Origin of the sequence: Fontibacillus panacisegetis, from assembly GCF_900102215.1 — a bacterium.
Taxonomy (GTDB): domain Bacteria; phylum Bacillota; class Bacilli; order Paenibacillales; family Paenibacillaceae; genus Fontibacillus; species Fontibacillus panacisegetis.
Map to the genome: position 1 here is coordinate 246,755 of NZ_FNBG01000002.1, position 85,198 is coordinate 331,952.

The window sequence follows — 85,198 nt, forward strand, 5'->3', positions numbered from 1 at the left end:
GAAGCTTCCTAATACACTATACTGTGGAGCAACCGTTCAAGAGGAACTGGGGCTTCGCGGAGCCCGGACGGCTGCTAATCTGATTCAGCCTGACATCTTCTTTGGTCTCGATGCAAGTGCTGCCAATGATATGATGGGTGACAAGCAAGCCTTTGGACAGTTGGGTCAAGGTGCATTGCTGCGTATTTTTGATCCAACAATGCTTACTCATCGCGGCATGGTGGAGTACATTCAGGATACTGCCGATACCCATAAAATCAAATATCAATATTTCGTATCTCCTGGTGGAACGGACGCTGGACAAGTACATTTAAGTGGAATCGGTGTCCCTTCAACTGTAATCGGTATTTGTTCCCGTTATATTCACACTTCTTCATCCATCATCCATACGGATGATTATGATGCAGCGAAAGAGCTTCTGATCAAGCTCGTCAAAGGGCTCGACCGTACAACCTTAAACACTATACTGGATCGGTGTTAAATCATCCTTCTCTTCATTAAAAAAAGCAGGTCAGAGTTGTATCACTTTGACCTGCTTTTTTTAATATTCAATACATTATGTTCAGCTCATTCTCTGCCAGCACTGGGTCAGATTTTCTGATGCCCACTGGATATGGTTACGATCGGTATACTTGCGGTAGTAACACTCAATGTACATAATCAAAGCGAGATACAAATCATAAAGCTTGACACGCTCAAGTTCGGATTCATTCAGATTGTGGAGACCATACCCTTCCATAAATGCCGGTGGGCGTCCCGCCAAATCTCTGAAATAATATTCCATCAGAGGGTCACCCCAGATCGCCCTCTCACAATCAATTATTCCGGTTATATGTCCATTTTCTACAAACAAATTTCCGTCCCACAAATCCCAATGCACAAGGCGAGGAGTCGTGACTTCTTTCAGGGCAGCTCTATGTTTATCAAGAAGTCCCATTATCTCCTCATCTGCTGCAGGCAACGCCAACTTGGCATCTCTGGCATCTGCGAGCAAATCACTCATCATGTCTCTAAAAACTTCCCACCAGCAAGTACCGTGCTTATCCTGTATCGCATAATAACCAAAGATCTTTCCCGTGATATCGTTAATGAGCCGGTTATATCGGCCTAACTCCACCTCTATCTGCTCTCGTTCAAGATCCGTAAGCTGATCTTTTACCTTATTGTATGGCTGCCCTTCAAGATACCCCATAATAAAATACTCAGGCTCCACAGCAGAATTGTTGTAGTAGTATACTTCTGGAACCGGGATCACACCTGTGTTCTTCAGATGACGGAGTACATCGACCTCTGCCTCCATCATATTGCGTTCGTAACGAAGAGTTCCCCCTGCATTATGAGGTGCGACTTTAAGTACGGTCTTCATCCCGTCTTCCATCGTTAACACGTAAGCAGAATTGAACCATCCATCCTTCAGTTCAAGAGCAGAGTTCAATATTCTGGCTCCACCAAAGGCCCGTTGTACCAATTTTGCCAAATCTGAATCACTTAATTGACGTTTGATCCCGTTTTCCATTGTATCTACTCCTCTAAACCCTAATATAAAGTTTCTATTAAAGAGCACCCTCCAGAATAGATACTCCTTTAGCTGGAACAGTCAGAGAACCCGATACCTTCTTACCAGTAAGAATATCCGTCTTCTCTGAGTTAATTTCAACAGTAGCCGGATCTGCGTTGTGATTAAGCAAGAACAAGTAAGACACGCCATTTTTCACGCGACGTGCAACCTCTACTCCCTCAGGTGCTGCCATTAATGGTTTAACGCCTTGTTCCTCGCACAAATTGGACAAGAAACCTTCCATGAAGGAAGCCTCAGGACTGCTTGCAACATAATAAGCATGTCCTTTACCAAATTTGTTCACCGTAAGCACTGGCATACCTTTATAAAAGTCAGAACCATACTCGGCCAACACTTCGGCTCCTTCAGAGTGAATCAAATCGCACAGCAATCCGCATTCAAATTGTCCTTGAAGCTTGCCCCATGGCGCTTTCATCACCATCTGGTTCTTCTGATCCGGGAACAAAGCGTCAATTTCCTCAGCCCAAATACCAAGAACCGGACGCAGCTCTCCAGGATAACCTCCGACGGTGACAAGATCGTTCTCGTTCACAATGCCGCTGAAGAAGGTTGTCACAAATGTACCGCCTGCAGATACAAACTGCTCAATCTTTTGTGCAAAACCAGGTTTAACCATATACATCACCGGTGCAATTACAATGTCATACTTGCTTAAGTCTTCCTCAACTGATATCATATCAGTTTCGATATGAAGCTTAAAGAGAGCGTCATAATATTTATAAGCTTCATGTTCATAATTCAAGGCAACTGACGGGCCGCTTGTTAGATCGGTAGCCCAACGATTTTCCCAATCATAAACGATAGCCACTTTTGCCTCTGTACGAGCATCAAGCAATTTATCGGATAGCCCAGCAAGCTCACGACCCAACTCAGCACATTCACGGAATACGCGGGTATGCTCGTGACCCACATGCTCAATGACTGCCCCATGATACTTCTCACATGCCCCGATAGAACGACGCAGCTGGAAGAACATCACGGTATCCGCACCACGAGCTACCGCTTGATAACTCCATAGACGCATAACGCCTGGGCGTTTTAGGGAATTATATGCTTGCCAGTTCTGCTGACTAGGTGTTTGCTCCATAAGCATAAAGGGTTGGCCGCTCTTAAGGCCACGCATAAGATCATGTGCCATTGCTGTACGGCTTACAGGGGTATCCAGTGAAGGATAGTTATCCCACGAGACAACGTCCATATATTTTGCCCATTCAAAATAATCAAGCTCAGGGTAAAAGCCCATCAGGTTAGTAGTTACAGGAATGTCAGGAGTGTGCTTTTTAAGCTCTTCATATTCCAATTTGTAGGCTTCCAGCAGACTATAGGATTGAAAGCGACGATAATCTATGGAAATGCCTTGGAAATTGGTGCGATTGCCGTTCCATTCTTCACTCAGCTCATTAGGAACTACAACCTCATCCCAATCGTAGAAAGTATGACCCCAAAAACGTGTATTCCAAGCGCGATTAAGATTATCCAGAGTGCCGTAACGTTCCTTCAGCCACACCCGGAAAGCTTTGGCACAGTTGTCGCAATAGCAATAGCCGCCATATTCATTGGAAACATGCCAAATCAAAAGACCTGGGTGATCCTTATAACGTTCAGCCAGCTTACCTGCCAATTTAGCAGAATATTTCAAATAGGTTGGTGAGTTCGGACAAGAGTTGTGGCGCCCGCCAAATGTGCGTTTTCTGCCTTGAACGTCTACGCGAGTCACATCTGGATATTTTTTCGCCATCCATGCCGGATGAGCTCCTGTACTAGTTGCAAGACACACATAAACGCCACTCTTGTACAACCGATCCATCGTCTCATCCAATGCCGAGAAATCATAAGTAACCTCATCCGGCTGAATCAAAGCCCAAGAAAATACATTAATCGTCGCTACATCGATGCCGGCAAGCTTGAACATGCGTTCGTCCTCGCTCCACACCTCTGAATCCCATTGCTCAGGATTATAATCCCCACCGTACCATATTTTTGGCAGTTTATCATTTATCACTGTTAGCACATCCTTTAACAATATAATTATATTTCCATTGTAAAACGGATTTATCTCCCTATATATATAATATTCATGATAATATATATAATAATATGGAACTAAAAAGGAGAGGGATTATACAAGTGCAGGCATCCCGACGATTTGTCTTTTCACCTTCCGGAAATTCACACCTTCCTCTTATCGTTGAAAGTATCGGCTTTAACCCAAACCAAGAGCCCATAGATCGTCCAGAAGGATATCCATGGTATCATTGGATCGGAACGGCTGAAGGAGAGGGAAGACTCTCATATGGTAATGAGAATTTTATTTTATCAGCGTACAGCGGTGTGTTGCTTCCACCTGGCATGCCTCATTCATATAGAGCCTCAACCAACAAAACCTGGGAAACGTATTATATAACCTTTGGCGGTGATGCCGCCAATCATATTTTGGACGGATTTGCTATTCGCGACGTTACGTATTTCCGCTGGGAGCCTGATTCCCCTATCATTCCTTTGCTTAGCAGCATGCTGAAGCAGCTTGAACAAGGACTAGACCTGTTCGGATTGGAAACCTCTACAGATACTTATCTTTTTCTCGGGTTGCTTAGCAAATACGGACAAATTAGCAACATATCCGTAACACGCACTACGGAGAAATTAGCACCGCTCATTCGCTGGATGGAGGATCACTACGGCAATCCAGACATCGGACTGCATGATCTTGCTCAAGTGCTTGACGTATCGTCAAGGCATTTAAGCAAGCTATTTCAGAGTACGTTTGGACTGTCTCCCTACGCATATCTTGTCCATTTACGCATGAACAAAGCCAAAGAACGACTAGCCAGCAATCCTGAGCTTACCGTGTCATCCATTGCCAGCGAAACGGGATTTCGCGATGCCAGTCATTTCGTGGCTACATTTCGTAGGCATACAGACATGACTCCACAGCAATTTCGCAGGCTGCATTAGATTATTACATCACGGTTTGGTTAGAAGTCGTACGTTACCCTCAGCGGTAATACATGTCACTTTCGGGAAACTGTTTGACTAGTTATCCAATGAAACGACATAAGTTGATCGGGTTAGCAGAGTGTTCACATAGCTGTAAGCTTTTTCTCCATCTCCCAATCGGGCATACATATTGATTAACCAGGCTCAGCCTCTGCAAAATTCTCGTTCCATTCCAGCAGTCGTCCATCTAACTACCTTACAAAGCGAAAATCCCCTTTTGACTAGAAAACTAGAAAAGGGGATCTCCGAACCTGTTGAATAAACAACACTAGGTTAGCATTAAATTATTCGGTTGCTGTGAGCAATGAAGTTATTTCAAAGTGATTTGCAGTTCAACCTGGCCACTGAATGCAGGAACCTCGATAATTCCGTTATTGTTCAAATTTCCTCCCTCAGCAGACTGAGTTTCCCCCATACCATGAAGGGATACTTTGAACGCTTTACCTGCTCCTTCAGCATTAAGGGACACTTTGGAGCCTTCACGAACCGCTGTAACAGTCAGATCTGTTTCACCGTTAACGTTACGAACTGTACGTGTTACTTGAACGCCCTCTTGTAAACTGTATAGACCAAGATCTACACCATCAGCAAAGTCATAGTCAGGACGAAGGTCATTTGCGCCAAGAGCCAGAATAGAGTTTTGACGAACGAACAATGGCAAGCTCATAAAATCATAGGTTTCTTTACGCCATTTACCACCTTCTACTGTTTCACCACTCAAGAGATGAGTCCATGTTCCTTCCGGCAAGTAGTAGGATACTTCGCCATCTTCACTAAATACAGGTGCAACAAGCAAGGAATCACCCAGCATATATTGACGATCAAGCATTTCACTAGCTGGATCGTTAGGGAATTCGAGCAGCATCGAACGCATGCCTGGAACACCCGCTTCAGAGGCTTCAACCGCTGTATCAAACAAATACGGCATCAATTGGCATTTCAGCTTAGTGAAATAGCGCGTAACATCAACAGCCTCATCATCATACAACCAAGGCACACGATAGGACGTACTGCCATGCAGACGGCTGTGACTGGACAGAAGACCAAATTGCAGCCAACGTTTGAATACATGGGCAGGAGCTGTGTTCTCGAAACCGCCGATATCATGACTCCAGAAGCCAAAGCCGGACATACCTAGTGACAAGCCTCCACGAAGGCTCTCCGACATGGACTCATAATCTGCGTAGCAATCTCCGCCCCAGTGTACAGGGAACTTCTGACCACCAACAGTAGCTGAACGTGCGAACAATGCAGCTTCGTTCTTGCCCAGTTTTTCTTCGAGCACCTCAAATACTACTTTGTTGTATAGATAAGTGTAGTAATTGTGCATTTTCACAGGGTCGGAACCGTCATAATAGACAACATCTGTAGGAATACGTTCGCCGAAATCAGTCTTAAAGCTGTCAACACCCATATCTACCAATTCACGAAGATAACCTGCGAACCATTCGCATGCTTCTGGATTAGTAAAGTCGACGAGCGCCATACCCGGCTGCCACAAATTCACTTGATATACATCACCATTTGGTTTTTTCATAAGGTAGCCATTTTGTTTACCTTCTTCAAACAGACGGGAGCGTTGACCAATATAAGGGTTGATCCATACGCAAATTTTCAGTCCTTTTTCTTTGAGACGTGTGAGCATACCTACTGGATCCGGGAATACTTCCTCATCCCATTTAAAGTCAGTCCAGTGGAATCCCTTCATCCAGAAGCAGTCAAAATGGAATACGTGCAGTGGTAAATCTCTTTCAGCCATTCCATCTACAAATGAATTTACAGTTGCTTCATCGTAGTTGGTTGTGAAAGAAGTTGTCAGCCACAGACCAAAAGTCCAAGCTGGTGGTAATGCTGGTTTACCTGTCAAATCAGTATATTTCTTTAATACATCCTTTGGCTCAGGTCCATCGATTACAAAATACTCGAGTGATTCGCCTGGTACGCTGAATTGTACTTTTTTAACTTTTTCAGAAGCTACTTCGTAAGAAACAGCACCCGGATCGTTTACGAATACACCATAGCCTTTATTTGTAATGTAGAAAGGAATGTTTTTGTAAGCTTGCTCGGAGCTTGTGCCTCCGTCTTTATTCCAAATATCAACAACTTGTCCATTCTTCACGAAGGATGTGAAGCGTTCACCCAGACCATATACCCATTCACCTACGCCAAGATCAAGCTCTTCACGCATATAGGTGCTTCCACCGGCTTCAGATACATGAGCCATCGATTTAGCTGTACTTCCGGTAATCCGTTTTGAACCGCGGAAGAAATCTACTGACCATTTTTCGCCTTTGTTAATGCGAACGCTCAGATCACCGCTTTTCAGTTCAGCGTATTCATCGTTTTCTGTAATGACCGCATGATCACCACTTGGTGCCAGTTCAAAAGAAGGACCATGATCTACAACACCATCAAAATGAATGAGCTTAACGCCAATAACTCCAGGCAATGGGGAATGAAATTTTACAGTCAACAAAGTCGTATTTATCATATCGCCACGACCACGAATTGGTGTAGTTGAAGCCGAAGCAATCAAAGCATTGTTGCTAGCTACAAAATCATAAGCTTGAACGGCGCCGGAAATCGTAAATCCTTCACGAACCAGCCAGTTGCCATCAGTAAATTTCATGGATTAATACCGCCTTTCGAAACCATTGTTTTGTGATAGAAAACGTTCTATACTTGCATTATACTGATATCAATAAAAACAAACTAACATAATTAAGCGATTTTATAACATAATTTTGATGAGGTGATGCCATATGGACCAGGCTCTTCGACGCTCTCTGAAAGAAATCAAAAATCATGGTGATGATCGTCTACCTTTTGGAACCTATTGGTACCGCTACGGACCAGGTGAGCATGTCGTGGACGCCCACTGGCATGATGAAGCAGAAATCTTCTATTGTATAGAAGGGGAGACCTTGTTTCAGGTTGATACAGATTATTATCCGCTTGCTGCGGGCGAAGCAGTGTTTATAGATGGCGGCGATTTACATGCTGGTCATGCTTACGGTACTGAAGGCTGTTCATTTTTCTCCTTTGTTTTTGATACTAATTTGCTCGCAAGTGCGCACTATGATGCGGTTCAGGAAAATTTAATTCTACCGCTGCAAGAAAGGAAGGCAACCTTTCCTCGTATTATGAGACAGAATGAAGATTATGAAATCGAACTTCTAAATCATATTACTTCTATTATGAAAAGCTGCAGCGACAAGCTTCCCGGATTTGAAGGAGCCGTAAAGGGTCATCTATTTCTTATGCTGTCTGAAATCACCGCCGCACAAAAAACATGTAATCGAATTTCAAACAACCGAAATGAGAACTCCAAAATAGAACGTCTTAAAACAGTAATTCAATACATTCAGCACAATTATCACAATCCGATCAGGCTATCTGAGCTTGCTGCACTAGTTCCAATGAGTGAAGGGCAGTTTTGCCGCTTCTTTAAATCAATGACTAGGCAGACGCCGATGGATTATATTAATTCCTATCGAATTCGCCAGGCCATCGAATTGCTTAGAGAACCTGATCGCAAAATATCAGGCATTGCTTTAGAAGTTGGCTATGATAACATCAGTTATTTCATAAGGGTATTCCGTAAAATAATGAGCTGCTCTCCTTCAGAATTCCGCAAAAGATTAAATGAGCAGATGAAAGCTTGACTCGTAACGACCAGACAACCCTGTAATCGTAGAAGATACCGTGTTAAAACTCTAATGAGCTTTCTCCACGCTATTATATCGCGCTATAAAAATATCGAATTCGACAAACCCGAGGTTCATGCCCGAGTTCTTCGAAAATTCATGCAAAAGTGCATCTTCTCGCTACGCTATAAGCTGGTCTAGCAAAATTCCAGCAAAAATGCAGGCTTTTATATCCCGATCAGATATTCCGTGGCTAGAACGATTAATTTCCTGCACTTTTGCAGTTTTTCGGCTGCACGGAGCAAATTTCATACAAAAAGCCTGCATATTTGCAGGCTTTCCCTAATACACACACTAACATATTGTGTAAACGTCGACTATTTAGTTCCTCTAAGCGTTACTGACCTTTTTGCAGTGATCAGACATTATTTCCTCATTAATTTGATTTTTAACTTTATGCAAATATTCTATAAGTTCATCCCCGTCAACAGGCTTGAGTAAATAACCGTCTGCCCGCTCAGTAATTGCTTTTTTGGCGTAATCAAAATTATTCTGTTCATTTATTGCACTATTTTAATGTTCAAGAAAAAATCGCCTGGCAACAAGCCAGACGACCCTTTTATAGAATTTATTCCCAGGCAACAACTCCGTCCTTAACCGGTACGTCAAAATTCGGAGTGCCATCTTCGTTCCATCCAAAAACCTGTGCTCTAGTATGACGATTAGGATCATATAGCGGGTCTCCGACGATCTCCTTGTAATTTCGAGCATGATATATAAGCACATCGTCCTGCCCATCTTCAGATACCGTAAAGCTGTTATGACCCGGCCCATATTGACCTGTCTCTTCGTTAGTTCCAAATACGGGTTGTGCAGATTTTATCCACGAATTTGCGTCCAGAAGATCCGCGTTCTCAGCAGCAGCCAGCAAGCCCATGCAATAGTTGAAGTCTGTAGCACTTGCCGAGAAGGTAATAAATATACGTCCATTACGTTTTAATACAGCAGGACCTTCATTTACTTTAAAACCGATAATCTCCCAATCATATTCCGGTGTAGTGATCATCACTTGCTCTCCTGTCAAAGTCCACGGATTGCTCATTTTGGAAATGTACAGGTTGGAATTGCCCGGAATGTCCGGATCTTTCTGTGCCCACACATAGTAAAGATCACCATTATGCTGAAACGTGGTTGCATCCAGTGCAAAAGATTCCCAGCGAGTTCGAACTTGTCCCTTCTCTACCCAAGTGCCCTCCAGTGGATTCTCTGACTCATTCTCAAGTACATACATCCGATGATCAAACAATCCATCCTGTGTCTCTGTCGTTCTAGCAGCAGCAAAGTAAATGTACCACTTACCATCGATATAGTGAATTTCAGGAGCCCAGATGTTGGCGCTAAGTGGGCCTGCCTCATATTTTCTCCACGCCACTGCTGGAACAGCATCCTTCAAGCCTTGAATGGTGGTCGATCTGCGCACTTCGATCCGGTCATATTCCGGTACCGATGCCGTGAAATAATAATAACCGTCATTATGCTTATATACCCATGGATCAGCTCTTTGCTCCACTACAGGATTGATATATCTTCTATTAACATCCATGTCAAAAATCCTCCTTCACTGCCTCCATTTTGAACCCGCCGGAAATGGACAAGTAGACTCTGCAAGCCTCGCTCTGACAGCGACAAAACAACCACAATGACGGCACGTTGTCTCATATTGCAAGGCATTGCAGCTTTGACACTGCTCCATCCGTGCCCTATAATCCTCATCCGAAGCAGTCTCTCTGCCTTGGATCGCAATTTCGATTAGACGTTCCAGCTTCTCTGGTGTCACTCTTACACTCTCCGTACAGCCTTTGCAACCGTCCAAACGTGTTAACATACTGTTATCCGAGCTTCAGTACAACAACAGTTGCTGGCGGCAAAACAAAATTCAGTTTCCCGTCCCTCAGTGTCATATCTGTAAATTTCACCGGAGCAACCTCTTCAGGACGATCAAACGTGTTATGAGCATTTAAAGAAGAGTGCGTAAGAATCTGACCTGACACTTCCTTGCCTTCAAATGCATCGATATGACAGCTCACTGACGCACTTATTGCATGATGCAGGTTACAAGCTGATATATGAATAATGCCGTCTACATTTTTGGATGCGGATACACTTAATTGCGGTATCGTCTGTGAACCATGCTTATACATCGGACTTTCAAAAGAAAGATCAAGAAGCTCTGCATCCTGATGTACTTTATACATATCGAACACATGATACGTTGGCGTCAACAGCATACGATCGCCCTCAGTCAGCACCATTGCCTGTAGTACGTTAACAACTTGAGCGATGTTTGCCATCTTCACCCGTTTACTGTAATTGTGGAAAATGTTCAGGTTTATGCCAGCAATCAATGCATCACGAAGCGTATTTTGCTGATAGAGGAATCCCGGGTTAGTTCCAGGCTCTACATCATACCAGCCGCCCCATTCATCTACAATGAGTCCAACTTTACATTCCGGATCGTATTTATCCATAATTTTAGAGTGCTTTACAATCAATTCTTCCATATACATAGTATTTTTCATCGTGGCGAACCACTCATCTGCTCCAAACTCTGTTGAGGAGCCTTTACTGCCAAACCAATTTCCCGTAGGCAATGTATAGTAATGCAAGCTGAGACCATTCATCAATCCTGCAGCCTCGCGCATAAGAACCTCTGTCCAGTGATAGTCATCTGTATTAGGTCCACACGCTATTTTGTATACCTTGTTGTCGCCGTAATTTCGAACATAAGTAGAGTAGTGACGATACAAATCAGCGTAATATTCAGGTCGCATGTTCCCGCCGCAGCCCCAGTTTTCGTTGCCCACTCCAAAAAATTGCAATTTCCAAGGATTTTCCTGCCCATTTTGCTTACGCAGGTTAGCCATCGGGGATTCCCCGTCAAATGTCATATATTCAACCCATTGCTGCATTTCTCGCACAGTCCCACTGCCCACGTTGCCACTAATATAGGGTTCAGTATCAAGCAACTCACACAATCTTAGAAACTCATGAGTACCGAAATGATTGTTTTCCTCCACTCCGCCCCAGTTGTTGTTGATCATTCTTGCGCGTTCTGATTTCGGACCTATGCCATCCTCCCAGTGATATTCATCTGCAAAACAGCCGCCCGGCCAACGAAGCACGGGTATGTTCAATTGTCTGAGTGCTTCCAGCACATCTTTGCGATAACCTTCCACATTCTCGATCAGGGAATCCTCCCCAACCCAAATCCCTTCGTATATACATCTGCCCAAATGCTCAGCAAATTGTCCGTACAAGTATCGACTGATCGTACCATTTGTTTTTGCTGCATTAAGAGTCATTTTTATCATATTAAATCCTCACTCTCCACTTTTTATATCTATCATTAAAATTACATATCAGCCTTTAACCGCACCAGCCGTCATGCCGTCGATGAAGTACTTCTGGAACGCAACGAACAGGATAAAGATGGGCAAAATCGAGAAAAACGAACCAACAATAAGCAAATCGTAGTTGTTTCCGTAGGGAGTAAGCAAAGTTTTGAGTCCAATTGGCAGTGTGTATTTATTGGCATTGCTCAGAACCATGAACGGCCAGAGGAAGTTGTTCCAGCTGTTCATCCCGTTCAAAATGGCCATGGCTGCAAAGGACGGCTTCATCACAGGCAAAATCAAACGAATGTAAATACCGTATTCAGAAGCGCCATCTACACGACCTGCAGAAATAATTTCCTTTGGAATTCCGCTGAGATACTGTCTAAAGAAGAAAATGGTAGCCGCACTCGCGATCCCTGGCAAAATAATTGCTGAATAGGAGTTCATGAGTCCAATGTTATAAGTCAGCGTGTAAAGCGGAAGCAGCAAAATTTCAAAAGGAACCATCATAATCAAGAGAACACATATAAAAAGGAAATTTTTTCCCTTAAATTCGTATGCAGAAAACCCATAGGCCACTGTAGCGCTTATAATCAAGGTCAGAGCGACCTGAACAACCGTAAGCAATACAGAGTTGAAGAACCATGAAAAGTAAGAGTGCTCGCCAGTAAACAAATAAGCAAAATTATCAAGACTCATTGCTGAAATGTCGAAGCGCAAATTCAGGCCATAACGGATGAGATCCTCACCAGGCTTAAACGAAGCAATTGTAACAGCGTAGAATGGAATGAGTACAAGAACACAGATGATCGCAAAAAATATGAAGAGGACTATTTTTATCGCTGTTTCTTTTTTCATGATTAATCCTCCTTCTTAAACATTCCGGAGAATGCCAGCTGCGTCAAATTGATAATCATCGTTATAGCAAGCAGCACAATACCGACAGCTGCCGCATAACCGAGATTGTTCTTCTCAATACCTTGGCGGTACAAGTAACCCACGATCGTAAGACCGATATTTTTAGGGGAGTTGTTACCATTCCACAGCATCATACTCTCGATAAACATCGCGAGCCCGGCATAGATACTGATAGTTAGAACATAGATCGTTGTTGGCTTAAGCAATGGCATCGTAATTCTCGTAAATTGCTGGAATTTGGATGCACCGTCAATCGAAGCAGCTTCGTAGTAATCCTCTGAAATATTTTTAAGTCCGGATAGGAAATACAGCATGTTAACCCCGGTCCATCTCCATGTTGCCAGTGCTACCAAAGCGATATATCCAGTAATCTGACCTTTCAGAAATTTAACCGGATCAATCCCGAACATTCCAAGAATGCTATTAATCAAAGATCCTTCCATTTCACCGAACATGAGACGGAAAATCGTACCTGCAACTACAACCGACGTAAGCGCCGGGAAAAAGAAGGAGGATTTAAAAAACTCTCTGCCCCACATGAATTTACTGTTAATCAAAACAGCGAACAGCATCGGGAACGGGATCAAAATCGCCAACGTAAGCACCATATATATTGCACTGTTAATAACCGCTTTTAGGAAAACTGTATCCCCCATCAGCTTCGTATAGTTATCAAAGCCAATCCACTGTGCTTCCTGTCCTAACGTCATTTTCTGAAAACTCATCGTGAGAGAGCTGCCTAATGGATACGCCCAGAAAATAAGAAAAACCAATATGAATGGCAGCACAAACACGTAAGGAGCGACCTTTTGTGAGTACAGAAATCTTTTTATCATTGTCTCCTACCCCTTTTTTAGAAAGGAGCTACCTTCTCTCCGAGGTTGTTTAAAAAGTCATCTTTTGATCATGAAACTGACTTTTTCAAACTAACATGTTAAAGAGTAGCCCCTTGGTTTTCGTACATGCGTACTTATTTCAATTCCTGTTCAATTTGTGCCTGAGCAGCATCGAGTGCTTTCTTAATGTCTTTGCCATCCTCAAAAATTTCGTTCAAGGTCACAGTACAGAACACGTTATTGATTGTAGGAGACGCTGAGGTTGATTTGATCATTTGAATCTCACTCTTAACTTCGTTCAACACATCAAACGGGTTATTAACAAAGTACTTAACGAATTGGTTATCCGGATTATGAGTTACTTCTTCCATATTCCAAACGTCCATATTTAACGGGTCAAAACCAAGGGTATTCCAGATTTCGATGTTAGCATCAACAGTTAATTTCGAAAAAGCAAGGAAATCCTTAGCCAATTGAATGTCTTTAGCAGTCTTAGTTACTACAGTACCTGTACCGCCGCCACCAACGGATCTTGGCATTCCCTTTTCGAACACAGGAATTGGTGCAATTGCGATTTTACCAGAGAGGTCACCCATGTAGTTCGTGTATCTGGACATTTGCCAAAGCGGCATGAAAGCAGTTACATAGTTACCTGCGTTAAATTCACCGTAAGCTTCTTCTGTATCCGGTTGTCCGCCAGCGATCGTAGCCATTACGTTGTTATCTTGAAGATCTTTAAGCATAGTAAGAGCTTTAACCATGGCTTCTGAGTTTACAATTGGGTTACCGTTATCATCTGTAAGGTCAGTACCTTGTTGTGCGAGCAATTGGGTAATTTGCCAAGTTGCACTTGTATCAGCTGTACCCATGTATTTGCCTGTTTTTTCATAGACCTTGATACCTGCTTGCTTGAAATCTTCCCAAGTTACAATGTCTTTATAGTCCACGCCAGCTTCTTCCAGGATTTCGGTATTGTAAAAAGCTACTGAAGCACCAACGTGATAATCAATTCCATACGTCGTACCATCTTTACTGTAAAGATTAACTCTTGATTGAACTAGAGTGTCTCTATAAGGGTCAACTACATCGTTAAGCGATTCTAGTTGCGGTTCACCTTTCAAGAAGTCAGGGAATTTACCAAGCTCGATATCTGCAATGTCAGGAGCCCCTACGCCGGTTTGAACAGCGATAGACAATTTGTTGTGCATATCGTCATATGGCATTACTGTAACGTTCAGCTTAATTTGACGATCGGGATTAGCTTCATTCCATTTTTTCAGCATCTTTTCAAAGTGCTGACCATGCAATTCTACAAATGTCCAGTAAGACAATTCTGTTGCACTTTCACCTGCTCCGCCATCGAGAACTGAAGTTTCTCCGCCTGCATTACCTGAGGATGATTTACCTCCACCGCAGCCCCACAAAACTGTTGCCATTGTAAGTACCAGTAACATGCTTAACCATTTTTTCATACTTGACCCTCCCACGTTTTTATTTGTTTTGATAAAACTTTTTCAAACGTATAACATTCCAGGAAGCTTTGGATAACCGGGCATTCACGAATCCATCCCGACATTGCGCCCCTCCTCTAGAATGAGGTTTGACCTTTTCCTCAGCCGCGGTGTTAACCGCTTTCAAGTCTTCATTTTCAAGTACGATATGTTCTACCAGTTGGTACCCTTCGAAGCTGCGAACATCACAATTCAGATCAAGTGCCTCGTTCAAATTGCGATTGACGGCGAAGATCGTTACCTCTTCCTCCGCTTCGTTATATACAACCGCACTGTCCAGATACGGAACATCCGTATAGTCCTGTGCGTCATAAACCGGTGAGTCGACGATCGGTTGAAGCGATATCCCCCGACCAAATACGGATGCATGGAGATAAGGATAAAAGATCGTCTGCTTCCAAGCTCTTCCCCCGTTCTCCGTCATGATCGGTGCAATGACATTGACCAGTTGTGCCAGACAAGCCATTTTTACGCGATCCGCGTGACGAATCAGCGTGATCAGCATGCTTCCGACAAGAAGCGCATCCTCAAAGTTGTAATTGTCTTCAAGCTGTGGTGGAGCAATACTCCAAGGCTCAATAGCTTGATCCGCTGCGTTGGAGTGAAACCATACATTCCATTCATCAAAGCTGAGATACATCGTTTTCTTGCTGCGCTTTTTCGCTTTTATATAGTCACAAGTTGCTGTAACTGTGCGGATAAAGTGCTCCATATCCATCGTTCTGGCCAAATAATTTGCTGAATCTCCATCTCTGTTGCCATAGTATTGATGCAAGGAAACATAGTCAGCAACTTCATAAGTATGATCGAGTGTAACCGCTTCCCATTCCGGGAAGGTAGGCATTGCTGTATTTGAGCTTCCGCAGGATACAAGCTCGATATCCGGATCTACCAGACGCATTGCTTTAGCGGTCTCATATGCTAATCTGCCGTATTCTACAGATGTCTTCTGTCCAACTTGCCAAGGTCCATCCATCTCATTGCCGAGACACCATGTCTTTACACGATGCGGCTGTTCATATCCATGACTCCGTCGTAAATCGCTCCAGTAACTTCCCTCAGGATGATTGCAGTATTCCAAAAGGTTTCTTGCTGCGTCCACTCCTCGGGTTCCTAAATTGACGGCCATCATCACTTCAGAGCCAACACCTTTGGCCCATTTCATAAACTCATTAGTCCCTACATAATTAGGTTCTATTGTTCTCCATGCCAGCTCCAACCGCTTAGGTCTTTCACTTAACGGACCTACCCCATCTTCCCAGTTGTATCCTGATACAAAGTTACCTCCCGGGTAACGTATTATCGGCACTTGGAGTTCTTGAATCAACTGCTTTACATCTTCTCTGAAACCTAAGCTGTCCGCAGTAGGATGGGTTGGCTCATAAATACCTCCATATACCGCTCGCCCTAAATGTTCGATAAACGAACCATATATCCGTCGATCCACTTCTGCGATTTTAAATGCTTTATCTACGACCATTCTTGCTCTAGTTGCCCCTGATGCCAAGATCATCACCATCCATTTCAAATATTTTTGATTTGAAATTATTTTAATGAATCCGTTTACATTTTTAAAATACCATATGTGATGATATTTTGTAAATAAAAATCTAAATCTTTTTATATTTATATAAAACAAATTTTTTTTTTCACAAAAGAACCTGATATTCCTTTAGATTATAACTATTATTAAAAATTTAAAGATGATTTAATTTCACATAATTTCAAAATAATTTGACTATTTTTACTTTCAACCTTTATAAAATGCATCATTTGGTTTATGATAATCTAAAATAAACATACGGAATAAAATGAAGGAGGTAAAATTCATGATATACATAAAAGATCTAATGAGCGGCATACACATCTTCAAAGCACTCAGCTCTGAAGTGAGAATTCGCATTATTGAATTGTTGGCTAAAAATCAGTCCCTGAACTTGAACGATCTTGCCAGTGAACTGAATTTAAGCAACGGTGCAATAACCATGCATATCAAAAAGCTTGAGGAAAGTGGACTTATCGATATCAATACCACAGTAGGAAAACACGGTATTCAAAAAATTTGTTATCTAAATAAAGATAAGCTCATGGTTGATTTAAAAAGCAGTACTGTTGAAAATCTGTATGAAGTAGAAATTCAGGTAGGCCATTACAGCAATTACCAGGCTTCACCAACCTGCGGGCTTGCAACTAAACAAAGTATCATTGGTGATTTTGATGATCCTCGTTATTTTGCTGACCCACAGCGGATCGATTCTGAAATCATCTGGCTTGCTGAAGGTTTTCTGGAATACCGGGTTCCTAACTACCTTAAACCTAATCAGTCCTTCCGCGAAATCCAATTCTCTATGGAATTAGGATCTGAGGCGCCGGGATATTGCGAGGTATATCCATCTGACATTTACTTCTATCTCAATGGAGTTGAAATCGGATATTGGACCAGCCCGGGTGATTTTGGAGATATCCGCGGCACGTTCAACCCGGACTGGTGGCCGCCTCACCTGAATCAATACGGAATGCTGAAACTCATTCGTATTAATCAAGAAGGCAGTTTTATTGATGGATGCCGCATTTCTGACGTAACTCTGGATCAAATCCAGCTTGATTACAAAAGTGAAATGACGCTCCGCATCGCAGTAACTGACAAATCAGCCAACAAACGTGGACTAACGATCTACGGCAAAAATTTTGGCAACTACAGTCAGGACCTATTGGCCCGCGTCCTTTATGACGTACATGAGGTTAAGAGTTAAGCTTCATTTAATAACCTGAGCAAAGTATGACGATTAAGTCTGACATTGTGAGCTTCTTTCAGACTTTGCTTAAATAAATTATCATCTATCCCGAGTTCCTCCAGACTGGAGGGTCCACCCGCTTGCTTCAGAAGCTCACGAATGTTCTCTTCAGAAGGCACGTTCGTGATCCAAGCCGATATCTGCTTATGATACTGATCCCATTGCTCTGGCTTAGCGTCCGGGAATTCTCGCCGATCTATCGCATCGTGATAGAGATGAGATATTTCTGCACACGCTACGCCTACTTTGGCTCCATGCAGCAACGCTCTGTGGCCACGCCGCAAATATTCCATTTCCCAATAATGGGATACATGATGTTCTGCTCCTGAAGCCGGATGTGATTGTCCGAACATCAGCATGGCTATGCCGGATTCAACCAGTGCCGTCATCAATACTCGTATGCCTTCTTCCGTGCGTTTGCCGATCACTTCTGCATGCTTCACACAGGATTGAAGCGCCTGTTCCGTAATAAGCGCGACCCGTTCGTTGTAAGGCTCTCCCGCTGCAAGATGCGAAAAATTCCAATCGAACAGGGAGGTATATTTGCCAAGCATATCTCCAAAACCTGCTGCTACGAGACGTTGTGGAGCCTTCTTCAAAATGTCCAGATCAGCGAAGATTGCTACAGGTGGAACAGCTGGTATCGTCTTCTTGATGCCGCGAATTATCAGAGGCGCTCCTGCTGAGGTAAAGCCATCCACTGAAGGAGCAGTTGGTACTGAGATAAAAGGAATGCCGCATTGATGACTTACGAAACGCACGATATCGTGAATCGTACCCGAGCCGACAGCTACAAGTGCATCGCTTATCCCCGGCTCCAGCTCAAGCATTAATTGCACCAATGTTGCCTCATCGGCTACGACATCACCCGTCTCATTCGGCGTCAGCTCACACAATGTAAACTCAATACCAGCTACCTTTAAAATAAATGCAAGTTCTTTTCCAGCTGCTTCATACGTGTTATCGTCAACAGCTACTACAAGTCTTTTAAATTGACGCTCCTGCACATAGGGCACTACTTGACGTATTGCACCGGGTTCTAATATAAGCCGCTCAAATAAAGATTCTGCCTCTAGACCAACACCCATACCGATCCCTCCTTTAGATTTTGACTGTGTGCTGCACCTAAAGTGAAGTTACTCGGTCGATTTTTTAATACTTTTAAGCCGTTTCATGACATCATTTTCGCCACGGCCGAAGTAATCGTGCAGCTTGCTGTATTCCTTATACAAGCGGTCATATAGCTCTACATTTTCTGGAATCGGCTTGAATGTCTCTTCCTTCACACGAGCCATTTTCTCTGCCGCATCGATGATCGTATCGTAACCACCAGCTGCTTCCCCTGCTGCTACCGCAGCAAACATTGCCGCACCAAGTGCAGGTGTCTGTTTGGAATCGGCAACAAAAATTTCGCGGTTGGTCACATCAGCGTAAATTTGCATCAATAGACGGTTCTTTTGCGGAAGGCCCCCACAAGCATAAAGCGCATCAACTGTCACTCCGTTGGAGTGGAGAGCATCTACGATTTTCCGTGTTCCGAATGCGGTAGCTTCAAGTAAAGTCCGATATACTTCCTGTGGTTTGGTCAACAATGTCATGCCAAGAATCATACCCGTCAAATCAGTATCAACCAGTACCGAGCGGTTGCCGTTCCACCAATCCAGCGCCAGAAGCCCAGTCTGACCCGGCTTAAATGCCGAAGCTTCTTTTTCCAGCCACTGGTGAACACCGATTCCTTCTTTTGCAGCCGCTTCTTTCACATAACCCGGAAGCGACTCCTCTACATACCATTCAAAAATATCACCTACTGCTGACTGACCTGCCTCATAACCATATAATCCTGGAATTATTCCGTCTTCCACGACACCGCACATACCTTCGACCTGCTTTTCCTCCGTGCCAAGCAGCATGTGACAAATCGAGGTTCCCATCGCCATAACCAGCTTGCCCGGAGTGACTACACCAACGGCCGGAACGGCAGCATGAGCGTCTACATTGCCGACAGCCACTGCAATGCCTGGCTTAAGTCCCATCATGTCGGCCATCTTATCGGTTAAACCGCCGGCATTGGAGCCCAGAGAAATAACATCTCCACGTAGCTTAGTCTCTGTCAAATCCTCCAACCTTGGATCTAACGCTTTAAAATATTCTTTGCTTGGATAACCTTCCTGCTTGTGCCAGATTGCTTTGTATCCCGCCGTACAGCTGTTGCGAACGATGGAGCCCGTCATTTGCGAGATCACCCAATCTGTTGCTTCCAGAAACATATCAGCCCGCTCATAGATTTCAGGAGCCTCGTCTAATATTTGCCATATTTTGGCTATCATCCACTCGGATGAAATCTTTCCCCCATATCGCGGTAAAAAGGCTTCCCCACGTTCAGCAGCTATTTTATTAATTTTATCTGCCTCAGGTTGTGCTGCATGGTGCTTCCAAAGTTTCACCCAGCTATGTGGATTGCGGATATACTCGCTGTTGAAGCATAGCGGCTCACCTTGCTCATCAATCGGCAGCATCGTGCAGGCCGTAAAATCGATCCCGATCCCAATCACATCCGCCGCATCGATTCCTGATTCAGCAACAACAGCCGGAACAGATCTTCTCAGCACTTCCAAATAATCATCCGGATGCTGCAAAGCCCAGTCGTGCTCAAGCTTAATACCGGAGTCAGGCAAACGCTCATCAATTACGTGGTGCGGGTAAGGAGTCACATGATCTGCAACCTCACGCCCGTTCGACAAATCTACGAGTACGGCTCGACCCGATTGTGTTCCATAGTCTACACCAATGGTATATTTTGTAGCCAAATGAGTCCCCTCCTTGATAAATTTATGCTTTGTGATCTAAAAGATATAGATGATTCATATATTGTACGTACAAGTTAGTGCAAAAAAGTACCTACTTTTGTCCGTAATATGCGTTAACCCCGTGCTTGCGTAAAAAGTGACGATCCAATAACGTCTGATCCATGGATGGTGTATCTGAATTAATTTGGAGCATTCGTGCGCTGATCTTGGCTACCTCTTCAAGTACTACAGCGTTATGCACGGCTTCATGTGCATCCTTGCCCCATACGAACGGTGCATGGGAATGAACGAGAACGCCTGGAACCTGATCCGGGTCCAAATCTGCAAACCGCTCAACAATCACATTCCCTGTCTCAAGCTCATAAGCGCCTTCAATTTCTTCTCTTGTCATCGCTCTAGTCACTGGTATTTCACCGTAAAAATAATCCGCATGTGTTGTTCCGTATGCAGGAATTCCGCGTCCTGCCTGCGCCCAGCTCGTACCCCAAGGAGAATGGGTATGCACTACTCCACCAATGTTCGGGAACGAACGATACAGGACCAGATGTGTTGGAGTGTCAGAGGATGGGCGCAAATCCCCTTCCATGACATTCCCTTCCAAATCTACAACGACCATGTGCTCCGCTCTCAATTCCTCATAAGGAACGCCGCTAGGCTTAATAACAAAAAGTCCGCTCTCCCGGTCAATTCCACTCACATTGCCCCAAGTAAAAGTAACTAGTCCGTGCTTGGGCAACTCCAGATTCGCTTCCAACACCTGCTGTTTAAGTGCTTCCAGCATTTGCGGTCACTACCTTCCTTAATAAAATATATTGTACGTACAAGTTACAATGTAGGAATCCAACGATTTGTGATGGATTCCTCTGTTTTGTCTGTGCTATTCTCGGTTCATCACTGAACCTCGTTCAACGAGCTCCGGTTGAAACACGGTATCTTTGTACAAGTTACCTTCTTCAATCATCCCGATTAATTGTCCTGCTGCCATCTCACCCATCAGCGTCTTCGGATGGGTCAACGTCGTCAACTTGGTTCCCAGCGCTACTGCAAGATTGGAATCGTCGAAGCCCACGATAGACAGATCCTCAGGTATGGACATTCCGCATTGAATCGCTGCTTCCATCAGAACTATCGCTAACTGATCGTTGTAGCAAATGAATCCGGTAGGCCGATCTTCCTGATTGGAGCTCAACAATTTTACCGCTTCTCTATACGGAAGTTCTCTCTTTTGTTCCGTTGTATAAGTAATGACACGATTCGAGGCAACGGCGATGCCATGATCACGATGTGCTGCTAAAAATCCTTTTAGTCGATTTACGCCCTGCATGTCATCCGTTTTAAAAAAACCGGCTATCGACTGGTGTCCATTTTCAAATAAATGAGCCGCCGCTTTGTATCCACCCAGTTCGTCATCTACCTTAAGACAAGTACATTCAAGCTCACGGTATCTCTCATTGATCATTAAATAAGGGATGCCCTTCTCCTGCAGCTCCAGGTAAAATCCAAGATTCGGATTGCCTTCTGCACTCTTGGTCGGTTCTATAATAAGTCCGCTAAGCGGTTGGCTCATCATGAGCTGAAGACTTTCCCTCTCTTTGTCTTTGTTGTTGTCTGTACTGGAAAGAAGGAGTCGATACCCGCGGCTTCTTAACTCCGCTTCTGCCCCGCGAACAATGTGAGGAAAAATGTAGTCCGATATATACGTTGTAATAATCCCGATCGTCTTGACTTGTTCACCTTCCCAGCGCTGCGGGTTTCTGGCGAATGTTCCTTTTCCTTGAATGCGTTCCAGCCAGCCTTCTTTCTCCAGTTCGCCAAAGGTTTGTCTTACTGTCTGCCGGCTTAAGCTGAATTGTTCTGCGATTTCATTCTCGGAAGGAAATTGTTTGCCGGGCGATAGCTTACCAGATTGGAGCCACGACAGTAGTTCATTTTTCAACTGTAAATATTTAGGTAATCTTTTTGTCTTCATTGTCCACCTCAGCCACCGAACATTTATTATATCCGCTATTGTATCACAGGCCGGGCGAAAGCGGAGGATTCCCTCTTTCTCTGCTAATCTGTTATTTTCCCAAACGATATGCAGCTTCACTCCAGCGTAATTCGTTCTTGAACCGGGCTACTGAGGTATCCTTGTCGATGATTACAGCTTCAATTCCAGCCATTTCAGCCCAATCCGTCAGGTTCTCTGCAGTAATTACATAAGAAAGAACTGTATGATGTGCGCCTCCTGCTAAAATCCATGCTTCTGCTGATTCCCGAAGGGAAGGCTGTGGTTTCCACAGTACACGCGCTACAGGCAGCTTCGGCATTGGCTTTTCAACCTTCACGCCGTCTACTACATTAACAAGAAGACGGAAGCGGTTGCCCATATCTATAAGTGATGCGTTGACCGCCGGGCCATCCTGTCCGTCAAACACGATCCGTGCAGGGTCCTCTTTGCCGCCGATACCTAGCGGATGAACCTCGATGGAAGGACGTGTAGCTGCAATAGTAGGACATACCTCCAGCATATGCGCTCCAAGAATCATATGATTACCTGGCTCAAAGTGATATGTGTAATCTTCCATAAAGGACGTACTCTTGTTGTTAGCGAGAATTTTCAGTACACGGGTGAGCGCTGCAGTTTTCCAGTCACCTTCTCCAGCAAAGCCATAACCTGCTTCCATCAATCGTTGTACTGCAAGCCCTGGAAGCTGCTTCAAGCCATGCAAATCTTCAAAGGTTGTAGTAAAGGCTCCAAAGCCGCCTTCCTCCAAGAAACGCTTCAGGGCTATTTCGATTCGTGCTTGATAAGCAATGGAATCCCGGACTTTTCCTTCGCTCAGTCCAGCTTGAGTAATCGTATATTTGTCTGCATATTCGTTAAGTAAAGCTTTTACTTCAGCATCGCTTACTTGATTGAGCAGGTGAACCAGATCGCCGATGCCGTATCCGTTCACCGACCACCCAAATTTAATTTGCGCTTCAACCTTATCGCCTTCAGTAACAGCAACTTCGCGCATATTGTCTCCGAAACGTGCTACCTTGAGGCAACGACTTTCCGCAAATGCAACTGCGGTTCTCGTCCAGCCTGCAATATCGCTTCTTACCTCGCCATCTTCCCAGTGTCCAACCACGATTTTACGGGCGATACCAAGCCGGGCGCCAATATGACCATACTCACGATCACCATGAGCCGATTGGTTTGTATTCATGAAATCCATGTCAATTGATTCCCAAGGAATGTCACGATTGAATTGCGTGTGGAAATGCAAAAGCGGCTTCTGTAATTGCGACAGTCCTCTAATCCACATTTTCGCCGGTGAAAAGGTATGCATCCAGGTAATAACACCGGCGCAGGACTCATCTCCGTTAGCTTCAAGCAACAGCTTATATATTTCATCCGTGGTCGTTACAATCGGTTTGAATACAATCGGATACGAGAAGACAGGATCTTTCGATAGCTGCTCTGCAATAATGCGTGAATGCCCTGCTACCTCATCCAATGTCTCCGGTCCATACAAATGTTGGCTACCGGTTACAAACCAAAATGAATACGGTTTCAATTTCATCACTCAAACGCCTCCCATTAATAATTGCTGTAGATAAATTGCGATGAATATTAGTTATTTGATTTTACTTGTATGTACATTCAATGATATATTACGTTATTTTTAAAAATGTACGTACAAGTTGAGATGACTTTATTGTATATCCAACATATTCAAATGACAATAGGAAAATGACCAAATATGCAAAAAAACTCCGACTGCTTTCGAAATCCGAAAGCAGTCGGAGGGAATTTTAGCTTCTAAAGGGCGGTATATTCTGGACTCAAGCTCCTACCTGTCACCCGTTAAGTTAACGGTCTCCAGAGACCTTATGATCAGAAAAATGGGTAATTTGCCCAGTTCAACGGACACAGCAAGCCTTAATTGGCTATTTTGACACTGATTTGGTGTGATATTAGCTCAATAGTGGCGCTTCTGTCCGTAAGATTGTTTTTCTATTCTATAGAAATGATACTTGTACGTGTCTCGCCATGTAACCTTACTAGAAATCAGTCGATAAAATACGATCCAGCGGAATCCATCTATAGTCTCCGTCCGGGAGATGCACCTTAATCTCTCTGCGATAAGTTTGCACCGCTGTAACGATACCGCAAACCTCTTCCTGCTCAAATTCGTCAAACAACTGCATTTTTACACTACGATGATCATGATAAGACTCCGCCAGCGTACGCTCAATCAGTTCAAGCTCCTGACCATCCAACGCTGGCATCGAACGCATTAATGGCTCGCGATTTTTTCGAAGAATCGCTTCCTTATGCTCAGGGAGCATCATCCGGGATGCCCACAATCCGTCACCATTTAATTTATCCCCCACGAAGAACACCTCTATTATTGTGCTGTATCTTGCTGCAATTCCAAGCTAAAATGCGATCCAAACGAAAAGCTCTCGGCTCCCCAGTCACCATACAGGTTGCCCTGACCAAATCTCCCCGTATCCCATGAATTTTAATATGACGCTGCGTAATTTTCCCGGCACGATCCATATAAATAATCTCCACAATCTGACCTGTATATTTACTCACAAGCGTCACCAGAATCACCTCTTCACAATTCAAAATAGGAACGGATGTTTCTATTATATGCGAACATTTGTTCTTTATTCAATGCAATCAATTTGGGCCATTTGAAAAATATAGGGAATTATTAGTGCGGCGAGGCTCCTGACACTGTTGCAGTTTTCGTATGATGGTCCCAACTGACTTTTGCGCCAAGAGCATCGCAGATTGTGCGAAGAGGAACATAGGTAACCTGATCCATCTGCTTCACATTCTCGATTAGCTTGCCGTTTATGATCACTTTAACCGTGGTTTCATTAATAGGAGCCAAGACGTCCTTTTTCCGCAATCCTAAATACTTGGCGATTCCAATGGCATGCCCGTTCACTAGTAGCTTGATTATGTCTGTCTGCTTCAGCTTGTCGGCATCATTTTTTACATCGATAAACAGATTTTCAGTCAGCACGGCAGGCATTCGGGATTCCCGGCACATGTGCAAATTTGCCGCCTTTTGTCCGCGGTCGTTCACACCGTATGACTTCAAGGCAGACATGATTTCGGTATGCAGCGCATGTTGAAGATCGGCTGTGGCAATGGAAGCCGAGGTGTAGCGGAAGGATTCGAATCCCCCAGCTCCTCCTCCAGCATTGCAATGGATCGATACGAGAATATCCGCTCCTGCAGCATTTGCCTTATTGGAGCGTTCTTTCAGCTCCAGGAATACATCCGTGCTTCGTGAGAGCCCGACCTGCACATCTTCATATTCGCTTTCAAGCTTGTCCTTAATGGCTAAGGATAAGACAAGAGCAATATCTTTTTCCTGAAGACCGTGGCCTGTCGCCCCCGGGTCCTTCCCGCCGTGCCCGGCGTCGAGCCAAACTCTTTTCATGGTTGATCAGCCCCCTTCCCTTTCAGCACTTCAACAGCCTTCCGCAATACAGGCGGAATCGGCGCCCCCATCCGGCCCGCATTTTCCAGAAAAGACAGCAGTTCATTTGCCAGAAAAAAGAAAATGGCCGCATCCCTGAACAAATGCGAATTCCCAAGTGCAGAATCGACCATATGCGATACCGCAACGATCGCGAAGATCGACACCTTTTTAGCGATGCCCCATACACCTGCTGTACTGTTCAGTCTGCCCTCTTTTGCCGCCGCCCCCACACCCGTCACATAGTCAATAATCACAAAAGCCAGCAAAATGTTCAGCAAGGAAGACCACCCCCCGAATAAAAATGATGCTGATGAGCCAATCACGGCTATAAATACCTTTGGTACACTATCCACGCTTATCATCCCCTAAATTTAATAGCCCTCGGACTAGCTCCGAGGGCATAAAAAAAAACGCCTTGCAGCGCGTTCTTGATTCTTATGCTTCTGTCAAAAACTCCATACCGCTGTCCGTCAAGATCTCTCTTACTCCTGCTTGAAGAGATGTAGGTACTTCAGCAAATTTAGTCTTACTTAGAATAACCCGCTGTGCAAAAAACATCGCCATCATAAGCTCACCCCCTCACACGCGAGACATAAACCAATAAAATATGCGAGTGATTAACTGTAAACCTGTACGGCCATTTCAGCTATACAATCCTCAATAAAATCCGCTCGGTCAGATAGGGCGGTATTCTGCGCTTTGAGCAAAGTGTTTTCTCGCTTAAGCTCGTCCACCTCTAAACTTAGCGGCTTCTGATATACTGGCTCCTGTGGCTCCGGATCGCTAGGATCGAGGTAGCTAAACTCTAATTCTAACGTGTCCGGATTTACACGGTATCCGTTACATTCTGCAAAGTCCTGAGCGTACTGGCCGGATTCTAGTGTTAATACACCTAATGATTCTCGATCATAATTCCGCAAATCAATTAACATGGCAAAGTCCTCGTCTATCGTTGTTTCCCTGACGTCTCCCCTAGACTCGTTTCTAGCGACAATCACAGCGCCATTTGCTTTTTGATAATAAATTTTTCTACCCAAAAACATGTATCCTGCCTCCTAACTTAATCATAAGCCCACCACGTAAAACTCGTACTTGTCATATTACTGGGTACTGGTAACCCGAACCCTGTAGCTGTAACGGCCAGTGGCCCATCCAGTTTATAATCGCCCAATGACCCACCTGAAAAAATCAAAATATCCGCTGCGGCGTTTCCCCCATAATTTAAATCCACTGAGTAAATGACGAGCGTGGTTCCACTGATCAAAAAAATAAATTTAGGCTTGAACGTTAGATTTGTATAGGTTACAACACTCACAGTGCTTTGAGTTGAATTTGGCCGTTGAACCGAAATAGTACCAGCGGAACTAATTATAGTTCCCTGGGCCGAATGCCCAAGCCCAACGCTTGCTATTTGTCCGATTTTTGACGCTAATAAAGACCAAGTATCGTTTGCGGATGCTAAAACTCCCTTGGCGTTAATCGCATCCGCAATGCTGTTTTTAGCATTAACGCCAGATTGAAAAAGATCTAGGGACCAGGGATACCACTGTCCAGCATATCTCATTCTCATATACATAGTGGGGACTGTATTTTCAAGCATTGTAGCCCTTTGCATACAAAAGTCAGTATTTGCGAATTGGAATACTTCAATGTACCACCAATGGGCCACTGAATTAGGAGTATTGAGTAGCGATGCTCCGAGATACTGTCCACTATTAAAAACTGTATCTAGGTCCGCGCCACTTATATCAATACCCACACCGCTATCTTGTGTAAGTCTATGTTTCTGCCAAGGCTTTTCATTAACATAAGTCTTGGAAGCTTTATCCGCCAATTGTGTAGTAACAGTGTTTGAAAAGTTGGTCAAATTAGTTTGTACTGTCGCTGCTGCATTGACCCCCTCAGTACCTCTGTCATATGCGGCTTTGACCGCCTTCTCCGAAGCCGCTACATCGCTTCTAGTTCCATTCGTCGCATTGGAGAGCGGGATATCTATATCCTGAAGCTCCTCCCGAACCTGGCCTACGGCCTCATCGATTTTATCCCAGTTGTCATTCAGCATCGTTTGAATGTTAAACGTATCATTTCCATCAGTCGCCGGGTCCTTCTTTAATAATTCAAGATTAGGTGTATTACTGGCCAACTGGATCACCTCCTGCAAAATTTAATAAAGGTTCTTGTTCAAGCTGATCAAGCGTCATCACTCCATCAATATCTCGAATCAATAAATAACTGAATTCGTACTCCACTTTCATATGCGCAGGCTTAATTTCCTCAATAACTTCTTTCAAATCATCGAGATTTGGAGGAATACCTACCGTATCCACAAAATGAATCGTAAAGCTCCACGCTTGCGGTTCAAAGGTGACATTTACAGTTCCGCCATCATAGGCCTCCGCTACATTTTTAACGAGTCGTCCGGAAAATTTCCCGCTGCCGCGCAGCTTCGATTCAACGACCGCACGGCGTTGCTCAATGGGCTTCAAATAGTCGCTTTTTATTCCCAACTCCTGCTCCCAACGCTCCAAGCCCCAGGTTGCTGTCTGAACAAAAAATTGCTTCAATAGCTCATCCAGTGTGTCAAACAACGAGTCCAGCTCACTCCCCTTGGCATTCATATCCGCATTCATAATACGGGAATTTTCATAATACGCCGGAAGAAAAGAGAACATTTCACGCCCTCGCTTGCTGGTCATCAGCGACTCATTCATTCACACTCACCGTCCCTAATACGGCGACCTGCCCCGTCCCAATTTCCAGATTTGTATCCTGATTGCTGTTTACGGTTAATTCGGAGTAATCAATAATCGGCGGAATGTCCAATAGAATCGCCGCAATACGTGTGTACCTGACTAGAGGGTCCTCAAAAGCAAGCTGCTTGAGATACCCCTTTACCCCAGTAGAAATCAGATTCTGAACATCAGCCAGTGAAGCTCCGCTAGCGAGTGTCAGCTTGACGCTGATATTAACGGGTACTTCCTGCGCAGGCATTACCGAAACAACGGCTCCAGCCGGGGCCATGCCCTCACCTTGACCATCCTTAGTCGGATCGATGTATTGCTGGACCGCTTGTACAATTTCCGAGCTTGCAGCACGCTTTTCAGTATCCAATAAATAAATCCCTACCGTTCCCGGCCCACTCCAGAGCGGAATAACCTGCACTCCGCCTACACCAGCGACCTCTCCGCCCCATTTCAAGTACTGCGCTTTATTGCCGCTGGTCCCTTGATTTCGTACCTGCAAATAATAGCGTTCAAGTAAAGATTCATCCGATTCAATGTCCGCTCCGCCAAGTATTTCGTGTTCATTGGTTACCGCCGAAATCCCCGATATCGGAGTCGACATAATCGTAACAACCCCTGCTGGCACGTTTCCATTCTTTCCGGGGATAACCGCACGAATCGCAATAGAACCCTCACCGTTATCATCCAACGTTACAGATGACAATGTCTCATATTCCATTGACGCTTCCCCTGTCACTTCATCTGCAGGAGTTGCAACAATAGAGCCTGCTGGTACCGTTTTTCCCGGCGTTCCTCTGAACGCAGCTTGTCCTGTCGCAGCGACCGCCGCTCGGCGCACAACCCCGTGCTCGGCTGTCCGAAGATCCAAATACGCCCCAAACGTTGTACTCGCAAACCCACGCTCCAAAACCTGCTGCGCCCAAGTCGCCGCTTCGGATAGCATAAAAGCCGCCGGAGCCTGGGAATCCCAAATAAAAGAGCCCTCGGCTTTATCGATATCCGCGGGCACCCGGTTCAGCATTCGCTGCATAATAAGTTCTTCCGTCTGCTCTTCCAAAAAGATCGGCAATTCCGACATTATACCGATACACCTCCTTCTAAAGTAATCGTTTCATCCCGTACATTTTTTACGTTGCACGTAAACTGGCAGGCATCTGAAGACCATTCGAAGGTGAAGCTGTCTACGCCTGCCGTTCTGGGATCTACCGTGAGCGCTTCCGTCATCATTCGTTCGATCTCTGATTCCAGGACAGCACGACTATAGCCCCTGCCAATCAAATCATCATATTCTTGACCGTAGTCCCGAGAATAGATCAAGTGACGATATCGGGGTGTTCGTACCGCTTTTTCACACCACATGACCCATGCCGCCGTATCTACTGCTGTTGATATTTTCCGAGTAGGGCTAAAAATAAAATCTCCAGCTTCAAAATCAAACAGCCAGCTTCTGCCAAAGGTTATATCCGCGCTATCCGAATCAACACCGTTCTCCGGCATCCATACGGTATCTTCAGGAAATAAACTAGCCACCACTGCTCACCACCCTGCACATCACGATGACATCCTTGCCACCGTTACAATTTAAAACTACCACTCGATCGCCGGGCTTAAGCCCCGCAGCCAGATTGATATTTACGTCCTCTATCTCCGACTCCTCAAAATCAAATCGCATTCGTTGCGAGGATTCCCCCAGAGGATTACCTTCCGCATCTATTAAAGATGTCGTTGTTCCTAAGAGGTGAAACGCAGGAAATTTCAACGTCACAGGAAAATCTGCAACCAAATAATCCTGAATTTCATGCTTAAACTGATCAAGCTTTACTCCAGTCGCGGTTATCGTTCCAAGCTCGCTTGTAATCCCGCTTACCGCATTACGGGTATATCCGGCTATCTGCTCTCTGAGCGAGCCAGCCAGCTCTTTATAAGGATCATCCATAATTCAGAAAATACCTCCTTTTCACAAGCTCAATAGAGCCCAGCTCTAATGACATGTGACCAGGATCGCCGAGCTGGTGAGTCACAGACATGACGATTAGCTTCAGCCCGCCCAGTTCAACCTTATCCCCTGCCCGAAGTGTATTGATATCCAGACCGCTCACCGAAAAAGTTTCCTGTATGCCGGTCAGCATGGCATTTCCTAATTTTTTTGCAGCAGCCTCTGTTTTAACATCCTCATCCTGAACCATCCGCTGAAGGGTACCGAGCTTAGGAATCAGGTCAGAGGAAACAACAGCTAGGACAGGAGAGGGGGCTTCATTTCCTGCTGTTTCCCTGCTGCCAAGGACCTTGACCTGCGTAACCGCACCTTCCAGCGTTCGACTCTGACTGACCTCCTCAATAGCCTGAAGCTTCCAAACCGTAGTGTTGCTACCGATTTTGAACAACTCCAGCCCTGCCGGAGTCATTCGGGGAATGTACATGTCCCCGCCGGATTTCACCGTTTCCTGTAAATCGGCAGTTATCATTTTGTACAGCGGCTGCGTACGATAGATGGCTTTGCTCAGCTTTTGCTTCGTATCGGGAACATTAGCCAGTTGAATGCCCCAATCCTTTGCATATTTTTTTAATCGTTGGCTTGCTGTACCTCCTGCTGCAAAAAGATATTCGTCTTCCGATTTAGCCAAGTAAATGGTACGATCATACACGTTAAGCTGCAGATGCTTCGTGCTGTTATTGCTGCTGTTACATTCCCAAATGACACCGGGGTTCAGTAAATAAACTTTGTTACTCCCTGCCGGAAAAGGGGTTCCGCTAATTCGAATAACCTGGCCGGGAGCAAACGAAATTCCCTCTTCGGGAACCTTTAGCTGAATGTTTGCGTTATAGGAAATTTGGTCCAGCGAATCCGTTAAAGAGATACTTTCAATCAATTCTCGCAAATAATATTTGTCCTGCAGTACCACCTCATAGCTCATGACGGAAGCACCAGCCTTTGTCCTGCTCTTATCAGATTAGGATCAGAGCCGATTGCGGCTTTGTTCAGATTGTAAATGTCCTTCCATTTGGTGCTGCTTCCCAGCTCCAGCTTGGCGATTTTGGATAAGGTATCACCCGACTTGACCGTATAAGTTTTGGATTTACTTTTCATATCAGATCGACTGGTAGAGGCTTTGCCCGCATTTTTTCCGGCCTGCGTGTGTATTTTCGGCTTTCGCCAAGTGCGCGCTGTAAAATCAAAATTAATATCCCCAAGCTCGCCACCTCGAAACGTGCTGTTATGTGCTGAAATCAAAACATAAGCATTGATGACTTTTCCAGTTGGTCCCGCAATAATTAAATGAACGGGTGTCTTGCTATTCATCATTTCTGTTAAACGATGCATCGCGTCCCTAGGATCGGGGATTTCAGTATAATTACAATACGAATCGTTATATACCGCAGGAAAAAAAGAAGAGAAGGTGATCTCCTTCACCTTCTCTCCATTGGAGAAATCGAATTCTCCTAGATTTACAATATTGACCGTCTCTATTCCCTTTCCTCGAGATATTGATATCTCTTCAGGATCAACGGGGAAGAAAAAATCATTGCCAACTGCATCAGTTAGTTGAATAGTCAATGCAACACCTCCTTATTTCACATTTTGCATAGCGAATCGAACCTGACTAGCAATTTTCTGACCCGCAAGCTCAGCTAAAAAATCATAATTAATTTCGTCTTTGTTGACTGTTAAATTGATGGAATCCTTATCAACAGACACATTAATTTGCTGAGGAGGTATATTTGTTCCCTGACCATAGGACTGACTTAAATTCAGATTACTAGGCTGAAATTCTTGATATCCCTCTGCTTTTCTTGAAAAAGTTGGACCTGATAATCCTGCTGCTGATGCACCAACCATAGAAAGGCTGCCAGTACTAGAAGGAATACCCTTCCTCTTATTCTTTTTCGATTTTTTAGAAAATTTATCATAAAAGAAGCCACCTAATTTATCACCAATAAAATCTCCAGCAATCGAACCAAGCGTAGCCCCTATTACCGTACCCGCTCCTGGAATAATCGAGCCAATAGCTCCTCCTATCGCTCCTCCAGCAATCGAAAGAGCTGCGGATCCTGCTGCTCTTGACTTGTCTCGTTTCGAATCAGCAGCAGCAATATTACCTACATCCATAAGTAATCCAGCCGGGCCGGGAAGAAGTTTACCAGCCTTACCCAACCATTTTGCTCCTTTTCCAAGCCATTTACCACTTTTCTTTAATACCTTCGATCCATTCTCTTTAAGCCATGAGCTGCCTTTTCCAAGTTGTTCTTTTCCTTTTTCGAGCAATTCAGGAGCATTGTTCATAAGTACCCCTGCGCCCATGCCAAGCAATGATCCTAATCCTGATTTTCCTTTAAAACCAAGAGCTGAGCCAGATCTAAAAGAAGCCCCTCCCATCCTTGAAGATCTACCTCTTCCTGCTCCTGCAGAATTGAATGTATCTGTGGATCTAGTTCTCCGTTCTGCTTTTTTTCGATTTGATGATTTACTAAAATCTTCATCATTCGAATCTAACTGACCACCAAATGATCTTATACCTCGTCTATTTCTTCTGTTTTTTTTCTTCTTTCCATCATTTTCCGACCCGGAACCATAACCATCTCCCATAAGTCCACCGCCAGAGCGACCTCGACCACAATTGCACTTACATATACATACACATTTGCCTTTTTCGTCGTCTTTCCCAGTAGCTTTACCAATTAAACTTTTGACCCCATCTTTTAAATAATCCTTAACTAAATCCCCACCAGCTTCTTCTACTAATTTGATTGATTTATCGAATAAACTCTGAAAAAAACCTTTATCCTTACCTGGATCGCCTTGATTGGTATCTGAACCTGAACTACTCGCTCCTCCTGCTCCACCTTGCGACCCTCCGGAAAGAATAAAGGCAATGTTCTGCGAATTAATTTTTGCAAGAAATGCATTAAAATAAGCTTGACCAGCTATTTTTCCAGCTTCTGTGTAGGTTTGCTCATTCTTCAACAATTCCAATAGTGGCTTGCCAACTACTGTATTCCAATCCACACCCTCGACTGAAATTCGCCAGGGAGTTTGAGTCAAGGACACTAGGGATGAACGAATCACTCCAACATCCGCGGACACATGATCAATGAGCGAAGCTATCGGTTTCACGATCGTTCGATCTAATCTGAACAGATTATCCCGTATTCTAGTGACTGCCGGAGTTAGCCGATCATCCAGCGTGATTTTTGGATTTATTCTGGTCTTACCCAATGCATCAAAACGTTTCTGTGTCTGCTGTAGCATTTTATCGAGACGACTTAGCTTTTTCTCAGTTTCATCGATATCCCGGCTATTAATCTCAATATCCAGTTCAAAATTTTCTTGACCTGACAATATCTTTACCTCCTTTCTCCACGAGGTACTCTACCAGAGCTAGAAGAAGCCGAAGATGCATTCATCTCCAGCTCCTTCTCCGCAAAAGCTCTCAATAACAGACGCTCTCCTTTGGGAAGAGACCAGAACACCCCGGGGCGAAGACTATGCCTTGTCCACAAATGAAACAACAGCGTTGTCATGCCACCGGAGTCGATTAGTTTTTTACGTCATCGATGTCCACTCCAAAGCCGGAAATTTCGAGCACTTTGTCACCTACGGCATCCAGTTCTCCAGCAAGAAGCATACGACGAACGGCCTCTTCACCGCCGGACAGCTTCAGTCTGCTAACAAGTCGATCATCTCCCCAGCCGCTTAGCTTCACACTTTGCTCGCTACCATCACCCAGCTTTTTAACAACCTCCAAAGCCGCAGTCGCTTCTTTAATCAACGCCGCATTAAACAGCTCACTGTCGATTTTTTCGCTGACCTGACCTTTTAGCGTCTTGCGAACCGTACAACGTTCACGAATCGAATCAACCTTACTAGAGGTTAAGCCCCGCAATGTAATGCGCAGGCTTAAGCGTCCAATAAAAACGGCCTCTTCCGGCAGGTTGGCTGCCGTCTCGAAGAGACCGTCCAAAATATCTTGCTCATTCAATGGTTCATGCTGATTCATACTCAAAAATCCTCCTCTTAATTAAGATGCCACAATAGGATCAAGTAAATTATAGGACTCAAAAGTAAATGCCGTTTCCTCTTGCACTTCTTCTCCTGCTGTCCAGTTAGCCAGTTGAATCTTATCTACCATGCAGTTAACTAATTCGACCCGTTCAAAGCCGTAAGCTTCAGGATCATCCAGCTTGTGAATAATGTTGAATTTCCCAAAACCTCGTAGAATCATTTCCGAAGTCACTTTGTAACCACTCATTGTGCCTGTGCCCTTTTTACGACCAAGCTTAAACACTGTATATTCCGTGCCGACAAGATTAAGCTCACGTTTATCAGCTTCTACGTTTGCCTCCAAATGATTCAAGTTCGATTGCCAGACTCCATCAATAAAAATCTGACCGAACGTTCCCATAATTACGCGACCTGGATCTAAGTATTGTGCCATTGACTATTCCCCCTATTTATTGCACATAAAATGTGCCGAAAATTTGTTCCATAACATCGCTCGAATCCGCCGTCCACGACAGGAATACCTGGTCATCTTCAGGTGTAAACTGCGCAGTACCACCATAGAATCGCGGATCCAATAGCACATCAAAGCCTGTTGCTTCAATGACACTTTCAGAAGCCAGTGTCTGCAAATATTGCTTTCCTGCAGCAATAAGCGCAAGACGACCTTCCGCAGTGTTATTCACTTTGCCGATGTAATGATCCTCAGCCAGCTTTTGCAGATCCGAATTAATTTGATCGATCACCCGAATTTTGCGAATTTTCTTCCAGCCCTTATTCAGACCATCCCGAACAGTAGTCAAAGTATTTACGCCACGAAGCACCTTCACTTTACGCCCATCATGAACGAGCAAAAACACACCATTTCGAACCCCTTCTTCTTGTTCTGAACGCGTCCAACGACGTGTAACGTCATCAAATGGCGTTGGTGCATAGGTAGTTGATTCCTTAAGGGCTTGCCCAGCAATCAGACCTGCAACCCAAGCAGCTACTTGAGCGGAAGAATACTCTTTATCATTCATTTTCACGCCTGTACCCACATTGACGATGCCTTCAAAATCAGCAGCAACACTGCGAGCAATGCTTTTGCTTACTGCATCGCTGCTTGTGTCATCAGCTTTGGCACCACCAAACACAGCCATAATCCCTCTGCCTTCTTCACGCACTCGCTTCACCCAAGCTACCACACTGGTACGAAGAGCAGCATCGCTAACACCATCAAGCGTAAGAACATGGAAATCCTGTGTTTCAAAAACTTCTGTAGCCGCAATATAATCCGCATTGGTGATACCTGAAATACCACTATTGCCTCCAGTGAAAGCTGCACCCGCAACATCTGCCAATGCACCATCACCGACTTTTTCTGCAACAATCCACTTATTAGCGGAGTCCTCATTAATAGCTGCAACAGCATCTTCAGCAGTTCCGGCTCCTATTGAAATAGTACGCAGCAGCTTGTTGGCCTCATACAATTTCAATTCCTTTTGGCCCGCCAGAGCAAGGCTAGATTGAATCGTAACCTTGAAATCATTACCGCGTTGACCAGTATATTTTGCTTGGAGTACTACAGCATCTTCAGGTACAGATAAGCTGTTTTTCAGTGTTACTTTCGCTTCTGCAGCCGAGCTATCCGCCAAACGATATGCAAGCAGCTTCTTAGGCCCGCCCAGCAGAGAAAGGTACAGCGTTGAAAATGCTGTCGCGCCGTCTGCTTCACTACTGGAGAAAAGCTCGTGAATAGCCGATTCACTTGATACTTCTACAAATTTCCCAATAGGACCCCAATGAGCTTTTACCGGAGCAATGACTACGCCACGCGCCCCTGATTCGATTGCCTTTTCAGCCGCACCTACAAAGTTCATGTACAGACCCGGAAGTACCGGTTGATTCGTTAAGCTCCAATTTCCTCCTGCCATGCTACTTCACCTTCTTCTTCATAAATTGTTGTACTAAATCCTGTGCTTCCTTTACTGTTAGCACTTCTTTATCCGTGCTATAGAAAGCGCCAGCCATCACTTCAGGCTTCACACCTGCTACAGCTTCTGAGTTATTAATTATCTCTGCAACCGAATAGGTTGGAGACGAAGTGACCGATCCTTTGGAAACTCCTTTTCGTTCTGCCAAATTTCTCACCTCATATTTGATTTGTAATGAACAGATTGCATTAAAGAAACCTCTTGAGCGGGATAACTTCCCGTTCGTCGGGTTAGAGTGACGGTTAACTGACCGTCCGTTGTTTCAGTAGTAGCGGCATTTTTTAAGCTAACCTTCGGATTACTGATACTCAGATACCGCCGATCTTCAGTGCTTAGCGGGATCTTGACCGCTGCTCCCAAGGCTTCAGCAAGCTTAAGCACCGCAGCAGCTTCTTGATTGCGGGTACTACCGACAGCAGTTGCTGACAGCTGCTTTTCCAGTTCATAAGAGGATAATCCAAGCTGCCGCAAATCCATCCCTGATACCCGCCACATGATTGCAGGAGTCGAATAACTGCCCGGCCATTCACTGAGGTATACAGACCATTCATTGCCTAAAATTTCTTGCGTCCATGCTCCGACTACAGCAAGCCATGAGTCATCGACGCTTGTCGGTTCGTTCAAGCTACTCATCGTATGGGCCACCTCTGCCTTTCCTAATATTCTCTGTTGTCAACAATGGTTTCACCTCCTCTCCAGCACTTCCAGCCCGAGTGCAACATGGACGACTGCAAAACTGCTTCGTACCTTCCCAGCGCCCCCAAATACATCCTTTACACAACTCGGACTGTTTCCATTCGAAAGTGGGTAAACGAATCACATTCTTTCTTTTCAAAAGAATCCCCCCAACAAAAAAAGCCACTGTACAATTCAGCGACTCGAAACAATATGTATAATGTTTTTCCCTCTATGAGTTAGGAAGCTCTCACCCTGTCCCCCATTTCCCACACTACAAATTTAACACGTAAAAAGTCTAATAGAGGGTCATGCCTTGGACAAAAAGCGGACATATGTTCGTATTTTTCAATACTACGTTGCCAGGTATATCATTTAGATCAGCGATAACCACTTGAGTATGTATTGCTGCAAAATAAAGGAATTTATTCCTTTATTTTGCGATAGTGAGGTGGAAATTTTGGTAGCGTAAAGAAGTTTGTGTAAGCTCGTAGAGTTCTTTCAAGGTGAATCAGTGTTCACCAGCGCCTTAATTATGTCTTTCTAATTCAGCTTGTCCGCATCATTTCTTACATCGATAAACAGCTTTTCAGTCAGCACGGTAGGGATTTTGGATCCCAGCGCATGTGCAAATTCGTAGCCTTTTGTCCGCGGTTGTCCACACCGTATGGTTTCAAGGCAGACTTGGTTTCGGTATGCAGATGTTAAAGGTCGGCTGTAGCGAAGGAAGCCGAGGTGTAGCGGAAGGATTCGAATCCCCCAGTGCATAATCGACCATATGCGATACCGCAACGATCACGAAGATCGTTACACCTGCCGTCTGTTCAGTCTGCTCTCTTTTGCCGCCGCCCCCATACCAATCACATAGTCATTAATCATAAAAACCAGCAAAATGTTCAGCAAGGAAGACCACCCACTAATAGAAATGATGCGGATGAGCTGGCGAGGGAACAATTACTCGTAATGCGTTGTCCATAGATTTCCCTCCTATAAATATGAATAGCCCTCGGAATGTCCCGAGGGCGGTACTAAAAATATAGACTTACTTCATTTTAAAGCTCTATTCTTCAGCAATCATATCTCCGTCACTATCATAAATTAACGTAACGTTCTACATTATATATAATATTTCCCTCCTGATTGTAATAAGTATCAGTTCTGGTTGTATATCTTGGAGAAGTTCCTCCACTTAACAAAGAACTTTTTAATAAAGTACCACCCTCTCTGAAATACTGTACTGATGTGAAGATTCCATGTTCATCTTTAAGTGATCTAACAATTCTAGCATAACGGGCTACAAGATCCATTAACATGCTGATCTGTGTCTCAAGTTCTTGCTGTTGACCAGCGAACCCACTAATTTCCTGCAATAAAGGTTCTATCTCTTTTTGTAACACATGCTTTGTATTGTAAGGCGTCATTAATTTGTGTAAAGCTTCTCCTTGTTCAGCCTCCAGGCTAGTGGCTATTGAATCATTAAAAAGATAACTTCTAAATCTAGCTGATGAAGTAGGGGTTAGTTGAATTACATTTCCGGATGCATTAGTTATCAACGTTCCCAATACGGCATCTCCTAAAAAATCAACATTGCTGTATGAAATATCCGTAATAACCTGTCCACTATACATTTGACCATCAGTAGTATCGCGTATAAATTGGATAACTCCTTTACTTCCATCGGCCTTAAAATAATGTATATCTTGCAAATAACTAAAATCGTTTAACTCGATTTTATGAATATTAATTGAGCTATTAGTGGACCCCGAAAAATTGTAAATAAGGAATTTTGAATCTGATGCCATATTATTTCTAATTTCCATATTCTTAACTGTTAGATTAGGCAGTTTCAACTTCGCTCTAGGAACATTATCACCTGCTACATAATTAAGCTTAATTAACGAAATGTCAGTATCTTCTTTAATAACATTAATATTCTCAAAATGCAGAGTACCTGAATAGATAAGTCCATACGTATTATTAAGATTAACCAGCGTCCTACCACCCAAATTTGGGTTCATATAATGAATAAAGGTCGTATCCTTCACTGAAACTTTGCCTGTTCCATACCCTAAATTGATTCCCCAATCATAAATAACACAGTTTTCAATATTAATATCTCTGAAATAATTATGGACATCAATTCGATTCAATGTGCTATTTTTTATACTCCATTCCTTAACAGAATTTGATCCAGTAGCTCCCCAGTACCCCTGAAGATTACAGTTAGCCATCCCAACCTTAAAGCTCTCCATAATCCGAATCGCATATCCGGATGAATTTTTTCCATCTGTTGTTGTTTTACCTGCAATATTATTTCCTGAGATATTATTAACCTGAACATTATAACTATCTTTCACCGTTATGACAGAGCCTTTAAAAGAGACATTTGTTAAGCTGTTCATTTTAGGATCGAGAACAAAATCCGTAATCAATGTATTATGTCGTCTGTTCCTTAAAAATCCCATCGTAATATTCGGAGTCGTTTCAATACTTAGCCGACAGCCTTTAAATGTCAGCTTTCGGCTATTATATTTTGTATACTTAAAATAATTCAGATTAGTATCCGCACCATCATATCCACTAATTAAAGGACCAAAGCACATCCCCATCATTGTATGGAACATCAGTTCACCACGAAACTCATCTGTAACCAAGGTGTCATCATATCTGATACACCACTTGTTTCCATCTTTTATATGAATTACTGAATTTGTAGGCAAGCTATTATCCTCCATAGGAAAATAACTTGTATCTTTCCGCAAATCCGATTTGTTAATTAGAGATTCATAGGAATACACATTTATATCATCATTTAAAATATCATACCATCCAATACAATTATCATTAGTAATCCGAATTGTAGATCCACTTAAGTCAACATCACTCTGAACCTCTAAAAAGATTGAATTGGTTTTAAAAATCGTGCCAAATGAATTTTTAAGCGTTACCTTATTTGAGTTACAATAAGAATGCGCTTTAAGCATATATGGATAATCATCCGATACACCGTCTAATTTAGCGCCAAGCATCCGATAATTAATACAGGATTCTTCCCTGATGTTTGCATATAACCCATCACCAAGGCTGATAGACCAAGGTTCTTCAGTATCTGAGACTACATAATGCGCCTCTCCCCTATCATTTACTTCGTAAAAACCTAATGTTTTTACAAACATGCCTGAAAATACCTGATTACTGGTCAAACTATTAAGCGAAGGAAAAACGAAATCAATCGGTGGTAATTGATAACTCGGCACTTTACCTTTGCTATCTAATGCAGCATATCCACTAGGAACACCTTTATTATGCGAGTCCTCTTTCAATTTAAATTCGTTAAAGTCTGCTGCAGACAAAATCCCGTCTTCTTGTGCCGAAGCATTCGGGATCGTATTAAACTTCGTGTCTATCTCTTGCTTCGTATACTTGTCGTTCCACAGAGTTTTTAGTTCATCTCTTATTGACAGGTCCGGTGCCGATGCCTCTCCTTGAATTAAAACATCCTGACTACTAGATATAACCTGAACAACTCTACCATCTTGCCCTTTTTGTGATAATACCTTCCAATTACTATAACTAGTGTCAGGAGCTTGGTTAATTGATTCGTTTATGCACATATAACTTGAACCATTATAGATGACTATATTATTAGGATAATAAGTCTTCGTATCACTGTACTCTCCTTGATGGGACGTGCGGGACATTACCTCTGAGACCTGCTGACTGGCATCTGTCGCCAAGGATAGAGCGCCATTTGCTGAAGCAAGAGCTGTTCTAACATCATCAATAGCAGCTTGAGCATGAGTAACGGATTCTTCTGCTGCCTGAGCAGATTCATTTGCCCGATCTCTGGCTAAATTTGTCTCCGTTGTTGCTGTATGGGCAGATGTAGCCGATTCATTCGCTAAACGACTTGAATTGTTGGCCTGTTCAATAGCTGATTCTGCTTCCTCTAATACTTCAGCCACGATTTGAGCCTGTTCTTTAGCATAATTACCTTGTGACTGGGCAAACTCACCCTGTTGTTCAGCATATTGTGCTTGAATCTTGGCAAAATCACCATGTGACTGGGCGTAATCTGCCGCATCATTTGCTCTCTGTTTAGCAGTATCTGCTGCAGCTATCGACTGATTAGTAGCCTGAATCACCTCGTCAGTTCGCGATATTGCTTGCAAACCTTGCTCTTTAGCATAGTCCCCTTGATTTTGAGCCCAGTTTCCTTGTTCGGTAACTGCTTGATGTGTAGTTTCAATGAGCTCAAGCTTAAGGTTAACATCATCAACCATACCAGAAACGGTATGCTCAACCTCTTCAATTTCATCCTTCAATTCAGCCAAAAACTTTAGATTGTCTATAGCATCACGTCCACTATCATAGAGATCTTTTAGCGTCTCTACAACTTCACCATCCTGCTCCTGAGTCCAAATGCGAGCCACGCTGATATAATGATTTCCTCTTCCCTTATATATAAGAGTTAATTCTTCACCTTCCGCATCGGAATGAAAATAAACAATACCTTCTATATAATCAACCCGATATTGATTCCGTTCCAATTCATCTAACGATGTACTTGGAACCTCTACGTAATTATCAATTTGTACCTTATTTAAGAAGACCGGGATTTCATTAAGCTGAATCGTATTGTTGATCACTTTTTTGGATTCCGTAATGTCAATGTAAGGATCATCAATTATACCTGATCTATATTTGGAAATTGTGCTTTTTTGATATTCAAAGGATGACATACATTTCCTCCTCACCACTATCATTTTATTTTCCAAAGCAAAAACACTCCCTAAGCATAGAGAGTGCCTGCTTCAAAGCTAAAGTATTGAATTTAATGACTCCTTCAATCTGTTAATGTCACTGGCATAAATAAAGTCACCTGCAACTCTATTATTAGGCACAGAGGTTGGCGGCGACATACCTTTAATCGCGTTTACCAGTTCATTATAGTAAGCAGCTTTAAACTCCATTCCCTTGCTCACCGTAGTAAAAGTTGAATTTAACAGCCCTTTATATGACCTGAATTCATTAATCCTTCCGCATAATCTGCTCCATTCATTAGCAGTAATATTAAAAGCATACCCGGAATACTTGCCATTGTCCCATTCGAAATTAGCCGGTCTATTTTTTTTGGTAGTTACGCTGTAGGAGGACATACTGGACTGCGCACCATCTCCATCGTATGCTTTTACACCTAATGAATAGCTCGTATTTGGCAGCAAGTTGTTAAAGGTATATCTTCCGTTACCTTCAGAAGTTGGGGAAACACTACTCCCATTTAAATAAAACCAATAACCAGATACATATTCATCATCCGATGAGGCCACATACATCGTCACAGAATTTACTCCGATTTGTGTGGGGTACCAGGAACTAATTGTCGGTGCTGAATTTGGTATGGTTGTATCCCTGTAAGTCTCCATACCACTAGTATTATAATAAATATCAAAAGCCTTTACACCAAAGGAATATGCCGTTCCTGGGTTTAGTCCTGAGTAAACATAGCTCCCGCTTGAACCATACATATTGCCAACAGAAGTACCGTTTAGATAAAAGTAAAAGCCGCTTACACCTGAATTATCGCTTGCTGAAACATACATTTCCGCCGATCTTTTCTTAATTGAAATAGGCCTCCATGTATTTATAGATGGAGGTGTACGATCCGGTTCGCTCGGTGTTCGAATCGTAATAGAATCTGATCCCAGAGTATTCATGCTGGAATTATAAAAATGTACAGTCAATGAATAGGATGTATTTCCTTGCAAACCAGTATAGGTATAATATTTAGTAGCAGAAGAAACCGGACTCGAAAAAGATTCAAGAGAACCAGCCCCCACACCATTTCTAAAAAAACGATAGTAAGCAGCCAATCCTCCACCGCTTGTAAAGCTTGCTGATACAGGAATTCTGTTATACTCTACTGCCCCTGATACCTGAATAGATACTATGGCCAATACGTCCCCTCCAATCAAATGATTTATGGTAAATCGTAGGAAAAATCACTATAATAAACTCTATATAGAAAAGACACCCTTTATAGAAAGAAGTGACCTTATGAAAAAAATAGGCTATTTATTTATTGGTTTGATTCTAGGACTAGCCCTATCTGTAGCGAGTCCCGTGTTTGCACAAACTGTAAAGTCCATTACCGCCAAGATTAATAGTTCAGTCAGTGTTGTTGTGAACGGAGAAAAAGTCAAGCTTAATGCTCAACCTATCAATTATAATAATCTGAATTATTTACCTGTTGGAGAGATCAGTCGGGCACTGGGTATGAATGTTAGTTACGACAAGGCTAGTGATTCCATTAATATTGTTGATTCAGGTAGTGAAAATATTGATAGCAACCCTAACAAACAAACAACAACTGACGAATCTATTAAAAATGAACAGTCTCAAACTCAACAAAGTGAGATTTATTATTTAATTTCTGAAGTTGAAAACGAAATTAGTACTTACTTTGTTAGGTTTGAAAATAGTAAGGTAGTTATTAGGGTTGGTGGAAGCAGTGGAGAAGAACTAACAATAAATCGGATGAAAAGTGTACATGATAAAGAAGGTAATTCTTACTTCCCAGAGTCATTTTACCTACAATACCTTACCAAAGAGCAACTAAATAAATTCCAAAAATACACATATGACTCTAATACAAGTATAACAACACCTGTAAACTAAATACAGGTGTTGTTATTTAAACTTCGCAGAGCCTGCATTAGCTAAAACCCACGGTTGGGTTGCTATTTCTTCATATCCTATACCAGAATTGATTCCCACAGAACTAGAAACTATTTCTATCCCAGAAAATCCAGATATAACCAAACCATTGGTTTTAAACGTAATGCTCCCTCTCCCAGGAAATACGATAGTTTGTGGAGCACTACTTTGAGCATCCATAAAAATTATATTATTCCCAACCTTTAAATCAGTCGTCACATCAATAGTTGTGTTAGAGGTTATGCTGCCGCAATTTTCGTCTGCTGAATGTAACTGGGTAATACAGGAATATAAGGTTGATTTGATATCTGACCCCAGCTTATCGTCGCATTAGGCCCCATTCTCACATTTCCGCAGCTAATCTCCACCGATTCATTTACCCCGGCTACGATATCTCTTTTAACGGCATTCCAGGTATTATCAATAACCGAAGCAACTTCGTTCGCTGTCGTTGTGGCGTCATCCCATTTTGTTCTGCTCATATCGACTACATTGGATGAATGCACTGATTTATATAGATTCTGTAAAAAGCGATCCTCGTCAGTCAAACAAAATCATCTACGATGAATATATCGGAATATGAGAGCATAAAAAAATGGAAAATAAACGTATTATTGTGTAAGATATACTTGCAGGTAAAAATACCTAAATAAAACAATTGAAAGTGAGTGAATCTAATAAATATGAAGAAACTAGGCTATGTGTCTTTTGGTCTGATTCTAGGACTAGCCCTATCTGTAGCGAGTCCCGTGTTTGCACAAACTGTAAAGTCCATTACCGCCAAGATTAATAGTTCAGTCAATGTTGTTGTGAATGGAGAAAAAGTCAAACTTAATGCTCAACCTATCAATTATAATAATCTGAATTATTTACCTGTTGGAGAGATAGGTCGGGCACTAGGTATGAATGTTAGTTATGACAAGGCTAGTGATTCCATTAATATTGTTGATTCAGGTAGTGAAAATGTTGATAGCAACCCTAACAAACAAACAACAACTGGCGAAGCTGTTAAAAATGAACAGTCTCAAACTCAACAAAGTGAGATTTATTATCTGAGTACTGAAGTTGAAAAAGTGTTTAAAATACAATATGTCAGATTTGAAAATAATAAAATTGTTATTAGGGTTGGTGAAAGTGAAAAAGAACTTATAATAAATCAAAAGCCAAGTAACACTGATAACGATGGGAATTTCTATCGTCCAGAATCGTTTTATTTACAATATCTTACTAAAGAGCAATTAAGCCAATTCCAAAGATACATATTTGATCTCAGTGGAAGTAAAGCAACACCTGTAAATTAAAAAAACAGGTGTTGCTTTACTTCTATTTAAATTTAGCATATTCTACGTTGGCCAAAACCCAAGGTTGTGTTGCAACTTTTTGAGATCCTTCTCCTGAATCAATTACTACGGAACCCGCCACCAACTTAAGCTCTTGAAATCCAGATATCACCATTCCATTTGTATTAAACGTAATACTCCCTCTCCCCGGAAATACGATAGTTTGTGGAATGGTACTTTGACCGTCCATAAAAATTATATTATTCCCAATCTTCAAATCAGTCGTCACATCAATAGTTGTGTTAGAGGTTATGCTACCGCCTCTGATCTCTGCACCATTTATTTTTGTTGCGTTCATCGTCCCGGCGCTTATTGTCGGCGATTCAATATATGTGGAACCAATTTTTGTGTGCTGAATGTAACTGGGTAATACAGGGATATATGGTTGATTTGATACCTGCCCCCAGCTTATCGTCGCATTAGGCCCCATTCTCACATTTCCGCCTACTACCAGATCTTCAATGGCGGATACCTTTATTTTGTCATCGGTCGTGAGAACATCCTTGCCTTTGACTTTCAAGCCTTGGGCATCGATTTCTCCGCGTATGACAAGGTTTCCCTTGGATACATCATAGAATAACTCTTTAACCCATTGTCCTGATGTATATTTTTCAAAGGAAAAGCCTTCTGTAGCGTTTAATTTTGTTCGCACCAAATTGTTATTTGTAGTGATGACCAGGCCATTGGCTGTGTCAATGACTACCCCATTATACGCCCGTCCCATCTGAACCAAGCCATCTTTAAACTGTGGATCTAGCTGATTGGCTGGCAGCCCCCCTTCAATCGTAAGCGCAAGCCCCATGATTTTGACACCGGTCTGATTTACACTAAAGGTCTTGTTACCGGCCGCATCCGTTGCATCGATCTGCAGATTAACCCCGGCTAAAAGCTTTCCCATTACTCGCTCAGCTACGATCCGATCCGGTAAAATAGCTGTCTTCCAGCTGTTACCGCCATCCTGTGTAAGAGCAATTTGCCCGTGCTGCATCACAATGTATTTGTCAGGATCGTTAGGATCTTTAATCAGAATCCCTTTACGGCTGATCTCCACCGATTCATTTACCCCGGCTACGATATCCCTTTCAACAGCATTCCAGGTATTATCAATAACCGAAGCAACTTCGTTAGCTGTCGTTGTGGCGTCATCCCATTTTGTTCTGCTCATATCGACTACATTGGATGAATGCACTGATTTATATAGATTTTGTAAAAAGCGATCCTCGTCAGTCAATAGTTCCTTGGCATTGGATACCGTAACATCAATCGATGATTCCTCATAATCAAACTCTATTTCTGTGACATTTGCCCTCATGCTGATCCCGAGCTTCTCGTGCTCAACTGTAATCATATCGCCGACCACAAGCTTGTTCCACTGATGCTGTTCAGTCAATATTTCAAAAAAATTAATGAGCGATACCTTGGCTACAAGCTTGGGCTCTCTAAGCTTCTCAAATTCTCTTTTCCCATCCTCAAGGAGATCCATCGGATCATCATAGATGTCGCTGGAAAATTCCTTTTCAATAATAAATGCATTTAGCTCTTTTAATTCATCGGCCGTAAAATTGTTTTCCATGTTCAGTTGATCCTTCAAGGCCTTAATGGACTGTTCTGTAACACTGATTTCCTGACTTAATGAGTCTATTTGAGCCTGCTTTTGGGTCAGTTCACTTGACTTGTTCTTTTTCTGTTGAATAAGATCACTAGTTGATTGACCTGTTCCGTTAGCCGTATCCAGATTGTCTTCAATGACCAGAAGCTGTGTATACAACACTGCATACTCATTTTCTTTTACACTAAGATCTGCTTCCATATTACTCTTTTGAGTTAACAAAGCCTGGAATGAACTGGATTTAGAGTTCACTAACGTTTCGTATTGAATCAGCTTAATGCATAGATTATCGCTTAAATAATCACTATGTGAAATAATATGGCCTTGACTGTCCTGCTGAAAAGGATACATAAAATACGAAAAATCCTGAATAAAATTCGTTCCCAACGGGTTCACCGATTGTATGGAAAGTCCGTCTTTGCCAAATAGCTTCAAACGAGTACAAAACTCATCGAAATTTGCTTCTTGCGTCACATCCTCCATCAGCCTGCCAAATGAAGTGCGGAAGCCTTTATTTTGACCAAAATGCTCAGGATCATAGAAGCTGATTTGCCTGTTGTTCGTATCCCACACAATAAGAGAATGAAAGGTCGTCGCCAGCTTTTGAACACCTTCAAGAACGGAGCCGCTATGCTCAAAGGATCGATATTTTAAATCAAATTGCACATCAATGTAGCCAATGTTCCAAATACTTTGTTTCAATAGATCCCTGAGTATCGCAGTAATATTATATGATTCGACACTGTAATCCTTGATTAATTTTGAATTGAGCTCATAGCCTAAGCTAAAGCATTGCACAAATACGGAGTCTCTATCATTAGAAGACTTTTCAATTTTATCGATAATATAATATTCCTTGTAGCTCCCCTTCTCAAAACGAAGTAAAAAACGGGGCCTCACAGAATCAAGATGAGTATTTTTCTTCAAAATACCGCCCAAGCCTGTAATATATAAAGGAAGCTCAAAGGATAGTTCATTTATATTTCCTAAACTGACTGTTTGCTTGATATGAAATGCCTCCGCAAGCTTGTGGTACGTTGATCTTCGTAAATCCGGTTTACATAAAAACAGCTTTGGTTTAATTAATTCTGTATCCATAATAAGCTCTGTATTCATTAAGTCGATCACATTCTCACCTCTATCCTACATATCTAAACTGGTATTTCCATTTCAATTGGCAATCTCCATAGACTTTAAAATAATTAGCGCCCTCGACTAAACATGGAAAATCACCATATGCATCGTCAAAATGATAAGTAAGCGGAATATTGGAAACAATCTCCTCTTGCTCTGAATAAATGATAAGCTCCTCATCCGCCCGTAAATTTACTATTCGAAAGGTTTTTCCTTGATTCGACAAATTTACAATGGATAGCTCACCATCTCCGATCTTGCGAATCGACAAAACGGGCTTACATGTCATGTTCCCTTTATTTTCAATCATTAATTTGCTTCCCGAAGAAGAGTTTCTTGAAAAATCGTACAGATCGGACTCATAAACAGGAGAGTAAGTATATGGGCTCATGCTTCTCATTTGAATTTGTACAGTGCCTTGCTTCAAACAATTATGCAGCAGTTTGGCCTCCCCAGTATAAAGAGTGTAATACCACTTATCCAAATGATCTGAAAAATAAAGCGGTTTATAGTAAGGTTGATTACCTAACCAGTTAGCTACTTTGTTCAACTGTTCATTGTCAAAATGCTCTGTAAAAGCAAAATTCAGTGACAGAGTGAACGGTTTTCGTTCTGTTTCAATAAAATAAGGGGTGTCTCTGCCGCGAACAGTAATTTCTTTAAGATTCTGCTCAGGAAGAAAAGGTTGCTCCTGCATTCCTGTGCTCATATTGACATTAATTAAGCCCATTTCATCACTTCGAATTCCGTCATATACAAAATGTAAGCTTTCAGCAATTGTCATTGATTTCACCTCAAATAAAAGAGATAATTTTAAATCCCTGATTTTTTAAAATTTTTCTGAATAATGCTAAAGAATGTATTAGCTCCTTCTTCATTGCCCTGCAGCTTGTCTATCGTGATATACATATTCACATCTCCACCAGGCACAGCAGCTGCGGGAGCAGAAATATTCATGAATGAAGAAGTAATATTCTTGATTCCTTTGAATATGCTTCGTGTAACGTCCACAGCAGTAAGCAAATTTGCTGTATCTGTCTTGTTAAGTATTAATTCTTTCTCATGAGCAAGTAGGAACTTACCCTCTGTGTAAGCCGGCGTCATTCCACCAGACTCAGCCGAAAATGGTTTCATTTTTTGTAACTCATCAAAGCTACCATCAGGAAAATGATAAGTTTTACGATAAGCATCGTTTTCAGCCTGTAATTTTTTAAAACTCTTCTCCATCTGTTTGTACTCTGCTGAATTTTTATTATCCATAGTAGACATTTTCTTTCTAATCTTTTCAGCTTCATCTTTATTTTCCAAATAGGATTTCCATGCCGATTGTGCTGATGCACCAGTAGTTCCAGCATTCAAAGCTGGACTCTGATCTAATTTTAAGCTATCCTGCTGATATTCAAATTCCAAATTCTCTAACAGCCTCGTACCAAGAATTTCAGCAGATGTTCCTACATTTAGCATTTGATCTTGTAAAAACTGAAAAAACACTCCGTACTCACCTTTAATCTCATTAATACGACTTGCAACAATGATAGCATCATTACTAAGCAAGTCTTGCTTCATCTGATAAAACACCTTCTCATCTTCAAGCATACCTTTGTAGAGTTGTTCTTTTTCTTCCTTTTCTTTCTCCCATTTATCAATTAAACCATTATGATACTCGTCTTCAAGATCCTTCTGAACTCCTATTTGCTCTTTTTTATCTTCTAATTGGTCAGAGAGGTTTTCTTTTCTTAGCTCCCTTTCCCTATCCTGTCTAAAATTACTGATCTCTTCATCCTTATTAATCAACTGCTCATCCAGTGACTTTCTTTTTGCTTTGGCTTCATATGAATCGTCCAATGCTAAAGTATTGATTTGATTGACAATATCCTGCCGCTCTTTCAATTTCTTATTAAGATCTTTATCATAATCAACAGATGAAAATTCACGATCCATTTGTTTAAGCTGCGCATTGATGACTTTCTCGAACAACTCCAGCTCATCATCCAAGTTTTTCATTGACTCTTTATGCCGTTCATCTTCCAATTGTTTGCTCTTTTCGATTTCTGCAAGCTCAAGCTCCCGCTTCTTCTCAAGCATCTTCTTATAATTAGAAATAACCGAATCAGCATAAGATTCGTTAATATCACGAATGGATTGTGAATATTCGTAGTTATCCAGAGTCAATTGCTCCAGCTTATCTTGCAAATCAGCCTTAACTTTAACAGAAAGCTGTTCATCTTCTAATTGTTGTGAAATGTAAGCAATGGCTTCTTTATTTACTGCAATTTGATCTTTGGTAAGGGCCACCTGATTATAAAGCTCTTTAGAATATTCAGATGAGCCTTCACTGTACTCCAGCATTTTGTTACGTGATAACTGAAGCTGATATTCTCCATCTAATATTTTATTGGAAAATTTCTCAAGATCACTATTAACTAATTTGATTCGTTTAGACTGTATTTCTTGTGTAATCTCATCGGCACTTTGACCAAGTTCAAAAAGCATTGCATCCAAATCGTCGGATTCAATGTTAAATTCCTTCATGGATGCTTCGATTGCATCAGCCTTAGCACTAAGAAGTTCACGTTTATTTAATAAAATGTCGATTTGCTTACTCTCTTCAAATCGATACTTATCAGAATCTTCTGTGAATTTCATTTGCGTTGCCTTAGACTTTTCCAGCAATCCGTCCTGAGTTCGAATTTTCTTATCAAAGGTAGCATTATTACTGTTAATAGTATCCAAATTATTAAGATAAATTTGGTTATCGGTAGCAAGCCACTCTTGTGATTTATCTTTATAATTATTATCATTACTTCCAGTTTTCCCGGAAGATCCTTTATAATTCGGGGATACCGCCCCAACAATCCGTTTTGCGCTTAAGTATCTTGAAGACCAATAATTGCTGGTTAAGTCCGCCTCTTTAAGCCCATTATTAGTTCCCATCTGAATAAACTTATTATTTCCCATAGAAATTCCTACGTGTGAAACGTTTTTTTTCCCAGATCCATCGTTAAAAAACACCAAATCTCCAGGCTGTAAATCCTTTTTATCAATGGATTGGCCTACCTTAGCTTGCTGTGCTGAAGTTCGAGGAAGCTTGATATTCAGAAACTCCTTGAACATTTCCTGAACAAATTGAGAGCAATCAGAAATCGCACCATTAACAAACTGTTCATATGTTCCTTTATATTCACCAGAGACTTTCGCATATGCGAATTTACCTTGAAGACCAACCGCCTCATTAAGCATGGCTGAAACCCCAGAATTTGATACTGAAGCAGTTCCATTATTGACGGCATGAACTTGATCCGGGATATAAGTTGAATTACTATTATTTTTTGTATCTTGCTCAATCAGCTTCTTCTTTTGCTCGAGGAGCCTATTCTCCTCCAATAATGAATCCCGATACTTTTGTGATGATTTAGCATATCGTTCCCTCTTATGGGCATTCCTATTAATAGCATCATCAACGGCTAATAGCTTCTTTTGAAGTTCAGACAATTGCTCACTAACTGATTCCGCACTAGATCCTAAATCCTCTTCTAAGCTTTTCCCAACTGTTTTCAAGGATTCTTCTAATATTGCTGAATTTTTAAAGAGCTCAATAAAACTATCAATAAGCTCTTGCCCTTCCTTTTTATTAAATTGATTTATTTTGTAAAGCCATATGCTTCCTGGATCCGTACCCTCTAAACCTATATTAGTATCATCTAATTTTTCTCTGGCTTCTATTGCATCTTCAAGAGAATCTATCGCATTTAATTCAATTCCATAGGCCAGAAGCTTTTGAGTTAAAACTTGATTGGCTGCTATCAGATCATCTTTTCTTGCTCTTGTTAAATCTTTTAAAGCTTGTATTTGCTCTGTACGCTGCTTCTCAGCCAAATCAGTGTTTAGCTTGATAATTCCATTTTCAACGTAAAATAGATCAATCAATGATTGATCTTCTTTGATTAGTTTAGCTACTTTCTCTGCATTCAATCCTTTTTCAGAGGAATTCTCATTCAACAGGTGGTTATATATAGAAATTTTTTCTGCAGCCTTTTCATAGGAAGATTGGATGTCTTCAATCGCATCCTGCATAGAAAATGCTTTTTGATCTACATCAGGGAATTGGGCAAGAATCTTACCCATAAAATCATTAGAAACTGTCTTCCCATTTGTAACAGATTCAATTAACTCTTCTACCTGTAAACGGATGGCCTGAATTTTGGTATTATCTGTAGTCGATGGGTTTTGATCGAATTGATTAACTAAATCATGATATGAAGTAATCAATTCCTCTAGGTTACCTGAGACCATACCGTTAATTATTTCTTCAAGCTGATCCTCCTGTTCCATTACAGTGGATCCATTTCCTGAGATAGAGTTCACAATTTCCTGAATAAACGAACGCTGAGTGTCCGAAATTTGCGTTCCATTTTCTATCAAACTATTTACGTAGTTATTGGTGCTTGCGTTTAAGGTTTCTTTTCGATCAAATAAGCTTGTATTTAACTGAGTAGTGGACTCGTCCAATTTGACTTTCAGTTCAGCTAATTCTTGATTATAAGCCTCTAACAATTTTTGGGGAGTATAAGAATGCTCTGACAATAATTTTTGATCCCAGAATTTATCTGATCTTGATAAATTCCCATATTCAGATACTATTTCACCTGTGTACATAAGCTGGTCAGAGGATACTTTCCCTGATTTAATATCTTCTTCCAGCTTTTCAATTTGTTTTTTGGTGTTTCCAACACGTTCTGTATATTCACTAACATCTTCTTGTGCATTTTTGATTTCTTTGGTGTTCTTTGAATCTTTTGCAATTAATTTTGAACGATTGAGCTGTTCCTCCATTTGAATCTGTTTCTCTAAAGCTGCTGTCCTCTCATTTATGGAAGAAATGGAATCCGAATACGCTCTTCCTTCCGCATCTATTTTGTTGGCAGCAACCCCGTATTGTTCAACTAATTGTGTCTGAATATCCAGTAAACGCTGTTTTCCCTCAGTATTTAAATCCCCTCTATCATCCATTTGCAGAAGAGATTCCATTTCCGTTTTTAATTCAATAATGGATTGCTTTTGTTCCCGAAGAGATTCTATCTGACTATAGTTAATTTTAACTGCTTCAGCTGATTCTCTTCGAGATTTTGCAATAGCCTCAACCATTGCAGAAAGAGCCCAGGTGACTCCACTAATAGCAAGGGATAGTCCCATAGACATCGCACCTTGCAGAGCAATCGTAGCTAATCTTGCAGATGCAGCGGAACCTGTATATAAATTAGTAAACCATGATAATGATTCAAATCGCAATCCGGCTTGGGCGACCTTTAAGGATAATGATTGTATTATGTCCTCGTTCTTAACAATGCTGTCTGCTGTACCTCGAAACCCACCCTCGATATCTTTTCCTGCCTGATCAGCCAGACTCTTCAGAGATGAAGAATCCGTCTTGGTTGAGCTACTCGCTTTTGAGCCTGCAGCAGGCAAATCTTCTATACTTTTCTTTAAGGATTGAACAGATTTGATTTGCCTGTTGAGTTCAACCGTTCCTTCTGCTATAGCTTCATTCATTGACTTAATCACGTTAAGAAAATGGTTAGCGGAGCGAGTATAGCTATCATTCATCTTGATTTCAATTAGCAGCTTTTGCAGTGCAGGGTGCTTGGCGAGAGCTTTAAGATTTGAATTTATAGTCTTGATTGAATTTTCTGTATCTAGCCCTGCTGTAATCAACATTTTCAAATTATTAGACATCAGCATTCACTCCTTTTCATGAAATTTACAACAATAAAATGCTACTCTATTGTTTTCACAACCTGATCAAAATTACTTTGAACAGACTTCAACTTTTCTTCAATCTTAAGTAACTGCTGAGGAGAAATTGCATCATATACCTCTTTCATAATTCCTGTATCAAGCAAAGTGTTTGTAACGGTAATTAAGCGATTCAGATCATTCGATTTAGGAATAGGGAGATCTGTAAACTCTCTCAATACCAGAGTATTAAATATCCCCAATGATCCTCTAATTAAATCCTCATCGCCTTCTCCATGCTCTTGCAGCTCATTTAAAATTGACAAATAAGCTTTAAGTACATTTTCGATCATTGATTCACGAAAAACGACACTTATCGTTACAGCAAACTGACCGCCATAAACAAAAATCGTTTTACGTTCATTTAAATTGGATTCCAAACTTTTCAAGCCCGATGCAGTAAGTTTTTTATTCTGATTCTTTGTCATTTTCATTCACTCCTAAAAGGTTATTAGTATCTACAAATAGGCCACTCAGTACAGCATTCTTGAAAAAAGAAAGCTCTATAAAATGACCTATAAAAAAACGGGAATCAAGCAAGCTTAATTCCCGTTTCCAAATATTATTTAGGCAAGAAGCGATTCGTCATATACCGTCATCGTGTAAAGCTCTGTTCCATTAACCGGCTTTAGAATTTCCATAGGAATATCAAACACGGAAGGGTCACCTGTGGCAGCCATTGTAATGGACCAATTGTCTTCCATCTTCGCTTTATTGATTACAATTTGAGCGGCGTAATCCTTCTCATCGACAATGTTGCGGACAAGACAATCCAGAACTACCTTGTAAGTACCTGCAAATTTATCTGACGAAACTGTGATGGTTTTTGCAGAGGTATCTGTTGCGACTTGATAGTAAGCAACAATTTCAGTACCATTAGCCAGATCTCCAGATTTAAAGCTAATCTCCTTATTAGTCAGGGTATATTTATTTGAGGCTAAATCAGAAGCAAAACCGATTTCCTCATCATGTGTACCATCAGCATGTAGAGTGTACACACTGATCAATCCGTTAACTGCATTTACAGGAGTAAACTTAAGTGTAGCCTTGTCACCTTCCACCTTAAGAATTTCCTTCTGGTAAATGCTCTTGGCACCTGGTTTAATGTCATTTCCCGTCATCATCGCAATGACTTCGTTCGTGAACACCGCATCCTGAAGCGTTACACGTCCTCCTCGGTTACCAGAGAAACCAACAATTTTCGCATTGCCGCGCCCGCCGAGAGAATAAATCGTCTCTGCGGTATTTTCCAAACCGGAGGTTTTTAAGTTATTAAGTTGAATGCGTGCTTTATTGGTAGTCAAATCATAAAAAGTTGCAAGTGCTACTTCGCGTACTGCCCATACATTTGGTGTTGTCATAAAAAAATCACTCCTATAAATTAATTAGATTTTATTTGCCCAATGAATATCAGACATTTTTACACTTTTTCCATCCACTGTTCCGGCGTATATGCCAGTTAACGTATGATGGTAATGATCGATGCTGTTAGTAAAAAAGAAACCATTATATATCTGATAAATATTTAGTTCAAAAACTTCCTGCATGCTGATTCCATTCTGTTTCCACGCAAGTCCCGATACAATGCTCAACAGATCCATTTTCTCTCTAGGCTTATGCTGCTTCTTCCTGGCCTTTAGAATAAGGTTAATCATTTCCTGAGCCTTTGAATTCACCGGATTAAATTCCGGTTCATTCTCACTCTTTAAGTGATTAGCTAGATACAATACTCTCTGGAAGAAATTAAAATTGGTTGAGTCGAGAATACCGTCCTTCCCGAGTCGAATAAAATAGCGTTCCTTTTCCTCCACGATTTCCGGATCTGTGCAAAAAAAGAGACTTAATGCTTGAAATGCTAACTCCCTAAACGATTTATTATGCAAGCAATTTGCATACAGGATGTCGAATTCAGTAACATTTTCATCGATAGAATGAGCGATGCTTTTCCTATCAATAAGAAGAATGGAGAGCAATTGATTGTAGGTACTGAACCCTGTCTGAGCAATTTTTTTTAGACTTGGAAGATAGATTAAGCCTGCCCCTTCAAGCTCAATTGGAATATTAACCAGCATTTTAAGCTCAAGATCGATATCGCTCACCTAAATCACAACCTTTTCAGCATCCATCGATTCATCTCCACCTCCCCTGTAGCTCCAGGACACATCGCGGAAGACTACAAAATTGTCTGGTTCCCTCCAAACGCCCCCAAATGCAATCCCTGCAATGTTCAGGCTGAATCCATTCAATCTCCTCGAACGCAGGCGGATTTTTATTGTTATTTTTCAAACGATCTCCCTCCCCAAAAAGAAAAGCCACTGATCATTCAGCGACCTTAACTTGAATTATTTTTTTGGTATTCTGGCAGCCAGCTCATCCTGTCCCCCATTTCCCACACTACAAATTTAACACGTAAAAAGTCTAATAGAGGGTCATGCCTTGGACAAAAAGCGGACATATGTTCGTATTTTTCAAGCAAAAAAGCCGACTAGCAGCCGGCGTTTAGTGATATTGGGCAACAATCCCGGTTAGTACGGCAAAAAATTCCTCGGTTAATTCCTTCTGTCCGAGTCCATAGGTTCTGCCCAGGAAGTCATATTTTACCGAGCCGTATCTGTGATACTTCAGCAGCTCATGGCGGATGCCTCCCAGGCTGGCGACGAATTCGGCGAGCTCAGTAATCGCCTCCGCGGAGTCATTAAATCCGGGAATCACGGGTGTGCGCACGACCATTTTGCTTCGCTCGAACGATTGGCTGAGCCGTTTCAGATTTTCTTTGATGAGGTATGGAGTTACTCCTGTAAACCGGAGATGAGCCTGCTCGTTCAGTGATTTCAGATCGTAATGAATCATGTCCAGATGCGGGAGCAATCGGGCCAATTGGTTCCATGAAGTGTACCCGCAGGTTTCAATCGCGGTGTGGATTCTGCGACGCTTCGCCCTGGCTAGTAGCTCTTCAGCAAACTCGATTTGGGCAGTGACTTCGCCGCCACTCAGCGTTAACCCGCCTCCCGATCTTTGGTAGAATATGCTGTCCTGATCGGCAATCTTCAGCACTTCTTCCACAGACATAACCTTTCCGTATACATCGATGGCTCTGGACGGGCAGACAGCAGCGCAATCCAGACATCCGCGAGCACAATTCCTGCGGTCAATCTTTACCTTCCCGCTGTCATAATCCTTCGCTATGGCTCTGCTTTGACATGCCGAAAGGCAGAATCCGCAAGCTTCTGTACTGATACATTTGCTTGCATCATAGTACATTTCACTAGCGGTCACCCAGGATTCGGGATTACTGCACCATTTGCAGCGCAAGGGACATCCTTTCAAGAACACAACGGTACGGATGCCCGGTCCGTCATGCAGGGAATATCGCTGAATATTGAAGACATTACCTTGAACCTGTCGATGTTCCATTTCTATTCTCCATTTCCGTTCCCGCCTGTCCGCATTGCAACATTAAATTGCTGTATGCTCGGTTCTCCTGATTAAATCGTTCTGCAAATCTTCGGAAAGATCCGTGAAGTAAGCGCTGTAACCGGCGATTCGCACAAGCAAATTACGGTATTGCTCCGGCTCCCGCTGCGCATCCAGAAGCGTCTGTCGATTAATAATGTTGAACTGGAGATGCCATAAGCGTAAATCGCTCCATGTCCGGATAAAGGAGACCAGTTTCAGGGTTCCTTCTTCTCCGTCGACACAGGATGGCGTAAGTTTTATGTTGAGCAGTCTCGCCGCTCTTTCCCGATAGTTGTAGTTCTTGGAGTAGAAATTGGAGAGCAGGACCGCTGTCGGTCCGTTCTTATCTGCGCCGTGCGAAGCGGAGGAACCGTCTGCGAGCGGGGTGTAGGCCTTTCTGCCATTGGGCGTCGCTGCGACGACCTTGCCGAAAGGAACATGTGAAGTAAAAGGAACATACCGCAAATCCAGATTAACCCCAAGCTGCTTGGAATAATTCCGTGTAAATTTCAAGGCTTCTTCATCCAGCTCCTTGGCGATAGAATCAGCGTAATCATCGTTATTGCCGTAGCTTGGCGCATGTGCGAGCAGCTGGCGGATGGCTTCATATCCTTCAAAATCGCGGTCGAGCGCTTCAATCAGCTGCCCCATCGTAATCCGCTTATCCTCGTATACGACCTTTTTTATTGCAGCCAGAGAGTCAATAACTGTGCCATAACCGATAAATTCAAAATAGCCAAGGTCGATGCCGCCTTCGATATGTGGTTCATGTATGTCCTTAAAATTCTGTAGGCATAGTTTATGCATGGAGGAGCTTAACGGAGCAGCAAAATGCCTGCTGCGCAGCCGGATAATCGCATGCTGCTGGATAAAGGCATGCTTCAGGAAATGTTTCTGCTGGGCTTTATAGGCATCAAAGAACAGCTCCCAGGACCCGAAGCTCTGCGGATCGCCGGTCTCAAGACCAAGGATCTCTCCGGGATAGCGCTGCATCTGCCCGTTCCGCAGCGTCATCTCTATGGCAGCGGCAAAATTGATATAAGCGCAGGGGCTTGTGTACGTATCACGGTTAGGCATCCGGCATTCTGCACAGCCGGATACCGCATAGTCGTATGCTTCCTCGAAGGTTGCCCCCTTGGCCAGCAGCAAGGGCACCACTTCTTCATCATTGATCAGCTTGGGAAAGCCTGAACCTTCCTTGATCGTTTCCGCGACCTCATACAGGTAGCGTTCGGGCGATCTGGTGTGAATCCGGGCAGCCAGATCGGGATAATTCAAAGGAAATTCGCGCTTGGACTGAAGCATCAAATAAGTCAGTTCATTGGTTGCGTCCAGTCCGCCCGGGGTCTGTCCGCCGACCGTTACCGCCTCCCAGTGGGCATAACCTTCGTTAAATGCGCCGCCGGTTGGAGAAATGTACAGATCCAGGAACTGAGCCATCGCATTCCACACACACTCCAGCAGTTCGATCACTTCCTGATCGGTAATATGTCCAAGCTTGATATCCTGTTGGTAATATGGGTATAGATATTGGTCCATTCTTCCATTTGAAATAACAGTGCCCGTTTTCTGCTCCAGCCTGGAGAACATCTGCACGAACCACTGGGATTGCACGGCTTCATGGAAGCTGCGGGGCGGGTATTCCGGCACGCGCGCGCTGATCTCGGCAATTTTGCGCAGCTCGGCCTGACGCACGGGATTGCTTTCTTCATCGGCCTGCCTTGAAGCCAGTTCGGAATGGCGGTTGGCCCACAGGACAATGGCATCGGACACATTTACGATGGCCTGCAGGAAGGGTAGCTTCTCCATGTTATCAACCGGACTGTACGGATCAAGCTGATCTATCTCCCGCAGTGCTTCTTCTTTAATGCCTTTATAGCCGATGCGCAGCACCTTCTCATAATCGTGCACCCACTGGATGGAGGAACGGAAGGATGCGGTTTCATTGATGATGAATCTGGATTTCAACGGGTCTTCCGGATCATAGGTTACTTTCAGGGTATCGGCAGGAAGCGCGTCGGCAAGCGCTTCATGAAATGTTTTACCCTTCCAGTAAGGTGAAATCTCATTCACAATAACACGGGCATCCTCGTCGGTAAGATCGAAGGGCGATTGGCCGCGGCTGGGCAGCTCCCTGATCGCCGTGTCCAGGTAATCCCCGTCCAGTTCCGGATACAAAATGCCATAACGTCCTGTATATCCGCCCCTTCCCACAATCAGCTGATCCTCGTCTATATAGACGGTGATATGCTTGGCAATATGGAGCAGCGCCTTGGACCATCTGAGAATCAGAGCTTCGCCTTCCGACTGTCTGAAGGATTCGGTAAATAGCCGCGCACGTTCGACATCAATTTTGGGTCGTTGATTCTGAAATGAACGAAGAATGCGGCCCGCTCTTTCATGCCCAGGAATAGTAACGGTCTGCTCCCCGAGCGGAAGAAGAAGCCTTTGTTCTTGCACCGACAATACGGATTGAACTGTCATAATATCTCCCCTTACTAAATCCTAACTAATCCGGTAGGATTTATCGAATGATGTGCTTCATCGTAAGGCGGTCATGTTCATTTTGTCAATGATTTTGTTCAAATGTCTGGAAAAATTCACAAATTGCCCCTCGCTCTTTTGGACTTGATCTACTAACAGGATCATTTTACTGCTTTCTTCTCCGGGTCAAATGGATTCGAAATGCATAGTTATCTGCGCGGTAAATGCTTTTTTCATATTCCAGCGGATTTCCATCATGATCCAGCACCAGACGCTTGGACAGCAGTGCGCAGCTGGGATCGGCGGTCATGCCCAGCAATTTTTTTTCTTCCGCCGCCGGTATAATCGCCCCGATCGTTTGCCTCGCTTCCCACAGATTTAGTCCAAGCTCTGTTTCCAGCACATCGTAGGTCGACACATTGCTTAGGTCCAGCAGAGCCAGCTTCTCTCCAATTTCCAGCGGGTAATATTGGGTTTCCAGCACAACAGGTGTATCGTTCGCAAGGCGCAGCCGGATGGTTTCGTACAGATGGGTCACTCCGAAAATTTTGGCCGCATCCTGTGGTGCTTCCACGATTCCCTGTTTCAACACCTTGATATCAGGCGTAAGCCCACGTTCGCCAATGATATCGAAAAACGTGCTTAGATTGCCGAGCCACTCCTCAATGGGCCGTACCGCTACAAAAGTGCCCAAGCCTTGCCGTGATTCAAGCATTCCATCATCAATCAGTGTACGAATTGCACGGCGGATCGTCGCCCGGCTCACTGAATACTTGTCCATAAGCTCATGCTCCGGCGGGATTTTCTCGGTGTATGTGCCCTTAAAAATATCGTTACGCAGGATATTCCTTACTTGTAAATGCAAAGGGATCGAATTGCCTCTGTCGAGCACTATACATATCATCCTTTCTGTTATATGATAATTCCCAGTAAACATATGCGATTATAAATTATATCATCATCAGGATGTCCGGACAACCTGTTGACAGGCTCAATTTTTATGTGGTAATTTATGTAGCAACCAATCTTATACAGCTGATCAGATCACTGAAGGCTAAGCTGCGTCCTCCTATGGAGACGTATCTTAGCCTTTATTTTTTATTTGGAGGCCAATTATGAAACATACGTTAACCAGCACACCAAGTGCTGCTGAACTGGTGAAGCTCCACCGGGATCACCTGTGGCTGCACCTTACCAATCACAAAACTTTTGAGACACAGGAGCCTCCGATTATAGCCGAGGGAAAAGGATATCTGCTGAAGGATGTGAAGGGAAAAGAGTTTGTGGATGGTCTGTCCGGCGGCGTTTGGGTAGTCAACGTGGGACACGGCAGAGAAAGCATCGCGAATGCCGTAAGCGAGCAGATGAAAAAATTGCCCTATTACGCCGGTTCAATGGCCACTCCGCCTTATATCATGCTAGCAGCTAAACTTACCTCCCTGTTGCCGGAAATGCCGAAAGTATACCTCTCGAACAGCGGCTCCGAAGCCAATGAGAAATCGTTCAAGATGGTCAGACAGTACTTTTCCGCAAAGTTCCCCGGCAAGAAGAAATACAAAATTATATACAGGAACAGAGACTACCATGGCACTACGCTCGCAGCATTGGCCAGCAGCGGACAACAGGAGCGCAAGACGGATTTTGGTCCGCTGCCGGAAGGGTTCGCTGAAATCCCTCACGCCCTGTGTTACCGCTGTCCATTCGGCAAAAGCTATCCCGGCTGCAGCATCGATTGCGCCCGCGCACTTGAACAAGTGATTCAGCAAGAGGGTGAAGATACTGTTGCAGCAGTGATCGTCGAGCCCATTACCGCAGGAGGCGGCATCATTCCTCCGGTTCCAGAGTATTATCCGGTGCTGCAGGAAATCTGCCGCCGCTATGAGGTGCTGCTGATTATGGACGAGGTCGTTACAGGCTTCGGCAGAACGGGAATGCTGTTCGGACACCAGCATTACGATGTGAAGCCGGATATCATTACCTTGGCTAAAGGTCTGGCTAGTGGCTATATGCCAATTTCGGCTACGGTTACGAGGGAAGAAATATTCAACGGGTTTCTAGCCGGGCCAGACGATCCGAACGGATTTTTCCGGGACATCAGCACTTTCGGGGGCTGTGCAGGCAGTTCAGTAGCGGCACTGGAGAACATCCGGATTATTGAGGAAGAGCGGCTTGCGGACAACAGCGCTGCAATGGGTGTCTATTTGATGGAGCGTTTGAAGGAGCTTGAGGAATTACCCATTGTCGGTAATGTCCGGGGGCAGGGTCTGTTGGTCGGTGTGGAACTCGTGGAGGATAAAAAATCCAAGATGCCGCTCCAGGAGAACCGATTAGCCCAGGTTGTAGCCTTCGTCCGGGATGAGGGTGTAATTATCGGCAGGATGATGCGTAGTGTACCGGGCTATAACAATGTGCTGTATATGGCTCCTCCTCTCATCATTGATACGCAGGGAATCGACAGGATCGTCGATGCGCTGCGGAAAGCGCTCATTAGACAGCTATAGGACTGGATGGAGATTAGAGTGATCATTCCTTCCATGCTGGCCGTGAAAGGAGTCATGAGGTGACCAAACTCGCAAGATTCATACATTTGATTCGTAAGAAAATAACTTTAGAGCGGCTATTAGCAATAGGCACTATTCTTATTCTATTTCTATTCTGGTTCGCCGTAACAGAGTTGAAGCTCCTGTCCGACATTCTGGTCCCATCCCCCGGAAGGGTATTTGCAGCATTCATTCAAATCCTGCAGGAGGGCTACAAGGACAACAGCCTGCCGACACATCTCAAAGACAGCATGATACGTCTGTTAAGCTCATTTACACTTGTCATCCTTACTGCCGTCCCACTCGGATTGCTAAGCGGCTACAATTCTAAAATTCGCGCCATCCTGTATCCGTTAGTCGAATTTTACCGTCCCCTCCCCCCGCTTGCCTACTATACGCTGCTTGTGCTGTGGATGGGAATCGAGGATTCCTCGAAAACTGCTCTGCTATATTTAGCGGGCTTCGCCCCTGTCTTCATCGCCTGTGAATCAGGAGTGCGCAAGCTGAAGCAGGATTATATTGACGGAGCTTATACCCTTGGAGCTGATAGCCGGCAAATTTTCTTTCACGTCGTTTTCCCTGCCTGTCTGCCCGATATTTTCATGGGTCTGAGAACTGCGATAGGAGTCTCCTATACGACGTTAGTAGCGGCCGAAATGGTAGCTGCAGTAACGGGGATTGGCTGGATGGTTCTGGATGCCAGCAAATTTTTGCGCAGCGACATTATTTTTGTTGGCATCATTATTATGGGCATTACCGGTATGCTGATTGACGCCATACTGCGGTTGATTGAACGGAAAGTCGTACCGTGGAAGGGCAAAGAATAAATCGTAGGAGGAATCATAATGAAGAAAAAACTTAAGCTTTTGCTCGCTGGAGGTCTAGCTCTTGTACTCTCGGCGCAGCTTGCCGGATGTGGAGAAAGCAAGGAAGCTGGTGAGACATCCAAACCGGAATCAGTTACGATCGGATTTCAGGACATTCCCAACGACGAAATTGTCGCTAAAGCCAAAGATTGGTATGAGGATGAGCTGGGTGTACCGGTGAATTTCAAGAAATTCGATTCCGGACGGGATGTAAACAACGCCTTCGTATCAAAGAGCATTGATATCGGACTGATGGGCAGCACGCCGGCTTCCGTTGGCATTGCAACCGGTCTGGATTATGAAGTGTTCTGGATTCATGATGTCATTGGCGCCGCAGAATCTCTTGCGGTCAAGAACAGTGCTCAAGTGAATTCAATTCAGGAACTCGCAGGTAAAAAAGTTGCTGTTCCCTTCAGCTCCACGGCCCATTACAGTTTGCTGAACGCGCTGGAGCTTGCTGGTGTCAAACTTGCAGATGTACAAATTCTGGATATGCAGCCGAATGATATTTTTGCCGCCTGGCAAAGAGGTGATATTGATGCCGCTTATGTATGGAATCCTGTGCTGGGCGAGCTGCTGAAGGACGGAAAGGTTCTAACCGACAGCGGTGAATTAGCCAAGCAAGGCATTGTGACAGCGGATGTCGGTGTGGTCAGTAAAGAATTCGCCGGAAAATATCCGGACATTGTGGCGAAATACATCAAGATCCAGCAAAAGGCCTATGATCTGTATACAACCAAGCCTGACGAGGCGGCTGAAGCGCTCGCAAAAGGCCTGAACATTGATAAAGCCGAGGCGCTGAAGCAAACCAATGACCTCATTTGGCTCCCCGCCAGTGAACAAATATCCGTACAATACTTTGGAACCGGTGACAGCAAGGGAGATTTGGCAAACATTCTGAAATCAACGGCAGACTTTCTGGTGGAGCAAAAAGCACTGGAAAAAGCTCCGGAACTGGAGGCCTTTCAAAAGGGAATCAACTCCAGGTACATTGAGCTCTCAATTAAATAAGGAATGGAGGATTTGCGGCATGTCTATAGCGGAGAAGAAGGCTGCGGAGGAAAAAGCTACGAAGGATAATCCTGAGGTAATTATATCCGTGGAGAATGTATCCCTGGCTTATAGTGCTGGCAATAGTTCAAACGTGCTTGAGGATATTGGACTAAAGCTGCATCAAGGTGAATTTGTATGTCTTCTGGGTCCCTCGGGCTGCGGAAAAAGCACACTGCTTAAAATCATCGCCGGCTTAATCCCCCCGACAAAGGGCAACGCTGCAATGGATGGAGAAGTGATCAAGGGACCCGATTGGCATCGCGGAGTTGTTTTTCAACAGCCTCCTCTCTACTCATGGCTGAGCACCAGGGAGAATGTCCGATTTGGACTGAAGATGCGCAAAATTCCGAAGCAGGAAGGGTTGAAGCTTGCCGATGAGTATTTGCACAAGGTAGGTCTGCTGGAATATGCCGCACATAAACCGTATGAGCTGTCTGGAGGAATGAAGCAGCGCGTAGCGATTGCCCGGGCGCTCGTCAACAGTCCGCGCGTTCTGTTGATGGATGAGCCGTTTGGCGCACTGGATGCGTTGACCCGCGAAGAGATGGTGATGCTGCTGCGCAACATATGGCGGGAAACCGGATGCACCATTTTATTCATTACCCATGATGTTGATGAAGCCTTGTCACTGGGAACCCGTGTGCTTGTGATGTCGAGAAACCCCGGTCAAATTATCCGGGAATTCAAGACCTCATTTACTTGGGAATTTAGCGGGGAAAATCCCAGCCGAACCCGTTATTCTCAGAACTTTGTGGAGATGAGGGAGAAAATTCTTGATCTGATTCACAAGCAGAAGCTGTATTCCACCAGCAGCTTGGAGTGACAGCAAGGATCAAATCATTCAGACACACCTAAATACCTAGTATTCCAATGTGTACTAAATATAAGGAGGATTCAAAAATGAAATTAATCAAAAAAAGCACAGCGTGGATGATATTAACCGTTCTGATGCTTCTGGCGGCAGGCTGCGGCAGCAATGGAACAACCGCGCCAAACTCTGAGAATTCAACATCTGCTCCCAATGCAGCTCCCTCTCCGGCCGTTAAAGATTACGGCGGACTGACTTTAACGATTGGCATTCAGCCCGGACCGGGTTCCTACTCATTGGCCCGGAGCAAGGGATGGTTTGAGGAAGAATTCGATAAGGTCGGCGTTAAAGTGGAATGGGCTGAATTCCAGAGCGGGCCTCCAATGACAGAAGCCATTGCCGCTGGCCGACTGGATTTCGCAGGGCTTGGTAATCTGCCGGTTGTAACCGCGCAGGCTGCAGATATCGGCTTTACAGAGATCGCGCAAATTATTGACGGGAAAAGCAATGTGGCCATCATCGTACCCAAGGACAGCACGCTTACTACCATAGAAGAGCTTAAAGGCAAGAAAATAGCGGTTGCCAAGGGCAGCAACGCTTTTAACTTCCTGTATCGCGGTCTGGACAAAGCTGGACTCAAACCCTCCGATCTTGAAATTATCCAGCTGCAGCCGAATGAAGCGCAGCCCGCTTTTGAAACCGGCGGTGTCGATGCTTGGGCAACCTGGGACCCTTACATTACTACGAATGTTCTCACCGGCAAAGCAAAGGTTTTGACTGATGGTGAAGCGCTGGGCGTTCTGTCCCCGTCCTTCCTGATCGCCCGTACGAAGCTTGCTGAGGAGCATCCGGAATTAATAACCTCCTTCTTAAAAGTGTATGAACAAGCCCGTATCTGGGAGGAACAGCATCTGGATGAAGCTACCCAGACATATACCAAGCAATTTCAGGTGGACGCGGCAGTCATTAAAGCGCTGCGTGAGCGCGTTACACCTATAAACTTGCCCATCAGCAGCGAGGTTATTGCGCAGCAGCAGGAAACGGCAGATTTCCAGCTGAAGCAGAAAACTATCCGTAAATCCATTGATGTATCCAAAGTAGTGGACAACCAGTTTATTGAGCAGGCCATTAAGGATGCTGCCAACGAACCGAAGTCCTGAGGTGGATGATGCAGAACGTCCGATTGAAAGAATATGCGGCTGCCTCATCCGCTACACCTCGAAAAGGGTTGTTCAGCCTCCGGAAAGGCAAATGGAAGAGCTCTGCCAAAGGGATTATATTGCCAGTGCTGACGCTTGTGGTATGGGAGATTGTCGGAACGGCGGGACAGATCAGTCCCACCGTTCTGCCTACTCCCCACGTGATTGCCCAAGAATTTTATCATCTTGCCAGATCGGGAGAGCTTTTCTTTCATCTGCGAGTCTCTTTATGGCGCTCCTTCCTTGGGTTTCTTCTGGGGAGCTCGGTCGGACTAGCGATCGGTCTTTGGTCTGGCTTCTCGCGGCTTGCGGAGAAACAGCTTGATCCTTCCATCCAGATGTTGCGGACGGTTCCCCATTTGGCCATTACGCCGCTTTTTATTCTCTGGTTCGGATTTGGAGAATGGTCGAAGATCCTGTTGATTGCGCTTGGCGCCTTCTTTCCGGTATATGTAAACACTTTTCTGGGAATCCGCTCGGTGGACTCCCAGCTGTTCGAGGTAGCGAAAGTACTCGAATATAACCGCAGGAGCCAAATTACCAAGCTGATCCTGCCAGCCTCTCTTCCAAATATTCTGCTCGGCATCCGTTTGTCGCTGGGGGCGGCTTGGCTTGGTCTGGTGGTGGCCGAAATGATGGGATCAAGCGAAGGGGTCGGCTTTCTGATCATGGATGCGCGGTACTTCTCCATCACTTCTCTCGTCTTCGTTGGCATCCTCATCTTCGCCATTGTCGGGAAATTGACCGATTCATTGGTCAAGCTGCTGGAGAAGCGGCTACTCCGCTGGCGTGACAGCTATCTGGGGGAACACTTATGAATCTGAATCGAAATACCAAGGAAAAAGCATCGCAGCGCAGCAGACTGCCGGATTCCCTGCAAGCTTGGTTCTTTCCTTTAACCGTTCTACTTCTGTGGCAGGTTGCCGGGTCATTACTTCTTCCGACTCCATGGGAGATCGGGAGACAATTCATAATACTTGTTGCAAACGGAACGCTATTCTCCCATCTGGAAGCCAGCGTGATCCGGGCCGCTGCCGGTTTTGTCCTCGGCAGCTCAATCGCGCTGATCATCGGGCTGGCTGCCGGACTTTCCAAACTACTGGAAGAGCTGCTGGACCCTTCCTTGCAGATGATGCGCACGGTTCCGCTGTTGTCCCTCATTCCGCTGTTTATTCTCTGGTTCGGAGTGGGACAGCTTTCGCAGGTGCTTCTGATCGCGTTGGGCTCCTTTTTCCCCTTATATGTCAATACATTCGCAGGTGTACGAGGGGTGGACCGCAAGCTATATGAGGTCGCGCAGATCCTTGAGTACTCTAAGATGCAGCGGATCTTTCAGCTAATCATACCAGCTGCACTGCCCAATATTCTGCTCGGATTCCGCCTGTCTCTCGGTATTGCCTGGCTCTGTCTGGTGGTAGCCGAGTTAATGGGCGCAAGCTCCGGAGTCGGCTACATGATTGGTGAAGCCCGCCAATATTCCCAGACCGCCGCAGTATTTGTAGGCATCGGTGTATTTGCGGCGGTCGGCAAGCTGTCCGACTCCCTCGTACGGATGCTCGAATCCAGGCTGCTCCGCTGGAGAGATGCTTATAAAGGTTGATTCTGCTAACACACAATATTAATAGAAGAAAGGCGGGTGCCCCAATGGCATATCCGGAACAAATTTATATCAACGGTACAGTACTTACCTTTGATTTCGAAGGAACAACTGCGGAAGCAGTAGCAGTGCAAGGAGAACGCATCGCTGCAGTAGGCAGTACTGAGCAGCTGCTGAAGCTGGCAGGACCGCAAACTGCTGTAATTGATCTTCAGGGAAAGACGATACTTCCCGGCTTTTATGAGGCTCACGGTCATTTTCCGTTAAGCGGAATATTGGAGGTGCAATCCGCTTCGCTATGGAGTCCTCCTCGCGGCTCTATCCGCAGCATATCCGGGCTGCTCGACGCCTTGAAGGACAAGGCAGCAAATCTTCCCGCCGGAAAATGGGTCACGGGGTTTGGATACGACCCTTCCAAGCTGGCGGAGAAACGGCATCCCAGCCGGTATGAGCTGGATCAGGCCTTTCCGGAGCATCCGGTCTGGCTGTCCCACAACTCGGGGCATATGGGCGTAGCGAACAGCAAGGCGCTGGCACTGGCCGGAATTACAAAAAACTCCCCTGCACCCTCGATCGGCGTGATCCAGCGTGACCCGGACGGTGAACCTACAGGATTGATTCAGGAGAACGGCGCATTAATTGAAGCCTATATCCCTCCTTTGTCAGCGGAGCAGCATGCAGAAGGTATTAGAATTGCCAACGCCGAGTACGTAGCTCAGGGGATCACCTCCGCCATAATCGCGGTAGGCATAGATCCAGAGCCGCTCGTGGATGCCTACAATCGCAAACTGCTGGATCTCAGGCTGATCAGTATTCCGCTCTTTCAGTCGGATTATGCTCCGAATCTTGTCGAATACGAACTCGGCCCGGTCAAATCGCAAGGAGCCAAGCTGTTTCAGGACGGCTCTATCCAGGGATACACCGGCTGGCTCTCGAATCCTTATCACCTGCCGTCCGAGGACGATCCGCTGTACAGAGGATTTCCTATGCTGGATCGGGAGAAACTGGCACAGGCTGTATTCGCTGTTCATTCGGCCGGACGCCAGGTGGTCATCCATGCCAACGGCGACGCGGCCATTGATGATGTGCTGTACGCCATCGGCGAAGCCCAGCGGCGGCTACCGCGTCCGGATGCCCGCCACCGTATCGAACATGCCCAGTCAGTACGAGAAGATCAATTGGACCGTATGAAGGAATTAGGAATCACACCCTCCTTCTTCAATGATCATGTCTATTATTTCGGTGATGACCACCGTGATATTTATCTGGGCGAAGACCGGGCACGCCGGATCAGTCCACTTCGCTCAGCAGTGGATCGGGGCATCCGGTTCTCGCTCCACAACGACACGCCGATCACTCCGCCTTCTCCCCTGCATTTGGTATCCGTTGCGGTCAATCGGCTTACAGCCAGCGGCCGGGAACTCGGACCCGAATACCGGATCACACCGTATCAGGCATTGCGCGCTGTCACTATAGATGCCGCATGGCAGGCGTTCGAGGAGAATGACAAGGGCTCTATTGAAGTCGGCAAGCTGGCCGATCTGGTAATACTCGCTGACAATCCACTGACCGCAGATCCGCTGAGTTTACATAACATCACCGTTCTGCAAACAATTATCGGCGGCCGCCAAGTATACGCACAGCAGGGAATCGATTTCAACATTACAACGGCAGGTGTGTAACGCAGTAGCAATCTATTAGGAAAGGCAGTGTTCACTATGGTACAACTTCAGTTTCCCACAACCGGCAAGGCGAAGAAAGAGATTCTGGACCAACTGCAAGATTTGCGTGGGCAGGATGCCAATTGGCGTGATGGCAGAACCTGGAGTCTGGTATATTACGGGGGCGAAGATATTTCTGATTTGACCAGACAGGCATACCAGCTATTCTCTCAAGAGAACGGACTCAACCCCGGGGCTTTCCCTTCCCTGCGGCAAATGGAGACAGAAGTGGTTTCAATGACAGCGGATTTGCTCGGCGGAGGAGGCGAAACGGTCGGAAACATGACCTCAGGGGGCACGGAAAGTATTCTGATGGCTGTCAAAACAGCAAGGGACTATGCCCGGGCCATTCGCCCGGAAATCCGCCAGCCGGAGATGGTTCTTCCGGTCACGGCTCATCCGGCATTCTCCAAAGCCGCGGCTTATTTCGATATCAAAGCCGTATACATTCCGTTAACGGAGGAGTATCTCGCAGATATATCCATGACAAAAGAGCTGATTAACGCCAATACGATTCTGCTTGTTGGTTCTGCTCCCGCCTATCCACATGGCGTCATGGATCCTATCGAAGAAATGGCAAGTATCGCTATTGACCATCAAATCCCTTTTCATGTGGATGCTTGTCTGGGAGGATTTATGCTGCCATTTCTCAAAAAAATCGGTGAGCCGGTGCCGGACTTCGATTTCCGTGTTCCTGGCGTAACCTCGATATCCGCCGATCTCCACAAATACGGATATGCTTCAAAAGGTGCATCTGTTGTCCTGTACCGTGAAGACGCGTACCGCCAGCACCAATTCTATGTCCGCAGCGACTGGCCGGGCGGCTTGTTTGCTTCCCCTACCATGGCAGGTACACGACCGGGAGGTGCGATCGCCGCCGCTTGGGCGGTGCTGAATTATCTTGGACAAGACGGCTACAGCCGTCTTGCGGATTCTACCCTGCAAATCACCCGCAGGCTCAAAGAGGCTCTAGCCGCAATACCCGGCCTGCATATCCTGGGGAATCCCCAAATGAGCGTTTTTGCTGTCGGTTCCGAAGAGTTGAACCTTTACGCTGTTGCCGATGAGTTGGAGAGCAAAGGGTGGCATATGGACCGCCAGCATCTGCCGCCGAGCCTGCACTTTATGGTAACGCAAGCACACAGGGAGAGCGTGGATGCATTCATTCACGATGTGCAGAAGGCAATTGAAGCGGTAACGGGTCATCCAGAAGCTTATTCGGAAGGTTCCACAGCGATGTATGGCATGGTTGGCAGCCTGCCGGACAAAAGCCTGGCTCATGGATTCATGCGGGATTACCTTAGTTCCATGACCCGTAAGCATTAACCAATATATCAAGGGAGTGTCCATGAACGATGCCTACTTTATCGGACGGCCAAGAACCTTTTTCCTCACATGAAGTCCGTTCTTCGGGACAGGCGAGCCCCACTCCGGCCGGGAAACTGCGCTGGAATACCAAGCTGTTATACGGTTCAGGTGAAATCGTAAATGTCATTACGATCACGGTGATTGGCATGTACTATCTGTTTTTTCTGACGGATTATATCGGATTATCACCTACACTCGCCGGAGGTATCTTTATGATTGGTCGAATCTGGGATGCGTTTATCGACCCTATTATGGGGATCGTAACGGATCGCACGCGCACGAAGTGGGGACGGAGAAGACCATTTTTGTTCCTTTCCGCAATTCCGATAGGCCTGTTGTTTTTCCTCATGTGGAGTTACCCTGGAGCTGGCACTGAAACTTTAAATGCCATTTATTTCACTGCCACCTACATGCTGTTTATGACCACATTAACGCTCTATTACGTGCCGTATCTTAGTCTTGTTGCGGAGCTGACGGAAGATTATAACGAGCGGACCAGTGTCAACAACTACCGGATCGCCGTTCAATTAATCATGGGGCTTGTTGCCGCGGTAATTCCCAAAATGATTGCAGATAGCTATACTGATGCTTTCCAGGGATATCGGATCATGGGGCTTGCTGTCGGGCTGTTTATCGTTCTAATTCCGCTGCTGCTGTTCTTTCGGACAAGGGAGCGCGAGGACATTCCAGTCCAGCTAAGGACTTCCCGCTTCGGGACTGAAATCCGGTTTGCCTTGGCAAGCCGGCCATTCCGCCTCCTCCTGCTGCTCTATGTCGGCTGCTATGCGGCATCCAACGTTATTGAAGGCTTCGTAATTTATTACATGAAATACTGGCTTAACCGTGAAGAGGAAATGTCGTACCTGCTGGTTACTGTCATCGTCGCAGGAGTGGTAACACTACCTCTGTGGACGAAGGTATCCCAGGCTATAGGCAAAAGAAAAACTATCATCTGGGGTCTTCTCCTCTGGGCGGTGAGCCAGATGGCCTGGATGCTGCTTACACCGGATTCGCCATCCTATCTTGTCTATCTGATAGGTGCAGTCGTTGGTATCGGTTATGGCGTCGCCCATGTGGTCCCTTGGTCCATGCTTCCTGACGTGCTGGATGGGGATGAGCTACGAACAGGCGTAAGGCTTGAAGGACTGTATTCCGGGATCATGACGTTTTTTATGAAAACATCCAATTCACTGGCCATTTTTCTGATCGGAATCCTACTGGAAGCCGCCGGGTATGTGCCCAATCAAATCCAGAGCGGCCCAGCGCAAATGACTATCCGAACCACGATGACATTGGCACCCGAGCTGTTCATTGTCGCAGGTTTAATCGCCGCATTCCTCTATCCGCTGGACAAGCAATATTTAGATAAGAAAACAGAACGAATCGGTTGAAGAACTTCAACGATAAGCTTTACCTATTAGCTTGTCCCACATTATTCTGCTCTTCATATATTTCTAACCTCATGGCTATCGCTAAATTGATGATGGCGCTAGCCTTAATTCGTCTATAGGTTCTGTCGCTGATACCCATCTCGCCGCAGCTGATAAAATCATACTCCCCTTCATCATCCAGATAGCTTCGTTCAATGACCTCTCGTTGATCTGCTGTCAATAGCTTCATGGCTTTATCCAGCAGCTCTGACTTTCTAATTAATTCTGTTTCCTTATCTACATTTCGAATAGCGAGATTCTCTGAAGGTTTATTAATTACAAAGGTACTGCCGTGGTATCTTGGCTCGTAGCTTGCTGTTATGCTGGCCTCCTGCCGGAAAAATCCAAGCTGCCGATACTGGCGTACTTCTTCCAATCTTTCTTCAACGGCTGCTCGGGTTGCGGATTGATTAATAGGCAATGTGTTATATGTCTTCAATAATATATTCGTACGTCTTCTTCCCATCAGGATTCCTCCTATACTAATAAAATGAAGCTTGATAATTTTCTGTTTACCAAATTGGTAATTTTCTGATTTATGAACTCCTGTCCCAAACTCTAATTTTTCCAATATTTAATATATTTTCGTGAGTATCTCGATTATAATTTACCAATTTGGCAATGTCAATCTCAAAAATTACCTTTTTGGTAATAAAATCTCCTCTCGCAACTTTACCAATTCGGTAATATCATGATATACTTTAATTAAACAGTAAAAAAATGAGGAGTAGCTATGGGAACGCTGGGTGATCGTATTAAAACCCTTAGGGAGCAGAAGAATTTAAATCAAAAGGATTTAGCTGCAATGGCAAGTCTCACGGTTGTACAGCTGTCGAGATATGAGACCAATGACCGTAAGCCAGACCCTGAATCCCTGAGACGGATTGTAGATGCTCTGGATACGAATGGAGATTATTTGCTTGGTCGTACACTGGATTCTTCACCACTGGATAAAGCGACTAATCTATCTTTTTACGGTGGGCCTGAATCTTATACAGACGATGAGATTGCTATGATGGAAGCCGCCCTCAAAGCATATCGAGAGCAGAAGAAAAAACTGCTGGACGAGGGATAAATAAAAAAAGGATTTGAACTCTATATGGCGAATCATTATTATTAAGCCCTTTGCTAAGGGCTCTTATTTTCAGTACATAATCGAACATATATTCTCTTTTTTGGGGTGAAATTATGTTAGTTTCTTATTATAAGGAGACTCCGCTTGAGCAATGGATTACTACAAAATACTTGGATCACGGGATTATTGATCCCCATCATAACGATATTGAGCGTATTGCGGACTCTTTTGGAGTGGATCTGCTGTATGAACGCTGTCCTTCTTTCTCTGACAATGAAGACCGAGTCATTTTTTTGAATAAGGATGCTGATGAGCTGACCGCCAGGATTATCTTTTTTCATGAATTATGTCATGTGCTTCGGCATGCAGGAGATCAAAGATTTATGTCCCAGCAGTTCAAGCGTGCCCAGGAGCAGGAAGCCGACCAATTTGTACTATACGCCGCAATTCCTTTTTTTATGTTCGCCAAGCTTCCGGTTCCCGACCATAGGCATGAGGCAATCAGTTACCTGTCAGACATATTTCGTGTTCCACTCGATTTAGCAGAGCAGCGATTGGATCAAATACAGCGTCGCATGCTGCATGGCAGTCTTGTGGCGGCCGCTAGGGAAGCGGACCGTCAGAAACGCAATCAGGAGACAGGATGGTCGAGCGAAACAAAACGAATTTTAGATCAACTGGATCGACAATTAGGTAAAAAAGAAAGGCATGTAACATGCGAATAGCCGCTTTTTGTGATTTTTATAGTGATGCGTTTCGACCCTTAAAACTTATTATTCTAGCTAGCTCCAATGAGCTTGACTGGTCACAGACCTTATATGTGCCTATTGCATCGCCGTTCGAGCCGTTTGAGACAGAGGATTTTGGAGACCTGCTTGCCGTCTCAGTGCTGATGGAAGATCTCATTCGATCCACTGATGCCAACGTAATGGGAATTAATCTACCCCAAATTGCTCAACGACATGGAACTGAAGCAGGTTTGCTGATCATTGAAATGGACGATGTCGAGGAGGTTCTTGGTTTAGAGCGAGGAATTTTTCGCAGGATCTAATTGTTGTAAGGATCGATTCACATTGGGTAGAAGCTAATCTACTATCAGGTGATCAAGAGACTATGGCCTATTTTCAACAATTACAAATATATAATGATGGAACTACCCTGAAAGACCATGTCTCCAAAGAAACGTATAAAAAATTGCAGAAGATCACGACCAAGCTGAATCTGCCAGCAAATACTTTTGACACGATTAAGCCTTGGGCGATCACTACTAGCTTATCTCTATTATCATTTTTGAAGTCTCCGGACGAGCTAAGCCAAGCTTCTACGCTTGGAGTGGATATGTACCTCATTACAAGTGCAATTTTATCCGGTAAGCCGGTTCATGAACTGGAAGGTATGAAGTTTCAGGGAGACCTCCTCAGCAATGTAGCTCCTGAACAACAGGAGAAAGAGCTTAACCAAATCCTAGATGCTCTATTAGATGAATCCTCCGATGATATAAACCTGCCTGAAGAATTTAGGAAAGCTCAGTTGCAATGGGCAAAAGGGGATTTGAATGCATTCAGCAAATCATTCCTGATTAGCGATTCTGTCAGCGATAACCCTGAGAGCCAACGTTTATTGGGAGATCGTGACAAGAACATGGCGAATAAATTAGCTGATCTGCTCGAGGCTGAAGGCAAGTCAACTCACTTTGTAGTTATCGGGGCCGCTCATTTTGTTACTAAAGATATGGTGCTCGACCAACTGAAGAAAAAAGGCTATACGGTTGAATTTATAAAATAACGCGCATAAAAAAGGGCTGCCTTGAAGTAGTTTTACTAATAGAGGCAGCCTTTGTTTAGTTGCATCATTATGTTAAGAGGATAACTGACTAAGCGCACGTTTCGCTAAATTAGCGAAGAAGTTAATGCTAACTGGCAGCGCTTCTTCATCCAATGTGAATGCTGGGTGATGCCATTCCTGAGTACCCGAGGTCCCCATGAACACAAATAGACCAGGAGTTGTCTGTTGATACACCGCGAAGTCTTCGCCAGCGGAAGAAAGGATTGGAACAATAGACTCATATCCCAGCTCTATCGCTGTAACGTCAGCGAGCTCTGCCAAAATGACATCATTGGCGATTGGAGGCGGACCCTCAATCCACCTTACGGAAGCAGTCGCACCAAATACAGCAGCTACACCTTCAACAACATGAACAAAACGCTCCATAACACACAACCGTACTTCGTTATCAAAGGTACGTATCGTTCCTTCCATGAATGCTTGCTTAGGAATGACATTCCAGACATTTCCGCTATGAATTTGAGTAACACTTATTACAGCGCTTTGTAGAGGGCTAACGTTGCGGCTAACAATAGATTGAAGCGCAGTAACGATATGCGAAGCCGTGACAATCGGATCTATGCCAGCATCAGGAACAGCCGCATGCGAACCCTTCCCTTCTATCTCTATCACGAAGCCATCGGCAGCAGCCATTAGAGGTCCCGATTTAATTCCAATCGTACCCACTGGCAGATCCGGTTTGTTATGCATACCGAACACAGCCTTCACACCTTCAAGCGCCCCGCTCTTTACTACCTGTTTGGCTCCTGTCGCATTTTCCTCTGCAGGTTGGAACAACAGACGAACCGTCCCTTGCAGCTCATGCTCCCATTCTTTGAGCAGCAGTGCTGTACCTATTAGAGCAGCAGTATGAAAATCATGTCCGCACGCATGCATTTTACCAGCGATTTGTGATTCAAACGGCAACCCCGTCTCTTCGTGAATGGGAAGTGCGTCGATATCAGCACGCAGTGCGATGATTGGTCCACCATTTATTCCGCCTATTTCGGCAACAACCCCGGTCTTGAGGTGATAATCCGCGATGCGTATTCCCGCCTCTTCTAACAAATTTTTAATGTACTCTGTAGTCGCAAATTCTTCATTTGACAGCTCGGGATGACGATGAAGATGTCGACGAACCTCTGTAATTTTCGCAGTAATAGACTCTATTAACTTGCTTTCCATTCCACTCTTCATCTATGTAATCCTCCTCGATCGTAACATCTGCCTTAAATTTTATACCTATGGTGCACGTTCAGCAAGCGTATGGAAATTTCAAAATAGCGATAGTAATCCCATTTATTCAACATACTTTTGAGTCATGATGCAGAATTCCTGCGAATGTGCAGGCTTTGTTTATGTAAAGTCTCTAAATACGCTGCATTACTGCGAATGTGCAGGCTTTTTCTAACATTCCTCTTCAATCTAGACCATTCCGATAATATTCCTGCACATTCGCAGGCTTTTGCTCATTCTTTCATGTCTACTTTAAATAAAACTGTATTTTGCATGCTTTTCCTGATTTTGTGCCGATCCACTGCTAAAGACACTCTGCACTCCATCGAAAGTTATGCTTTCTGATATTTTTAAAAAAACTCCGGTTGCCCGGAGCTTTTTATCGTTCAATTACAGCTTCTTGACATCCACAGTAACCTGAAGCTGATGCGCTGCATTGCCAAAATAGACACCCTTTACAGGAACGATATCGTGATAGTCTCGCCCGTGTCCCAGCTTAACATACCGCCAATTCACCATTCCGTTATTGGTCGGGTCAAAGCCGATCCATCCAATTCCCGGGATGTGCGCTTCTACCCATGCATGAGACGCTTGTTCAAAGTCGGCTGTCGGTGACTGTAAATCACCTACGAAATGGTAGCCGCTCACATACCTGGCCGGAATTCCTCTGGCGCGACATACAGCGATCATCAAATGAGCAAAATCCTGGCAGACTCCTTCTCCTATCCCCAAAAATTCAAGCACAGTTGTATTCACCTGCGTGGAATTAGGACTATACCTAAAATCCTTGCGAATACGGTCAGACAGCTCGATCACCCATTCCAGCATCCCTTTCTCCTCCGGTTCAATGCTGTTCATATAATCTACGACAGCGTGATCCGCAAGTGTATACGGAGTGTTCAGCAGAAATTCCATGTAGCGATTCTGAAAGGACTCATCATCCAGCATCATTTGTTCACTTTCGGAGTCCAGCCTTTCACGCAGCCAGCTCTCCTGATCCCTCGTAACAACTGTTGAACGAGTCCTGATAACCAGCTCCCGATGCTCCTGATTTACCGTGAAAGCATGCACGCGATTTCCGAAATAGTCTTCGTAAGTATACAGCGCGGCGTTTGGCTCAATAGCAATACTTTGGTGATAACAGGCTTGACGATAATTGGTGCGAGGAGTAAGCCTGATCTCATTGACACTGTCCGTCACCGGACCCTCGTACGTATACCTTGTTGTGTGCATAATTTCCAGCTTCAAGCGATGACCTCCCGTTCCTCCTGAAAAAATAGAGAGCTGATCGTCACTCCAATTTGCTCAGTAGAACGGCTCAGTCCTCGAAGGGCATCACCAAGGCGATCCGGCGCTAAATCACTGTCATCCAGCATTTCAAGATCTGAGCTCATTTTTCCGGCAAGCTTGAGCGGCTTATTCAACCGTGTATCTTTAATGCGGGAGCTGTTACCCCGCTGAATAGCTTCCAGCCGCTCCTTCAGCATACGAACGGAAAAATGAATCGAGCGAGGAAAATATCCGTCGGTAATCATAAAAGCCGCTACTGCTTCAGGATCGACATTATCACTATTTTGACGGCGAAATCCTTCATATCCGCCTGCTACTTGCAATACCGACTGAAGTCTCAAAGAGAAATGTTCAGCTACGTGGCTGACGGAACGATCATCGCAAATGGCTGTCAGCAAACGAAGTGTGTTCTCACATCGTTCCAGGTAACGACCGCATTCCGACCATTGATAATACTCATCGCGATACAAAATGGACTGACTCATTCCCTGATAAGTAGATAGTGACTCCTTGATCCTGCGAAAAAATAGATGTGGCGATTGCTGCAGCATTTGCTCGACGGTGGAATCCTTCAGCCACAGAAAGAAACCATTCATAACTTCCCATAGCTCAGATGGAATTTTCTCCCGAATATTTCTCAAATTCGTTCTTGCTTGAGAGATACAAGAAAACAACGAATTCGGCTGTTCCCTGTCAAAAATCACGTGATTCAAAGCCGCTATCTCTTCATATTCGCCATACTTTAGTTCATATGCCTCCGGATTCCCAACCGCGTTGACTAAGCGATGCCATACGCTACACTCATCGTCCTCTTCGTTCTCCCGTAAATGATACAAGACATCAATCAATCGGACATGATTCTCTGCGCGCTCGGTATATCGTCCGATCCATAAAAGTGCTTCAGCGGTCCGGTTCAACATAGAGTCATCCTCCTTATCTCTTTAGTCCTGTTATTTAGTCAGCACCCAAGTGTCCTTGCATCCGCCCCCTTGCGAGGAATTCACGACAAGCGAACCTTCCTGCATTGCTACACGCGTTAACCCTCCCGGAATAACATGTACATTGTCTCCATTGAGCACAAAGCCGCGCAGGTCGATATGACGAGGTTCCAGCTTACCATTTTGCAATACCGGAGAAGTCGATAGCTTAACCGTTGGTTGAGCGATATAGTTTCCAGGGCTCTGCAGTATTTTTTCACTAAACAGGCTCCGTTCTTCTTCTGTAGCAGCAGGTCCGATCAGCATGCCATACCCGCCCGACATGGACGTTTCTTTTACAACCATTTCATCCAGCCGCTCCAATACATATTCCCGTTCTTCTGGACGATCCAGCAAATAGGTCGGAACATTAGATAAAATCGGTTCCTCGTTCAAATAGTAACGAATCATCTGCGGAACATAGGAGTACATCGCCTTGTCGTCAGCTACCCCTGTTCCCGGTGCATTCGCAATCGCTATATGCCCCGCCCGATAAGCATTCATCAAGCCTGGACAGCCAAGCAGCGAATCCGGTCTAAAGGCTAACGGGTCCAAATATTCGTCGTCAATTCGCCGATAAAGCACATCTACCTTTTTATATCCATTCAAGGTTCGAATGTATATATATTGATCGCGACAAACAAGATCGCTGCCTTCTACTAATTCAATGCCCATCTGCTGGGCTAAAAAAGTGTGCTCGTAGTATGCCGAATTCATACATCCCGGCGTCATAAGAGCAATGACCGGCTTAGAGGCCCCTCCAGGCGCCAGACTGCGAAGCATCTTAAGAAAAGCTTCCAGACTTTGCTCCACTTCCTGTACTGGATGGGAGAACATAAGCTCAGGATACAGCCTGCTCATCAAGGATCGATTTTTAAACAAATAGGAAAAGCCGGAGGGGGATCGCAAATTATCTTCCAACACCAAATACTGGCCTTGATCATTACGAATCAAGTCGATTCCGGAAGCAGTAATATATACATTGTTTGGAATGTCCAGATGCATCATTTCATAGCGAAAATATTTATTCGTCATGACCAAACGTCGGGGGATGATGCCTTCTTTTACAATCTCTTGGCCATGATAAATATCGTACAGAAACAGATTCAATGCCTTGACGCGTTGAATCATTCCCCGCTCAATGACCAGCCATTCCTTTTTAGGAATGATTCGAGGCAGCAGATCAAACGGAATGGTTCTTTCGAGAGAATCAGTTGACGATTCTCCGTAAACCGTAAATGTAATACCTTCTTCCATAATCATACGGTCGAATGCTTGCTGCCGATCAGCTAGCTGCTGATAAGGAGATTTCTGAAACTGACGAAACACCTTACTATAATGTGGCCGTACCGTTCCGTTTTTTTCAAACATTTCATCATAGAACAAATGCGATTGATACGAATTCCAGCTTTTACTGCTGTCCGAAGGCTGCATATACCTCCCCCTCCCTTCCCTTTAAATGGAATTTTTCTTTCATCTTATTTCAAATCCAAGTTATATGTCAAGTTATTTAACATCAAACACTCAAATACACAAATATCATGTCATATTCATGTTATATAGTATCAATTATTTATTTTAATGGAATCAGATATAATAAGAATATACGTTTGGGCGGGAAGGTTTTGATAATAAAAAATGAAGACGAGGAGCGTATTGTTAAGAAGAATTGGAAAAGCATTTGGAATAAGATCGAGGTTTTCCATATATACACAACAAATCTGCCACTATAATAAATATGTTGAAAAAACCAGCGATTATACGCTGGCTTTTTTGTATTTTATGCTAACATGTTCATTTTGGAAATAAAGCGTCTCTGGCTGGGCAAGGCTCCTGATCAAGGAATTGCTGTAAAGCAGTCGGCATCTCCTTATATATATTGGCTAGCGACGTACCATCATATATATTGCCGATAATAACCGGGTGACAAAGCTCTGAAATAAGAATATCGCCATTGCCATGCAAATGCAGCTGGGTTTTCCCTTCGATACAATGAGCGAAGTACACGTTCTCCTGCTCCTGAAATCCAAGCTCCTCCATAAAACGATCCATGCAAGTGAAATATAACACCATATCTTCTTTTTTGTGGGCGATAAGATCATTTACTGCTTTCTTCAAGCTTTCCTGGGCAGCGATCGCGTTCCAACCACTATGATTCATAATGATGCTGTTCTGAATTTCGTGAGTTCGAACTCCCATTTCATAGACATGGTCATTAATTTCATTTAAGTGATGCTCCGTTTCTTTAAAAAGCAGCGTTTCCAGCACGGTATTTACACCTGAGTGAGCAAATATCGTAATATTCTCCCGAATTTTGTGATACACACTCTGAGGAAGGTGATAATAGTTTGAAAAGCCCTCAGCCGTAACAAAATTAAAGGAAATATGAATGGTAGTTAAGCCCGCATTTACTAATCTGTCGATTCGCTTTTGACTTAATAAACTTCCATTGGAATTAAGCTGCGTCAAAATCCCTCGAGACGTACAATAGCTTACTACTTCAAGGCAATCATCATACTTTAACGTAACCTCTCCACCGGACAAGCGCACTCTTTTAAGTGATGGGAGCTGATCTAGAACTCTAATAATTTCTTTGGCATCAATACTATTTCCGTCATTTCTCTCATATGCACAGCAATAATCACATCGAAAATTACAGCCAGAAGTAACCCCGACCTCCAGACCCTCAAGCTCATAAACCTGTGGCCTCACCAGCTCTAATGACTTATATTTCATCCTTTTTCCCCTTTATCATTAACCTTGAATAAATATCCTTTAAGAAGCTATAACAATTCTGTCTCTGAGGTCAATGATCTTTGTTACGAAGTTTGAATAAAAGAGGGCCAAAATTCCAAGTGACATCTCACCCTAACGGCAATCGATAATAAGGCAAGGTTACTGTAGGGCGAAAACCTAATTTTTGCGCAAGATAATAGGAACCCTGGTTTTCCAGACGACAAGCCCACACGGGCTCCAAATCATGTTCCAGGCAATGATCAATTAACGCGGAGCATACAGATAATGCATATCCTTTACCTCTGTGGGCTTCTGCAGTCTCAATTCCGATCTCCAATTGATTCCCCGTTCGGCATGACGAGAATGAAGTAGAAGCAATCTTTCCATCCCTCAGTAGAGAATAACCTACACCTTCCTTGGCAAAATGCTCTTCATCCCGCCAAAAGAAACTGGGAATGACAGAACCGGTTTGGGTCAAAAACTGTTCTTTAGTCACACAGATAATCGGCTCACCATGCTTCGGGAAGTTTTGTTTTGACTCAAGGTAGGCATCACGATGAAAGCTGAAATTAACTCTGGTGTTTCTTAGAATACTTTTCCGTTCAATTTCTTCAGGTAATAAACCGCTTTTCTCCAACTGACCGTTATATGTAAGTAACATAGAATCCATCACTTCACTCCACCGTCCCGCCGGATCAGTCTGCAGCCATTCTACCTGATGCCTTGTTGCCGACTGGTTAGTTACATAGTGATAAAGTTTATCCATAAAAGCTTCATTTCCCAAATCACCAAACAACAATGACATTCCATAGGAATGAACCACATAAAAAGTCCGTGGATTATCCAAGCAATCGACATAAACACTGCCTGAAATATCATGGTTTAACACTACTTCGGCGAACATTGTGTTAATTTCCACTTGGCGAAGCAGAGGCAGCGCCTTGTAGTAGTACTTATTCTCTAGCTCGATCATTCTTTTACCCTCTCTTTTCCTCGATAACCGTTTTATCTTTTGGGAGAATAGTTAAGATGAGTGGAATAAACAAGAGCATGCTTACCACAAATACTATATAAGGAGTTGTATAGCCAAATGAATCGAACAAAAATCCTCCAAGGCTGAAATGGTTAGAGCAGAAATAATAGTCGATAGAGTAATCGCCTTTCGATAACCCATATGATCTCCAAGTTTACCTAAAAAAGAACCTAAAAAAGCTGAAGCAAGCATAGGCAAAATAAATGTAATTGCAATTTCTTTAATCTCTGCATTAAATACAGCCTGTAAGTATGGTATTAATAAAACGACAATCATACTGGATATCAAACAAAAAAGCATATTAACCATCCAGATTTTGCGTTTCTCCGGGGATAAAACAACTCGATTTGAATTAATATTGCGTTGAGACTCCGATCGCTTAGGTAACGTTAAAGAGTAAATAAATGCAATCGCAGCAGTTGCTCCACAAACTACAAATAATACTTTCCACCCATTTAACAGCTCATAATTACTTAATATATAAAAACTCAATCCAACACCAATAAACCCACCGAGATTTCTATTGCTATCAAAACGCCCCAACTTTTGCGCAAAATTATCATTTGTATCTGTTATCATTCCGAATATTGAAATGGTAAGCAAAATGCTTGCGATACCGTAAACCACTCTGGCAATTACTAAGATCCATAAACTATCTGCTACAGAAAATGCCAGATATGCTGCGACAAAGAATAACAAAGAAACTATAAATACTGAGCGTCGACTATATTGATCTGACACCCTGCCAAGTAAAAGCCGCATAATTAATTGTGATATAGAAAACACAGAAACTAAAATTGTAAATTGAAATGTAGTATATCCTAACTCTTTTGTATATAAAGGCAATAAAACATCAAAAAATATGTATGGTAAAAATATGATAATGATAGGAAAAGTTAATTTTTTCAAAAACATGGTAACACTTCTTTCTTTACTCTTAGGTAGATTAAATATTTGTGAAAATTATTACATAGACTATAAATCGTTTTTTTTATAAAATCAATATTTGTTGAAATTTTCTCTCCATACATCAAAAAGAAGCCTATTAAGCTTGGCTTCTTTTTGATACTTCATTATGCAGTATAACATTGGACACTAGTGTAATGATTCCCGATCAGAACGTTATTTAAGAAACCAATCAATCCTTGCTACTTTTTCTTATAAAACTCATGATACAGCTTCATCAGCGCCCGTTTCTCAATCCGCGACACATAGCTGCGGCTAATCCCGAGCTCTTTTGCGATCTCTCTCTGCGTCCGTTCTTCTCCCCCATGCTCTAGCCCGAATCTTCCTTTAATGACTTCCTGCTCACGAGTGTCCAAAATATCTAGGTTCCGGTAAATTTTACTCTTCTCCATCTTAAGCTGAACACGATCGACTACATCGTCTGCCTCAGTTCCAAGGATATCGATAAGTGTGATCTCATTGCCTTCTTTGTCAGTTCCTATTGGGTCGTGGAGAGAGACGTCCTTGCGAGTTTTCTTAAGTGATCTCAAGTGCATGAGGATTTCGTTTTCTATACAACGGGCCGCGAAGGTAGCCAGCTTTGTCCCTTTACCCTGGCGAAAGCTCTCGATTGCCTTGATCAATCCAATCGTGCCGATGGAGATGAGATCCTCAAGGTCCTCGCCTGTGTTATCGAATTTCTTGACAATATGCGCCACCAAACGCAGGTTATGCTCGATTAATATATTGCGGCTAACCGGGTCACCTTCGGCCATTCGTTGAAGATGCTTCGTCTCCTCCTCTTCCGTTAACGGCTGAGGAAACGCATTGTTTTTTACATATGATACGAGTAACGTAAGCTGCTTAATAAACAGTGCAATCGTCGAAAACAATTCCATGTCAACAGGCACCCCCATGTCGATTAGCCGAAGGGGAATGCCCCGCTCCAGCCCACAGTGAAGTTCAGTTCTACATTGTATGTGGGCGGGGGCCTAGAAGTGCATGTACGGGGAAAGTAACTTAGGTTTTGATGAAAAAAAACGAAAACACTTTCATCGTTCTCGACCATCGCTGCACGTTCTGTTGTTATATAACATCTAACGATGGGGAGGCATTTCAATAGCTATAATTGATGAACAACAGATTAGATGTTGCCGTACAAGGTATTCCATTTATCTTCATTCCGCAAATCGTTGCTTTAACAAATGCCGAACGTCAGGGCATTAATCCTGATCAACCGGATGGACTTGTTGCTTGGGTCAAATTGTAGACTTATTAGAATAGAAAGAAGGGGCTGTCCGATAAATCCCCAAAATAAAAAGGTTGGGTGAAAAAACGTAAGGTTTTCCGTCCAGCCTTTTTGTGTGCCTGCTTTTGCAGGAATGCAGCGAGGCGGATGCCTGCCACTTTTAGTAGGTTGTGGGCCAAAGCCACGATCCCGAACTCCGTATGAACCTTGCCAAGCCCTCGCAAGGAGAAGCGACGGAACGACCTGTTGCCCTTGATGTGACCAAATACGCTCTCTACCTCGATTTTACGCCGAGCATAAATCGCAGATTTTTCATCATCCTCAAGGGTCTTTTTAGCCTTAGCCTTTAACTCTTCCCAGATT

The 85,198-nt window shown here is 43.9% G+C and carries 79 protein-coding genes (1 of these 79 only partly in view); 21 read left to right on the forward strand and 58 right to left on the reverse strand.

Annotation, left to right across the window (positions count from 1 at the left end; all coding sequences use genetic code 11):
• A protein-coding gene (locus BLS49_RS03625; protein WP_091226786.1) for a M42 family metallopeptidase crosses the window boundary here: on the forward strand, window positions 1-481 show its final stretch. 593 nt of this gene lie to the left of the window's left edge; the window shows 481 of its 1,074 coding nt (coding positions 594-1,074); its start codon lies beyond the left edge, outside the window; its stop codon occupies window positions 479-481.
• Window positions 482-562: 81 nt separating this feature from the next.
• Here BLS49_RS03625 and BLS49_RS03630 read toward each other — a convergent pair whose 3' ends face one another.
• Entirely contained in the window at window positions 563-1,516 is a 954-nt protein-coding gene (locus BLS49_RS03630) for a phosphotransferase family protein (RefSeq protein WP_091226787.1), read from the reverse strand.
• 37 nt (window positions 1,517-1,553) lie between these two features.
• Complete coding sequence (locus BLS49_RS03635; protein WP_091226789.1) at window positions 1,554-3,581, reverse strand: beta-galactosidase; 2,028 nt, start codon at window positions 3,579-3,581, stop codon at window positions 1,554-1,556.
• A 125-nt stretch (window positions 3,582-3,706) separates the two neighbouring features.
• Here BLS49_RS03635 and BLS49_RS03640 point away from each other — a divergent pair, with 125 nt between their 5' ends.
• On the forward strand, window positions 3,707-4,534 hold the full coding sequence (locus BLS49_RS03640) for an AraC family transcriptional regulator (RefSeq protein ID WP_245742256.1): 828 nt from the start codon (window positions 3,707-3,709) through the stop codon (window positions 4,532-4,534).
• Between the two features lie 352 nt (window positions 4,535-4,886).
• On the opposite strand, the gene yicI is transcribed toward BLS49_RS03640, so the two are convergent.
• Window positions 4,887-7,205, reverse strand: a complete 2,319-nt coding sequence (yicI, locus tag BLS49_RS03645) for an alpha-xylosidase (RefSeq protein ID WP_091226791.1) — start codon at window positions 7,203-7,205, stop codon at window positions 4,887-4,889.
• A gap of 133 nt (window positions 7,206-7,338) precedes the next feature.
• Here yicI and BLS49_RS03650 point away from each other — a divergent pair, with 133 nt between their 5' ends.
• Window positions 7,339-8,241 carry an AraC family transcriptional regulator gene (locus BLS49_RS03650; protein ID WP_091226793.1) on the forward strand — a complete coding sequence of 301 codons (903 nt, stop codon included), beginning with the start codon at window positions 7,339-7,341 and terminating at the stop codon, window positions 8,239-8,241.
• A 610-nt stretch (window positions 8,242-8,851) separates the two neighbouring features.
• Here BLS49_RS03650 and BLS49_RS03655 read toward each other — a convergent pair.
• The 7 genes from BLS49_RS03655 to arfA all read right to left on the reverse strand — a co-directional run bounded on the left by BLS49_RS03655 (window position 8,852) and on the right by arfA (window position 16,363).
• On the reverse strand, window positions 8,852-9,826 hold the full coding sequence (locus BLS49_RS03655; RefSeq protein WP_091226794.1) for a glycoside hydrolase family 43 protein: 975 nt from the start codon (window positions 9,824-9,826) through the stop codon (window positions 8,852-8,854).
• Window positions 9,827-9,841: 15 nt separating this feature from the next.
• Window positions 9,842-10,108, reverse strand: coding sequence for a DUF6171 family protein (locus tag BLS49_RS03660; protein ID WP_091226795.1), 267 nt, complete (start codon window positions 10,106-10,108; stop codon window positions 9,842-9,844).
• 4 nt (window positions 10,109-10,112) lie between these two features.
• Complete coding sequence (locus BLS49_RS03665; RefSeq protein WP_091226797.1) at window positions 10,113-11,594, reverse strand: alpha-N-arabinofuranosidase; 1,482 nt, start codon at window positions 11,592-11,594, stop codon at window positions 10,113-10,115.
• Between the two features lie 48 nt (window positions 11,595-11,642).
• Complete coding sequence (locus BLS49_RS03670) at window positions 11,643-12,476, reverse strand: carbohydrate ABC transporter permease (protein ID WP_091226799.1); 834 nt, start codon at window positions 12,474-12,476, stop codon at window positions 11,643-11,645.
• 2 nt (window positions 12,477-12,478) lie between these two features.
• The gene (locus BLS49_RS03675) at window positions 12,479-13,372 is read right to left on the reverse strand and encodes a carbohydrate ABC transporter permease (RefSeq protein WP_091226801.1); all 894 of its coding nucleotides are present in this window, start codon (window positions 13,370-13,372) and stop codon (window positions 12,479-12,481) included.
• Between the two features lie 134 nt (window positions 13,373-13,506).
• Window positions 13,507-14,844: an ABC transporter substrate-binding protein gene (locus tag BLS49_RS03680; RefSeq protein WP_091226802.1), complete on the reverse strand. Its 1,338-nt coding sequence runs from the start codon at window positions 14,842-14,844 to the stop codon at window positions 13,507-13,509.
• Between the two features lie 19 nt (window positions 14,845-14,863).
• Window positions 14,864-16,363 (reverse strand): arabinosylfuranosidase ArfA, encoded by a 1,500-nt coding sequence (gene arfA / locus BLS49_RS03685; protein ID WP_175471298.1) that lies wholly within the window; start codon window positions 16,361-16,363, stop codon window positions 14,864-14,866.
• Window positions 16,364-16,712: 349 nt separating this feature from the next.
• On the opposite strand from arfA, the gene BLS49_RS03690 reads away from it, so the two are divergent.
• Window positions 16,713-17,636 carry an ArsR/SmtB family transcription factor gene (locus tag BLS49_RS03690; protein ID WP_091226804.1) on the forward strand — a complete coding sequence of 308 codons (924 nt, stop codon included), beginning with the start codon at window positions 16,713-16,715 and terminating at the stop codon, window positions 17,634-17,636.
• Here the strand turns inward: BLS49_RS03690 and BLS49_RS03695 are convergent.
• The 27 genes from BLS49_RS03695 to BLS49_RS03825 all read right to left on the reverse strand — a co-directional run bounded on the left by BLS49_RS03695 (window position 17,633) and on the right by BLS49_RS03825 (window position 43,312).
• On the reverse strand, window positions 17,633-18,766 hold the full coding sequence (locus tag BLS49_RS03695; RefSeq protein ID WP_091226806.1) for a sn-glycerol-1-phosphate dehydrogenase: 1,134 nt from the start codon (window positions 18,764-18,766) through the stop codon (window positions 17,633-17,635). The two genes, BLS49_RS03690 and BLS49_RS03695, sit on opposite strands and share 4 nt — an antisense overlap.
• 48 nt (window positions 18,767-18,814) lie before the next feature.
• Window positions 18,815-20,485 (reverse strand): ribulokinase, encoded by a 1,671-nt coding sequence (locus BLS49_RS03700; RefSeq protein WP_091226808.1) that lies wholly within the window; start codon window positions 20,483-20,485, stop codon window positions 18,815-18,817.
• A 91-nt stretch (window positions 20,486-20,576) separates the two neighbouring features.
• On the reverse strand, window positions 20,577-21,266 hold the full coding sequence (gene araD, locus BLS49_RS03705) for an L-ribulose-5-phosphate 4-epimerase (protein WP_091226809.1): 690 nt from the start codon (window positions 21,264-21,266) through the stop codon (window positions 20,577-20,579).
• 96 nt (window positions 21,267-21,362) lie between these two features.
• The gene (locus BLS49_RS03710; RefSeq protein WP_091226811.1) at window positions 21,363-22,454 is read right to left on the reverse strand and encodes a GntR family transcriptional regulator; all 1,092 of its coding nucleotides are present in this window, start codon (window positions 22,452-22,454) and stop codon (window positions 21,363-21,365) included.
• A 91-nt stretch (window positions 22,455-22,545) separates the two neighbouring features.
• On the reverse strand, window positions 22,546-24,036 hold the full coding sequence (araA, locus tag BLS49_RS03715; protein ID WP_091226813.1) for an L-arabinose isomerase: 1,491 nt from the start codon (window positions 24,034-24,036) through the stop codon (window positions 22,546-22,548).
• Between the two features lie 481 nt (window positions 24,037-24,517).
• Window positions 24,518-24,850, reverse strand: a complete 333-nt coding sequence (locus BLS49_RS03720) for a YolD-like family protein (RefSeq protein WP_245742257.1) — start codon at window positions 24,848-24,850, stop codon at window positions 24,518-24,520.
• Complete coding sequence (locus BLS49_RS03725) at window positions 24,840-25,067, reverse strand: hypothetical protein (protein ID WP_425432105.1); 228 nt, start codon at window positions 25,065-25,067, stop codon at window positions 24,840-24,842. Before BLS49_RS03725 ends, BLS49_RS03720 begins: the two co-directional genes overlap by 11 nt.
• 112 nt (window positions 25,068-25,179) lie before the next feature.
• Entirely contained in the window at window positions 25,180-25,920 is a 741-nt protein-coding gene (locus tag BLS49_RS03730; RefSeq protein WP_091226815.1) for an N-acetylmuramoyl-L-alanine amidase, read from the reverse strand.
• Window positions 25,917-26,324, reverse strand: a complete 408-nt coding sequence (locus tag BLS49_RS03735; RefSeq protein WP_091226816.1) for a phage holin family protein — start codon at window positions 26,322-26,324, stop codon at window positions 25,917-25,919. The genes BLS49_RS03730 and BLS49_RS03735 overlap by 4 nt, the downstream gene beginning before the upstream one ends.
• 73 nt (window positions 26,325-26,397) lie before the next feature.
• Window positions 26,398-26,529 (reverse strand): hypothetical protein, encoded by a 132-nt coding sequence (locus tag BLS49_RS25485; protein WP_281243688.1) that lies wholly within the window; start codon window positions 26,527-26,529, stop codon window positions 26,398-26,400.
• Between the two features lie 50 nt (window positions 26,530-26,579).
• Window positions 26,580-27,005, reverse strand: a complete 426-nt coding sequence (locus BLS49_RS03740; protein WP_245742258.1) for a hypothetical protein — start codon at window positions 27,003-27,005, stop codon at window positions 26,580-26,582.
• 17 nt (window positions 27,006-27,022) lie between these two features.
• The gene (locus BLS49_RS25160) at window positions 27,023-28,105 is read right to left on the reverse strand and encodes a tail fiber protein (RefSeq protein WP_091226817.1); all 1,083 of its coding nucleotides are present in this window, start codon (window positions 28,103-28,105) and stop codon (window positions 27,023-27,025) included.
• Window positions 28,095-28,673, reverse strand: a complete 579-nt coding sequence (locus tag BLS49_RS03750) for a YmfQ family protein (RefSeq protein ID WP_091226818.1) — start codon at window positions 28,671-28,673, stop codon at window positions 28,095-28,097. Before BLS49_RS03750 ends, BLS49_RS25160 begins: the two co-directional genes overlap by 11 nt.
• Window positions 28,666-29,784: a baseplate J/gp47 family protein gene (locus BLS49_RS03755; RefSeq protein ID WP_091226820.1), complete on the reverse strand. Its 1,119-nt coding sequence runs from the start codon at window positions 29,782-29,784 to the stop codon at window positions 28,666-28,668. Before BLS49_RS03755 ends, BLS49_RS03750 begins: the two co-directional genes overlap by 8 nt.
• Window positions 29,784-30,236: a DUF2634 domain-containing protein gene (locus tag BLS49_RS03760; RefSeq protein WP_425432106.1), complete on the reverse strand. Its 453-nt coding sequence runs from the start codon at window positions 30,234-30,236 to the stop codon at window positions 29,784-29,786. Before BLS49_RS03760 ends, BLS49_RS03755 begins: the two co-directional genes overlap by 1 nt.
• Window positions 30,229-30,642 (reverse strand): hypothetical protein, encoded by a 414-nt coding sequence (locus BLS49_RS03765; RefSeq protein ID WP_175471288.1) that lies wholly within the window; start codon window positions 30,640-30,642, stop codon window positions 30,229-30,231. The genes BLS49_RS03760 and BLS49_RS03765 overlap by 8 nt, the downstream gene beginning before the upstream one ends.
• Window positions 30,635-31,621, reverse strand: coding sequence for an XkdQ/YqbQ family protein (locus BLS49_RS03770; RefSeq protein ID WP_091226822.1), 987 nt, complete (start codon window positions 31,619-31,621; stop codon window positions 30,635-30,637). The genes BLS49_RS03765 and BLS49_RS03770 overlap by 8 nt, the downstream gene beginning before the upstream one ends.
• Window positions 31,618-32,262 carry a LysM peptidoglycan-binding domain-containing protein gene (locus tag BLS49_RS03775; protein ID WP_091226824.1) on the reverse strand — a complete coding sequence of 215 codons (645 nt, stop codon included), beginning with the start codon at window positions 32,260-32,262 and terminating at the stop codon, window positions 31,618-31,620. Before BLS49_RS03775 ends, BLS49_RS03770 begins: the two co-directional genes overlap by 4 nt.
• Before the next feature lie 12 nt (window positions 32,263-32,274).
• A complete protein-coding gene (locus BLS49_RS03780; RefSeq protein WP_139173094.1) occupies window positions 32,275-33,678 on the reverse strand; it encodes a hypothetical protein in 1,404 nt (467 codons plus the stop codon).
• 562 nt (window positions 33,679-34,240) lie between these two features.
• The gene (locus BLS49_RS03785) at window positions 34,241-34,702 is read right to left on the reverse strand and encodes a phage tail assembly chaperone (protein ID WP_091226827.1); all 462 of its coding nucleotides are present in this window, start codon (window positions 34,700-34,702) and stop codon (window positions 34,241-34,243) included.
• Between the two features lie 21 nt (window positions 34,703-34,723).
• Window positions 34,724-35,140, reverse strand: coding sequence for a phage tail tube protein (locus tag BLS49_RS03790; protein ID WP_091226829.1), 417 nt, complete (start codon window positions 35,138-35,140; stop codon window positions 34,724-34,726).
• A 16-nt stretch (window positions 35,141-35,156) separates the two neighbouring features.
• Window positions 35,157-36,620 (reverse strand): phage tail sheath subtilisin-like domain-containing protein, encoded by a 1,464-nt coding sequence (locus BLS49_RS03795; protein WP_091226830.1) that lies wholly within the window; start codon window positions 36,618-36,620, stop codon window positions 35,157-35,159.
• Window position 36,621: 1 nt separating this feature from the next.
• A complete protein-coding gene (locus BLS49_RS03800) occupies window positions 36,622-36,828 on the reverse strand; it encodes a YqzN/YkzM domain-containing protein (protein WP_091226832.1) in 207 nt (68 codons plus the stop codon).
• 5 nt (window positions 36,829-36,833) lie between these two features.
• Window positions 36,834-37,313, reverse strand: a complete 480-nt coding sequence (locus tag BLS49_RS03805) for a hypothetical protein (protein ID WP_091226833.1) — start codon at window positions 37,311-37,313, stop codon at window positions 36,834-36,836.
• Between the two features lie 849 nt (window positions 37,314-38,162).
• Window positions 38,163-38,309, reverse strand: a complete 147-nt coding sequence (locus BLS49_RS25490) for a phage holin family protein (RefSeq protein ID WP_091226837.1) — start codon at window positions 38,307-38,309, stop codon at window positions 38,163-38,165.
• Between the two features lie 137 nt (window positions 38,310-38,446).
• A complete protein-coding gene (locus BLS49_RS03820; RefSeq protein ID WP_091226838.1) occupies window positions 38,447-42,097 on the reverse strand; it encodes a coiled-coil domain-containing protein in 3,651 nt (1,216 codons plus the stop codon).
• A gap of 78 nt (window positions 42,098-42,175) precedes the next feature.
• A complete protein-coding gene (locus tag BLS49_RS03825) occupies window positions 42,176-43,312 on the reverse strand; it encodes a fibronectin type III domain-containing protein (protein WP_091226840.1) in 1,137 nt (378 codons plus the stop codon).
• Window positions 43,313-43,412: 100 nt separating this feature from the next.
• Here BLS49_RS03825 and BLS49_RS03830 point away from each other — a divergent pair, with 100 nt between their 5' ends.
• Entirely contained in the window at window positions 43,413-44,033 is a 621-nt protein-coding gene (locus BLS49_RS03830; protein WP_175471290.1) for a stalk domain-containing protein, read from the forward strand.
• A gap of 278 nt (window positions 44,034-44,311) precedes the next feature.
• On the opposite strand, the gene BLS49_RS03840 is transcribed toward BLS49_RS03830, so the two are convergent.
• Window positions 44,312-44,620, reverse strand: a complete 309-nt coding sequence (locus tag BLS49_RS03840) for a hypothetical protein (RefSeq protein WP_091226845.1) — start codon at window positions 44,618-44,620, stop codon at window positions 44,312-44,314.
• 135 nt (window positions 44,621-44,755) lie between these two features.
• Here BLS49_RS03840 and BLS49_RS03845 point away from each other — a divergent pair, with 135 nt between their 5' ends.
• Window positions 44,756-45,373 carry a stalk domain-containing protein gene (locus tag BLS49_RS03845; RefSeq protein WP_091226846.1) on the forward strand — a complete coding sequence of 206 codons (618 nt, stop codon included), beginning with the start codon at window positions 44,756-44,758 and terminating at the stop codon, window positions 45,371-45,373.
• A 22-nt stretch (window positions 45,374-45,395) separates the two neighbouring features.
• On the opposite strand, the gene BLS49_RS03850 is transcribed toward BLS49_RS03845, so the two are convergent.
• From BLS49_RS03850 to BLS49_RS03890, 10 genes are all read right to left on the reverse strand, one after another.
• On the reverse strand, window positions 45,396-48,149 hold the full coding sequence (locus BLS49_RS03850) for a phage tail protein (RefSeq protein ID WP_091226848.1): 2,754 nt from the start codon (window positions 48,147-48,149) through the stop codon (window positions 45,396-45,398).
• 10 nt (window positions 48,150-48,159) lie between these two features.
• Window positions 48,160-48,939 carry a phage tail domain-containing protein gene (locus BLS49_RS03855; RefSeq protein ID WP_091226849.1) on the reverse strand — a complete coding sequence of 260 codons (780 nt, stop codon included), beginning with the start codon at window positions 48,937-48,939 and terminating at the stop codon, window positions 48,160-48,162.
• 29 nt (window positions 48,940-48,968) lie between these two features.
• Window positions 48,969-53,888 (reverse strand): NlpC/P60 family protein, encoded by a 4,920-nt coding sequence (locus BLS49_RS03860; RefSeq protein ID WP_175471291.1) that lies wholly within the window; start codon window positions 53,886-53,888, stop codon window positions 48,969-48,971.
• Window positions 53,889-53,929: 41 nt separating this feature from the next.
• Window positions 53,930-54,376 (reverse strand): hypothetical protein, encoded by a 447-nt coding sequence (locus BLS49_RS03865; RefSeq protein ID WP_091226852.1) that lies wholly within the window; start codon window positions 54,374-54,376, stop codon window positions 53,930-53,932.
• Window positions 54,377-54,514: 138 nt separating this feature from the next.
• Window positions 54,515-55,309: a hypothetical protein gene (locus tag BLS49_RS03870; protein ID WP_091226854.1), complete on the reverse strand. Its 795-nt coding sequence runs from the start codon at window positions 55,307-55,309 to the stop codon at window positions 54,515-54,517.
• A 24-nt stretch (window positions 55,310-55,333) separates the two neighbouring features.
• Window positions 55,334-56,047: a hypothetical protein gene (locus BLS49_RS03875; protein WP_091226856.1), complete on the reverse strand. Its 714-nt coding sequence runs from the start codon at window positions 56,045-56,047 to the stop codon at window positions 55,334-55,336.
• Window positions 56,048-56,194 carry a hypothetical protein gene (locus BLS49_RS24710; protein ID WP_175471292.1) on the reverse strand — a complete coding sequence of 49 codons (147 nt, stop codon included), beginning with the start codon at window positions 56,192-56,194 and terminating at the stop codon, window positions 56,048-56,050.
• Window positions 56,195-56,447: 253 nt separating this feature from the next.
• Window positions 56,448-57,362, reverse strand: coding sequence for a glycyl-radical enzyme activating protein (locus BLS49_RS03880; RefSeq protein WP_091226857.1), 915 nt, complete (start codon window positions 57,360-57,362; stop codon window positions 56,448-56,450).
• Window positions 57,363-57,404: 42 nt separating this feature from the next.
• Entirely contained in the window at window positions 57,405-59,888 is a 2,484-nt protein-coding gene (hpsG, locus tag BLS49_RS03885) for a (2S)-3-sulfopropanediol dehydratase (protein ID WP_091226859.1), read from the reverse strand.
• A 166-nt stretch (window positions 59,889-60,054) separates the two neighbouring features.
• Window positions 60,055-60,780, reverse strand: coding sequence for a GntR family transcriptional regulator (locus BLS49_RS03890; protein ID WP_175471293.1), 726 nt, complete (start codon window positions 60,778-60,780; stop codon window positions 60,055-60,057).
• A 223-nt stretch (window positions 60,781-61,003) separates the two neighbouring features.
• Between BLS49_RS03890 and BLS49_RS03895 the strand changes: the two genes are divergently transcribed.
• From BLS49_RS03895 to BLS49_RS03940, 10 genes are all read left to right on the forward strand, one after another.
• Entirely contained in the window at window positions 61,004-62,389 is a 1,386-nt protein-coding gene (locus BLS49_RS03895) for an aminotransferase family protein (RefSeq protein ID WP_091226862.1), read from the forward strand.
• Window positions 62,390-62,448: 59 nt separating this feature from the next.
• Window positions 62,449-63,255 (forward strand): ABC transporter permease, encoded by an 807-nt coding sequence (locus tag BLS49_RS03900; protein ID WP_245742259.1) that lies wholly within the window; start codon window positions 62,449-62,451, stop codon window positions 63,253-63,255.
• Between the two features lie 18 nt (window positions 63,256-63,273).
• Complete coding sequence (locus BLS49_RS03905; protein WP_091226863.1) at window positions 63,274-64,305, forward strand: taurine ABC transporter substrate-binding protein; 1,032 nt, start codon at window positions 63,274-63,276, stop codon at window positions 64,303-64,305.
• Between the two features lie 19 nt (window positions 64,306-64,324).
• On the forward strand, window positions 64,325-65,170 hold the full coding sequence (locus BLS49_RS03910) for an ABC transporter ATP-binding protein (RefSeq protein ID WP_091226865.1): 846 nt from the start codon (window positions 64,325-64,327) through the stop codon (window positions 65,168-65,170).
• A 77-nt stretch (window positions 65,171-65,247) separates the two neighbouring features.
• Window positions 65,248-66,315: an aliphatic sulfonate ABC transporter substrate-binding protein gene (locus BLS49_RS03915; protein ID WP_091226866.1), complete on the forward strand. Its 1,068-nt coding sequence runs from the start codon at window positions 65,248-65,250 to the stop codon at window positions 66,313-66,315.
• Between the two features lie 8 nt (window positions 66,316-66,323).
• Window positions 66,324-67,172 carry an ABC transporter permease gene (locus BLS49_RS03920; protein ID WP_091226868.1) on the forward strand — a complete coding sequence of 283 codons (849 nt, stop codon included), beginning with the start codon at window positions 66,324-66,326 and terminating at the stop codon, window positions 67,170-67,172.
• Window positions 67,169-67,954 carry an ABC transporter permease gene (locus tag BLS49_RS03925; protein WP_091226869.1) on the forward strand — a complete coding sequence of 262 codons (786 nt, stop codon included), beginning with the start codon at window positions 67,169-67,171 and terminating at the stop codon, window positions 67,952-67,954. Before BLS49_RS03920 ends, BLS49_RS03925 begins: the two co-directional genes overlap by 4 nt.
• Before the next feature lie 44 nt (window positions 67,955-67,998).
• The gene (locus BLS49_RS03930; protein WP_091226871.1) at window positions 67,999-69,633 is read left to right on the forward strand and encodes an amidohydrolase; all 1,635 of its coding nucleotides are present in this window, start codon (window positions 67,999-68,001) and stop codon (window positions 69,631-69,633) included.
• A 36-nt stretch (window positions 69,634-69,669) separates the two neighbouring features.
• Window positions 69,670-70,998 carry a pyridoxal phosphate-dependent decarboxylase family protein gene (locus tag BLS49_RS03935; protein ID WP_091226872.1) on the forward strand — a complete coding sequence of 443 codons (1,329 nt, stop codon included), beginning with the start codon at window positions 69,670-69,672 and terminating at the stop codon, window positions 70,996-70,998.
• Window positions 70,999-71,027: 29 nt separating this feature from the next.
• Complete coding sequence (locus tag BLS49_RS03940; RefSeq protein WP_091226874.1) at window positions 71,028-72,431, forward strand: MFS transporter; 1,404 nt, start codon at window positions 71,028-71,030, stop codon at window positions 72,429-72,431.
• Between the two features lie 19 nt (window positions 72,432-72,450).
• Here the strand turns inward: BLS49_RS03940 and BLS49_RS03945 are convergent, their stop codons facing one another.
• Window positions 72,451-72,936 (reverse strand): ArpU family phage packaging/lysis transcriptional regulator, encoded by a 486-nt coding sequence (locus BLS49_RS03945; protein ID WP_091226875.1) that lies wholly within the window; start codon window positions 72,934-72,936, stop codon window positions 72,451-72,453.
• 267 nt (window positions 72,937-73,203) lie between these two features.
• Here BLS49_RS03945 and BLS49_RS03950 point away from each other — a divergent pair, with 267 nt between their 5' ends.
• The 4 genes from BLS49_RS03950 (at window position 73,204) to BLS49_RS03965 (ending at window position 75,330) form a co-directional block, all read left to right on the forward strand.
• Window positions 73,204-73,545, forward strand: a complete 342-nt coding sequence (locus tag BLS49_RS03950) for a helix-turn-helix domain-containing protein (protein WP_091226877.1) — start codon at window positions 73,204-73,206, stop codon at window positions 73,543-73,545.
• Between the two features lie 113 nt (window positions 73,546-73,658).
• Window positions 73,659-74,270: an ImmA/IrrE family metallo-endopeptidase gene (locus BLS49_RS03955; protein WP_091226878.1), complete on the forward strand. Its 612-nt coding sequence runs from the start codon at window positions 73,659-73,661 to the stop codon at window positions 74,268-74,270.
• Window positions 74,261-74,596, forward strand: coding sequence for a hypothetical protein (locus BLS49_RS03960; RefSeq protein WP_091226880.1), 336 nt, complete (start codon window positions 74,261-74,263; stop codon window positions 74,594-74,596). The genes BLS49_RS03955 and BLS49_RS03960 overlap by 10 nt, the downstream gene beginning before the upstream one ends.
• Window positions 74,597-74,607: 11 nt before the next feature.
• A complete protein-coding gene (locus tag BLS49_RS03965) occupies window positions 74,608-75,330 on the forward strand; it encodes a TraB/GumN family protein (RefSeq protein WP_281243689.1) in 723 nt (240 codons plus the stop codon).
• A 72-nt stretch (window positions 75,331-75,402) separates the two neighbouring features.
• Here the strand turns inward: BLS49_RS03965 and BLS49_RS03970 are convergent, their stop codons facing one another.
• The 8 genes from BLS49_RS03970 to sigK all read right to left on the reverse strand — a co-directional run bounded on the left by BLS49_RS03970 (window position 75,403) and on the right by sigK (window position 84,485).
• Window positions 75,403-76,566, reverse strand: coding sequence for an amidohydrolase (locus BLS49_RS03970; RefSeq protein ID WP_245742261.1), 1,164 nt, complete (start codon window positions 76,564-76,566; stop codon window positions 75,403-75,405).
• Window positions 76,567-76,995: 429 nt separating this feature from the next.
• Window positions 76,996-77,853 (reverse strand): transglutaminase family protein, encoded by an 858-nt coding sequence (locus BLS49_RS03975; RefSeq protein ID WP_091226883.1) that lies wholly within the window; start codon window positions 77,851-77,853, stop codon window positions 76,996-76,998.
• On the reverse strand, window positions 77,850-78,815 hold the full coding sequence (locus tag BLS49_RS03980) for an alpha-E domain-containing protein (protein WP_091226885.1): 966 nt from the start codon (window positions 78,813-78,815) through the stop codon (window positions 77,850-77,852). The genes BLS49_RS03975 and BLS49_RS03980 overlap by 4 nt, the downstream gene beginning before the upstream one ends.
• A 30-nt stretch (window positions 78,816-78,845) precedes the next feature.
• Window positions 78,846-80,306 carry a circularly permuted type 2 ATP-grasp protein gene (locus tag BLS49_RS03985; protein WP_091226886.1) on the reverse strand — a complete coding sequence of 487 codons (1,461 nt, stop codon included), beginning with the start codon at window positions 80,304-80,306 and terminating at the stop codon, window positions 78,846-78,848.
• A gap of 360 nt (window positions 80,307-80,666) precedes the next feature.
• A complete protein-coding gene (locus BLS49_RS03990; RefSeq protein ID WP_091226888.1) occupies window positions 80,667-81,608 on the reverse strand; it encodes a radical SAM protein in 942 nt (313 codons plus the stop codon).
• A 127-nt stretch (window positions 81,609-81,735) separates the two neighbouring features.
• Window positions 81,736-82,581, reverse strand: a complete 846-nt coding sequence (locus BLS49_RS03995) for a GNAT family N-acetyltransferase (protein ID WP_091226890.1) — start codon at window positions 82,579-82,581, stop codon at window positions 81,736-81,738.
• A 93-nt stretch (window positions 82,582-82,674) separates the two neighbouring features.
• Entirely contained in the window at window positions 82,675-83,556 is an 882-nt protein-coding gene (locus BLS49_RS04000; RefSeq protein ID WP_091226891.1) for an MFS transporter, read from the reverse strand.
• 233 nt (window positions 83,557-83,789) lie between these two features.
• Complete coding sequence (gene sigK / locus BLS49_RS04005) at window positions 83,790-84,485, reverse strand: RNA polymerase sporulation sigma factor SigK (protein ID WP_091226892.1); 696 nt, start codon at window positions 84,483-84,485, stop codon at window positions 83,790-83,792.
• Window positions 84,486-84,718: 233 nt separating this feature from the next.
• Here sigK and BLS49_RS24715 point away from each other — a divergent pair, with 233 nt between their 5' ends.
• Entirely contained in the window at window positions 84,719-84,856 is a 138-nt protein-coding gene (locus BLS49_RS24715) for a hypothetical protein (protein WP_175471294.1), read from the forward strand.
• A gap of 5 nt (window positions 84,857-84,861) precedes the next feature.
• Here BLS49_RS24715 and BLS49_RS04010 read toward each other — a convergent pair.
• A partial coding sequence (locus tag BLS49_RS04010) for a transposase (protein ID WP_175471295.1) occupies window positions 84,862-85,198 on the reverse strand: 337 nt, incomplete at its 5' end.

Excerpts from the sequence above, each read along its gene's own strand:
- BLS49_RS03630 (WP_091226787.1), bottom strand. The coding sequence starts at position 1,516 with ATGGAAAACGGGATCAAACGTCAATTAAGTGATTCAGATTTGGCAAAA.
- yicI (WP_091226791.1), bottom strand. The coding sequence starts at position 7,205 with ATGAAATTTACTGATGGCAACTGGCTGGTTCGTGAAGGATTTACGATT.
- BLS49_RS03650 (WP_091226793.1), top strand. The coding sequence starts at position 7,339 with ATGGACCAGGCTCTTCGACGCTCTCTGAAAGAAATCAAAAATCATGGT.
- BLS49_RS03655 (WP_091226794.1), bottom strand. The coding sequence starts at position 9,826 with ATGGATGTTAATAGAAGATATATCAATCCTGTAGTGGAGCAAAGAGCT.
- BLS49_RS03660 (WP_091226795.1), bottom strand. The coding sequence starts at position 10,108 with ATGTTAACACGTTTGGACGGTTGCAAAGGCTGTACGGAGAGTGTAAGA.
- BLS49_RS03665 (WP_091226797.1), bottom strand. The coding sequence starts at position 11,594 with ATGATAAAAATGACTCTTAATGCAGCAAAAACAAATGGTACGATCAGT.
- BLS49_RS03670 (WP_091226799.1), bottom strand. The coding sequence starts at position 12,476 with ATGAAAAAAGAAACAGCGATAAAAATAGTCCTCTTCATATTTTTTGCG.
- BLS49_RS03675 (WP_091226801.1), bottom strand. The coding sequence starts at position 13,372 with ATGATAAAAAGATTTCTGTACTCACAAAAGGTCGCTCCTTACGTGTTT.
- BLS49_RS03680 (WP_091226802.1), bottom strand. The coding sequence starts at position 14,844 with ATGAAAAAATGGTTAAGCATGTTACTGGTACTTACAATGGCAACAGTT.
- arfA (WP_175471298.1), bottom strand. The coding sequence starts at position 16,363 with ATGGTCGTAGATAAAGCATTTAAAATCGCAGAAGTGGATCGACGGATA.
- BLS49_RS03690 (WP_091226804.1), top strand. The coding sequence starts at position 16,713 with ATGATATACATAAAAGATCTAATGAGCGGCATACACATCTTCAAAGCA.
- BLS49_RS03695 (WP_091226806.1), bottom strand. The coding sequence starts at position 18,766 with ATGGGTGTTGGTCTAGAGGCAGAATCTTTATTTGAGCGGCTTATATTA.
- araD (WP_091226809.1), bottom strand. The coding sequence starts at position 21,266 with ATGCTGGAAGCACTTAAACAGCAGGTGTTGGAAGCGAATCTGGAGTTG.
- BLS49_RS03710 (WP_091226811.1), bottom strand. The coding sequence starts at position 22,454 with ATGAAGACAAAAAGATTACCTAAATATTTACAGTTGAAAAATGAACTA.
- araA (WP_091226813.1), bottom strand. The coding sequence starts at position 24,036 with ATGAAATTGAAACCGTATTCATTTTGGTTTGTAACCGGTAGCCAACAT.
- BLS49_RS03730 (WP_091226815.1), bottom strand. The coding sequence starts at position 25,920 with ATGAAAAGAGTTTGGCTCGACGCCGGGCACGGCGGGAAGGACCCGGGG.
- BLS49_RS03735 (WP_091226816.1), bottom strand. The coding sequence starts at position 26,324 with ATGATAAGCGTGGATAGTGTACCAAAGGTATTTATAGCCGTGATTGGC.
- BLS49_RS25485 (WP_281243688.1), bottom strand. The coding sequence starts at position 26,529 with ATGATGGCGATGTTTTTTGCACAGCGGGTTATTCTAAGTAAGACTAAA.
- BLS49_RS03740 (WP_245742258.1), bottom strand. The coding sequence starts at position 27,005 with ATGTTTTTGGGTAGAAAAATTTATTATCAAAAAGCAAATGGCGCTGTG.
- BLS49_RS03750 (WP_091226818.1), bottom strand. The coding sequence starts at position 28,673 with ATGAATGAGTCGCTGATGACCAGCAAGCGAGGGCGTGAAATGTTCTCT.
- BLS49_RS03755 (WP_091226820.1), bottom strand. The coding sequence starts at position 29,784 with ATGTCGGAATTGCCGATCTTTTTGGAAGAGCAGACGGAAGAACTTATT.
- BLS49_RS03765 (WP_175471288.1), bottom strand. The coding sequence starts at position 30,642 with ATGGATGATCCTTATAAAGAGCTGGCTGGCTCGCTCAGAGAGCAGATA.
- BLS49_RS03770 (WP_091226822.1), bottom strand. The coding sequence starts at position 31,621 with ATGAGCTATGAGGTGGTACTGCAGGACAAATATTATTTGCGAGAATTG.
- BLS49_RS03785 (WP_091226827.1), bottom strand. The coding sequence starts at position 34,702 with ATGAATCAGCATGAACCATTGAATGAGCAAGATATTTTGGACGGTCTC.
- BLS49_RS03790 (WP_091226829.1), bottom strand. The coding sequence starts at position 35,140 with ATGGCACAATACTTAGATCCAGGTCGCGTAATTATGGGAACGTTCGGT.
- BLS49_RS03795 (WP_091226830.1), bottom strand. The coding sequence starts at position 36,620 with ATGGCAGGAGGAAATTGGAGCTTAACGAATCAACCGGTACTTCCGGGT.
- BLS49_RS03805 (WP_091226833.1), bottom strand. The coding sequence starts at position 37,313 with ATGAGTAGCTTGAACGAACCGACAAGCGTCGATGACTCATGGCTTGCT.
- BLS49_RS03820 (WP_091226838.1), bottom strand. The coding sequence starts at position 42,097 with ATGTCATCCTTTGAATATCAAAAAAGCACAATTTCCAAATATAGATCA.
- BLS49_RS03830 (WP_175471290.1), top strand. The coding sequence starts at position 43,413 with ATGAAAAAAATAGGCTATTTATTTATTGGTTTGATTCTAGGACTAGCC.
- BLS49_RS03845 (WP_091226846.1), top strand. The coding sequence starts at position 44,756 with ATGAAGAAACTAGGCTATGTGTCTTTTGGTCTGATTCTAGGACTAGCC.
- BLS49_RS03855 (WP_091226849.1), bottom strand. The coding sequence starts at position 48,939 with ATGACAATTGCTGAAAGCTTACATTTTGTATATGACGGAATTCGAAGT.
- BLS49_RS03860 (WP_175471291.1), bottom strand. The coding sequence starts at position 53,888 with ATGTCTAATAATTTGAAAATGTTGATTACAGCAGGGCTAGATACAGAA.
- BLS49_RS03865 (WP_091226852.1), bottom strand. The coding sequence starts at position 54,376 with ATGACAAAGAATCAGAATAAAAAACTTACTGCATCGGGCTTGAAAAGT.
- BLS49_RS03870 (WP_091226854.1), bottom strand. The coding sequence starts at position 55,309 with ATGACAACACCAAATGTATGGGCAGTACGCGAAGTAGCACTTGCAACT.
- BLS49_RS03880 (WP_091226857.1), bottom strand. The coding sequence starts at position 57,362 with ATGGAACATCGACAGGTTCAAGGTAATGTCTTCAATATTCAGCGATAT.
- hpsG (WP_091226859.1), bottom strand. The coding sequence starts at position 59,888 with ATGACAGTTCAATCCGTATTGTCGGTGCAAGAACAAAGGCTTCTTCTT.
- BLS49_RS03895 (WP_091226862.1), top strand. The coding sequence starts at position 61,004 with ATGAAACATACGTTAACCAGCACACCAAGTGCTGCTGAACTGGTGAAG.
- BLS49_RS03905 (WP_091226863.1), top strand. The coding sequence starts at position 63,274 with ATGAAGAAAAAACTTAAGCTTTTGCTCGCTGGAGGTCTAGCTCTTGTA.
- BLS49_RS03910 (WP_091226865.1), top strand. The coding sequence starts at position 64,325 with ATGTCTATAGCGGAGAAGAAGGCTGCGGAGGAAAAAGCTACGAAGGAT.
- BLS49_RS03915 (WP_091226866.1), top strand. The coding sequence starts at position 65,248 with ATGAAATTAATCAAAAAAAGCACAGCGTGGATGATATTAACCGTTCTG.
- BLS49_RS03920 (WP_091226868.1), top strand. The coding sequence starts at position 66,324 with ATGCAGAACGTCCGATTGAAAGAATATGCGGCTGCCTCATCCGCTACA.
- BLS49_RS03925 (WP_091226869.1), top strand. The coding sequence starts at position 67,169 with ATGAATCTGAATCGAAATACCAAGGAAAAAGCATCGCAGCGCAGCAGA.
- BLS49_RS03930 (WP_091226871.1), top strand. The coding sequence starts at position 67,999 with ATGGCATATCCGGAACAAATTTATATCAACGGTACAGTACTTACCTTT.
- BLS49_RS03935 (WP_091226872.1), top strand. The coding sequence starts at position 69,670 with ATGGTACAACTTCAGTTTCCCACAACCGGCAAGGCGAAGAAAGAGATT.
- BLS49_RS03940 (WP_091226874.1), top strand. The coding sequence starts at position 71,028 with ATGCCTACTTTATCGGACGGCCAAGAACCTTTTTCCTCACATGAAGTC.
- BLS49_RS03945 (WP_091226875.1), bottom strand. The coding sequence starts at position 72,936 with ATGGGAAGAAGACGTACGAATATATTATTGAAGACATATAACACATTG.
- BLS49_RS03950 (WP_091226877.1), top strand. The coding sequence starts at position 73,204 with ATGGGAACGCTGGGTGATCGTATTAAAACCCTTAGGGAGCAGAAGAAT.
- BLS49_RS03955 (WP_091226878.1), top strand. The coding sequence starts at position 73,659 with ATGTTAGTTTCTTATTATAAGGAGACTCCGCTTGAGCAATGGATTACT.
- BLS49_RS03960 (WP_091226880.1), top strand. The coding sequence starts at position 74,261 with ATGCGAATAGCCGCTTTTTGTGATTTTTATAGTGATGCGTTTCGACCC.
- BLS49_RS03970 (WP_245742261.1), bottom strand. The coding sequence starts at position 76,566 with ATGAAGAGTGGAATGGAAAGCAAGTTAATAGAGTCTATTACTGCGAAA.
- BLS49_RS03980 (WP_091226885.1), bottom strand. The coding sequence starts at position 78,815 with ATGTTGAACCGGACCGCTGAAGCACTTTTATGGATCGGACGATATACC.
- BLS49_RS03985 (WP_091226886.1), bottom strand. The coding sequence starts at position 80,306 with ATGCAGCCTTCGGACAGCAGTAAAAGCTGGAATTCGTATCAATCGCAT.
- BLS49_RS03990 (WP_091226888.1), bottom strand. The coding sequence starts at position 81,608 with ATGAAATATAAGTCATTAGAGCTGGTGAGGCCACAGGTTTATGAGCTT.
- BLS49_RS03995 (WP_091226890.1), bottom strand. The coding sequence starts at position 82,581 with ATGATCGAGCTAGAGAATAAGTACTACTACAAGGCGCTGCCTCTGCTT.
- BLS49_RS04000 (WP_091226891.1), bottom strand. The coding sequence starts at position 83,556 with ATGTTTTTGAAAAAATTAACTTTTCCTATCATTATCATATTTTTACCA.
- sigK (WP_091226892.1), bottom strand. The coding sequence starts at position 84,485 with ATGGAATTGTTTTCGACGATTGCACTGTTTATTAAGCAGCTTACGTTA.
- BLS49_RS24715 (WP_175471294.1), top strand. The coding sequence starts at position 84,719 with ATGAACAACAGATTAGATGTTGCCGTACAAGGTATTCCATTTATCTTC.